At 44.5% G+C, this 115,343-nt stretch carries 105 protein-coding genes, 2 tRNA genes and 3 rRNA genes (1 of these 110 cut by a window edge); 54 read left to right on the forward strand and 56 right to left on the reverse strand.

The genetic code is table 11. From position 1 onward, the window contains the following. From F7R58_RS11365 to F7R58_RS11390, 6 genes are all read left to right on the forward strand, one after another. On the forward strand, nucleotides 1-611 hold the 3' portion of the coding sequence (locus F7R58_RS11365) for a hypothetical protein (protein ID WP_158065031.1). 625 nt of this gene lie to the left of the window's left edge; 611 of the gene's 1,236 nt are visible here — the last part of the coding sequence; its start codon lies off the left edge, out of view; the stop codon is at nucleotides 609-611. After that, the gene (locus F7R58_RS11370) at nucleotides 608-1,858 is read left to right on the forward strand and encodes a 3-phosphoshikimate 1-carboxyvinyltransferase (RefSeq protein WP_158065032.1); all 1,251 of its coding nucleotides are present in this window, start codon (nucleotides 608-610) and stop codon (nucleotides 1,856-1,858) included. Before F7R58_RS11365 ends, F7R58_RS11370 begins: the two co-directional genes overlap by 4 nt. Further along, nucleotides 1,848-2,648, forward strand: a complete 801-nt coding sequence (locus F7R58_RS11375; RefSeq protein ID WP_158065033.1) for an SDR family NAD(P)-dependent oxidoreductase — start codon at nucleotides 1,848-1,850, stop codon at nucleotides 2,646-2,648. The genes F7R58_RS11370 and F7R58_RS11375 overlap by 11 nt, the downstream gene beginning before the upstream one ends. Before the next feature lie 103 nt (nucleotides 2,649-2,751). Then, nucleotides 2,752-4,317, forward strand: coding sequence for a hypothetical protein (locus F7R58_RS11380; RefSeq protein WP_229723812.1), 1,566 nt, complete (start codon nucleotides 2,752-2,754; stop codon nucleotides 4,315-4,317). A 433-nt stretch (nucleotides 4,318-4,750) separates the two neighbouring features. Further along, nucleotides 4,751-9,628, forward strand: coding sequence for a hypothetical protein (locus tag F7R58_RS11385; RefSeq protein ID WP_158065035.1), 4,878 nt, complete (start codon nucleotides 4,751-4,753; stop codon nucleotides 9,626-9,628). A 17-nt stretch (nucleotides 9,629-9,645) separates the two neighbouring features. Further along, nucleotides 9,646-13,515 carry a hypothetical protein gene (locus F7R58_RS11390; protein ID WP_158065036.1) on the forward strand — a complete coding sequence of 1,290 codons (3,870 nt, stop codon included), beginning with the start codon at nucleotides 9,646-9,648 and terminating at the stop codon, nucleotides 13,513-13,515. Between the two features lie 292 nt (nucleotides 13,516-13,807). Here the strand turns inward: F7R58_RS11390 and rrf are convergent. The 15 genes from rrf to topA all read right to left on the reverse strand — a co-directional run bounded on the left by rrf (nucleotide 13,808) and on the right by topA (nucleotide 31,037). After that, nucleotides 13,808-13,915, reverse strand: a 5S ribosomal RNA gene (rrf, locus tag F7R58_RS11395). Nucleotides 13,916-14,101: 186 nt separating this feature from the next. Beyond that, a 23S ribosomal RNA gene (locus tag F7R58_RS11400) occupies nucleotides 14,102-16,868 on the reverse strand. 209 nt (nucleotides 16,869-17,077) lie between these two features. Then, a tRNA-Ala gene (locus F7R58_RS11405) sits at nucleotides 17,078-17,151 on the reverse strand. Between the two features lie 92 nt (nucleotides 17,152-17,243). Further along, nucleotides 17,244-17,317, reverse strand: a tRNA-Ile gene (locus F7R58_RS11410). Between the two features lie 206 nt (nucleotides 17,318-17,523). Then, a 16S ribosomal RNA gene (locus F7R58_RS11415) occupies nucleotides 17,524-19,042 on the reverse strand. The 16S, 23S and 5S rRNA genes sit together here with 2 tRNA genes alongside, the layout of an rRNA operon. Before the next feature lie 628 nt (nucleotides 19,043-19,670). Next, entirely contained in the window at nucleotides 19,671-20,348 is a 678-nt protein-coding gene (locus F7R58_RS11420) for a hypothetical protein (RefSeq protein ID WP_158065037.1), read from the reverse strand. Beyond that, entirely contained in the window at nucleotides 20,345-21,211 is an 867-nt protein-coding gene (rfbD, locus tag F7R58_RS11425) for a dTDP-4-dehydrorhamnose reductase (RefSeq protein WP_158065038.1), read from the reverse strand. Before rfbD ends, F7R58_RS11420 begins: the two co-directional genes overlap by 4 nt. Before the next feature lie 10 nt (nucleotides 21,212-21,221). Further along, nucleotides 21,222-21,704 (reverse strand): acyl-CoA thioesterase, encoded by a 483-nt coding sequence (locus F7R58_RS11430; RefSeq protein ID WP_158065039.1) that lies wholly within the window; start codon nucleotides 21,702-21,704, stop codon nucleotides 21,222-21,224. 62 nt (nucleotides 21,705-21,766) lie between these two features. Further along, on the reverse strand, nucleotides 21,767-22,261 hold the full coding sequence (locus F7R58_RS11435) for an OmpH family outer membrane protein (RefSeq protein ID WP_158065040.1): 495 nt from the start codon (nucleotides 22,259-22,261) through the stop codon (nucleotides 21,767-21,769). A 59-nt stretch (nucleotides 22,262-22,320) separates the two neighbouring features. Continuing rightward, nucleotides 22,321-22,860: an OmpH family outer membrane protein gene (locus F7R58_RS11440; RefSeq protein WP_158065041.1), complete on the reverse strand. Its 540-nt coding sequence runs from the start codon at nucleotides 22,858-22,860 to the stop codon at nucleotides 22,321-22,323. Nucleotides 22,861-22,868: 8 nt separating this feature from the next. Then, nucleotides 22,869-25,406: an outer membrane protein assembly factor BamA gene (gene bamA / locus F7R58_RS11445; RefSeq protein ID WP_158065042.1), complete on the reverse strand. Its 2,538-nt coding sequence runs from the start codon at nucleotides 25,404-25,406 to the stop codon at nucleotides 22,869-22,871. Nucleotides 25,407-25,431: 25 nt separating this feature from the next. Continuing rightward, nucleotides 25,432-26,181 (reverse strand): polyprenyl diphosphate synthase, encoded by a 750-nt coding sequence (gene uppS, locus F7R58_RS11450; protein WP_158065043.1) that lies wholly within the window; start codon nucleotides 26,179-26,181, stop codon nucleotides 25,432-25,434. Between the two features lie 4 nt (nucleotides 26,182-26,185). Beyond that, a complete protein-coding gene (locus F7R58_RS11455) occupies nucleotides 26,186-27,076 on the reverse strand; it encodes a DUF6089 family protein (RefSeq protein WP_158065044.1) in 891 nt (296 codons plus the stop codon). Nucleotides 27,077-27,280: 204 nt separating this feature from the next. Continuing rightward, on the reverse strand, nucleotides 27,281-28,363 hold the full coding sequence (locus tag F7R58_RS11460) for a formimidoylglutamase (protein ID WP_158065045.1): 1,083 nt from the start codon (nucleotides 28,361-28,363) through the stop codon (nucleotides 27,281-27,283). Between the two features lie 100 nt (nucleotides 28,364-28,463). Next, the gene (topA, locus tag F7R58_RS11465) at nucleotides 28,464-31,037 is read right to left on the reverse strand and encodes a type I DNA topoisomerase (RefSeq protein WP_158065046.1); all 2,574 of its coding nucleotides are present in this window, start codon (nucleotides 31,035-31,037) and stop codon (nucleotides 28,464-28,466) included. A 245-nt stretch (nucleotides 31,038-31,282) separates the two neighbouring features. On the opposite strand from topA, the gene F7R58_RS11470 reads away from it, so the two are divergent. The 9 genes from F7R58_RS11470 (at nucleotide 31,283) to F7R58_RS11510 (ending at nucleotide 40,963) form a co-directional block, all read left to right on the forward strand. Continuing rightward, nucleotides 31,283-34,921, forward strand: a complete 3,639-nt coding sequence (locus tag F7R58_RS11470) for an MMPL family transporter (protein WP_158065047.1) — start codon at nucleotides 31,283-31,285, stop codon at nucleotides 34,919-34,921. A 27-nt stretch (nucleotides 34,922-34,948) separates the two neighbouring features. Continuing rightward, nucleotides 34,949-35,851 (forward strand): dialkylrecorsinol condensing enzyme DarA, encoded by a 903-nt coding sequence (locus F7R58_RS11475; RefSeq protein ID WP_158065048.1) that lies wholly within the window; start codon nucleotides 34,949-34,951, stop codon nucleotides 35,849-35,851. Nucleotides 35,852-35,869: 18 nt separating this feature from the next. After that, nucleotides 35,870-37,009: a beta-ketoacyl-ACP synthase III gene (locus F7R58_RS11480; protein ID WP_158065049.1), complete on the forward strand. Its 1,140-nt coding sequence runs from the start codon at nucleotides 35,870-35,872 to the stop codon at nucleotides 37,007-37,009. Beyond that, nucleotides 37,009-37,440 (forward strand): hypothetical protein, encoded by a 432-nt coding sequence (locus tag F7R58_RS11485; RefSeq protein ID WP_158065050.1) that lies wholly within the window; start codon nucleotides 37,009-37,011, stop codon nucleotides 37,438-37,440. The genes F7R58_RS11480 and F7R58_RS11485 overlap by 1 nt, the downstream gene beginning before the upstream one ends. A gap of 2 nt (nucleotides 37,441-37,442) precedes the next feature. After that, nucleotides 37,443-37,886, forward strand: coding sequence for an ABC transporter permease (locus F7R58_RS11490; protein WP_317132561.1), 444 nt, complete (start codon nucleotides 37,443-37,445; stop codon nucleotides 37,884-37,886). Between the two features lie 42 nt (nucleotides 37,887-37,928). Then, entirely contained in the window at nucleotides 37,929-38,333 is a 405-nt protein-coding gene (locus F7R58_RS11495) for a hypothetical protein (protein WP_158065051.1), read from the forward strand. Next, nucleotides 38,334-39,344 carry a BtrH N-terminal domain-containing protein gene (locus tag F7R58_RS11500; RefSeq protein WP_158065052.1) on the forward strand — a complete coding sequence of 337 codons (1,011 nt, stop codon included), beginning with the start codon at nucleotides 38,334-38,336 and terminating at the stop codon, nucleotides 39,342-39,344. It abuts the gene before it with no gap. 388 nt (nucleotides 39,345-39,732) lie between these two features. Next, nucleotides 39,733-40,179: a hypothetical protein gene (locus F7R58_RS11505; RefSeq protein WP_158065053.1), complete on the forward strand. Its 447-nt coding sequence runs from the start codon at nucleotides 39,733-39,735 to the stop codon at nucleotides 40,177-40,179. A 403-nt stretch (nucleotides 40,180-40,582) separates the two neighbouring features. Beyond that, a complete protein-coding gene (locus tag F7R58_RS11510) occupies nucleotides 40,583-40,963 on the forward strand; it encodes a hypothetical protein (protein ID WP_158065054.1) in 381 nt (126 codons plus the stop codon). Nucleotides 40,964-41,315: 352 nt separating this feature from the next. On the opposite strand, the gene F7R58_RS11515 is transcribed toward F7R58_RS11510, so the two are convergent. After that, complete coding sequence (locus F7R58_RS11515) at nucleotides 41,316-41,882, reverse strand: energy transducer TonB (protein WP_158065055.1); 567 nt, start codon at nucleotides 41,880-41,882, stop codon at nucleotides 41,316-41,318. A gap of 27 nt (nucleotides 41,883-41,909) precedes the next feature. On the opposite strand from F7R58_RS11515, the gene F7R58_RS11520 reads away from it, so the two are divergent. From F7R58_RS11520 to F7R58_RS11585, 14 genes are all read left to right on the forward strand, one after another. Further along, on the forward strand, nucleotides 41,910-42,665 hold the full coding sequence (locus tag F7R58_RS11520) for an ABC transporter ATP-binding protein (protein WP_229723813.1): 756 nt from the start codon (nucleotides 41,910-41,912) through the stop codon (nucleotides 42,663-42,665). Further along, nucleotides 42,655-43,923 carry an ABC transporter permease gene (locus F7R58_RS11525; protein WP_158065056.1) on the forward strand — a complete coding sequence of 423 codons (1,269 nt, stop codon included), beginning with the start codon at nucleotides 42,655-42,657 and terminating at the stop codon, nucleotides 43,921-43,923. Before F7R58_RS11520 ends, F7R58_RS11525 begins: the two co-directional genes overlap by 11 nt. Continuing rightward, a complete protein-coding gene (locus F7R58_RS11530) occupies nucleotides 43,898-44,335 on the forward strand; it encodes an acyl-CoA thioesterase (RefSeq protein ID WP_158065057.1) in 438 nt (145 codons plus the stop codon). The genes F7R58_RS11525 and F7R58_RS11530 overlap by 26 nt, the downstream gene beginning before the upstream one ends. Further along, nucleotides 44,335-45,474, forward strand: a complete 1,140-nt coding sequence (locus F7R58_RS11535) for a beta-ketoacyl synthase N-terminal-like domain-containing protein (RefSeq protein WP_158065058.1) — start codon at nucleotides 44,335-44,337, stop codon at nucleotides 45,472-45,474. The genes F7R58_RS11530 and F7R58_RS11535 overlap by 1 nt, the downstream gene beginning before the upstream one ends. 5 nt (nucleotides 45,475-45,479) lie before the next feature. Next, entirely contained in the window at nucleotides 45,480-46,010 is a 531-nt protein-coding gene (locus tag F7R58_RS11540; RefSeq protein ID WP_187695285.1) for a 3-oxoacyl-ACP synthase, read from the forward strand. Between the two features lie 5 nt (nucleotides 46,011-46,015). Then, on the forward strand, nucleotides 46,016-46,273 hold the full coding sequence (locus F7R58_RS11545) for a phosphopantetheine-binding protein (protein ID WP_158065060.1): 258 nt from the start codon (nucleotides 46,016-46,018) through the stop codon (nucleotides 46,271-46,273). 3 nt (nucleotides 46,274-46,276) lie between these two features. Continuing rightward, nucleotides 46,277-47,476, forward strand: coding sequence for a beta-ketoacyl-[acyl-carrier-protein] synthase family protein (locus tag F7R58_RS11550; RefSeq protein WP_158065061.1), 1,200 nt, complete (start codon nucleotides 46,277-46,279; stop codon nucleotides 47,474-47,476). Beyond that, nucleotides 47,473-48,537 (forward strand): beta-ketoacyl synthase N-terminal-like domain-containing protein, encoded by a 1,065-nt coding sequence (locus F7R58_RS11555; protein WP_158065062.1) that lies wholly within the window; start codon nucleotides 47,473-47,475, stop codon nucleotides 48,535-48,537. The genes F7R58_RS11550 and F7R58_RS11555 overlap by 4 nt, the downstream gene beginning before the upstream one ends. 63 nt (nucleotides 48,538-48,600) lie before the next feature. Continuing rightward, the gene (locus tag F7R58_RS11560; protein WP_158065063.1) at nucleotides 48,601-49,353 is read left to right on the forward strand and encodes a polysaccharide deacetylase family protein; all 753 of its coding nucleotides are present in this window, start codon (nucleotides 48,601-48,603) and stop codon (nucleotides 49,351-49,353) included. After that, the gene (locus F7R58_RS11565; protein WP_229723814.1) at nucleotides 49,350-49,973 is read left to right on the forward strand and encodes a LolA family protein; all 624 of its coding nucleotides are present in this window, start codon (nucleotides 49,350-49,352) and stop codon (nucleotides 49,971-49,973) included. The genes F7R58_RS11560 and F7R58_RS11565 overlap by 4 nt, the downstream gene beginning before the upstream one ends. Beyond that, the gene (locus F7R58_RS11570; RefSeq protein ID WP_158065064.1) at nucleotides 49,939-50,574 is read left to right on the forward strand and encodes a hypothetical protein; all 636 of its coding nucleotides are present in this window, start codon (nucleotides 49,939-49,941) and stop codon (nucleotides 50,572-50,574) included. The genes F7R58_RS11565 and F7R58_RS11570 overlap by 35 nt, the downstream gene beginning before the upstream one ends. 23 nt (nucleotides 50,575-50,597) lie before the next feature. Beyond that, the gene (locus F7R58_RS11575) at nucleotides 50,598-50,963 is read left to right on the forward strand and encodes a 3-hydroxyacyl-ACP dehydratase (protein WP_410493620.1); all 366 of its coding nucleotides are present in this window, start codon (nucleotides 50,598-50,600) and stop codon (nucleotides 50,961-50,963) included. A gap of 3 nt (nucleotides 50,964-50,966) precedes the next feature. Then, entirely contained in the window at nucleotides 50,967-51,443 is a 477-nt protein-coding gene (locus tag F7R58_RS11580) for a hypothetical protein (protein WP_158065066.1), read from the forward strand. Nucleotides 51,444-51,449: 6 nt separating this feature from the next. Further along, nucleotides 51,450-52,637: a DUF2062 domain-containing protein gene (locus tag F7R58_RS11585; protein ID WP_158065067.1), complete on the forward strand. Its 1,188-nt coding sequence runs from the start codon at nucleotides 51,450-51,452 to the stop codon at nucleotides 52,635-52,637. Here F7R58_RS11585 and F7R58_RS11590 read toward each other — a convergent pair. Genes F7R58_RS11590 through hutH form a run of 7 tightly spaced genes read right to left on the reverse strand, consistent with a single transcriptional unit; the run spans nucleotide 52,627 to nucleotide 60,580 of the window. Continuing rightward, nucleotides 52,627-54,252, reverse strand: coding sequence for a C45 family autoproteolytic acyltransferase/hydolase (locus F7R58_RS11590; RefSeq protein WP_158065068.1), 1,626 nt, complete (start codon nucleotides 54,250-54,252; stop codon nucleotides 52,627-52,629). The genes F7R58_RS11585 and F7R58_RS11590 overlap by 11 nt on opposite strands. 50 nt (nucleotides 54,253-54,302) lie before the next feature. Further along, on the reverse strand, nucleotides 54,303-55,817 hold the full coding sequence (locus F7R58_RS11595) for a phytoene desaturase family protein (protein WP_158065069.1): 1,515 nt from the start codon (nucleotides 55,815-55,817) through the stop codon (nucleotides 54,303-54,305). Nucleotides 55,818-55,852: 35 nt separating this feature from the next. Then, a complete protein-coding gene (locus F7R58_RS11600) occupies nucleotides 55,853-56,734 on the reverse strand; it encodes a lipid A biosynthesis acyltransferase (RefSeq protein WP_158065070.1) in 882 nt (293 codons plus the stop codon). 41 nt (nucleotides 56,735-56,775) lie between these two features. Further along, nucleotides 56,776-57,036 (reverse strand): acyl carrier protein, encoded by a 261-nt coding sequence (locus F7R58_RS11605; RefSeq protein WP_158065071.1) that lies wholly within the window; start codon nucleotides 57,034-57,036, stop codon nucleotides 56,776-56,778. A 12-nt stretch (nucleotides 57,037-57,048) separates the two neighbouring features. Beyond that, on the reverse strand, nucleotides 57,049-58,272 hold the full coding sequence (locus tag F7R58_RS11610; protein WP_158065072.1) for a beta-ketoacyl-[acyl-carrier-protein] synthase family protein: 1,224 nt from the start codon (nucleotides 58,270-58,272) through the stop codon (nucleotides 57,049-57,051). 48 nt (nucleotides 58,273-58,320) lie between these two features. Next, complete coding sequence (fabG, locus tag F7R58_RS11615) at nucleotides 58,321-59,052, reverse strand: 3-oxoacyl-ACP reductase FabG (protein WP_158065073.1); 732 nt, start codon at nucleotides 59,050-59,052, stop codon at nucleotides 58,321-58,323. A gap of 10 nt (nucleotides 59,053-59,062) precedes the next feature. After that, nucleotides 59,063-60,580 (reverse strand): histidine ammonia-lyase, encoded by a 1,518-nt coding sequence (gene hutH, locus F7R58_RS11620; protein ID WP_158065074.1) that lies wholly within the window; start codon nucleotides 60,578-60,580, stop codon nucleotides 59,063-59,065. A gap of 77 nt (nucleotides 60,581-60,657) precedes the next feature. Between hutH and F7R58_RS11625 the strand changes: the two genes are divergently transcribed. Then, nucleotides 60,658-61,905: an NAD(P)/FAD-dependent oxidoreductase gene (locus tag F7R58_RS11625; protein ID WP_158065075.1), complete on the forward strand. Its 1,248-nt coding sequence runs from the start codon at nucleotides 60,658-60,660 to the stop codon at nucleotides 61,903-61,905. 34 nt (nucleotides 61,906-61,939) lie between these two features. On the opposite strand, the gene F7R58_RS11630 is transcribed toward F7R58_RS11625, so the two are convergent. Further along, nucleotides 61,940-63,235 carry a phenylacetate--CoA ligase family protein gene (locus F7R58_RS11630; RefSeq protein ID WP_158065076.1) on the reverse strand — a complete coding sequence of 432 codons (1,296 nt, stop codon included), beginning with the start codon at nucleotides 63,233-63,235 and terminating at the stop codon, nucleotides 61,940-61,942. 152 nt (nucleotides 63,236-63,387) lie between these two features. Here F7R58_RS11630 and ileS point away from each other — a divergent pair, with 152 nt between their 5' ends. From ileS to F7R58_RS11665, 7 genes are all read left to right on the forward strand, one after another. Next, nucleotides 63,388-66,876 carry an isoleucine--tRNA ligase gene (ileS, locus tag F7R58_RS11635; protein ID WP_158065077.1) on the forward strand — a complete coding sequence of 1,163 codons (3,489 nt, stop codon included), beginning with the start codon at nucleotides 63,388-63,390 and terminating at the stop codon, nucleotides 66,874-66,876. 73 nt (nucleotides 66,877-66,949) lie between these two features. Then, on the forward strand, nucleotides 66,950-67,330 hold the full coding sequence (locus F7R58_RS11640; RefSeq protein ID WP_158065078.1) for a TraR/DksA family transcriptional regulator: 381 nt from the start codon (nucleotides 66,950-66,952) through the stop codon (nucleotides 67,328-67,330). Between the two features lie 89 nt (nucleotides 67,331-67,419). Next, the gene (locus F7R58_RS11645; protein WP_158065079.1) at nucleotides 67,420-67,662 is read left to right on the forward strand and encodes a DUF6576 domain-containing protein; all 243 of its coding nucleotides are present in this window, start codon (nucleotides 67,420-67,422) and stop codon (nucleotides 67,660-67,662) included. A gap of 7 nt (nucleotides 67,663-67,669) precedes the next feature. Next, nucleotides 67,670-67,870 (forward strand): DUF2683 family protein, encoded by a 201-nt coding sequence (locus F7R58_RS11650; protein WP_158065080.1) that lies wholly within the window; start codon nucleotides 67,670-67,672, stop codon nucleotides 67,868-67,870. Next, entirely contained in the window at nucleotides 67,870-68,508 is a 639-nt protein-coding gene (locus F7R58_RS11655; RefSeq protein WP_158065081.1) for a lipoprotein signal peptidase, read from the forward strand. Before F7R58_RS11650 ends, F7R58_RS11655 begins: the two co-directional genes overlap by 1 nt. Before the next feature lie 39 nt (nucleotides 68,509-68,547). Further along, nucleotides 68,548-69,516 carry a tryptophan--tRNA ligase gene (gene trpS / locus F7R58_RS11660; protein WP_158065082.1) on the forward strand — a complete coding sequence of 323 codons (969 nt, stop codon included), beginning with the start codon at nucleotides 68,548-68,550 and terminating at the stop codon, nucleotides 69,514-69,516. Nucleotides 69,517-69,572: 56 nt separating this feature from the next. Then, entirely contained in the window at nucleotides 69,573-69,947 is a 375-nt protein-coding gene (locus F7R58_RS11665) for a PEGA domain-containing protein (RefSeq protein WP_158065083.1), read from the forward strand. Nucleotides 69,948-69,999: 52 nt separating this feature from the next. On the opposite strand, the gene F7R58_RS11670 is transcribed toward F7R58_RS11665, so the two are convergent. From F7R58_RS11670 to F7R58_RS11690, 6 genes are all read right to left on the reverse strand, one after another. Beyond that, nucleotides 70,000-70,695, reverse strand: a complete 696-nt coding sequence (locus F7R58_RS11670) for a YjjG family noncanonical pyrimidine nucleotidase (RefSeq protein WP_158065084.1) — start codon at nucleotides 70,693-70,695, stop codon at nucleotides 70,000-70,002. 25 nt (nucleotides 70,696-70,720) lie between these two features. Next, nucleotides 70,721-70,855 (reverse strand): hypothetical protein, encoded by a 135-nt coding sequence (locus F7R58_RS13095; protein ID WP_262714088.1) that lies wholly within the window; start codon nucleotides 70,853-70,855, stop codon nucleotides 70,721-70,723. Between the two features lie 50 nt (nucleotides 70,856-70,905). After that, nucleotides 70,906-71,496: an RNA polymerase sigma factor gene (locus F7R58_RS11675; protein ID WP_158065085.1), complete on the reverse strand. Its 591-nt coding sequence runs from the start codon at nucleotides 71,494-71,496 to the stop codon at nucleotides 70,906-70,908. A gap of 170 nt (nucleotides 71,497-71,666) precedes the next feature. Next, nucleotides 71,667-72,155 carry a hypothetical protein gene (locus tag F7R58_RS11680; RefSeq protein WP_158065086.1) on the reverse strand — a complete coding sequence of 163 codons (489 nt, stop codon included), beginning with the start codon at nucleotides 72,153-72,155 and terminating at the stop codon, nucleotides 71,667-71,669. Between the two features lie 79 nt (nucleotides 72,156-72,234). Beyond that, complete coding sequence (gene metK / locus F7R58_RS11685) at nucleotides 72,235-73,518, reverse strand: methionine adenosyltransferase (RefSeq protein WP_158065087.1); 1,284 nt, start codon at nucleotides 73,516-73,518, stop codon at nucleotides 72,235-72,237. 189 nt (nucleotides 73,519-73,707) lie between these two features. Continuing rightward, nucleotides 73,708-74,655: a LysR substrate-binding domain-containing protein gene (locus F7R58_RS11690; protein ID WP_158065088.1), complete on the reverse strand. Its 948-nt coding sequence runs from the start codon at nucleotides 74,653-74,655 to the stop codon at nucleotides 73,708-73,710. 112 nt (nucleotides 74,656-74,767) lie between these two features. Between F7R58_RS11690 and F7R58_RS11695 the strand changes: the two genes are divergently transcribed. From F7R58_RS11695 to F7R58_RS11715, 5 genes are all read left to right on the forward strand, one after another. Continuing rightward, entirely contained in the window at nucleotides 74,768-76,183 is a 1,416-nt protein-coding gene (locus F7R58_RS11695) for a catalase (RefSeq protein WP_158065089.1), read from the forward strand. 77 nt (nucleotides 76,184-76,260) lie between these two features. Next, complete coding sequence (locus tag F7R58_RS11700; RefSeq protein ID WP_158065090.1) at nucleotides 76,261-77,028, forward strand: enoyl-CoA hydratase-related protein; 768 nt, start codon at nucleotides 76,261-76,263, stop codon at nucleotides 77,026-77,028. Between the two features lie 70 nt (nucleotides 77,029-77,098). After that, nucleotides 77,099-77,494 (forward strand): deoxycytidylate deaminase, encoded by a 396-nt coding sequence (locus F7R58_RS11705; protein WP_229723876.1) that lies wholly within the window; start codon nucleotides 77,099-77,101, stop codon nucleotides 77,492-77,494. A 15-nt stretch (nucleotides 77,495-77,509) separates the two neighbouring features. Beyond that, entirely contained in the window at nucleotides 77,510-78,415 is a 906-nt protein-coding gene (xerD, locus tag F7R58_RS11710; protein ID WP_158065092.1) for a site-specific tyrosine recombinase XerD, read from the forward strand. Next, the gene (locus F7R58_RS11715; RefSeq protein WP_158065093.1) at nucleotides 78,412-78,921 is read left to right on the forward strand and encodes an NUDIX hydrolase; all 510 of its coding nucleotides are present in this window, start codon (nucleotides 78,412-78,414) and stop codon (nucleotides 78,919-78,921) included. Before xerD ends, F7R58_RS11715 begins: the two co-directional genes overlap by 4 nt. A gap of 12 nt (nucleotides 78,922-78,933) precedes the next feature. Here the strand turns inward: F7R58_RS11715 and F7R58_RS11720 are convergent, their stop codons facing one another. The 8 genes from F7R58_RS11720 to F7R58_RS11755 all read right to left on the reverse strand — a co-directional run bounded on the left by F7R58_RS11720 (nucleotide 78,934) and on the right by F7R58_RS11755 (nucleotide 87,164). Then, nucleotides 78,934-79,647 carry an ABC transporter ATP-binding protein gene (locus F7R58_RS11720; RefSeq protein ID WP_158065486.1) on the reverse strand — a complete coding sequence of 238 codons (714 nt, stop codon included), beginning with the start codon at nucleotides 79,645-79,647 and terminating at the stop codon, nucleotides 78,934-78,936. 5 nt (nucleotides 79,648-79,652) lie between these two features. Continuing rightward, nucleotides 79,653-81,122 (reverse strand): DUF5687 family protein, encoded by a 1,470-nt coding sequence (locus F7R58_RS11725; protein ID WP_158065094.1) that lies wholly within the window; start codon nucleotides 81,120-81,122, stop codon nucleotides 79,653-79,655. Between the two features lie 19 nt (nucleotides 81,123-81,141). Beyond that, nucleotides 81,142-82,791 carry a DNA repair protein RecN gene (locus F7R58_RS11730; RefSeq protein ID WP_158065095.1) on the reverse strand — a complete coding sequence of 550 codons (1,650 nt, stop codon included), beginning with the start codon at nucleotides 82,789-82,791 and terminating at the stop codon, nucleotides 81,142-81,144. A gap of 67 nt (nucleotides 82,792-82,858) precedes the next feature. Then, nucleotides 82,859-83,761, reverse strand: a complete 903-nt coding sequence (locus tag F7R58_RS11735) for a DUF4835 family protein (protein ID WP_158065096.1) — start codon at nucleotides 83,759-83,761, stop codon at nucleotides 82,859-82,861. A gap of 40 nt (nucleotides 83,762-83,801) precedes the next feature. After that, entirely contained in the window at nucleotides 83,802-85,004 is a 1,203-nt protein-coding gene (gene coaBC, locus F7R58_RS11740) for a bifunctional phosphopantothenoylcysteine decarboxylase/phosphopantothenate--cysteine ligase CoaBC (protein WP_158065097.1), read from the reverse strand. Nucleotides 85,005-85,104: 100 nt separating this feature from the next. Continuing rightward, a complete protein-coding gene (locus tag F7R58_RS11745; RefSeq protein ID WP_158065098.1) occupies nucleotides 85,105-85,428 on the reverse strand; it encodes a DNA-directed RNA polymerase subunit omega in 324 nt (107 codons plus the stop codon). A 41-nt stretch (nucleotides 85,429-85,469) separates the two neighbouring features. Continuing rightward, on the reverse strand, nucleotides 85,470-86,429 hold the full coding sequence (locus tag F7R58_RS11750) for an outer membrane protein assembly factor BamD (protein WP_158065099.1): 960 nt from the start codon (nucleotides 86,427-86,429) through the stop codon (nucleotides 85,470-85,472). Nucleotides 86,430-86,534: 105 nt separating this feature from the next. Further along, nucleotides 86,535-87,164, reverse strand: a complete 630-nt coding sequence (locus F7R58_RS11755; protein ID WP_158065100.1) for a TetR/AcrR family transcriptional regulator — start codon at nucleotides 87,162-87,164, stop codon at nucleotides 86,535-86,537. 76 nt (nucleotides 87,165-87,240) lie between these two features. Between F7R58_RS11755 and F7R58_RS11760 the strand changes: the two genes are divergently transcribed. From F7R58_RS11760 to F7R58_RS11775, 4 genes are read left to right on the forward strand one after another with little or no spacing between them, the layout of a single operon-like run. Continuing rightward, nucleotides 87,241-87,861 carry a TatD family hydrolase gene (locus F7R58_RS11760; protein WP_158065101.1) on the forward strand — a complete coding sequence of 207 codons (621 nt, stop codon included), beginning with the start codon at nucleotides 87,241-87,243 and terminating at the stop codon, nucleotides 87,859-87,861. A gap of 9 nt (nucleotides 87,862-87,870) precedes the next feature. Continuing rightward, complete coding sequence (locus tag F7R58_RS11765; RefSeq protein WP_158065102.1) at nucleotides 87,871-88,596, forward strand: ThiF family adenylyltransferase; 726 nt, start codon at nucleotides 87,871-87,873, stop codon at nucleotides 88,594-88,596. After that, nucleotides 88,589-88,963 carry a ribonuclease P protein component gene (gene rnpA / locus F7R58_RS11770; protein ID WP_158065103.1) on the forward strand — a complete coding sequence of 125 codons (375 nt, stop codon included), beginning with the start codon at nucleotides 88,589-88,591 and terminating at the stop codon, nucleotides 88,961-88,963. Before F7R58_RS11765 ends, rnpA begins: the two co-directional genes overlap by 8 nt. A gap of 60 nt (nucleotides 88,964-89,023) precedes the next feature. Beyond that, nucleotides 89,024-89,671, forward strand: coding sequence for a DUF4126 domain-containing protein (locus F7R58_RS11775; RefSeq protein WP_158065104.1), 648 nt, complete (start codon nucleotides 89,024-89,026; stop codon nucleotides 89,669-89,671). Nucleotides 89,672-89,682: 11 nt separating this feature from the next. On the opposite strand, the gene F7R58_RS11780 is transcribed toward F7R58_RS11775, so the two are convergent. The 14 genes from F7R58_RS11780 to F7R58_RS11845 form a co-directional block, all read right to left on the reverse strand. Next, nucleotides 89,683-90,318: a hypothetical protein gene (locus tag F7R58_RS11780; protein ID WP_158065105.1), complete on the reverse strand. Its 636-nt coding sequence runs from the start codon at nucleotides 90,316-90,318 to the stop codon at nucleotides 89,683-89,685. Beyond that, nucleotides 90,318-90,695 (reverse strand): sulfite exporter TauE/SafE family protein, encoded by a 378-nt coding sequence (locus F7R58_RS11785; RefSeq protein WP_158065106.1) that lies wholly within the window; start codon nucleotides 90,693-90,695, stop codon nucleotides 90,318-90,320. The genes F7R58_RS11780 and F7R58_RS11785 overlap by 1 nt, the downstream gene beginning before the upstream one ends. Nucleotides 90,696-90,705: 10 nt before the next feature. Further along, the gene (locus F7R58_RS11790) at nucleotides 90,706-92,493 is read right to left on the reverse strand and encodes a hypothetical protein (protein ID WP_158065107.1); all 1,788 of its coding nucleotides are present in this window, start codon (nucleotides 92,491-92,493) and stop codon (nucleotides 90,706-90,708) included. 1 nt (nucleotide 92,494) lies between these two features. Next, the gene (locus F7R58_RS11795; RefSeq protein WP_158065108.1) at nucleotides 92,495-93,028 is read right to left on the reverse strand and encodes an LptE family protein; all 534 of its coding nucleotides are present in this window, start codon (nucleotides 93,026-93,028) and stop codon (nucleotides 92,495-92,497) included. Between the two features lies 1 nt (nucleotide 93,029). Then, nucleotides 93,030-94,310: a sigma-54 interaction domain-containing protein gene (locus F7R58_RS11800; protein ID WP_158065109.1), complete on the reverse strand. Its 1,281-nt coding sequence runs from the start codon at nucleotides 94,308-94,310 to the stop codon at nucleotides 93,030-93,032. Nucleotides 94,311-94,356: 46 nt separating this feature from the next. After that, nucleotides 94,357-95,790 carry a tRNA (N6-isopentenyl adenosine(37)-C2)-methylthiotransferase MiaB gene (gene miaB / locus F7R58_RS11805; protein ID WP_158065110.1) on the reverse strand — a complete coding sequence of 478 codons (1,434 nt, stop codon included), beginning with the start codon at nucleotides 95,788-95,790 and terminating at the stop codon, nucleotides 94,357-94,359. 89 nt (nucleotides 95,791-95,879) lie between these two features. Beyond that, entirely contained in the window at nucleotides 95,880-96,671 is a 792-nt protein-coding gene (locus F7R58_RS11810; RefSeq protein WP_158065111.1) for an energy transducer TonB, read from the reverse strand. A gap of 74 nt (nucleotides 96,672-96,745) precedes the next feature. Next, the gene (locus F7R58_RS11815) at nucleotides 96,746-97,462 is read right to left on the reverse strand and encodes an energy transducer TonB (RefSeq protein ID WP_158065112.1); all 717 of its coding nucleotides are present in this window, start codon (nucleotides 97,460-97,462) and stop codon (nucleotides 96,746-96,748) included. Nucleotides 97,463-97,504: 42 nt separating this feature from the next. Beyond that, the gene (locus tag F7R58_RS11820; protein ID WP_158065113.1) at nucleotides 97,505-98,275 is read right to left on the reverse strand and encodes a hypothetical protein; all 771 of its coding nucleotides are present in this window, start codon (nucleotides 98,273-98,275) and stop codon (nucleotides 97,505-97,507) included. A 28-nt stretch (nucleotides 98,276-98,303) separates the two neighbouring features. Further along, complete coding sequence (locus F7R58_RS11825; protein WP_158065114.1) at nucleotides 98,304-99,089, reverse strand: energy transducer TonB; 786 nt, start codon at nucleotides 99,087-99,089, stop codon at nucleotides 98,304-98,306. A 56-nt stretch (nucleotides 99,090-99,145) separates the two neighbouring features. Then, a complete protein-coding gene (locus tag F7R58_RS11830) occupies nucleotides 99,146-99,628 on the reverse strand; it encodes a hypothetical protein (RefSeq protein ID WP_158065115.1) in 483 nt (160 codons plus the stop codon). A gap of 119 nt (nucleotides 99,629-99,747) precedes the next feature. Beyond that, nucleotides 99,748-100,947, reverse strand: a complete 1,200-nt coding sequence (gene lysA / locus F7R58_RS11835; RefSeq protein ID WP_187695236.1) for a diaminopimelate decarboxylase — start codon at nucleotides 100,945-100,947, stop codon at nucleotides 99,748-99,750. Nucleotides 100,948-101,014: 67 nt separating this feature from the next. Continuing rightward, nucleotides 101,015-102,238, reverse strand: coding sequence for a PolC-type DNA polymerase III (locus F7R58_RS11840; protein WP_158065117.1), 1,224 nt, complete (start codon nucleotides 102,236-102,238; stop codon nucleotides 101,015-101,017). Nucleotides 102,239-102,256: 18 nt separating this feature from the next. Then, nucleotides 102,257-103,780 carry a helicase HerA-like domain-containing protein gene (locus F7R58_RS11845; RefSeq protein WP_158065118.1) on the reverse strand — a complete coding sequence of 508 codons (1,524 nt, stop codon included), beginning with the start codon at nucleotides 103,778-103,780 and terminating at the stop codon, nucleotides 102,257-102,259. 253 nt (nucleotides 103,781-104,033) lie between these two features. Here F7R58_RS11845 and F7R58_RS11850 point away from each other — a divergent pair, with 253 nt between their 5' ends. The 5 genes from F7R58_RS11850 (at nucleotide 104,034) to F7R58_RS11870 (ending at nucleotide 107,352) form a co-directional block, all read left to right on the forward strand. Then, a complete protein-coding gene (locus tag F7R58_RS11850; RefSeq protein WP_158065119.1) occupies nucleotides 104,034-104,477 on the forward strand; it encodes a hypothetical protein in 444 nt (147 codons plus the stop codon). A 35-nt stretch (nucleotides 104,478-104,512) separates the two neighbouring features. After that, nucleotides 104,513-105,313 (forward strand): sulfite exporter TauE/SafE family protein, encoded by an 801-nt coding sequence (locus tag F7R58_RS11855; protein WP_158065120.1) that lies wholly within the window; start codon nucleotides 104,513-104,515, stop codon nucleotides 105,311-105,313. Nucleotides 105,314-105,391: 78 nt separating this feature from the next. Continuing rightward, the gene (locus F7R58_RS11860; protein ID WP_158065121.1) at nucleotides 105,392-106,804 is read left to right on the forward strand and encodes an MBL fold metallo-hydrolase; all 1,413 of its coding nucleotides are present in this window, start codon (nucleotides 105,392-105,394) and stop codon (nucleotides 106,802-106,804) included. A gap of 6 nt (nucleotides 106,805-106,810) precedes the next feature. Next, nucleotides 106,811-107,122 (forward strand): hypothetical protein, encoded by a 312-nt coding sequence (locus F7R58_RS11865; RefSeq protein WP_158065122.1) that lies wholly within the window; start codon nucleotides 106,811-106,813, stop codon nucleotides 107,120-107,122. An 8-nt stretch (nucleotides 107,123-107,130) separates the two neighbouring features. Next, the gene (locus tag F7R58_RS11870; RefSeq protein WP_158065488.1) at nucleotides 107,131-107,352 is read left to right on the forward strand and encodes a DUF3820 family protein; all 222 of its coding nucleotides are present in this window, start codon (nucleotides 107,131-107,133) and stop codon (nucleotides 107,350-107,352) included. A gap of 48 nt (nucleotides 107,353-107,400) precedes the next feature. Here F7R58_RS11870 and F7R58_RS11875 read toward each other — a convergent pair whose 3' ends face one another. After that, nucleotides 107,401-109,515: a prolyl oligopeptidase family serine peptidase gene (locus tag F7R58_RS11875; protein WP_158065123.1), complete on the reverse strand. Its 2,115-nt coding sequence runs from the start codon at nucleotides 109,513-109,515 to the stop codon at nucleotides 107,401-107,403. Nucleotides 109,516-109,617: 102 nt separating this feature from the next. Between F7R58_RS11875 and F7R58_RS11880 the strand changes: the two genes are divergently transcribed. Further along, nucleotides 109,618-109,812 (forward strand): hypothetical protein, encoded by a 195-nt coding sequence (locus F7R58_RS11880; protein ID WP_158065124.1) that lies wholly within the window; start codon nucleotides 109,618-109,620, stop codon nucleotides 109,810-109,812. Between the two features lie 70 nt (nucleotides 109,813-109,882). Next, the gene (locus F7R58_RS11885) at nucleotides 109,883-110,923 is read left to right on the forward strand and encodes a PA0069 family radical SAM protein (protein ID WP_158065489.1); all 1,041 of its coding nucleotides are present in this window, start codon (nucleotides 109,883-109,885) and stop codon (nucleotides 110,921-110,923) included. Nucleotides 110,924-110,958: 35 nt separating this feature from the next. Here F7R58_RS11885 and F7R58_RS11890 read toward each other — a convergent pair whose 3' ends face one another. Continuing rightward, nucleotides 110,959-111,909 carry an isopenicillin N synthase family dioxygenase gene (locus F7R58_RS11890; RefSeq protein WP_158065125.1) on the reverse strand — a complete coding sequence of 317 codons (951 nt, stop codon included), beginning with the start codon at nucleotides 111,907-111,909 and terminating at the stop codon, nucleotides 110,959-110,961. Nucleotides 111,910-112,041: 132 nt separating this feature from the next. On the opposite strand from F7R58_RS11890, the gene menD reads away from it, so the two are divergent. After that, a complete protein-coding gene (gene menD / locus F7R58_RS11895) occupies nucleotides 112,042-113,706 on the forward strand; it encodes a 2-succinyl-5-enolpyruvyl-6-hydroxy-3-cyclohexene-1-carboxylic-acid synthase (RefSeq protein WP_158065126.1) in 1,665 nt (554 codons plus the stop codon). Here the strand turns inward: menD and F7R58_RS11900 are convergent. After that, a complete protein-coding gene (locus F7R58_RS11900) occupies nucleotides 113,703-114,335 on the reverse strand; it encodes an aminotransferase class IV (protein ID WP_158065127.1) in 633 nt (210 codons plus the stop codon). The genes menD and F7R58_RS11900 overlap by 4 nt on opposite strands. Then, nucleotides 114,319-115,290 carry an aminodeoxychorismate synthase component I gene (locus F7R58_RS11905; protein WP_410493621.1) on the reverse strand — a complete coding sequence of 324 codons (972 nt, stop codon included), beginning with the start codon at nucleotides 115,288-115,290 and terminating at the stop codon, nucleotides 114,319-114,321. Before F7R58_RS11905 ends, F7R58_RS11900 begins: the two co-directional genes overlap by 17 nt. Between the last annotated feature and the right edge of the window lie 53 nt (nucleotides 115,291-115,343).

The following is a 115,343-nucleotide window of genomic DNA, read 5'->3' on the forward strand; positions in this document are numbered from 1 at the left end:
TAACCTTTGAAAACGGCAGGATAAAAACACATAATTCAGAGCCTGTTTCGCCCTCTTCAGGCTTTGGGAGATCAGTATCCGAAAGCTACAGTTCCTATTCACCACCGCCCCCACCGCACGCTTATGCTCAGGAAGGAATTAAATCTCCCCAAAATAAACCGGAACAAATAAATGACAATATTGCACTGGAGATCAAAATGGTTGAACTGAATAAGCGATATACCGAACCTTTTACCGACCAGACGATGACCCTCGTTAACCATAAACTTACGAAGGAATATGCAAATCTGGTGAAAGTTGACGGTAAATGGGGCTATTTCGGCAACCAAACAAAAAACTGGATTCTACCGCCGTCTTATGATGAAATTATCCTGGACGAAGGAAAATGCGTTTTCTGCAGCACTTATGTTGTGCGCGTGGACGGGGTTTACCGAATCATTGAAACAGAGCATAACAAACAAAAAACCTACCCCGGCAAATTTGTAAAGATTCCTCATTTTGCAAAGAAAGATTTTGGAAGAGAAGGATTCCAGCTGATTCAGCTTTTTGATGAGGACGGTAAATTCTTCGCATATGCCAATCAGGACGGTAAAGTATATTACAGCAGATGATTCTCAAAAAATCTAAACTTTTAAGTAACAAGACCATTGAAATCAGCGGTTCGAAAAGCATATCGAACCGTTTACTGATTCTGCATGCGCTGTTCAGTAATATAAAAATTAAAAATCTTTCAGATTCTCAGGACACGCGCCTTCTTCAGGCTGCGCTGCAAAACAGTTCAGATACGGTAGATGTCCATCACGCAGGCACGGCTATGCGCTTCCTCACCTCCTACTTTGCCATTCAGGAAGGCAGGACAACGGTACTTACGGGTTCGGAAAGGATGAAAGAGCGTCCCATTAAACCTTTGGTGGATGCTTTAAAGCAATTGGGCGCACAGATCGACTTTCTGGAAAATGAAGGCTACCCTCCTTTAAAGATCACGGGCCGCAAACTAAGTGGGGGCGAAGTAAGGGTTCAGGCAAATGTGTCCAGCCAGTTTATCACTTCACTTATGCTGATTGCTGCAAAACTTGAAAACGGCCTAACCATTATTCTGGAAGGGAAAATAACCTCCATACCTTATCTTGAGATGACACTTAAAATCCTTCGGACGATCGGAATCACAAACAGTTGGGAGGGCAACAGGATAACGGTGAAGCCCACTATTCAGACCGAAAAAAATTCTCAGATCGTGCCGTTTATCATAGAAAGTGACTGGAGTTCCGCTTCCTATTTTTATTCGCTGGCAGCTCTTGGCAGAAGCAGTATCAACTTAAAATGTTTTAAGCCCTATTCACTTCAGGGAGATTCGGTGGTAAGGGAACTTTACTGGGAGTATTTTGGCGTTAATACAATTTCGGAAGGTGCGGAAGCTAAAATTTCGCTCCTGCCTGACAATAACTTTAAATATCCAGAGCGGATAGAACTTAATATGAATGCCTGTCCCGATATTGCCCAAACCCTTTGTGTAACCGCTGCAGGCTTGAAAATCCCATTCCACATTACCGGGCTGGAAACTTTAAAAATAAAAGAAACAGACCGGCTTTCGGCACTACAAAATGAACTGTTCAAAATCGGGTGCCTTACCGAAACCACAGACTCGGCGATCTGGAGCACTAACTTTATAGAGCCTTCAACAAATATCACCATTGATACGTACAGTGATCACCGCATGGCCATGAGTTTCGCACCCATCTGTCTCCTGCAGGACCTAAATATTAAAAATGAACAGGTGGTCGAAAAATCCTATCCTAACTTTTGGTCAGATTTGGCGCTATGCCTGACTCCACAACATGAAGATTCAGATGAAAAATAATAAAACAATAATCATTACCGGCACCTCGGGCGGAATAGGCTTTACACTTGCCGAATATTTTGGCAAAAAAGGCCATAAAGTTTACGGACTGAGCCGGAAGACCGCAGAATCACCTTATTTCACCACGATTCCTACAGACATCACGGATAGTACCCAGGTTCAGGCAGCCATAAGAAAAATTTCAGATGAAAGTGAAAACATTGACCTTCTGGTTAACAATGCCGGAATGGGAATGGTGGGAGCCGTTGAGGATTCCACAAAAGACGATATCTGGAAACTGTTTAACCTTAATCTCGTGGGTGCCGTTCAGTTAATGTCGGCGGTATTGCCTGCCATGCGCGCTCAGAAAAGCGGACAGATCATTAACATTTCCAGTATTGGCAGTGAAATGGGCCTGCCCTTCCGTGGGTTTTATTCAGCCTCGAAATCTGCACTCGACAAAGTCACAGAAGCCATCAGATATGAAGTTTCTCCCTGGGACATCCAGGTGTGCTCACTTCACCTGGGCGATATCAGGACAAAAATTGCAGAAAACCGTGTGAAAACTACTGTTTCCGAACCCTACAGCACTACGTTTGCCAAAGTTCATGACCTTATGAATTCTCATGTTGACGACGGCACTGAACCGCTGGATGTAGCTGTATACATAGAGAAACTGATCACCAGGAGAACCTGGAAAGCCCACTATTATTTTGGAAAGTTCGGCCAGAAGGTGGGTGTGCCTTTGAAATGGATTTTACCCCAAAACTTTTACGAAAGGCTGATGAAAAAGTATAATAAGCTGGACTAAGAGTTTACCATATTGATTCTGCACAATGAAACCTGAAAATATCCGTTTTTCCTAAGCTGCCACCGTGTGCCGACTGCTACAAATATCATTTTTACTCTTATGTGTGTTCATCAATGCGCAGCAAAAGGAATTCTGGCTCATTGATGTAAACACCAGTGAAAGGAAAATAGTAAAAGATTCACTTTCGGCCACAAAATTCCTGGACTCACTCGCCGCAAACAATCACTTTTTTACTGAAGTAAAGAGCGTAAAGGACGAAGCAGTGCTTACCAAAATTTACTACGACAAAGGCCCAAATTATAACAGCGCAAATATAAAACTATCGGACAGCGTAGCCGCTGACCTTAAGATATCCGGGTCTTTCTACACCAAGAACCTGGATTCAGTACGCAAGAGCATCAACCAAAAATATGTGGATTTAGGTTACTCATTCAGCCGTGTAAAAACGAAATACCTGGGCATGAAAAACGGAATTCTGCAGGTGGAGCTCTCCGTAAACCGGAGCCGGCAGAGAAAAATAGACGGTTTCGTAATGAAGGGATACGATAAAGTACCAAAACGCTTTGTGAAGAATCTCGAAAAAGAATTCAGATCACGAAGATACTATGAAAATAATCTGCTCGCCATCAACCGAAGTCTTCAAAACCACCCTTTCGTAGCTCTGGAAAGACCACCACAAACACTGTTTACCCAGGATTCTACCAACATCTATCTCTTCCTGCAAAAGAAAAAAGTAAATTCCTTTGATGGTATGCTGGGCTTTGGAAATGACAGGGACGAGAAATTCACCTTCAACGGCACACTGAACCTAAACTTCAGGAATGTTTTCAATGGTTTTGAAAGCATCTCACTGTATTGGCAGCGCAACCCCGATAAAGGTCAAACCTTCGACCTGAAAACCGATATTCCCTATCTTTTCCAGTCTAATATAGGTGCCAGCGTCAACATGAATATCTTCCGGCAGGATTCCACCTTTGCCAATGTAAAAGTATTGCCGGCGGTGTATTACAACCTCTCCGGCCGGCAAAGATTGGGGATTCGCGGCACATTTGAAACCTCTACGGTGCTGGATTCCCTATATACGCAGGGCACTGACTATACCCGGAAAGGCGCGGGACTCTGGTACGACTATACAGCGCCTACCGAAATTGAACTGTTCCTGCACAAAACTCGTGTCCGTGCCGAAGCTGATGCACTTTTCACCAACTATTCGGCAACGGACCTGGATGCAGTACAAATGCGTTATCTTCTGGCAGCCGAGCATAACCTTCACCTGCGCGGCAACAATTACCTCAATTTAAAAGGGGAGTCTGCCATGCTGAGTTCAAAGAATGAATTCACCACCAATGAACTCCTGCGTTTCGGTGGCTGGAACTCCCTGAGAGGGTTTAATGAGGAGGCGCTGTATGCAGATTTTTACTATTATGGCGCTGCCGAATACCGCTATCTGGTAAATAATCAGGCATTTTTTGACGTGTTTCTGCAGTATGGGCAACTTTACAACAGGATGGCTGACCTTAAGCCCCAGCTTTACAGTTTTGGGGTAGGATTTAATTTTTTTCTGCCCATAGGACTTATGAGTTTCCAGATCTCGAACGGGAATGAATTCGGCAACGAAATTAAGTTTGGGGACACCAAGATTCACTGGGGGATCCTCACAAGGTTCTAATAAGGAGCATTCCGCACTGTGCTTCGGTGCGGAACATTCAGCCCGCTGTCCGCTACTACCGGCGCCCGCCTGCGGCGGGCGCCGGTAACCGCTTCCATCGGGGCTATAACTTTGGCTATACCTTCTTTCCCGCACTCCTGTTCAATTCATATCCCTTTAAGTTTGCCTTAAACAAAGCTTTAAGATGCGGGTAAGTGCTCTACTGGGGATTCCCCCCTGAAACAAATCCCTTATAACAGGTATATTCGTTAGTATTTTTCACTTTTTACATACAACCTGAATAAAATCTTCCTAATTTCGTAAGGCATTGCATTTCACAGATGCAATCACAGGGCTACGATGGCTACAGGCGCCAACCTGTGTGTTAGGAATTTGGCCTTAAAGGTTTCTTTCACAAAAAAACGAAAAACTACCAACCACAAAACTCAGTAAAATGCCCGATCTCTCTAAATCAGCAATAAATTTATTGCAGGATTTGGATTTGGAATCCATACAGCAAATCCGGCCACAGCAACTTGAATCACTCATAACCGCGCTTCAGAAATCTCATGTCCGCGAAAAATCCGCTCCACCATTGCGCGCTCCGCAGTTGGTTTTGGAAAAAAGGAAAAACCGCGAGATCCTGAAACTGAAGAATATTGGGCAAACTGCCATTCCACCGGCTGTACGTGCTGAGTATGAGGTGGAAGCCCATCATTCAATAGCTGCCCTGTCTGCATTGAAGGACAGCCTGGACCTGAGTTCGCATTTTATGGTAGCAGATAAGGTAATGGGTCCTTTCGAAACGCTGGACGGACTAGAAATATTCATTAATATTTACAGGTATATAGATGACTTTAAAATCCTCTTCCCGGGAGAAACTCAGGCCGCAATGGTCCTACCTGTCCGTTTACCCCGTCTGGTCTTGGCCGGCACACGGTTCAGTACACTTACTCTGATTAAAGGAAGCGTCTGGATAAGAGCAGACCTGCTGGATCCCGCAGCACCAAAGGAAAAATATATTGGTCTGCGCATCTCCTCCGGCACAGTGAAATTGGGTGGCAACTTCCCTCCCGGCAACAACTCTATCCTAATACCAAAAACTTCGCAGATGGAATGCGAATTCAGTCTGGACAATTCCTACCAGCCTGAAGCAGTTGAATCCATTGGAACCGATGGCCGGAACTCCGTTTTCACTCCTACGGCAATACTCAAACTGAAATCATTAAATTCACGCTTCCGGATTACAAGTAGTGAAAAGTTCACCGGAAAGACACTTGGTCAGGAAATCAGTCTCAGTTCATTTTCGTCCACCTTTGCCTGGGATGCCGTTAAAAGCCATGCTGTTCTCCATCTTACTTCCGCAGAAAATCATTTAACAGTACGCCAATCCGAATCTAAACTATACCATCTGGAAGGAAGATGCCCGGCCGGCAATTTCCGGTGGCTCCTGCCCAGCGCAACCCTGGTGCAAAACCAAAGTATAGAAGTGAAGTTCAACGGTGTACTTGGAGCAACGCTCGGACCGGGACTCAGTTGCATCTGGGACGGCATCAGGAATTCCGCTGCGATGGTGAAAGCGAACAGTTGCGAACTGCTGTTCATGAGCGGACTTGTACATCTCAGTTCTGATTCAGCAGTTTTCGGTTCGGTGCAGGACCATCTGAAACTTTGGCAGCATTCCGCAGAAAATGCTGAAAAAATGGAGCTTAAGGTAGGTTTCTTGGACTACAGATCTCTTCAAATCACTTCTCAAAGTGGCCAGATGGACATGATAAGCGCCTTTGCGGATACGGATTTTTACATAAATAAACCTCTGCTGGCCGATAACAGGCCAGTGCATCCAAAGACAAAAAAAAGCATATACGCCAGGGTACATGGGAAAAATGGGAAAATAATAATGATCCTGGACAGCGACATGCTGACCGAAGATCAGGTGCCGGGAGCCAATACTCCATTGCCCAGGTATCAGTTCGCACTCCAGAATGCATACTTTACAACTACAGAGGAACTGGGGTTATTCCTGAATGCGAAATATAAAGACGAAAACAATGTTTACGAAGGAAATTTACTACTGCAGTACGGAATCTATCATGTTTTGCCTACACTTCCTCATCCTTATACGGCCAACCGTTACGTACATCAAAAGACCCGCAACAGTGTAGTATCCGGTGTCTTTCAGGCCATCATAAAATGGAGTCAGGAAAGCGGGCTGAAAGAGGCTGAGGTCACCTTTAAAATGAACCGGCAGTTCAGTGAGCAAAGTTTTACAGTAAACACTGAGAATATTGTAAACAGTAACAGATACAAGCATCAGGAGTTGCGTATGAACAATAATTTCATGCTGTTTGATGTGAGTACCGAATCTGACCATTGGGGTGTGGCGCTTACAATGGAGAACCGTGACATCATGCGCAAACTGTATTCACATGATGTTAATATAACGGATGAGAATGTGGTCACCATTAATAAAAATTATCTGCAGACACCAATGGGTTTTATGCACGGACTCACACTTCCCCACATTAGCTGGGAACCTGTAGCCAATATCACTCCGCCGGACCACGGGATGGATCCCCCGGAAGGAATTCTGAATCAGAAGAACAACAGTGTACCTACAGTATTTAGCCAACTGTATAATAAGCCGGTAAAAATACACCCCAGGAATTATTTGGAAAGTTTCCGGGAAACATTGAAGTCGCCTACCGGTGAATCCACAAATCTGCAGTCCAAAATTCTTTTCAGCTTACCTAACGCCAAACTGTCAGTGGTATCACTGCATCCCTACAATCAGGAGAAAATGTGGCAGCAAGGGCACCTGGATTTCATTATGCCCAAATTTGAACATCAAAACCAAAGCCTCTCCGGCGGCCTCCAGTTTAGGATTGCAGCCTTCAAAGATCCAAATCCTGACCAGCCACCCCGCATGAGAGGAAAAACGGAGCAGTTATACAACCTTACTGATTTCACTAACGTAAGCATTTTAGGCCAGTCTGTAACCACCATTTTCAACGGTGCTTTTAACCCGCAGAATCAGGAAGTGGATGTCGGCGTTCCCATTACCCATATCGATTTTTCCGGTTATGGTGCAAGCACCTTCAGTGACTGGCAGAACCCGACGGCTAAGTTTGCTGCCATTGCGCAGGCCAAATTCAATGTCCTGAAAGGCAGAACTGCCTATGAACTGGTGCAGGCCGTAAGTGTTATTTATCCCTGGGGGATCTGTACTACCCGAACAGTAACCTTTCTAAGGAACAATAACGCCGTAATCTTCCGTGAAGACAGCGGCTGGGTGGCTAAGGGCCAAGGTCTCTTCGACTTCAGTTTTCACTGGCCCACCAATAATGGCACTGTGTTCTATCCTAACATTTATGATATATACCCCGGTTTGGTACAGGGACTTTTTAACGTCACCAACATTAAAGAAGACTATAATGACGTCATTAAATTCAGTTTTGATTTGCAGAACGGAGATTTCTCCGTAAATAACAGTGCACTTCAGACCAATGCAGCCGGAACAAAAGAGGCAGAATTTGTAGCTGTTTATTTTGATGCTGATGTGAAATTGGATCCTTTGGATAATCAGGTTACAGGGAAGAGGTTCAAAGGTTATCTGCAGCTCCAACCTCAGGGTGTGCCGGTGCCTGCTAGAGTTCTGAGGCAGATACTGGATAAAAGTCAAAACCCCGTCAGCGGTGAAATCGATGCTGTTCTACCTGTAGAAAGAACACTTCAAAAGTTTAAAAGCAATTCAGTAGAGGTAAATCCTTCCTATCAGAATGACAATAACGGGGCAATCACCTTTGTAGCATCTGTAAAGGGATCGGTAATTTTACCACCGGACGGTAGCTGGAGTGTCGTAGAGGTTGATAAAAACACGGGAGTTGTTCAGAATCTGAAAACAGGAAGTACCGTAGGTTTAGTGAAGGATGGACTAAGACCCAAAAACCACGGCAACCCGTTCCAGCTGAATAGCACCAAAACCCTTGTCGCATTCCCTGATGGTTTGAAGAATTCGGTGAGCAGCTTCAGCAGAACCTACGGATTTCTGCAGAATACAGAAACTCAAAAGCTGTTACTGAACTCCGTACAGTACTTAAAAGGGCAGACTGAAAAATACACTGCTGACCCTGCGCTTCTGGCCGACAGCTTCAGGCTACTCAGTTCCAAAGGTCCTTTCCCCAATCTGAGTGAAGCAATAAAAGTGGATAATGCCGCGCAAACGGTAATCGACCTGTTGCCCGACGGCCCGGTAACTGGTGGAGTGAAGAAAATATTCAATTATGAAGTGCCCTCAAACTTCAATTATAATATCGTCGGAAAAGAAGGTGATGCTTTCAGGATTTACATCAAATATAATGCGGTTGATAAAAATGGCAATCCGTCGCATAAATCGGTAATCAAATATGTGACAGATTCCGTATCTGAGGACCGCTGGAGCAATCAGATGCATCATCTTACCATAGGTGTGGATCTGGTCTTTAAACCCATCATGTACATCTCCGGAGATTTCGGAAACGGTAAGAAGATAAGCGCCGGATTCAATACGGGGAGCAGCCCTCAGTTAAAACTCTGCAAAGAACTGCAGACCATTTATGATATTCTGGAATTTCTGAACAATCTGGATCCCATGCAGCCTTCTGAGGCGGTAAAAAAAGCGCTGAAAATCGTGATGAGCAATTCGGCCGACAGTTGGGAGTATAAATTCAAAGCTGATAAGGAAATACCTCTAGTCAAATTTCCTTTTGACCCCGTGAATTATAATTCACCAACCACGCCACTCAAACTGGATGCCTTCTTCAGACTTGGGGTGTACTTTAATCAGCCTATCAAGATCCCAAATACGATAAATCAGCTGAAACCTTCTGTGGGCGCCTATCTGGAGTTGGGTGCGGATTTGCGAGTGATGTGTGTGAGTGTAGCCGCAGCTACAATCTATGCGGTAGGCCGTGCGGAAGTAGGTCTGGCTGCCGACCTTAACACACCGCCTACACTCTATTTTAAATTTGGTTTCGGAGTGGAACTGGCTGTCGGATTACCTGTTATTGGCTCCGTAGCGGTTCTCTTTATGGTAGGTGTGGATATTAAGATAAACAGCGTGGACGTTATCGTAGGCGCATTCATCTACTTCAGAGGCCGGGTGGAAATTCTGGGTGGTATCGTTACCATAACAATTTCTATAGAAGCAGCCGGACAGATCCACAAAAAGGTGGATTCCAGCCAACCTACCAACTGTATTGCCAAATGCACATTTGCACTTGATATTTCGATTGCATTTGTCATCAACATCAACTTTACGGAAACCTGGGAGGAAACCCGACAGATCAGTTAACCAAACACGATTAAACCATGGAACCCTTATACAGTTTACTTACTTTTCCGCAGAAATATGAATCCGGCAGACTTTACTTTAATATTATGGTTTTGCCGCGCAATATAAATCTGCTGGAGAGCGTCAACGGAATTCCGGCTTTTGCCGACACAAATTTTGATCTTGAAACAAAAATGATTAAGGGACTGGAGGGTCTACCTCTCTTTTCCGCCGCTGTTTATTCTGAAATCCCGGAGGTCAATTCTCCCCCAACCCATAAGCGAAACACAATTACTGCGGTGATGCAGCAGCTGGATCTGAATGACGGACTCAAGGTAACCTCAGATAAAAATCTCAATAAAGATTCCGGTGCATCCCAGCAAATACAGCAGTATGCAGCTAAGAATGTGGCAATCAGGAAATACTTACCCGAAACTTACCGGAAGGCATTCAACTTTACCAGCCCCAGAACACGGTTTGCGGTTACAGATGATGAATATGAGTGTATTATAAAGAATAAGGAAAAGAAAAATACAGATCCGGTTACCAACAGAAATTATATCTCCTGGGGAAAACTCATGGCCTTCATCCTGCGCAATCCTCTGCTCGCTGAAAAAGCAGGATTTATAATCAAAGCCAGTATAGAAGTGGACCTGTCGGTGCTTGATAAAGGCGGCTGGCTCTTCCACCGGTTTGCACCTGCGAGTTCATTTGGCAGTGTACAAACAGCGGTTTACGCAGCCAGGATCCCGGCTCTTAAGGGAGACCGCAGACTGTTTTCACCGGTTCTTTTTCCGGTTAAGGAGGTGGCTGTGAATACCGCTACGTACGATGAAGTGATGCAGGAATCGTTGATTTATAATGATGGTTTTGCCAGGATTGTGCATGCGAACCAGCCCGTGAATCAGGATTTGCTCCAGGAAAAAGACGTGAGTAACCCTCCGGTCATGGATGTGGGTCTGCGACTGGGCTGGGACGATGAGCAACTGATTATCTGGGGCAACCGCCAACTCAGGCAAAAAGATGAGATAACAGAGCAGAAAATTGACGCTCCCTTAGGTGTATTCGGTTATAAGGTGGATGTGAGGAAGTTAGGTGACACCAAATGGTCATCGCAAAATAGGATTGTAGTGCGGCAGGATATGCTGATTAACGGCGAAACGCTGGTTCCGGCGGGTCAGTCCTTAGAACTGCCTACTGAAGTTTATCCTACCTCACATGGAAATACAATGGAGGAGGGTTTCTGGCTGCCGATGTATTTTGCCTCATGGAACGGTAAGTCTATGGTGGTTCCTGACAAAGATGCTGAGGAAATTTATCATTTAGCAAAAACGAGGGTGCCGTTACAGAAAGCGGGCAGCAGTAATGCCATCAACCTGAAACCGAAACCGACATTCCATCCCTACCAACAGGATGAAGATCACAAAGTTGATCTTATTTATGGAAATGATTACCAGTTCCGTATCCGTCTGATGGATATTTCGGGCGGTGGTCCCCGGGTGGAAGATGAACAGATGAACGGTGGTCAGAGACCCGTTGCAGATGTACATTTCAGAAGAAACGTGCAAGCAGGTAAACTCATTATCGCTAATGTTGATGCTTTTCACAAGTTACAGTCTGTTGCCACTGTAAAAGACACCAGCATACTGGAAAATTTACTGGATGCTTCAAACAAATTGCGGATCAAGCGCCCGCTGCTCAGCTATCCCGCGGTTGCATTTACAGGTAAATATAGCGACGCGGTAACTTTGCTTAAACAAAAAATTGACAACATTCCACCTCCACAAAATTCTGAGAGCCGTGTCCAGCATACCGTAGGACTACCGGACCCCGATATAAAAACATTTAAAATCCTGGTAGAGATAAAATCCCTGGAAATGGATAATGTGCAGTCAATTACCGGTAAGGAATCATTCTTCGCCTGGAAAGAAAAGATATTTGAAATCCCTTTTGATCAAGAGACAGAGAATTATGATCTTGAAGCAGAAATTAACATCATTTATCAGGACATAAAAATCCTGAACCCGCTGGATGATGAAGGTCCGAATGATTTAATTCTGCCGACATCCAGGGAAGTCAGGCTGACACTTACGCCGCTAGTAGACGGAGCTGACCTTGAAGGCGACTATGCCGCCCCCTTTGTAAAAGAAGGCAGCAGCACGATGCTGACCTCTTTCAAAATTGCCGAAGATGAAAGCGATCTGCTTTCGCCCATAGATGGTGGCCTGCGGGCATTCTATCTTCAGCCGGACCCGCAGCCTGAACTTGCTGCAGTATCCAAATCTAAACTGGACCTTGTAAAAATTACACCAAACAAAACCTCTCCTGAACTGCAGCGACTGGCTGATGCCCTTAATCTAACAGTTCACAACCTTACCCTTCAGGGCGAAAAAGGGAAACGCGTACAGTTTGGTGCAAGTAATGAGTTGCGGCATTCGCTTTCTCCTGACTCAGGCTCAGTAACGTTGTCCAGTTCAAAAGAACTGTTCAACCGCTGGCTGGTCACTTTGGATTTCAGTTTGCTGCGGGATTGGTCGTGGAAGGGCTTACATGAAGACAGTTTTACGGTGTTCAGAAAAATAAACCGTCCCGGCGAAAGCGAGGAAGAGGTGGGCAGCATAAGTGTGAAAGATGTCGCCAGTATGACGATGCTGGATGAAGCCGACCGGCAGGCAAGCAGAATTATCTTTCTGGACTGTATCGATCCTGATAAATACCTCAAAAATTTTCCACGGGAGATTTCGGCTCAATACAGATTGGTGGCCAACTATAAAAAAGGTTACGAAGCTATCCGTAAGGATGAACTTGAAATACTGCAGATTGATTTGCCAATAACTACCATTCCGCACCAGATCCCAAAGATGGTTTCAGTCGGTATAGCCTTGAGCAATTATGTTTATGACAAAGAATTCTACCGCTCTTCGGATGAAAGGCAGAAGTATATCTGGTTTGAATTTGATGAAGCACCTCAGGACCCGAAAGATACTTACTTCGCCAGAGTTCTTGCTTATTCGCCAGATCCTTACCTGTGCCGTGTGGATAATGATCTGATTACAGAAATCAGCGAGGACCTGCCAATACGCCTTAACCCCGAAGAAATACGCGAAATAATCCCGGGGGTGATCAATGACTTTGCAGGTATTGGTGTCTTACAGGAAATGATTCCCGCATCCACAGATAATCCGCGTACCTATTTGCTACCGCTTCCGCACGGTATGCATGGAAACAGTGATGAATTATTTGGCTTTTTTACTTATGAAATACGGCTTGGACACAAAAAGGAGTTATGGAGTACCGCACAGGGCCGCTACGGGCGTAGGCTAAAAGTGAATGGCGTACAGCATCCGGCTCCTGAACTGGTGTGCAACGCCTACCGGGTAGAAACAGCGAATCCACTTGCAAAAAAAGAAATTGAGATTACGGCACATTTCGCAAACGCGGTGCTCAACGGGGAGGATATAACAGCTTTTCCACCTAACACTTCATTGTGGTATCTCCTGTATACACAGGTTATGCAGGCCGATGGCGAATCTTTTAGGAACATTTTGATTGATTCCGGACCATTATTATTTGATCCCGGGAAATCTCATAATGGAGCTATGTTAAGACCACAAGGAAATAAAAAAGGTACTGCTCGCCTCACTGTAAATGAGATTGGAAACAAACTTGAAGAACTGGGTCTTCCAAGGAACAATAATCTGAGCGTACTTGCTGTGGAAATGTTTCCGCTGAACAATAAATGGCAGTATGACAACCGAAATAAAAGGAATGACCGTGAAATCTCCTACGACGACTATATAAAAAACCGCAACATAGCGAATCCGCTTACCGATATGCTGGGACAGTACAGGATTTACCGAAGTTCCAGGCTCGTACCGATAACTGAAGTGTGCTGTGAGGATTGTTAGTGGTGGCTGGCCGTTGGTGACTGGTGACTGGTGATTGGTTTCTGCGGTCAGCAGTCAGCCATCAGCAGTAGGCTATAAGCAGTCTACCCTCTCACATCTCACTTCTAACCTCTAACCTCTAACCTCTAATATCTCATATCTGAAGTCTTTGTTCTTTGTTCTTTGTTCTTTGTTCTTTGTTCTTTGTTCTTTGTTCTTTATTCTTTGTTCTTTGTTCTTTATTCCACCAAACAAAAAAATCCCCAACCACGTGTGTGATTGAGGATTGTGTCCCGCCGAGGCGGATGAAAAAAACTGGCGGCGACCTACTCTCCCGCTTTCGCAGTACCATCGGCGCTAGAGGGCTTAACTTCTGTGTTCGGAATGGGAACAGGTGAGCCCCTCTGCTAAAACCACCCTAAAGGTTGTTTTGTACAAAAGGTTGTACAGTATATGTATTTTAAATAGATTGGAGATGAATAGATTTGAGACACGAGACATTAGTCTCTTATCTCTTGTCTTTAAATCTTCTGTCTGATTTAAAAAATCGATAAAAACGTTCACAAAGAGATAACCGTGCATGCACCTGCAGGGTGCGCCTATATCAGGCTATAAATCTACGGGTAATTAGTACTACTCGGCTATGCCATTACTGACTTTACACCTGTAGCCTATCAACGTGGTCATCTCCCACGACCCTTAAAAGATGTCTCATCTTGAGGCAGGTTTCGCACTTATATGCTTTCAGTGCTTATCCTTTCCAAACGTAGCTACTCTGCGGTGCGCCTGGCGGCACAACAGATACACCAGAGGTTTGTTCAAGTCGGTCCTCTCGTACTAAACTCAAGCCCTCTCAAACATCTAACGCCCGCAATAGATAGAGACCGAACTGTCTCACGACGTTCTGAACCCAGCTCGCGTGCCACTTTAATGGGCGAACAGCCCAACCCTTGGGACCTTCTCCAGCCCCAGGATGTGACGAGCCGACATCGAGGTGCCGAACCTCCCCGTCGATGTGAGCTCTTGGGGGAGACTAGCCTGTTATCCCCGGAGTACCTTTTATCCTATGAGCGATGGCCCTTCCATACGGAACCACCGGATCACTATGTCCTGCTTTCGCACCTGATCGACTTGTAGGTCTCACAGTCAAGCACCCTTATGCCATTACACTCTACGCACGGTTACCAAGCGTGCTGAGGGTACCTTTGAAAGCCTCCGTTACTCTTTTGGAGGCGACCACCCCAGTCAAACTACCCACCACGCAGTGTCCTCGCCGAGGCGAGTTAGGCTCCAAATAAACAAAGGGTGGTATTTCAACGTTGACTCCACCAACACTGGCGTGCCGGCTTCAAAGTCTCCCACCTATCCTACACATTGTTTATTCAAAGTCAATACGAAGTTATAGTAAAGGTTCACAGGGTCTTTTCGTCCCATTGCGGGTAATCGGCATCTTCACCGATACTACAATTTCACAGAGCTCATGGTTGAGACAGTGCCCAGATCGTTACACCATTCGTGCAGGTCGGAACTTACCCGACAAGGAATTTCGCTACCTTAGGACCGTTATAGTTACGGCCGCCGTTTACTGGGGCTTCAGTCAATGCCTTCGGATTGCTCCTAAGCACCTTCCTTAACCTTCCAGCACCGGGCAGGTGTCAGACCCTATACAGCATCTTTCGATTTAGCAGAGTCCTGTGTTTTTGATAAACAGTCGCCTGGGCCTCTTCACTGCGGCCACCATTGCTGATGGCGTCTCTTCTTCCGAAGTTACGAGACTATTTTGCCTAGTTCCTTAACCATGATTCACTCTAGCACCTTAGGATTCTCTCCTCGACTACCTGTGTCGGTTTTGGTACGGGTTGCTTCACTTCGGCTTTTCTTGGAATCTATTTCCCTGCAGCAGCTTCGCCCGAAGGCTAGGCCTTGACTATTCCGTCAGTCTCCAGCAAGTACGTAAATCCGTCCCCTTTTTAATGTGAGCAAGTTAGGGAATATTAACCCTATGTCCATCCACTACCCCTTTCGGGTTCGCGTTAGGTCCCGACTAACCCTCAGCTGATTAGCATGGCTGAGGAAACCTTAGTCTTTCGGTGAGCGGGTTTCTCGCCCGCTTTATCGTTACTTATGCCTACATTTTCTTTTCTATCCGCTCCACAATACCTCACAGTACTGCTTCTGCGCAAATAGAATGCTCTCCTACCAGATATAACTCCATAGTTATAAATCCATAGCTTCGGTAATATGCTTATGCCCGATTATTATCCATGCCGGACCGCTCGACTAGTGAGCTGTTACGCACTCTTTAAATGAATGGCTGCTTCCAAGCCAACATCCTAGCTGTCAATGCAGTCCAACCGCGTTATTTCAACTTAGCATATATTTGGGGACCTTAGCTGTTGGTCTGGGTTCTTTCCCTCTCGGACATGGACCTTAGCACCCATGCCCTCACTGCCGACGAACATTTATTAGCATTCGGAGTTTGTCAGGAATTGGTAGGATTTGACTCCCCCGCATCCAATCAGTAGCTCTACCTCTAATAAACTTAACATCGACGCTGCACCTAAATGCATTTCGGAGAGTACGAGCTATCTCCCAGTTTGATTGGCCTTTCACCCCTACCCACAAGTCATCCGAAGACTTTTCAACGTCAACCGGTTCGGTCCTCCACTTTGTGTTACCAAAGCTTCAACCTGCCCATGGGTAGATCACAAGGTTTCGCGTCTAATCCTACTAACTATGCGCCCTGTTCAGACTCGCTTTCGCTCCGGCTCCGCACCTGAAGTGCTTAACCTCGCTAGTAAAATTAACTCGTAGGCTCATTATGCAAAAGGCACGCCGTCACCCAACTTGTGGGCTCCGACCGCTTGTAGGCGTACGGTTTCAGGTTCTCTTTCACCCTTCTATTCGAAGTGCTTTTCACCTTTCCTTCACAGTACTTGTTCACTATCGGTCTTTCAGGAGTATTTAGCCTTGGAGGATGGTCCCCCCATATTCAGACAGGATTTCACGTGTCCCGCCCTACTCATTTATCACTTATGTATGCCTTTCATATACGGGGCTGTCACCCTCTATGGCCGTTCTTTCCAAAACGTTCTATTAAACATATAAAAGCTTTTGGGCTAATCCGCTTTCGCTCGCCACTACTTACGGAATCTCTTCGATTTCTTTTCCTCCGGGTACTTAGATGTTTCAGTTCTCCGGGTTTGCTCCTCGCCTTGCGGCGGGTGACTGGTCTTCTACCAGCCGGGTTGCCCCATTCGGACATCTCGGGATCAATTCGTGTGTGCCAATCCCCCGAGCTTTTCGCAGCTTACCACGTCCTTCTTCGCCTCTGAAAGCCTAGGCATCCGCCATACGCCCTTAACGATTTCTTTCCTAATATTTTTATTAGTTTAAGTATTTTTAATAACAGCACAACCGTGCTGCCTTTTATTTTGTAAACTTTCACACCCGCAGGTGCTCGGTTTTCTCTTTGTGATGTTCTTACCGTTAATGTCAATGATCTTTTTTCTTCTTATTAGCCTGATGAACGGATATTGTTTTTGGCTCTATCCGTAACTTTTAAATCAAACTTATAAAACTGTGGAGAATAAGGGAGTCGAACCCTTGACCTCCTGCGTGCAAGGCAGGCGCTCTAGCCAGCTGAGCTAATTCCCCCTCTAGTTTTAGACTTGAGATGTTTAGATTTGAGATCTGAGACTTTTCTCGTCTCCCATCTCTTGTCTTTTAATCTCCCGTCTTGTAATTAGTAGTCTCGGGCAGGCTCGAACTGCCGACCTCTACATTATCAGTGTAGCGCTCTAACCAGCTGAGCTACGAGACTGTCTTTTCAGACTTCCAGAATCAAGATTCAAGATACAAGACTTTTTTGTCTTGACTCTTGGCTCCTGGCTCTTGTATCTCTTCCCTATTACTAATTTCTAGTGGGTGTATTGTTTAATAAGCAACCAAAGTAAAAAAACCAAAGCATCCTCTAAGTGAGTGCTTGTGGTACTTGCGTACCTAATTAGTTGTGACGTATAGTCTCTAAAATGAGATGTTCCAGCCGCACCTTCCGGTACGGCTACCTTGTTACGACTTAGCCCTAGTTACTTGTTTTACCCTAGGCAGCTCCTTTTACGGTCACCGACTTCAGGTACCCCAAACTTCCATGGCTTGACGGGCGGTGTGTACAAGGCCCGGGAACGTATTCACCGCGCCATGGCTGATGCGCGATTACTAGCGATTCCAGCTTCATAGAGTCGAGTTGCAGACTCCAATCCGAACTGAGACCGGCTTTCGAGATTTGCATCACATCGCTGTGTAGCTGCCCTCTGTACCGGCCATTGTATTACGTGTGTGGCCCAAGACGTAAGGGCCGTGATGATTTGACGTCATCCCCACCTTCCTCTCTACTTGCGTAGGCAGTCTCACTAGAGTCCTCAACTGAATGTTAGCAACTAGTGACAGGGGTTGCGCTCGTTGCAGGACTTAACCTAACACCTCACGGCACGAGCTGACGACAACCATGCAGCACCTTGAAAATTGCCCGAAGGAGAATCTGTTTCCAGATCTGTCAATTCCCATTTAAGTCTTGGTAAGGTTCCTCGCGTATCATCGAATTAAACCACATAATCCACCGCTTGTGCGGGCCCCCGTCAATTCCTTTGAGTTTCAAACTTGCGTTCGTACTCCCCAGGTGGCTAACTTATCACTTTCGCTTGGTCTCTGAATCCGAAAATCCAAAAACGAGTTAGCATCGTTTACGGCGTGGACTACCAGGGTATCTAATCCTGTTCGCTCCCCACGCTTTCGTCCATCAGCGTCAGTTAAATCTTAGTGACCTGCCTTCGCAATTGGTGTTCTAAGTAATATCTATGCATTTCACCGCTACACTACTTATTCCAGCCACTTCAAATTTACTCAAGACCCGCAGTATCAATGGCAGTTTCACAGTTAAGCTGCGAGATTTCACCACTGACTTACGGGCCCGCCTACGGACCCTTTAAACCCAATAAATCCGGATAACGCTTGCACCCTCCGTATTACCGCGGCTGCTGGCACGGAGTTAGCCGGTGCTTATTCGTACAGTACCTTCAGCTACCCTCACGAGGGTAGGTTTATCCCTGTACAAAAGAAGTTTACAACCCATAGGGCCGTCGTCCTTCACGCGGGATGGCTGGATCAGGCTCTCACCCATTGTCCAATATTCCTCACTGCTGCCTCCCGTAGGAGTCTGGTCCGTGTCTCAGTACCAGTGTGGGGGGATCACCCTCTCAGGCCCCCCTAAAGATCATTGACTTGGTGAGCCGTTACCTCACCAACTATCTAATCTTGCGCGTGCCCATCTCTATCCACCGGAGTTTTCAATAGTAACTGATGCCAGTCATTATATTATGGGGTATTAATCTTCCTTTCGAAAGGCTATCCCCCAGATAAAGGCAGGTTGCACACGTGTTACGCACCCGTACGCCGCTCTCTCTCTTCCGAAGAAGAAATACCGCTCGGCTTGCATGTGTTAGGCCTCCCGCTAGCGTTCATCCTGAGCCAGGATCAAACTCTCCATTGTATGTTTGTCTTACGCTCACTCAAAGTTATTGACGCTTTGGTTTTTCCTTACTTTTTTTGGTTGTTATTTGTATGTCAATGATCTCTCTTCTCTTCGCTTTATTTCCAGACGCATCTTCTGTCGTTGTGCCTCTGAATTGCGAGTGCAAAAGTATAAACTATTTTTTAAATGACCAAATCTTTTTTTAAGAAATTTTTAAGCCCGAATTAACCACTGTTTCAATCAGCAACTAACCGCCTTATAATAAACTTCTCTCTCAAATCTGACCCTTAAGTCTCTCCTGCGCTTCCCCTTTCTCGTTACCTCGAATTGGGACTGCAAAAGTACAACTTAATTTTAAACTGCCAAATGTTTTTTGATAAAATTTTAAACCGATTAAAACCGCTCTACTCTCTTATTACCTACATCCTGACTTGTCTTCTACTTCGCTCCCTGGTCTCTCGATTTGGGACTGCAAAGATACCTAAATATCCACTCCCTCCAAATTAAATGTTATAAAATTCTCAGGAAATTGTGTAAATGACTGAGGGTGAAGGGGGAAATATTTAACTGAGAAAAACAATTGGAACTCTTAACCCAAAAATATTGCCCCAATAAACTGCTTACAATTGATCCCCTGTCTTTAAAGTTATTTAAATTGGGTATAAACAACGCTAAGGAAATCCGCAAAAGAGCGTTCCAATCTTATGATATCACCCGACTTAAGATTAATGCCCGCCTCCCCATACGGTGCCGACTGTACCTGGAAGGCCTGAAGCTGCAGATACTGAGCGGGTTGATTTACATCTGCTTTGAGCTTTACAGAGGAACCCAGGAGTTTACGGGTAGACAGTGAATAGGTTTCACCATCTGCAAGCTTCCTTACTGTATACGTGCGCTCCTTAAACTTTATTTTAGTATTATTTAAAGAAACACTCTGGTCCTGCGCGGGCGGCGCATATATATAGAGCACTCCTTTCTCCTCGGGAATTTCTGCGGAAGGCATATAATATAAACTTATCCGATAGTTCCACGGATCAAATTTCTGCTTTTTGCCGTCCACAGATTCAAAAGGGCGGAATGAAAATGAATTTGCTCCGATTTCTTTAGCCTTCTTATATATAAGTCCAAATACTTTCGCATCGTCAGCAGAGAATCCCTGAACTTCCACTTCACCCAAATATTCAGCTTTGGAAATCTCTGGGTTAATCCGGTACAGCTCCCTTTCTGTTCCCTCCCGGCTTTTCACCACTTCGTTCCAGATCACATTCTGGCCAAATGCCCAATGAGTGGCAATTAATGCGGACAAACAGATCAGTTTTCTCATTTTGACACCATAATTGTTTGCAAACATTCCTGTAAACTGTTTTCCCAATACCTGGGTTCTATTCCGTACGCAGACTCAATCCTGTCCAGCGCCAATGTACTGCGGCGCGGCCTTGCGGCGGGTGTTGGATATTCTGCGGTCGTGAGTGCTTTGATCTTTATATCAGAACCGGAAAGTTCAGCAATTTTTCTGGCAAAATGAAACCAGGTGGTTTCTCCATAATTTGAAAAATGAAATACACCATAAACCCGTTTGTCTGACTCTATAATATGCATTATAGCTTCGGCAAGATCATTCGCATTGGTGGGCTGACCAAACTGGTCATTCACCACTCCTATCTCTTCTCTTTCAGAAAAAAGATGAAGCATGGTCTTTACAAAATTCTTATTGTATTCCGAATAGAGCCATGAAGTTCTTATGATAACAGATTTTGGATTAGACTCCATCACCTGTTGTTCACCTTTCAGCTTAGAAGCACCGTAGACCCCATTCGGGTTAGTAAAGTTATCCTCATCATAAGAGATTTCGGTATCACCGTCAAACACATAATCTGTAGATATATGAATGAGCATCGCCCCTACTTCTCTGCAGGCTTGTGCCAGATTTCCCGGACCTTCTGCATTCACTGCGAAGGCTTGCGCGGCCTCCTGCTCAGCCAGGTCCACAGCGGTGTAAGCAGCAGCATTGATACAGAAGTGCGGTTTCTCTTCTTCCAAAACCGAAAGCACTGCCCCTGAATCGGTAATATCCAGATCGCCGGAGGCTAAAAATATAAAGTTATAGCTCCAGTCATAATCCGAAGATAATTTCTGCAGGCATTTCCCCAACTGCCCATTGGCTCCAACAACAAGTATTTTTTTCATTAATGTGTAATTAAGCTGATTTATTTTGTTTTCTGAAAAATGCCACGCGCTCGGCGAACGTTTTCTCCGGGACTTCAGTCAAGAACTCTTCAAACATTCCGCGGGTTTCTGGCGGATGGATTTCAGATTTTCTGGTTTTCATGTTAAAATAGATTACCGTGATCCAAAGCACCGCATTTATTGTCTTACCATCTTCGCTCTTCATCAGAATTTCAACTTTGGAAATACGGTCGCGCACCTCAATCGTTTTGCTGCTGATCTGTACTTTGGAATTGAAACGGACTTCACGAAGATAGGCAATTTCATTTTGCACCGTGATCCAGGTGCAGCCGGTTTTACGCGAATATTCTTCATATGTAAAACCATAATAGGACTCTACATGGTCTTCACGGGCATTCATCATATATTCCAGATACTTCACATTATTAAGGTGTCCTATCGGATCGCAATCACTGAAACGCACTTTTACCAGTGTCGAGATTTCTTTATTCATGGCGCAAAAATAAAAAAACCACCTCTATGCAAGGTGGTTAAGCTGTATAAATGTTTGTTAAATTAAAGTCCGAGCTCTTTCTTAACTGCGGCAGTTGCGTCTGGTCCACCTTTGTAGATTAAAGCGCTTGCGTCAATAACAAAATCCCATCCGTTCGCTTTTGCAGCTTTTGCAATTGCTGCATTAAGCTTGTCAATGATCGGCTTCAGAGATGATTCTCTTCTTTTGTTAAGATCCTGCTGTGCAGTTACTGCCATCTGCTGAAGGTTCTGCTGTGTTTTCTGGAGTTCGGCTTCCTTAGCTGTTCTCTGTGCTTCCGTTAGCTTAGCTCCTTCAGCCTGATATTTCTGAACATCTGCCTGCCAGGTATCTCCCATTTTTTTGAGTTCTGCTTCTTTTGATTTGCTGAAGTTCTCGAGATCTGTTGAAACTTTTTTCGTTTCAGGCATAAGAGACAGTACCTGCTCGTAATCCAGGGATGCCATCTTCTGCGCTTTTGCCATTCCAACAGTCATGAACATCGTTACTGCAGCAAATAATACACTTAATTTTCTCATAATTTTGATTAATAATTTAGGTTCTTTTTTTTGATTGTTTAATGCGGGCGAAGTTAAATCTATTTTGCACCCGATGCTTTACCGCCTGTATTTTTTGTTAGCAGGTCCAGTACTTTATCCGTGTAGTCATACCTTTTCTGAAGGAAAATAACACTGATGTTGTTACTCTTGTCCAGTACGATCCCAAGACCGTTTTTCTCGGATACTGTTCTTATCGCTTCCCAGATCTGGTCCTGGAAAGGCTGTGTAAGATTGGCCCTTAACTTGGCAATTTCGCCGTTAGTTCCAAAACGCAGACTTAAGGTAGTTTTAATATTTTTATCAAGGTCAGTCACTTCCCTTTCCCGCTGCTTCAACTGTTCGCCAATAAGCAGAACTTTCTCACTGTCGAATGCGGCCTTCTTTCTCTCATATTCCGACTGAAGGTTCTGAATTTCCTTCTGCCACGTGTCCACCTGAGCGTTCAGCCGGCCTTCGGCTTCTTTATACTGAGGGAGGCGCTGCAGGATATAATCGGTGTCCACGACTCCAATCTTCTGCGCATTTGCAGAAAATGTAATAAAAAGAAATGCGACAAACAGGAGGATTCTCTTATTCATTGTTTTTTTTATAAGGATTGATTCATCAGGAAGTGTGTTTTCCAGCCCGACGGTTCACTGTTATATAGCGGCTTATCGAATCCGTAGGCAAAATCAAAACCTATCAGACCGAAGGCACCCATGTATACTCTAACCCCTACACCTGCTGAACGTTTCAGCTGGAAGGGATTAAACTTGCCCCAATCGTTCCAAACATTACCTCCTTCCATAAAAGTAAGCGCGTAAATCTTTGCAGTTTGGTTCATTGAGATCGGATATCTTAACTCTAACGAAAAACGGTTGTAAATAGTACCTCCACCCAACTGAGTTACATCATCACGTGTACCTCCGTTTGTGGTCGCATTTTCATAACCACGCAGCGGTACAAGCTCACGGCCGTCAAACCTTCCGCCGAAAAGCCCGGTTCCACCCACATAGAATCTCTCGAACGGCGGTGCACCCAGTTCACTGTTGTAGCCATCCATAAAGCCCATTTCGGCAGTACTTCTAAGTACAAGTTTACCAGCGATCTCATTATAGAAATCACTCTTCACCTTTACTTTGTAGAACTCCATCAGGTTATACTTTTCTGCAGGAGCCATTGAAGAGTAGTCTTTATTACTGAAAAGCGAATAAGGTGGCGTGAACTTCACCGAAGTTTCCACATTGGAGCCTGAGGTTGGGAAAATCGGGTCAATACCTGCAGAATTACGGCTTAAACCTACATTAATGCTGAAGTTATTGGCATTTCCGTTATACTCCGTAGTTTCACCAAACTGGAACGGATAATTGTTAAAATTGTACCGCTGGAACTGCAAACCTGTGTACAGGGAGAAGTAATCGTCCGGCCAGCGTAAGAGACGGTTCAGACCGGCATTTGCCGAAAAAATATTCAGCTTCTGATCCATTCCGAACTGATCCTCGTAGTTTACAAGCGACTGGTTTACTCCAATGGAAAGTGCTGTCGGCTTGGTTCCGAACAGCCATGGCTCGGTGAATGAAATACCATAGTTCTGGAAATAATATCCCGCTTGTGCCTGAATGGACAGCGTTTGACCGTCGCCCTGAGGTACAGGTTTAAAATCCTTGAACTTCAGAAAATTCCGTAGTGAGAAGTTGTTAAACGTAAGACCAAGTGTCCCAATAAAACTGTCGCCACCATAACCTGCCTGAAGCTGGACCTGAGAAGATCCTTTTTCAACAAGTGACCAGTGAACATCTACCGTGTTGTCCTGAGGGTTAGGCTTGATGTCCTGACCAATCTGCTGAGGATCAAAAAAGGACATAGACGCAAGGTCGAAATAGGTTCTCTTTATATCACTTTTGGCGAATAGGTTGCCCGGTCTTGTCCTAAGCGAACGAAGTACCACGTGGTCATGAGTAGTGGTATTACCGCTCCACGTCACCCTGTTCCAGGTCGCTTTTTCGCCTTCACTGATGCGGACTTCCAGATTGATGGAATCGCCGTTAACCGATTTTTCTACTGGTGTTACATTAGAAAAAAGGTATCCGTTGTTCATATACAGGGACTTGATATCGGAATCATCTTCCTTACCGCCATCTTCACCAACTTTCTTGTTAAATCCTACCGCATCGTAAATATCGCCACTCTTATAACCCAGCACACGCTGGAGATAATCCGTGGAAAAGGCCGTATTTCCTACAAAAGAAATATCGCCGATATAGTATTTTTTGCCTTCGTTCAACTTTACGTTGATCTCGAAGTTATTCTTTTCATTCCTTGTCACAGAGTCAGAAAGTATCCGTGCATCACGGTAACCCAGGGAATTGTAATAGTTCACAAGGTTCTGCTTGTCTGCCTCATACTTTTCTTCTATGAATTTAGACGGCTTTAGAATGGCACCGATACCAAATCTCTTCTGCTTGGTATCTTTAAAGCCTTTTTTTCTGAGTCTGGAATCCGAAACATTCTCGTTTCCTTCAAAATCAATACGGTCTATCTTCACCCGTTTGCCTTTCTCCACTTCAATGGTCCAGTCTACAAGGTTAGGATCGGACGCATTCACTTTATCCTTGATGGTCACCCTGGCATCAGCAAAACCCTTTTTTATGTATTCGTTCGGAACATTGCTCTTAATGGTAGAAACTAGGTTCTGGGTTATTTTGGTTCCGGGCTTAAGATTGTTGTCTTTAGCCAGTTTTTCGTTTTTGGCTTTTCCGATTCCCTTTCCGGTAAAAGTAACCTCACCCAGTTCCTTCAGGTCCTGAAGATAGAAACGGAGCACCACACTTTCGCCCTGCTGGCTTTCGATGTAAACTTCAACTTCGGAGAAAGAGTTGGTTTCCCAGAGTTTGCGGATAGCATTACTTATTTTCTGACCGGGTATATCCACAATTTCACCTTTGGACAGGCCGGTAAAACGTAAAATCTGTGCCGGAGAATATCTTTTTACCCCATCGACCACAATATCCTGCAATTTGTAGGACCCTGTCTGGCTTTCAGCATAAACCGGGTTATTGTCCTGCGGATCCCCTTGCGGAGTTACCTGCCCATAGAAATGCGCCGAGGCAACAAACATAATAATAGGGATGAATCTAAACTTCATTATATATTTAATAACTTTTAATTAATTATTCGTGCTCCAACTGTTCACTGGTCTTGCCATATCTCCTTTCCTTCATCTGGTAGTCCAGGATACAGTTGAAAAAGGTTTCACGGTTAAAGTCCGGCCACAGCATATCCAAAAACTGCATCTCTGCATAAGCCATCTGCCACAGTAGAAAATTACTTATTCTCACTTCACCGCTGGTGCGGATCATCAGATCGACAGGGGGGAAGTCTTTTGTGTAAAGATGATCTTCAAAAAGTTTTTCGTCTATATCATCTTCACTGATCTCACCTGCCTTAACTTTACTGCTGATCTGCTTAACAGCATTAAGGATTTCTTTCTGGGAGCCGTAACTTAATGCCAGGATCAGGTTTCCGCGTTTGTTGTCTTTTGTAAGATCCATTACATTCTGCAACTGATCACGCACCAAATCCGGCAGCTTTTCGATATCGCCAATGATGTGTAAACGCAAACCTTTCGTAAAAATTTCCTCAGCTTCCAGCAAAAGCGTTTCCGCCAGCAAATCCATGAGGCTGTTTACTTCGTCATTAGGCCGGTTCCAGTTCTCTGAAGAAAAAGTGTATAGAGTGAGATAGGGAATATGAATCTCATTACAGGCATTAATGGCATCTCTTACCGCCGTTAAAGCACTTTTGTGTCCGTATGTGCGTTCCTTTCCCCGGGATTTTGCCCACCTGCCGTTTCCATCCATAATAATGGCCACATGACGGGGAAGATGCTCGGGATTGATTTGATCTTTTACTGACAGCATTTTATTAATCGCAATAACAAGGAGGTCTTCCGAAGGAATAGGTGATTCCCAGGGTTACACTGTTTATCCAGTCATTCCCGTTTGGATCTCCCACTTCTCTGTTTTTCAAAAACTCCCTTTCCCTTTCCTTGGATACCGCATAATAGATATCCGTCTGTAAAAGTGACGTATTGGTATTAGGAGCCAGGATATCGGTGTTATAAGTGGATTTCAGGTCTTTCGCGCTGATTGTACTATAATCCAGCTGGTCTGTAAGTGTGGGCCTGAACATAAGTTCACCCGAAATAGCCCAATTATAGTTGAATTTATATTTTAAACCGATACCGAAAGGCAGGTAACCTGTTACTTTGCGGCCACTGTAATATTCGGCAGTGGTATTGAAGTCAATTTCATTTACCGGTGCCTGCGCCACACCGTCAACATCGCGGCGGTAGTCATGGTTCAGCGTAGCCTGGGTCACATCATGCATCATGGCACCTATTCCGGCAAAAATATAAGGACTCAGCATACCGCGTTCCTGTTCGTTATTCACAGGGAAAAGATTGTATTCAAAAATCGCATCGGCTTCCAGCAGTGTGTTGGTTCCCCACAGCTTACGGTTTCTGCGGTATTCTTCTTTGGCCCAGGCATCACCAAACTGGATATGGCTGTAACCAAGATCAAAACGGAGGGTTTGATACGGATTGAAATTCATACGGTAGATAATACCGCCGTATGCCGGAAAACCATAGGTGGAGGTATCTCCAAATGGCTTCTGTAAAACATAACCTGTTCTTCCTATGTCTCCTACCAAATTGCTTGTTCCCAAACGCACACCTAATTCGTGCCGTTGCGCCTTTACACTTGCTACTGTAAGAATAACTGCAAACAAGCTAAGTAATAATTTTTTATTCATAGGAGAATATAGATTATGGTTATTTTTAGTATTTAATTTTTGCAAATATAAAACATTTTTGCATTACCGAAATTCATAATATTTAGTTAAATATAAACAATTAAATATTAATTTAGTCGCTACCAGCGCACTTTTTTTGAAATTTTCCACAATTATTCAATAGTTGGGATACGAGCTGAAAAGATACCGGGACTGATGCAGTGCCTAACGGCGGTCACGCATGAGCCGCGCGGGCAGTGTTCCTCTTTTAGCCTGGGCATACTCTGCCGGCGAGCAGGGAATTAGCTTTTCTACATCTTCATCATCTCCAAAATACCACAATCCTGAAAAGCTGTCCCGCTTAAAAGCAAAATGAACATCGTCCATAGGTACATAAAAGGTTTCCATGCGCCGCTCCTTAGGATGCGACCTCTGAATATTAATACCTTCTATGAGATGCCAAACCATCTGGGCCAGCAACTGCTGATTAAGCAAAGAGTCGGAATGCGGATTAAAATTGAATATACCCACCGACTTCAGATTCTCACTGAGGCCTACCTCCTTCATATAGGCACAAACCTCACGGCGGTTCAGCCCGTTCACCTGGGGATTCACTGAGAAACCTCCGGCAGGACCTTCCACGGAGTCACAGTTTACAGTTACCAGATCTGCCCTCCTGAAATAAGGTTCAGTGTTTTCTGTAGATCCCATCATCTCAGCCAGACGGATTACGTCAAACTCAACTTCCTTCATCAGTTTTACGGAATCCAGCTCATTGAGATGCTTTTGGTAAGCCATGTGATGATAATCCCGCAACGGGAAGTTTTTGGAACCCAGAATCCTGGCCAGATAATTTTTTACGTTTAATCCTTCGCCCTGATCATCCAGAGAAATCATAGCCGAAATGTTGGTATAACTTATTTCCCGGTGGTAATGACTGAGTGCGGAAAACAGCGCAAATGAAAAATCACAGCTGCCGCCAATCACTACGGGAACCGCCTTCTTATCGTGACAGATTGAAAGCAGCTCCTGCAAAATATAGTGGGTATCCTCATGAGATTTCCCGGAGATTAAATCGCCCAGATCACATACGGGAATTTCAAAATCCAGACGGGAAAGGTTATAAAGTTCCCGCCTCACCTTTCTGAAACCATGTATTTCAGCCTCACCACCGTTTAAACCACGGTAATCTGAACAGAAAATAAGGACGATACCACCTTCAGCAATCTCGCCGGAAATCAAATTTCCCAATTGCCATTTTTCGGTTTCAATTTTACCGGCCGGAATGATTATATCTTCAATATTCATGGATGTCAGTATTCAGTAAGCACTGCAAAAGTAGTAAAAGCAGCAATAAAAAACGCTTCCGTAATAATATCCTGGAAGCGTTCTGTTTACTACTGCATTTTTATTTCTTTTTTGCAGCGGGCTTTTTGGCGGTTGTTTTTTTTGCTGCGGGTTTTTTGACAGCAGTTTTCTTTACAGCTGCTTTTTTCGGTTTCTCCTTGAAGGCATCCTTGTCCTGGGCAGTAATCCACTTTTTCACCTCATCCAGAGAGACCCCAGCCAGCTCTTCGGCAGTATATTTTTCATCTTTTTTGGTCTTCGGAATCTTAAACATTTTCTTTCCGAATTTGATGAAGGGGCCCCACCTTCCGTTCTCAATCGAAATTTTCTCGTCTTCCCACTGGCGGATGTACCTGTTGGCTTCTTTTTCCAGCTTGGCTTCTATAAGCTCATGCATTTCTTCCTGTGTAAGGTTGTCAAAGTCATAGCGCTTGGGAACATTGATGAAAAGTGATTTATATTTGATGAAAGGTCCGAATCTGCCGGTTCCTTTTGTCACTCCTTCACCTTTATAGGTAGCCACAGGTGCATCAGCAATCTGTTTCTCGCGGATGATTTCCTCAGCACGTTCCTGAGTTACAGAAAGAGGGTCTTCGCCACGCGGAATACTGATGAAGGTCTCACCCCATTTTACATAGGGACCAAAACGGCCTACTCCTACCGAAACCGGTTGTCCCTCGTATTCCTGAAGGTCAAAAGGCAGTCTGAAAAGCTCCAGAGCCTCTTCAAGCGTAATTGTCGCGATATTCTGAGAGGCCATGAGGCTGGCGAAAACCGGTTTTTCCTCATCATCCTGCTCACCGATCTGCACCATTGGACCGAATCTGCCGATTCTGGCAATGACGTTTTTACCGCTTTTCGGATCTGTTCCAAGAATGCGTTCTCCGTTTGCACGGTCGGCATTTTCCTCCACATCCTCAATCCGCGGATGGAAATCGCTGTAGAAGCCCTGCAGTATCTCCTTCCACTTTTCCGAACCGTTGGCAATATCATCAAAATCCTGCTCCACCTTGGCGGTAAAACCGTAATCCAGGATCTCGGCGAAGTTCTGCGTCAGGAAATCATTTACCACTTCACCAATATCAGTAGGTACGAATTTATTTTTGTCACCGCCGAACTTCTCTGTTAGAACTTCCTTTTTGAGCCCGGATTTGGTTAGAGACATTTTCATAATCTCCCTTTCCTGAGGTTCAATTTCTCTTTTATCTACATAAGCACGGTTCTGTATGGTTTGTATCGTCGGTGCGTAGGTAGAAGGTCGGCCTATGCCCAACTCTTCCAGTTTTTTCACCAGGCCGGCTTCTGTATAACGGGCTGCAGGTTTTGTGAATTTTTCGGTGGCTTCAATCTTTTTATAGCTCAATGCCTCACCTACGCTTACTTTCGGAAGAATTTTTTCATTGTTTTCCTCCTCATCTTCATCAGTTTTGGTAATTCCGTAAGCCTTCAGAAAGCCGTCAAAAACGATAACTTCACCCTGCGCCTCAAAATGCTGAGGCAATTTTGGACTTCCAATTTCAATTACGGTCTTCTCAATTTTGGCATTTGCCATCTGGCTGGCCAGCGTCCTTTTATATATAAGCTGGTAAAGCCTGTTAAGCTGTGCATCGCCAACTGACTTCACAGAAAAGTCTGTGGGACGTATGGCTTCGTGAGCTTCCTGAGCCGATGCGGATTTGGTTGTATAATTGCGCGGCTGGGAATATTCTTCACCATATTCAGATAAAATCTGTGCTTTCGCACCATTGATTGCTTCCTGGGACAGACTTACCGAGTCGGTACGCATATAGGTGATGAAACCTTCTTCGTAAAGTCGCTGTGCCACTCTCATGGTAGAGGTCACGCCATAACCGAGACGGTTACTGGCTTCCTGCTGTAAAGTGGATGTTGTAAAAGGTGCTGAGGCCGTACGTGTGCCCGGTTTCTTTTCCACATTAAGCACCGTGAATTCTGTATCTTTTGCAAGGGTGAGAAAATTTTCGGCATCCTGCCCTTCTGCAAAATCCTTCTTCACTTTAGCTGCAATAAGTTGCTTTTCACTGTTCAGGAAAGCACCCTCTACCCGAAAACTTGATTTAGGCACAAAGTTCCTGATTTCAAGTTCCCTTTCCACAACCAAACGGACAGCTACCGACTGTACACGACCGGCTGAAAGTCCGGTCTTCACTTTCTTCCAAAGTACCGGAGACATTTCAAAACCTACAATCCGGTCCAGAACCCTTCGCGCCTGCTGGGCGTTTACAAGGTTTTGGTCAATAGACCTCGGATTCTCCATGGCTTTCAGGATTGCATTCTTTGTAATTTCGTGAAAAACAATACGTTTTGTATTGTCATCCTTCAATTTCAGTTCCTGGGCCAGGTGCCAGGCAATGGCCTCACCTTCACGGTCTTCATCGGAAGCCAGCCATACGGTATCCGCCTTCTTCACTGCATCTTTGAGTTTAGAAACTATCTTTTTCTTATCTGCCGAAACTTCGTAATCGGGAGTAAACGTAGTGAGGTCAATCCCCATCCCCTTTTTAGGCAGGTCGCGGATATGACCGAAACTGGATTTCACCTCAAAATCTTTCCCAAGGTACTTCTGAATGGTCTTTGCTTTTGCAGGTGATTCCACAATCACTAAATTTTTTGGCATCAACTAAAATTTTTGCAAAAGTAGAGTTTTTTTTAAATGTGAAAATCCCACCAACATCTGCAGGTCTTAAATCAGCAGACGATAAAGGCACTGAAAACAAAACTTCACTTCTCTGCAACTGGCTGAAATGCAAAAAGCAGGAACTGAAGTGTTATTTCAAGTTACTTAACAAGGGTCACCTGATCTGCCTGCAAATAAATCTGTTTCCTGTTCATTTTAAAGGATTAATTTTGCGCCACCTAATTATGCACAGGATTTTTATTTCTTTATATTATCTGATTGAAAGATTCCGCCTGATTGCGGCATTGCTGGCTCTGGCATTCCTGACAGCCGGTGCATTTTACGCCTCCAGAATAAAATTTGAAGAAGACATCAGCCAGATGTTGCCTAAGAACGGCAAATCCGACATTACAGCTCAGGTACTGTCACAACTGGAGTTCAGCGACAAAATAATCGTTCTTATAAACAGCAGGAGCGATGGAGCAAAACTTACTGAAACAGCAGATGCCTTCATTGAGAGGCTGGAGCCCCTGAGTCCATACATTAAATCAGTGCAGGGCAAAGTGGATGAAGACCAGATCTCAGAAACATTTGATTTTGCACAGCAAAATATTCCGCTGCTATTGGATGAAGATGACTACGGGATCATTGCAGACCGCATTTCCGGCGACAGTATCAATCAACGGCTTGCGGCCAATTACCGGGCACTATCATCTCCGGCAGGATTGGTCACCAGGGATTTCATCAAGAAAGATCCGTTGGGTATTACCGCGCTGGGGCTGCAGAAGCTTAATCTGCTGGGTAAAAACAAAGACTTCCTTCTGCAGGACGGATATATTGTTACCAAAGACGGTAAAAACATCCTTCTGTTCATTGAGCCTTCATTTGGTGGTGCAGAAACTAAAAACAATGAAATTTTTGCGGAACAGCTTAATATTGTTAAGGACAGCCTGAACAGGGAATTCCGGGGACAAACCGAAGTTTCCTTTTTTGGCGCACCGCTGATTGCCGCTGCCAATGCCAAACAGATCAAAAAAGACATCCAGACCACCGTACTGATTTCCACCGGAGTGCTTCTGTTGCTGCTTATCTTCTATTTCCGGAATATACTGGCACCCATCATCATTTTCATTCCCACAGTTTTCGGTGCCGTCACCGGATTGATTTTCATCTACATAATAAAGGACAGTATATCCGCAATCTCCCTCAGTGTCAGTGCGATACTGATTGGAATCACGATTGATTATGCCATCCATATTCTGACCCATTACAAGCACAACAATAATATAGAGGATGTCCTGAAAGAGATCACTCATCCCATCATGATGAGTGCATCTACAACAGCAGTGTCATTTCTGTGTCTGACATTTGTACGTTCGGAAGCGCTCAGGGACCTTGGGATTTTTGCCAGTATTACGGTCATCTTCTCCGCGCTTTTTACTTTGGTGCTCATTCCGCATCTGTACAGGCCCGGTAAAACGAAAACGCCTCAAAAGAAAACTTTCATCGATAAAATCGGAGCATATCCTTACGAAAAAAACAGAGCTTTGGTCATCATCTGCTCTCTGCTGATTGTTATTTCATTTTTTGGCTTCAGCCATATAAAATTCAACCAAAACATTTCTGACCTGAATTTTGTACCCGAGGAAATGAAGCAGAATGAAAGAAAGCTGCAGAAACTTTCCGACTTTACTGAGAAGTCCATCCATGTGGTTTCCTACGGCACTTCACCGTCTGATGCTGTTGATAAAAATACAAAGCTGTTATCTTTCTTAAAAGATCAGCAGAAGCAGGAAAACATATTGAGTTTTCAGTCGGTGGGTGAAGTGGTACTTTCAGAAAAAGAACAGCAACAACGGATCCGCCGGTGGAATCAATTCTGGACCGCTGACCGAAAAGCAGACGTTATTACGAAGTTGAAGATGGGTGGTGCTGTACTTGGATTTAATCGCTCGGCCTTCGCTGAATTTGAAGAGATGCTGAACAGAAATTATCAGCCAATTTCACTTAACGATTACTCTAACCTGCCAGCCCTGCAGTTTTCAGAATTTTACCGCGCCAGCCCGGGAATGCATACACTGTCCACTATTGTGAAGATTAATGAAGCACAGCGCGCGCAATTCATCCGCAATGTGGAGAAGCACAATGAAGTCCTTGCCATAGACCGCCAGCAGATCAATGAAAATTTCCTGGGTTTACTTAAGGACGACTTCAACAATCTGATCAATTACTCGCTGATCGCCGTTATCCTTATATTTCTGATTTTTTTCCGGAACACAGACCTTACGGTCATGGCCGTGATCCCAATCGTTCTTTCCGGTGTCGTAACTGCGGGCATCCTTTACTTTATGGGGCTTGAACTCAATATTTTCAGTACTATTGTATGCACGTTAATCTTCGGTGCCGGTGTCGATTTCAATATTTTCCTGACCCAGGCGCTTCAGAAAGAGATCAGCACCGGAAAAGACCAGCTGCCGCTTTACAGGGTGTCCATCATTCTGGCACTTATCACCACCGTGCTGGCTGTGGGAGCTTTGATTTTCGCGAAACACCCTGCGCTGTATTCGGTTTCTACAGTAGCCCTGGTGGGAATGGTGGCTGTGGTGGTCATTTCATTTGCCCTGTACCCACTGATGTTCGGATACATCCGCAGGCGTTCGCAAACAGGTTTGATGCCTGTAAAATTGAGGGTAGTACTTAATTCCCTTTTCTCACTTACTGTTTATGCTTTTGGCGGAATTGTTTTTGGAATTATCGCACCATTCTTCAGCAGAAGAAATGAAGGAAAATTAAGAAAAATAGTAGCTTCTTATCTCACCATGGTTCTTTATACCAATCCTTTTGTCCGGAAAAGAGTAATCAACCAAACGGGAGAAAAGTTTGAAAAACCTGCCGTGGTTATCGCCAATCACACGTCCTCTCTGGATATTCTGGCAATGGCCATGACCACCCATAAACTCATATTTTTCGTAAACGACTGGGTATACCATTCTCCCATTTTCGGCAGGTTGGTGCGCCGGCTGGGATTCTTTCCGGTTTCCGAAGGTCTGGAGGGTAATTTGGACCGCCTGAAAAAGAAGGTGGACCAGGGATATTCACTGATGATCTTCCCTGAAGGAGAACGCTCGTTCACTAATTCGGTGCAAAGATTTCACAAGGGTGCATTTTATCTGGCGCAACATCTTAAACTGGATATTCTGCCCGTTTACATTCACGGTACTTCCGAAGTAATGCCCAAGGGCGACCTTTTTATTCATGACGGCAGTATTACCGTAGTTACGGGCAAGCGGATTGCCTGGGATGATATGTCTTTTGGTGAGACTTACCAGCAAAGAGCAAAAAAAGTAAATGCGCTGTTCCGTGAGAAGTTTTCCGAACTGAGAAAAGAACTCGAAGATGAGGATTATTTCGCAAAAAAGATACTGATGAACTATCACTATATGGAGAAGGAAATCGTGAAGGATGTTCATGCCGACTGGAAAGGAAACAAAAGTCTTTACCTTAAACTGAATTCCCGGATTGGACCAAAAGACATCATACTCCATATTTCTGCAGATTACGGCCAACTGGATATGCTCCTGACACTTCAGGAAGCCGGGCGGCAAATCATTTCGTACATCCGTGATGCCGAAAAAGGCAATACCGCCAGACAAAACTATCTTCTGCAAAAGCGCAGGATACACTATCTGGACTCTTTTGAAAACCTGGAAACAGTTCCGGAGGTACTGCTCATCAGTGATCCCAGCTTTAAGCTGGATGAACTCGTTGAACTTCCAGCACGAATTATATTTCTGAACAGACCGGAGGTGCAGGCTCCTGCCGGCTATCAAACATCAGAGGCAACAGATGGGCTTACCTTCTTTAAGATAATGGATAAATTTTAATATTTTTGTAGAAATTCATAAACTGCAATGCCGAAGAAGATACTGGTTACCTATTATTCACAAACCGGACAGCTAGAAGAGATCATGAAGAATATTGCCGGGGGATTCCGGGACCGCAGTCATTTTGAGATTACCTATTACGAGATCAAGCTGAAGGAGGATTTTGAATTTCCCTGGAAGCCGGAGGTTTTCTACGATACCTTTCCTGAAAGCTACCTGCAAGTGCCGCGTGAAATCATCCCGCCGTCTGAGGAAATCCTGAATACGAAATACGACCTGATCCTTTTTGGCTATCAGGTATGGTTTCTCACTCCTTCGATTCCTGTGATCTCTTTCCTTAAAAGTGAATTTGCCGAAAGACTGATGGCCCACACTCCGGTAGTCACCATTAGTGGGACAAGGAACATGTGGATGCTCTCTCAGGATAAACTTAAAGTGCATTTAAAAAGGCTGCAGGCCGAACTCGTCGGAAATATTGCGCTGGTAGACAGGCATGATAATTACACCAGCGTCATCACCATCCTGAACTGGATGCAGACAGGAAATAAAGAACAGAAAAAACCGCTTCCGCCGGCGGGTGTTGCCCAGAAGGAGATTGATGAAGCCGGAAAATACGGCCAAATCATTATGAAATATGCCGGGAGTGGCAGCTATGGTGGAATGCAGAAAGAATTGGTACAGAACGGAGCCGTAGAGATCCGCCCCTTCCTTATCAAGGTGGAAACCGTAGGCAATAAACTCTTTACGGTCTTTTCCGGAATCATTGCCAGAAAGCCTCAGAGCCGCAAATTTTGGGTTGGTGTGTACAAGTTTTACCTCATGTTTGCCATATGGGTGGTATCGCCCATTGTTTTATTTTTTTATACATTGCTGACTCCTTTCTTTTACAGGAAAAGAAAAAGACAGATTGAACACTATCAGGGACTTTAAAAATAACTTTACTAAAATATGAATCAAGTCTATATCACAAGGGCAGCCAAGTATCTTCCGGGAAATCCAATTTCCAATGACGAAATGGAAGACTACCTTGGTTATGTTAATGATACACCTTCAAAAGCAAAGGCACTTATCCTTAGGAACAACGGAATCAAAACCAGATATTACGCGCTGGACAAAAACAATAAACCCACCGAAACCAACGCTGAAATCACAGCCAAGGCAGTTGAAAAGCTGTTTGACGAAAACTTCACCAAGGAGGACATGGAACTGCTTACCTGCGGAACCACATCAGCAGACCAGATCCAGCCTTCCCATGCCTCAATGGTTCACGGCGTACTGAAACCAAACCACTCCATAGAGATCAATACCTCCATGGGACTTTGCAACGCGGGTATGAACGCGCTTCAATACGGTTTTATGTCGGTAAAGTCAGGAAATTCCAATAACGCGGTTTGTGTTGGCTCCGAAAGATTCTCGGCCTGGATGACAGCAGACAAGTTCAACCACGAAGCAGAAAACCTGAAGCAGCTGGAAGAGAAACCGATTATCGCTTTCAAAAGGGAATTTTTAAGATGGATGCTTTCCGACGGCGCCGGTACTTTCCTGTTGGAAAAACAGCCGCGTGAAGGAGAAGTAAACCTTAGAATTGAATTCATCGATTTCTTCTCCTACGCACATGAGCTTGAAGCCTGCATGTACGCCGGTTGTGAAAAACAGGAAGACGGCAGTCTGAAGTCATGGGCCGAATATTCGGCGGATGAATGGCTGAAGCAATCGATTTTTTCGCTGAAGCAGGACACCAAACTTCTGGGCGATTTCATCCTGAAGAAAGGTGCTCAGGCGCTTAGAGCTTCATTCGACAAAAACAATCTGAATCCGGACGATATGGATTATGTGCTGGCACATATCTCTTCAAACTACTTCAAAGATGGCTTAAGAGAAGAGTTCGCGGCCGTTGGTCTGGATTTCCCGAAAGAAAAGTGGTTCTACAACCTTTCTGAAGTGGGTAACATAGGTGCGGCATCCATTTACATCGCACTGGAAGAACTTATGGCATCCGGAAAACTCAAAAAGGACGAAAAAGTTCTGCTCTGCATTCCGGAAAGCGGCCGTTTTGCCTATTCCTGCGCACTGTTAACCGTAATGTAATGGAAATTGTACTTCCGGTTACGGACCCAAATACCGTCGGAAACCTGATTCCGCAAAAAAAACCTTTTATAATGGTGGATGCGTTGTTCTCCTGGCAGGAAACAGCGCTGAAATCGGGCTTCACGGTGCCGGAGGAACATGTTCTGGTGGCCAATGGCTTCTTTCAGGCCTCGGGTGTGCTGGAGCATCAGGCGCAAAGTGTGGCTTTGCATACCGGCTATCAGTTTTATCTGAAAGATGAAGAACCGCCTGTGGGTTACATCGGAGCCATCAAAACTTTTGAAATCTCAGCCTTGCCTGCCGTTGGCGATAAGATTGAAACCGAAGTCGAGATCCTGAATGAAATGATGGGCGTAACTTTGGTGAGGATCAGTAGCTCGGTAAACGGAAAAGAAATTGCTACTTCGGAAATGAAGACGGTCGTTAAATAATTTTGGAAAAGGAAAACCACATCAACATTCAGGACTTCCTTCCGCACCGCGAACCGATGCTGATGGTGGACCGCATACTGGAAATTCGGAAAGAAGAAGTAATTACGTCGTTCCGGATACAGCCCGATAATATCTTTGTTGATAAAGGCTTTTTTGTTGAATCAGGCCTGATTGAAAATGTAGCCCAAACCTGTTCCGCGATTACCGGTCAGGATTTTGGCGATGAGATCCGCAACCATGAAGATCCTGGCTCCAAAGTAATTGGCTTCATCACCAATATTAAAAAAGTGAAGATCCATGAACTGCCGTCGGTGGGCAGCGAGATTATCTCCAAAGCGCACCTTAACTCACAATTCGGCGACATCTGTACCATTTCGTGTCTTACCTATCTGGAAGACCGTTTGCTTGTGGAGGCTGAGATCAGCCTTTTCATTAAGGCGCTGTGAACCGAAACCTGTTCATTTATTTTTGACCTCAAAATTCTGATCATGAAAAAAGAAGAAGTTCCGCAGGAAAAAAGTGCACTGGAGTCCGCCAACATGACGGATCTCTACTATGTCACCGATGACAACGGAAACTATACCACAGCACGCAGCACCGGCTGGGAGGCAAAGGCAAAAGCGCTGGAGGAAAGCATGGAACTCATTAACGAAAGGGTCAATGAGGCCAAAGCCGCGGTGGCCAACGGAACCGCCAGTCCCATTCTTTATTTTATGGAGCTGAACAAGATGGATTTCAGCATCCTTTCCAGTTATGTGGGAATCTGGACGTTCTTTGTAAAACAGCACACCAAACCGGGAAAATTTAGAAAACTAAGCGAAAAAACCTTACAGAAATATGCCGACGCTTTCGGGATCACTGTAGAGGAACTAAAGAATTTTGACGGAAAATAGATGAACGATACTTCCAAACTGAACTTCACCCACCACCAGGCAGCACACTGCGAAAACGGCGTGGCGTCCAACCTGCTGAAGGACAAAGGCCTGAACCTTAGCGAACCCATGATTTTCGGCATTGGCTCCGGTCTCTATTTTGTGTACCTGCCCTTTCTGAAGGTCAATTTTGCGCCGGGTTTCAGTTACAGACCGATGCCAGGGGCCATCTTTTCCAAAGCCGCCAAAAGACTCGGTATCAAGATTAAAAGACAGCGGTTTTCCAACCCAAAGGAAGCCCAGGCCGCCCTCGAAAGAAACCTCGAAAACAAAATTCCGACGGGATTGCAGGTTGGTGTTTTCCATCTGACCTATTTCCCTGAAGAGTATAAATTCCACTTCAACGCCCATAACCTGGTGGTGTACGGCAAGGAAGGTGACCGGTTCCTGATCAGCGATCCGGTGATGAACGAAACCACCAAACTTACCGAGAAAGAACTGGAACGCGTACGCTATGCGAAAGGCGTTATGGCGCCGAAAGGCCACATGTACTTTCCAACGGACATTCCGGCCACGCTGGAGCTGGAAAAAGCCATTGTAAAAGGGATTAAGGATACCTGCAACAAGATGCTCGCACCGGTTCCCATCATCGGCGTAAAGGCCATCCGGTGGGTGGCGCGCAGTATCCCGAAATGGGCCGACAAAAAAGGTGCGAAAACCACGAATCACTATTTAGGTCAGCTCATCCGCATGCAGGAAGAGATTGGCACCGGCGGCGGCGGGTTCCGTTACATTTACGGCGCCTTTCTGGCGGAAGCGGCAGACGTTTTAAAGAAACCCGAACTGAAAGAACTTTCCAGGGAAATAACCGACATCGGTGACCTGTGGCGTGATTTCGCGGTAGATATTGCCCGCGTGTACAAAAACCGAAACAGCAAATCCGACATCTACAACAACCTGTCCCAATCCATGCTGAATATAGCCGATCTGGAGGAGGCGTTTTTCAGAAAGTTGAGGGAGGTGGTGAGGTAAAAATTAGTCTGCACGAAAAGATTGATTTTGTTAAACACTAATGATATTAAGATTAGAGATTACTAAGCTTGTATATCTGGAAAAAAACCACCAACATGGAAGAATTTTGCAGTAATATGCAACCCGAATAAATTGCAGTAGCGAAGTTTTCAAAATTCCATCAAACTCAGATTAGTTCAACACCATCATTTCTAAAAAAAATATACTTTTGATTATGTTTAAAAGCATGGGGAGTTTATAGGAATAATTAACGCGCTGCAACTTGGATAGGTCTTGAAAACACTAATGAATATACATCCTATTTAAATTCGTATTCTAATGCACCAGCAAAATTTATCTACATATCCCAAATTAGAAACAAAATCCAATCTCTTAAGAACTCTTGCCAATGATCTCAAAAATTACAATAGTACTATATTTCTTATTTTTAAGTAATTTATTTTTATCTCAAAAAAGAGAAAGCATTTATTTGGAGTTTGGAAAACCAAGTGCTGTTTCGAAAGACAAAAATATTATAGTTGAAATATATAAACTCAATTTTATTGACTGTGGGGAAAAGGTTACGAGATTAAATTTAGATGAAAATAACAGAATTACTAAACAGGTCTCTATCAAAAGTAGCAGTAAACCTTCTTTAGTTTTTACTTATAATAGTCTTAAAAATCCAGTTAAAAAAGTTGCTGATAAAAATATTAACTTTCTCTCAATTCAAGAATTACAAAATATTGAATCTACAAGCTTAGTTGATATGCTACGAAATTTTAAGAATATTTTTATAATTGATAAAAAAAAGAGCGTAAAAAAAGTGAGTTATGAAGTGCTGGGCAATCTATGACTAATAATGGTTATTCAGGCCTTAGCTCGTGCATTTTAGCAGGGATTTCTATTATTGAAAACAAATTAATACTCCCCGCTACCGCGCGATTGCATCGCGTTGCTACCCCCCGCTACCCCCCGCTACCCCCGCTGCCGCGCGAATCCTTTCGCGTGCGCAGAAAGAAACTACAAATTTCATAATCCTGAAGGTCTTTATTTCATAACCCCACGATCTCGCGGATTTGTAAACCGTGACCGTTTCGTCATTAAAAGACCCACATACGATTAGAAAACCTTTCGAAGTCCATTTTTTGTTATTTCATTCTACTACGTAAAACGCTGTAAATTATTCCATTCACTTGGTTTACAGGTAGATAAATTTTAACTTTAATTGAATTTATTAACCAATAAAACTCAAAATCATGGAAAACAATGTATTAACAAAGGAAGTACTGGATTTCTTACCGGAACCGTTTCAGGTGGCTCAAAAGGCTATTGACCTGCCAGAAGTAAAGGAAATGATGGCAAGGCTGGCCAAATATAATCTGGGGGTTTTTATGCCCCATCAGCATAATGCGGAAAGTGGTGCCTTCGAAGTTTTGGAAGACGGTAAAATGCAGATGGAAAACGACCTCCAGGTTTCCTTTATGACCAAAGAGGAGGCAGCCAAAATAAACAGTCTGCCCGTAGGCTGGGTTTGGAAAAACGATGGCGTGCGGGGATCCGCAGAGTGCACTTTCGGCTGTCATTGGGAGATTAGCCCTACAACAGGTGCTGCCGTCCACATCAAAAATCATAAATAGTACAAGAACAAACTGTAAGTCTGTGAAGTCACTTACAATGCTGTTTTTACTGATCTGCCCCAACAGTTTATTCGGTCAAGGCGCCCGGGATTCCTCAACAATAATTGTAAAATATAAATTCACTTTTGTTCAGGATTCCCTGGATATGAGCTCAGTTATTTAGTGCAGAAAAAAGGCATAGAAGTTACCCGCGAGCAGTATATATTCAAAAAGGAATGAGTTTATGAGTGATCCCCTTCAAGGCCGAGTGAATAACCCTGAATACAGAAACAGGATAAAAGCCAACAGACTTAGGTATAATAATTCTTTGGAGTGAGGTTACAGATGACTTAATAGAACCCCGTCTATTGATCTATTCGAAACGCATGTTCATAGGCAATCTAAAATTGCTTTTTACTGGCTGACCATTAATTTTAGCAGGAAGCCACCGCTCTTTTATATTGGAAAGCACACGGACCATTTCATTTCCCAAAGCCGCATTTCCTGTGTATTTAATGTCGGTAATCCGGCCTTCGGTGGTAATTATAAAAGTGGTTTCGGAAGCTAGCATTCCTTTCCCGGTGATTTTGGATGCATTGAAATCTTTCATTATTGCCTGACGGAATTTCTGCAAACCACCAGGGTATTCCGCTGCCTCTTCCACCTCAGTATAAACAGAATCAGTTTTTATCTGGATTTCCTGTGCAGAGATAAGCAGGCCAAAAAGCAAAAGAAACAAAGCGAGAAATTTTTTCATAGTTGCTGTTTTTAAACTCAGTTTATTGGAGTTAACATTTAACTGCAAGTTTAGTGAAATTAAACTTATTTGTAAGATTTTAACTTGAGCAGTCAGACGAATTAATTTTATCGGCAAGTACTCAGTGACGTACATCCAACTACCACCCAATTCACTGCCCTTTCCCCTTCCCTCTAAATTCACTATTTTGCAGGCTGAAAACCATCGATTTTGGCTACAAACATCATTGAAATAAAAAACCTCTACAAGAAATATAAAAATGCAGACGATTTCTCTGTGAACAATATTTCGCTGGAGATCGCAGAAAACGAAATCTACGGCATCCTCGGTCCGAACGGTGCCGGTAAAACCACCCTGATTTCCATGCTCTGCGGACTTATAAAACCCACCTCCGGCAGCTATACCATTAACGGACTCTCGCCCCGCAACCGGCTGAACTCCATAAAAAAAATTACCGGAATTGTACCGCAGGAATACGCGCTCTACCCTACCCTGACCGCCAGGGAAAACCTGATGTTCTTTGGCGCACTTTACGGTTTGAAGCATGCCGATCTGCACCAAAAGATCGATACCATGCTGGAGCGTGTGGGCCTTACCAATTTCGCCAACAAAAAGATCGAACATTTTTCCGGCGGAATGAAGCGCCGCTGCAACCTTATCGCCGGCATTATGCACAGCCCTAAAGTCCTTTTCCTGGATGAGCCAACTGTGGGAGTGGATGTACAGTCGCGAAATGTAATCATTGAATTCCTGAAAGAGCTGAACCAAAAGGGAACCAGCATTGTGTACACCTCGCACCACCTTCAGGAAGCGCAGGAGTTCTGTACGAAGATCGCCATCATAGACAACGGTCAGATTTATGCCATCGGCAGTCCGGAGGAACTCATTGCCAACATCCCAAAAGCCGAAAACCTGGAAGACGTTTTCATTTCACTAACCGGAAAAGAACTTCGCGATGTTATATAAACTCTGGAGAGCCCTGTGGAAGGAGATCTTATTGCTGAAACGAGACATGGGCGGCATCCTGATCATCTTCATCATGCCCCTGGTGCTCATCATCACCATTACGCTTATTCAGGATTCCACCTTCAAAAATCTGGAGGGCACCAAAATCCCGCTTTTACTTGTTGACAATGACAAATCCGAGGTTTCGAAAATCATAACGGACGGACTGAAAAAGGGCGATACCTTCGATCTCATCACGAACAATTTAGACGAAGACAAAGCCAGACAGGCGGTCTTCAACGGCGATTATCAGATGGCCATCGTGATTCCGGAAAATCTCACAGAGAACATGAACCAAAGCATCGACTTTAAGGTTCAGTCCATCGTAAGTTCCCTGGGCGTGGGCGAAACGGATACGGCGGCGGTGCAGCGTGAACTGCCCAAAGCAAAGGAAATCCACCTCTATTTCGATCCGGTGACCAGCGCAGGCTTCAAGAGCGGCGTGAAGAGTTCGGTAAATGAAATGGTAGCGACCATTGAAAATCAGAAAATCTACGCAGCCTTTCAGGACCAACTCGGAACCGAAGATGATATTTCTTTTGACCAGAAATTTATCGCTTTTAAGGAAATAACCCCGAAAGGCGATGACGAAGCCCTGCCCAACTCTGTTCAGCACAATGTGCCGGCCTGGGCCCTGTTTGCCATCTTCTTCATTGTGGTGCCGCTTTCCATCAACCTTGTAAAGGAAAAAAACCAGGGAACCATCATCCGCATCCTGGCCAACCATACGCCGTACTATGTGCACGTACTTGGCAAGACCTTCACTTATCTGATGATCTGCATGATACAGTTTTTGCTGATGCTTGCGGTGGGCGTTTATCTTTTCCCCTATCTGGACCTGCCGAAGTTTGAGGTAGCAGGAAAACTGCCTGAGTTGCTTTTCGTAACCTTCTTCGCCGGGTTGGCAGCCATCGGGTTTGGAATCCTGCTCGGAACTTTAACGGACACTCAGGAACAGTCGGCGCCGCTGGGTGCGACTTCGGTAGTAATTTTGGCGGCCATTGGCGGTATTTGGGTGCCGGTATTTATGATGCCTGACTTTATGCAGACCGTCTCAAAATTCTCGCCAATGAACTGGGGGCTCAATGCTTATTATGACATTATCCTGAGGAACGTCGGCATATCGCAGGTGCTGCCCGGGGTGGGCCTTTTGCTTTTGTTCTATATTGTAACAGTGCTTATAGCTTTAATTTATGAAAGAAAAAAACACTCCATCTGATGCCATCATAAACCGGCAAACGGTTAGGGTGCGCTTCAACGAGTGCGACCCGCTCGGGATTGTATGGCACGGTCACTATATTGTCTATTTTGAGGACGGACGCGAAGCCTTCGGGCGCGAGCACGGCATCTCTTATCTGGACGTTCAGCATAACGGATTTGCCACACCGATTGTGAGAACGGTTTGTGAACATTTTCTCCCTTTGAAATATGGCGAAACCATAACCGTTGAAACCACTTTCGTGAATTTGCCCACAGCAAAAATGATGTTCCGCTACCGGATCTTTAATGAAGAAAATAAACTGGTCTGCTCCGGCGAGACAGTTCAGGTATTTATCGATACGGACGGAAACCTTCAACTGTATAATCCAACCTTTTTTCAGCACTGGAAGGATAAAATGGGACTTTCATAATGGAGAAAATTTCGACCTATATCACAGATTACAACTGCGTTACACCTTTAGGTTACAATGCGGAAGACAATTGGCAAAATGTTCTGGACGGAAAATCCGGAATCAGGAAGCATGATCTTTTTGAGAACCAGCCACCTTTTCATGCAGGGATCATTGACAATAATGAACTCGAAAGTATTTTCACGGCTGAATTTAAATCTGAGAATTTCACGCGGCTGGAAAAAATGCTGCTGCTAAGCCTGAAACCGCTGATTGAAAAAAATGGCGTTAAGGAAAAAACAGCCTTCATCCTTTCTACTACCAAAGGAAACGTTTCCCTGCTGAAAAACAAAATTGCACCACCTAAGGAGGCTTACCTTTCAGTGCTCGCGAAGACAATCGCCGATGTTTTCGGCTTTAAAACAAAGCCGGTGGTCATTTCGAATGCCTGTGTTTCAGGTGTGATGGCGGTTTCGGTGGCTAAAAACATGATCGAGTCGGGGCTGTACGAAGATGCTTATGTTTTAGCCGGCGATGAGGTTTCGGAGTTTGTAATCTCGGGTTTCAACTCCTTCCAGGCTATGAGTTCGGAGCCTTGTAAACCTTACGATGAATCCCGTGACGGAATTACGATCGGTGAGGCCGCGGCAGCGTTGTACATAACCTCCACTCCACCAACTGACGGTATATATTTTGAAATCCTGGGTGAGAGTGCGGTAAATGATGCCAACCATATTTCCGGACCTTCCAGAACGGGCGAAGGTCTGTTCCGCAGCATTGAAAACGCATTAAAAGAAGCACAGATTTCCGCCGAAAAAATTAACTACCTGTCCGCACACGGTACTGCCACTATTTATAATGATGAAATGGAAAGCATCGCCTTTACACGGGCGGGCTTACAAAATGCGCCCGCAAACAGCCTTAAAGGCTTCTATGGACACTGTCTGGGAGCCTCGGGATTGCTGGAAATTATTATCGCTATGGAATGTGGCCGCAACAATACGTTAATTAAAAGCCTGAATCTTGAAAATCCCGGTGTTTCGCATACTCTGAATATCATTACCGAAAATAAAGCTCAGGAAATTGAATATATTTTGAAAACGGCTTCCGGATTTGGCGGGTCCAATGCAGCCATCATCCTGAAAAAATGTGCCCAATGAAAACGCTGAAAACGTGCAGTATAGAAAATGGCAGCATCACAGTGGATGATGAGGTGGTTTTTCAGGAAGCGCACCTCCATTTCGCTGATTTTGCCAAGGCTGTTTATAAAAAGTTCAGTTTCGACTATCCCAAATTCCACAAGATGGATGCTTTAAGCAAACTTGCATTTATGGCTTCCGAAATGGCATTGAGGGATGAAGAGAATAAAAACACCGCTTTGGTTTTCGCCAACCGGTCCTCCAGTCTGGATACCGACATGAAATATCAGGAAAGTATCAATTCGGAAGAAAATTATTTCCCAAGCCCGGCGGTTTTTGTATACACCCTCCCAAATATCTGTCTGGGTGAGATCAGCATCAGGCATCAGCTTCAAACCGAGAATGCTTTCTTCGTCATCAATGAGTTTGATGAAGACTTTATGAACCTTTACGCAGGACAGCTCCTGAAGTCAGGAAAGGCAGAGCAGGTGCTGGTGGGCTGGACGGAATTGTACGGGGAGAATTACAAAGGTTTTGTATATTTGTTGACCTTATAAAAGAAATTATGGACTTAAGAGAAGAATTAAAGCATAAAATTATAGAAGTACTGAACCTTGAAGATGTTTCTGCAGAGGAAATCGCAAACGATGCACCACTTTTCGGCGGCGGACTTGGATTGGATTCCATAGACGCGCTGGAACTTATCGTTTTACTGGACAAGCAGTACGGAATTAAGCTGGCTGACCCGAAGAAAGGGAAGGAAATCTTCGAAAGCATCGACACGATGGCTACCTATATCGAACAGCACAGAACCAAATAGTCCATGTCGCGAAAGATTGCCATCACCGGCATGGGAATCATTTCCTCCATTGGCCGGAATGTAGAAGAAAATTACGCCTCACTTCTGGAGTCCAGACATGGGATTTCCGATATCGAATTCCTTGAAACACGCCACCGTGGCGACGTGAAACTGGGGGAAATAAAAATGTCTAACGAAGACCTGATTTCAGAGTTGGGTATTCCCAAGGACAACAATTACGCACGCAGCACCCTCCTCGGCATTGTGGCGGCAAAGGAAGCCGTAGAAAGTGCCGGCATTAAGAACCTGGACCAATATCGCACAGGACTTATTTCATCAACAAGCGTGGGCGGTATGGACGTTACCGAAAAATACTTCTACGACTACGAAAACCAACCTGATAAACAGAAATACATCGCTACTCATGATGCCGGACAGTCCTCTTTGGCAATTGCTGAGGTTTTAGGTCTGAAAGGCATGGTTTCCACAATAAGTACAGCATGTTCATCGGCGGCCAATGCCATTATGATGGGTGCGAAACTTATACAGAGTGGCATTCTGGACCGTGTGATCGTAGGCGGCACCGACGGACTCTCAAAATTCACGCTGAACGGTTTCAAAACCCTGATGATCGTCACCGACACCTACAATACTCCTTTTGATAATGACCGCAAGGGTCTTAATCTGGGCGAAGCAGCCGCTTTTTTGGTACTGGAAAGTGATGAGGTCTTAGAGAAAGAAAATAAAAAGCCGATTGCCTGGCTGTCGGGGTATGCCAATGCGAACGATGCCCACCATCAGACCGCTTCCTCCGAAGACGGAACCGGTGCCTATCTGGCTATGGAAAAGGCGCTGAAAGTATCGGGACTTGACACAAGAGATATCAACTATATCAACGCGCACGGAACGGCGACTCCAAACAATGACCTCTCCGAAGGTACGGCCATGCTGAGGATTTTTGGTGATGGCCAGGTGCCGGATTTCAGTTCTACCAAAGCCTTTACAGGACACACTCTGGCTGCTGCTGCGGCAGTAGAAGCCGTCTATTCCATACTGGCAATCAACAACGGAGTCATCTTTCCAAACCTGAATTTTAAAACTCCGATGCAGGAGTTTGACCTTACGCCTGTAACAGAACTTAAGCGGAAGGAAATCAATCACGTACTCTCAAATTCATTTGGGTTCGGAGGCAACTGTTCCACTTTAATTTTCTCGAAATCATGAAGCCGGTTTATGTTAACAGTGCCGTGTGTATTTCGGTGCAGGACACGCTGAATGCAGAATTTTTCCATACAATGGAAGCTGAGCAAACCTCAGTGCTGCTTAATGCGGTTGCTCCCAATTATAAAGAGTTTATTCCGCCGGCTCAGATCAGACGGATGTCCAAAACGGTGAAGATGAGTGCCGTAGCCGCGCAGAAAGCCATGAACGAAGCCGGTATAGTGACACCGGATGCCATTATCGTTGGTACGGGAATGGGCTGCGAAGAGGACTCTGAGAAGTTTCTGAAAAACGTCATTGAAAACAATGAAGAATTCCTGACGCCTACACATTTCATACAATCCACACACAATACCGTAGCCGGACAGATTGCTTTGGCCAATTCATGCCATGCCTATAATTTCACGTATGTAAATCCGGGTTCATCGCTGGAAATGAGTCTGCTGGACGCGAAGCTTCAGATCGAACATGACGAAGCAAACAACATTCTGGTTGGCGCGACAGATGAAAAGGCGGCAAGGACGATGGAACTGTACCGTTTAAAAGGGACTATTAAAAAAGAAACAGATTTACCTGCAGATTACCTTGATTCATCCACAGCAGGTGTGGTTTGGGGCGAAGGTTCTGCCTTTTTCGTACTCAGTTCAGAAAAATCTGAAAATACAAGCGCACAGTTGCAGGAGGTAACTTTCATCAACAAGCTTGAAGAAAACGGGGTAAGTTCATTCATATCCGAATTTCTGGCTAAAAATAAACTGGAAACCACAGACATTGATGCGGTTTTACTGGGTTTCAGCGGAGATGCGCGCACAGATGGCTATTATAAAACCGCTATGGAAATATTTGAAGGGACAGATCAGCTTTTCTTCAAGCACCTTAGCGGCGAATTTAATACAGCCAGCGGATTTGCCTTCTTTATGGCCAACCAGATTCTGAAACGTCAGGAAATTCCGGAGGCGATGAGGATTAATAAGGACATTCAGAAAGATTTCATCAATAGTATCCTTATCTACAACCATCTTAATGGTGAAGACCACAGTTTGACCTTGCTCAAAAAAGCCTGACAGCCGGTTCTGCTTACAGGAATCGGGTAAAATGTATTTATCAATCTGCTTTAACTGCGTCATTTGAAACACCGGATTTCCATCTTAATTTTTATAGCCATCACGTTGGCTGTCTATTTCTTGAAAGGTGAACTATGGATGTACTTTGTTATATTGGCAATTTTCGGTGTGGTTACTTTTTTAGGCGTGACCAATATGGATTTCAACTGGTTCCTGAAAAGCTTTATCAGTAATCCAAAGGCTGAAGACCGAATCATTGCACTTACATTCGACGATGGACCAACTGAATTTACCCCAAAATTCCTGGACCTTTTGGCCAGGCATGAGCAAAAAGCAACTTTTTTCTGCATTGGAACACAGATAATAAAGCATCCGGAAATCTTCAACAGAACAGTTGCTGAAGGCCATGAGGTGGGCAACCATACCTTTTCACATTCCAAGGCAACCGGTTTTCTTTCCACTTTCAGGATGAAAAGGGAAATCTTGCGTAACGACAGAGTGATGCTGAAGAAATCAGATCTCACCACAGACCTTTACCGTCCTCCATTTGGCATTACCAATCCAAATATCGCCCGGGCAATAAGCAGAACCGGTAAGAAGTCCATCGGGTGGAATATACGTAGTTTCGACACGGCCATCAGCAACGAAAAAAAGATACTAAAAAGGATACTGCCCAAAATTGAACCCGGAAGCGTAATCCTGCTCCATGACACTTCAGATAAATCCTACCGTGTACTGCAGGAAATATTGCTATTTTTGGAGCGCGAAAACTATAAAAGCGTAACCGTGTCAGAACTTTTCAACTTCAAGAAATGAAATCAAACATTATAGCATTCCTCCTGCTTTTTGCAGGTCTATTTACATCGGCACAGACCAAAATGAACGCGGCGGAAATCAAACAGTTTACTGCTAGAATATCGGCTGAAAGTAAGAAAATAAAAACGCTGCAGGCCAACTTTGTACAAACCAAGAAAATGGATTTCCTGAACAAAGACCTTGTAACCTCCGGCGAAATGGCGCTGCAGGCTCCCGGAATGTTAAGCTGGAAGTACACCAAACCTTATCAGTACAGTGTAGTTTTCAAAAACGGAAAAATGCACATCAACGACCAGGGCAAAAAATCCACTATTAATGCAAAATCCAAAAATTTCGAAAAACTTAACAAATTAATAATCGGCAGTGCCAATGGAAATCTTCTGAATGACCCGGATTTTTCGGTTAGCTATTTTAAAAGCGGGAGCAATAACATGGCCCGGTTTATTCCGAAATCTGCGCAGCTGTTAAAGTATATCAAACAGGTTGACCTGCACTTTGCACCCAATCAAACAGTGGTTACGCAGGTGAATATGCTGGAAGCCTCCGGTGATACCACCAATATTGTCTTTAAAAACACAAAGGTCAATGCGCCTGTACCTGCTGCTGCTTTCAGTCTTTAGCCTGCTGATTGCAAGTCAGTCCTGCAAATCTTATACGCCGGCAGGCACTTCCATAAGCTCCTCTGCATCAACAGTCGTGGAGAACACCTATTTCAGCTCACCGGAAACTGACTATCTGTACCGGACTCAGATTGAGATTTACGGCAATAACCTTAGCGGAATACTTATCATAAAAAAGATATCTGATATCCATCGGGTAGCGATGACCACTGATTTCGGCAATAAAATGCTGGATTTTGAGATCTCTGATACTGCTTTTAAGATCAATTACCTTATTCCCGATCTGGACAGGAAATTGGTGAAAAATATTCTTGAGAAGGATTTCAGGGCTTTGTTAAAGGAAAGTTATGATGTAACCGAAGTTTCGGAAGATGCAGCGTTTAAAATATTTGCAACCGAAAATCCTAAAGGAAAAAATTTTCTTTTTTACGGTAAAAAAGATGGTCTGCTGAAGAAAACAGTCATCACCCAAAACGGAAAGGAGAAGGTTAATTTTCTGTTTGACGGAAAATCTGCTATCTTCGCCGACTCAATAACGCTGATACACAAAGACTTCAGACTTAAAATAAAGCTTAACCATATTAAGCCTGAGTCAGAATAAGCCTAATTAACGAAAACATGGATATACTGAACGGATTTTATATTTTGAACTCTTGCGAGAATACTGACGAAGGAACTTACTCAGCCATGATTACGCTGGATTCGGAGCACGGGATTTTCAGTGGGCATTTTCCCGGAAACCCGGTAGCTCCCGGCGTCTGTATGATGCAGATCGTAAAGGATGTAACGGAGCGGATTCTGGAAAGAAAATTATTCCTGACCTCTGCCAATAACGTAAAATTCATGGCCATCATCAATCCGGTAGAAACACCTGTCCTGAAGCTGGACCTGGATATTAAATCCGATGGCGAACAGGTAAAGGTAAAGAACGTAACCTCGTTTGGAGAGACAATTGCTCTAAAGATGTCCGTAAACTATAAATTCATCTGATTTATGAAACTGATTATCGCATTCCTAAGCGCATTTATATTTTTATTTCAGGCGCCGGACCTTGAGTCCGTCCGCGCCAAATATCCATCTGCCCACACGACCAAACAAAATGCCGACAGTTTCGCGAAACTGGTGGAAAAAGGCTCGGGTTCCACAATGGCCGGATACAAAGCTGCTGCAAAAATCATTCAGGCAAAATTTGCCAAGGGTGAAGGACGGAAGAAAATTATTTCGGCGGGCGCCACATCGCTGGAAAACGCCGTGAAAGCGGACCCTGACAATGCAGAACTGCGCCTTATACGTTTGAGCATTCAGGAAAGTCTGCCTAAATTCATTAAATACAGTGGCCACATTGCTGCCGACAAAGCTTTCCTTCTAAAAAATTACACTGAACAAAACTCCTCCCTGAAGTCACATATCAGGAAATTTGCGGCTAACTCAAAATCCTTCACCGCTGCAGAAAAACAAAAGCTGAAATAAAGGAGCATGACCCCTGCTGAGACCCGTATCCTTCTAAAAAAACATAAGATCTGCGTCCTGATCGCCACGTACAATAACCATAAAACCCTGGAGAGGGTCATAAATGGTGTACTGGCCTATACAGATGATGTAATTGTGGTTAATGATGGCTCCACAGATTCTACAGCATCCATTCTTACACAATATCAGGGTATTAAGATAATCAGCCTTCCTATAAACGGGGGCAAAGGAAATGCCCTGAGAACAGGATTTGAAGAAGCCAGGACACTGGGCTATATGTATGCGCTTACCATAGATTCCGACGGACAGCATTATCCCGATGACATCCCCGTTTTTGTAGAGGCGCTGGAGAAAGAAGGCACTGAAGTATTACTGATAGGTGACCGCAATATGGAGCAGGCGGGCATCCCCCAGAAAAGCAGTTTGGGCAACCGGATTTCCACATTTTGGTTTTGGTTTGAGACCGGAATCACGCTGAAGGATACACAGTCCGGCTACCGGCTTTATCCTTTGAACAAAATTCCGAAGAAGTTCTATACACCCAAGTTCGAATTTGAAATTGAGATCATGGTGCGGACCGCCTGGAAAGGCGTGCCTGTAAAAAATGTACCGGTAAAAGTGCTGTACGACCCGGAAGAACGGGTTTCCCATTTCCGCCCTTTCGCGGATTTTGTGCGGATAAGTATTCTGAACACAGTGTTGGTATTCATAGCCATATTTTACATTGCGCCGCGCAGGTTTATCAGGAATTTCAAAAAAAAAAGTTTTAAACGCTTCCTGAAAGAAGACGTTCTGGAAAGTGACGGCAGCAACCGTAAGAAGGCCATGTCCATTGCCTTGGGTACATTCATCGGCTTGTCACCCTTTTGGGGTTTTCAGACTTTCCTTACCATTTCCCTGGCAGTATTGCTGAAACTGAATAAAGTACTTGCTTTTGCATTTTCCAATGTAAGTATTCCGCCATTTATTCCCCTGATCGTTGGCGGATCACTGGCAATTGGCGGCTATCTTTTGGGTTCAGAGACCAATTTCATGGATCAGGAATTCAGTTTGGATTTGGTTAAAAGGCACCTTTTGCAGTATGTTTTGGGAAGCCTGATACTGGCTACTATAGTTTCTGCTCTGTTTGGGTTCGGGTTTTATTATTTTCTTGAAAAGTTCAATTCTGAAGAGAAGGACAGAACTACTTCGTAATTCCTTTTAATTTCTTTAAATATCTCTCCACTTTTTTGCGGTCGGGAACCGTGGTAATCTCCTTGGTCAGTGCCTTTTCAAACTGTACGGTCGCCTTCGTGTATTCTTTCCTTTCATAATAATATTTTCCGGCCTTGTAGTACACGCTCCACAGTTCAGGATTAAGTCGCTGATACTTTTGCAGGTAATCTGCGGGCAGCTCGGTATTTTTTTTCAGGGCATCATCCACTTCACTGTCTATTGTCCGGTAGAGTTCATAATCCTGAAATTCCTGACTATCAGCAAAAGGATCACGGGCGATATTTCTTTCGCCGGTACTCAGTACATAACCTTTCCTTTCCTTAAAAATCTCCTTCAGGTCATAACTTACCATTTCACCCAGCTGATAGGGACTGCTGGAAACCCAAACCAGTCTTTCCTCAGGCGAAAAAATGACTGAATGATGTGCCAACAGTTGGTTCAAAGCTTTTTCGTTGCCGTAGCCCAGCCTGATATCCTTCAGGCCGTCTTTATTTCGGAGAATGGAAACCATTTTCGCCGGATTCAGTTTTTCACTTTTTTCCAGAAGCTCATTCATTCGGTCAAAGCGATATTGGGAATGGCTTTCGGCAATATGTTTCTTATTTCGCCTGTCATTACTGTAAGCCTGCGACTGGAAATGATTGGAGCAAACAAGTTGGGAAGAGTTCTGAGCGTCGAACACTCCAAAATTTTTAGGTGACATTTCAATCAACACTGCTTTCCGGTCCGCTGCACTGCCTACCATAATGCTCTCGGAGACAAATACCTTTCTTTTTTTGGCGATCTTTACCGCTTCCGAAATATTTGCCGCAAACTGCAGAATCTCTTTCGCTACCAACGAAATAGGTGTTTTGGCACTTAGCGGTATCTTCGATTTACCCGCATTAATAGAAACGGTCAGACCTTCGGCATTCATGCCAGAAACTACACCCGTCATCCCCGGCCAGGTAACCGACATATACGGGATTCCAGCTTCGGGATTTACAAATGCGACGATTTTTTCTTTGGCAAAATCATCTCCGGCATAAAAATCAAAATTCCGGCCGATGAGGAGCTTACCGTTTTCAGATGTCCCGTTCCATACCGCCAGCGAGGAACATCCGACCAGCATTAGATCCTGCAGTGCGTGCCCGATGTCGTGTGCACCGTGCAGATAAAGGTTCCGCTGGAACTTCGGTGCGATACAATCATACTTATCCCCCGAATATTGAGAAAGTCCATAAATCTCTGCCTGAAAATCATTACGGACATGACGGTACATATTCCGGTTGTAAAATTTCAGAACCTTACTCAAAACCCGCTGCTTCCTTTTGGATGGCACCATATCTTCCACTTTCGAAAAAAATATCTGTTCCTGTTTATGCATAAGTTCCTGGGTAAGCGCACCCTGGTTATATCCCAATTGCAGCGCATTACCCGAAATATAAAGTTCCCAGAGATTCTGCCTGTTTTTGGTGAGGAAATTATGACCGGAAACGGTTGTGCTGTCGTTAAGTTTAGTGGTCACAGGTTTTGTAACCGGGAAGGAGCTGAGATTGGGGGTATACTGCGCCGACTTTTGTACTCCACAGGAAATGGCAGAGAAAAAAAGCATCACACAAAATCCATGCGTTAGCAGAAACCACCTGATTTTCTCCGCTTTAATCATACTGTGGATAATCTCTGGTCTATAAGTTCTGAACCCAAAATTTCTGCGCAGGTAGCAAAAGCGCCAATCGTTACGCCCAGGATGCCGTGCATATTAACCGTCTGTCCGGTTAAGAATAAGTTAGGAATCTTAGTCCGCGGCGACACCATTGTTTTTAAGGGATTACCCGAATCTTTCTCATAACCGTACATATTCCCCCTGTAATTCCCGATATAATCGCGGTAAGACAGGGGTGACGACGTATAAACTGCAGCAATATGATTTCTAAGCCCGGGAAATTTTTCTTCCAGGCGCTCTATGATCCGGTCAGCTTTCTCTTCCTTAAATCTTTCATACTCCCCGCCTCGTTCCTGCGGATCAGCTACTGTATTGTCTGTACCTTCCCATTGATTTACCTCATCAAATTCCATATAAGTGATAACGGTCATGCTTTCAGCAAATCCCGGATTTTTACGGTCGGAGGTACAGGAAAGCATATAGGATTCCGGCCAGGCCGCTTCTTCGGAACAACCACCATTCGATGAATACTTCTCTGTACTGTAATGGTAACAGTTATAGTTGAAATAGGAAACAGCACCTGGTTTCAGGGCCAGATAAACACTGAAACAGGAGGATGTAGGTTTGAGTTCAGCGATGCGGTTTGTAAATGATTTCCTGAACATTTCTTTACCTGCAAGCTCAATGGTACGCCGTATTTCAATATTGGAAATAAACTGTAAGCCGTTATATTGCTTCGCATCTTTTGTGCGCACAGCACTTAAATTTCCCGCGTCATCGTTTACAAAACTGCTCACATCTGCATGTTTGTAAACTTCAGCTCCATATTTCCGCAGTTCCCTAATGAGCAGTTTGGAGATCTGACTGCCTCCATCCGTACATTTGTACGAACTCTGTATATAGGAATTTACGGTAAGCGCATGCACATAAAGAGGCGTGTTTTCATCCAGTCCGGCATACAGGAAACCCGAACCGGCAAGCACAGCCTGCAGTTTTTTATTTTCAGTTATTGACCTTAGGAATGCAGCAGCATTAAGATAAAGCATCTCTTCTGAATACCTTTCACTTCCAGCCAAATTATAGCGCGGAAACTGCGCACAAACTTCCTGAATGCCATTCACATACCGTAGAAGATTTTCACGTTCAGCCGGGAAATGTTTTGAGAGCTGTTCAACAAAATTATCGTAACCCTGCGCATGGGGATATACGGTATCATCATTATCAAAACTAATCATGTCAAAACCGTCCTCGTCGAGTTTTTGCAGTTTCAAACCTTCCATTATACCCAGATAGCTGAAGTATCGGTGAAGGTTCTGACCTTCCGAAAGCCCGCCAAGATAGTGTACGCCCGTATCGAAGATGAGTTTACGGCGTGAAAAAGTCTGCAGGTTACCCCCAAACTGATTATTCTTTTCGAGTACACATACACTCAGACCTTCTTTAGCAAGAACGAGTGCAGAAACGAGTCCTCCCAGCCCGCTGCCAACTACTACTATGTCAAATATTTTAGACACTGCGAATTATGCTTTGCATCAAACTTACAGAATTTTCAGTCTACCTCCTCCCAGAAGTCAAAGTAATTGAACCACTGCAGCGGGTATTTTGTCAGCATACCTTCAAGATTCTGAACGTAGGAATGGAGCAGCCCCTGAGCATCGCGGTGTTTAACCTGTGCAATACGCGTATACAGATGATAGTGCAGATTTTGTTCCTTCATCACATACACATAGGCTACCGGCACGTTGAGGCGTGAAGCAATCAGAAATGGTCCGGCGGGAAATTTTGCTTTCCTCCCCAAAAGCTCCGTTTCAAGAAATTTTGAACCTTCAAAATAACGGTCGCCGGTAAAACAGATGAGTTCGTTGTTTGAAAGGGCTTCATTAATGGCGAAGATGTGCGACATGTCCTCCTTTATGAAGATGAATTTAACACTGCTTTTCCTGTCGGAAACACTTTCGAGATACTCTTTTATGATGCTGTGTTCGAGATCCGTAGTTACCAAATTGATCTGATAATTGAAATCAATCTCACCAAAGAAACGTTCTGCGATTTCGAAATTTCCGATATGCGCACTGATGAGCACACCTCCCTTTTGGTCGGCCATCATTTTTTTAAGATGGTCTATGCCGTCAAATTCATAGGTAAACCGGTCGCGAAGGCCAGCGCCAATGGCCGTTTTATCGATGATGGTCTGTCCAAAAACAAAATAATTGCGGTAAACTGCCCATCGGGATTTAAGAGAACTCCAGCCCAGTCGGCACTTAAAGTAGTAATAAATATAGCGGTTGCTGCTCTTGAGAAACAGGAAATACCAGGCCGATACGAAGTACAAAACTCCATAGGCTACCTTAATTCCCAAATTTTTAATACAAAAAACAAAAATCCTGTAGCCCAATAAGGTTCCACGGGATTTTCCGGTCCATTTTGCCATTATAATTACAACGAAGATCCAATAGATCTCAACTTACAGTTTTAGGATACCAACTCTTTTTCGCCAATTTTCTCCTGAATAGTATTATAAAAATCATCAAAAGTGATCATTTTCTTAAAATCAGCCTCGCCAAGCTTAACTCCGAAATTGCTTTCAATAATGACCACCAGGTCAATATAGTCCAGACTGTCCAGACCTAAAGTTTGCTTAAGTGGCGCCTGGCTGTGAATCTCTGAGCCATCCACTTCAAATTCATTAATTAAAAAACCGTTGACAACTGAAACAATTTTCTCTTTTTCCATCGTGTATCTTATTTATCTATCAAATTTCTTTATAATCAGTGACGAGTTGGTTCCGCCGAAACCAAATGAATTGGACAAAAATACATCAATATTGCTGTGTCTGGTCTCACTGACCAAATTAATATTACGCGCATCTTCATCCGGGTTTTCCAAATTGATATTGGGTGCAATAAAGCTGTTTTGCATCATTAGTATGGAGTAAATGATTTCGCTGGCGCCGGCCATCCAGCATTCATGCCCCGTCATGGACTTGGTGGAACTTACCGGTATTTTACTTCCGAAAATACGGTGAATGGCTTTGGCCTCGTTGGCATCACCAATAGGTGTAGAGGTAGCATGAGCGTTGATATAGTCAATTTGTTCGGGGCGCATTCCCGCGTTTTTCAGTGATCTTTCCATAGCCAGGGCCGGACCTTCCACATTGGGAGTAGAGATATGGCCTCCGTTTGACGAAAAACCGTAGCCTGCAATTTCCGCAATGATTTTTGCACCGCGTCTTTTCGCGCTCTCCAGACTTTCTACAATAAGGGTCGCGGCTCCACCGCTGGGTATCAGGCCGTCGCGGGCAGAATCGAAAGGACGTGAGGCTTTGGCCGGATCCTCTTCGCGTGCTGAAAAAACACCAAGACCGTCAAAACTTGCCATGCCATATTTATTGGTTTCCTGTGCACCACCACACACGATGATATCCTGAAGCCCTCCTTTTATCATCAGATAGGCCAGTCCCAGGGAGTGTGACCCGCTGGCGCAGGCTGCACTTACGGTCAGATTAATCCCTTTCAGTGCGAAGATGGTAGAGAGGTTCATGGTCACCGTAGAATTCATTGACTTAAATATCGCTCCCGACCCCATAAGGGTGGTGTCCTTCTTCGCGCGTACAATATCGGTGGACTCCACTACGGCCTGCGAAACGCTGTCGTTCCCATAAAGGATGCCCACTTCATTGGTATCCAGAAAGTCCTGTGAGATGCCGGCATCCTTAAAGGCATCAAGTGTGGCGATGTAGGCATATTCGCTCTCCTCGCCCATGCTGATGCGCTGCCGGCGGTTGAGCACATTTTTAAGATCCGGTTTAGGAACCCATCCCGTGAGCCCTGACCTGTAGCCAAAATCCTTACGCTCCTGGCTGAAAATGATGCCGGATTTTCCGTTATATAGTGAATTTTTAACTTCATCCAATGTAATCCCGAGGCAGGAATAAATTCCCATACCGGTGATTACGACTCTGTTTTCCATGTCTGAGACTGATTTTTCTTACTAAATGACCAATAAGTTAGCACTTTTCTATGAATATATGCCACCATTGATATTTATCACCTCGCCTGTAATATAACCCGTTTTGTCTGAAGCCAGGAATGCAACAAGGTCCGCAACTTCTTCTGCTTCGCCGAAACGGTTTGCTGGAATCATCTGCTTAAGTGCGTTTTCATCAAACTCCTGAGTCATATCTGTCTTAATAAATCCGGGTGCAACGGCATTTACGGTTATTTTCCTTTTCGCAACTTCCTGCGCCAGGGCTTTGGTAGCACCAATAACAGCGCCTTTTGCCGCAGAATAGTTGGTTTGTCCAGCGGTTCCTTTCAGGCCGGAAACAGAAACCATATTAATGATCCTGCCATATTTGTTGCGCAGCATTTTCTGAATGAAGAAATTGGTTACATTGAAGAAACCATTCAGGCTGGTGTTAATAACACTGTTCCAGTCCTCCAGCTGCATCCACATAAAAAGTCCGTCACGGGTGATGCCGGCGTTGTTTACAATCACTTCTACTACAGCATCAGGATTATTTTCCTGCCAGGAGTTCAGAACAGACTGGGTTTCTTCATAATTGGAAACATCAAATTTCAGAATCTCACCCGTAGCGCCCGCTTCTATTACCTTCTGTAAAGTATCATTTGCCGCTGCCCCGTTGGACGTATAATTGATAATAATATGATAGTTTTGCTCCTGTGCCAGCTTTACACATATGGCACTGCCAATACCACGCGAACCTCCCGTTACTATTGCACATTTCATGGTTTTCAGTTTATTTATTGATGAGGTAATCCTTGATTTTCTGCACAAAGGGATACATCACCATATCCTCTTTAAAGGCCGGAACTATTTCCCTAACCTCATCATACATTTTTCTTGTTGATGAAGAAACACTGTCTTTAAATTCAAGATACTCAATAGCCTGAACAATGGTGATGAGCTCAATAGCAAGCACCTCATAGGCATTATTGATCACTTTCTCACACATTACAGCGGCATTGGTGCCCATACTCACAATGTCCTGATTATCGTTATTATTGGGAATGCTGTGAATATACATTGAGGTTGAAAGTGCCTGGTTTTCGGCCGTCGTAGAAACAGCTGTAAATTGTACGCCCTGCATCCCAAAATTAAAGCCGAGACGGCCAAGGTTGACGAACGGAGGCAGGATTTCGTTGATTTTTGAATTCAGAAGGTAATTCAACTGTCTTTCTGCAAGCATGGTGAGTCTCGTAACTACCAGTTTCAGCTTGTCCATTTCCAGGGACACATAGTCGCCGTGGAAGTTACCGCCGTGGTACACATGTTTTTCTTCCGGAATGATGATGGGATTATCGTTGGCAGAGTTAATCTCGTCCTCCAAAACCTTTTCTGAAAATTCCAGCGTGTCCAGGACAGGCCCCAGGATTTGCGGCACACATCTGAGTGAATAATACTCCTGAACTTTATCCTTGAAGATCTCTTCCTGTGTTTCCTTATTATAAAGATGGTCTTCGCGCTTACGGATCAGTTGGCTGTCCTGAAGGTATTCCCTCATTTTGGCCGCCACTTTCTGCTGACCGGTATGTCTTTTTGTACTGTTCAGGGATTCAGAAAAATGATCGTCATAAGCCTGTACAATTTCATTAATTGCACAACTCATCCTGATACTGAGATCAATGAGTTTCTTTGTATTATAAGAATTAATGATCCCAATGCCGGACATCACCGACGTGCCGTTCATCAGGCCAATACCTTCCCGCAGTTCAATATTTATGGGTGTCAGTCCCAGCTCCTTATAAACATCGGCTGTGGGTCTTCTTTCGCCATTATAAAAAACCTCGCCTTCACCAATAAGCACCAGTGCCAGGTGGGCAAGCTGTACAAGGTCGCCGCTGGCTCCTACCCCACCGTGCTCAAAGATAAGTGGTGTAACATCCTGATTTATTAGCTCGGTAAGCAACAGAATCACAGAAGGATGAACAGCAGACTTTCCCTGCGAAAGCGTATTGAGACGCGCCAGCATAGAGGCCTTAGCCGCGGCAGGTTTCAGTGGAGTACCAACTCCGGAAGCGTGGCTTCTGATCAGGTTGTACTGAAGTTGGTATTTATCGTTTTCGGGAATTCGGTACTGAGCCATGGGCCCAAAACCGGTATTGACTCCGTAAATGACTTTTTTCTCCGAAAACTCCTTTAAAAACTGAAAACTCTGCTCCACCCTACTTACCAGGGATTCGTCCAGTTCAACCTTTTCATTTTCAAAAATCACCTTCTGGAAGTCTTCAATCTTTAAATTATTGACTAGTCTCATTCAATATTGTCTTAAAAAAATAAAAAATAGCCTATTTTGACTAAATTTGTCGCAAAGATATTAAAACTATACAAATCATGGATAACGAAGTTGTGGACGTATTAGTGATTGGTGCAGGCCCTTCAGGCTGTGTTTCTTCGGCCTGGCTGCACAATAATGGTTTAAAAGTTAAGGTGGTTGAAAAAACCAGATTTCCGCGCTTCGTTATTGGTGAAAGCCTGATTCCCAGGGTGATGGATCATTTTGATGAGGCTGGTCTTCTGGAAGCACTGAAAAAACAGAACTTCGAGATTAAGCCCGGTGCCAGGTTCATCAGAGGTGAAGAAGTTTGCGTCTTTGATTTCAGCGATAAATTCGGTGAAGGATGGGACTGGACCTGGCAGGTACCACGTGCCGATTTTGACAATGTGATGGCTCAGGAAATCATCCGAAAAGGTGTGGATCTTGAGTTTGAGTCGGAAGTCACCGGAATCAGGTTTGACGGAAGCAATTCCATTACCACTGTAAAAGACAAAAACGGCGAATGCAAAGAAATCCACGCCAAGTTCGTCATTGACAGCAGCGGTTACGGACGCGTACTCCCCCGCCTGCTGGATCTGGAAAAACCATCCACACTGGAACCCCACTCTTCCATTTTCACTCATGTAAAAGACACTACCCGTGTGCCGGGACAGGAAGGAACACTCATATCTTTCGACATCCTGGAAACTGAGGTTTGGCTTTGGGTTATTCCTTTCTCCAACGGAAATACGAGTGTAGGTATCGTAGGTCCAACTGAATACATTGACCAGCTTTCGGCCACCGGCAACACTGCTGAAGCGCTGCGGAATGCCATCAATAAATCGGACTATTACCGTGAACGTTATGGTGATCTGGAATTTCTTTTCGAACCCAGACGGCTCACCAATTATTCCTGCGCAGTAAAGCAACTTTACGGTGAGGGTTATGCACTAACCGGGAATGCCGCCGAATTCCTGGACCCCGTTTTCTCCTCAGGAATGGCTTTTGCCACAGAGTTGGGCATGCTGGCGGCGAAACTGGCCAAAAGACAGATTGAAGGTAAAACTGTTAATTGGGAACGCGATTATTCAGACTACATCCTTTCGGGAGTACGTGTATTCTCCACTTATGTAAAGGAATGGTATACCGGCAACCTTCAGACCCTGTTCTTCCATCAGCCTGAAAACCCGGATATCAAAAGGAAAATATGTGCTGTATTGGCAGGATACGTATGGAACAAGGACAATCCCTTCGTGAAAAAACATGATCATGTAATCCGCAATCTGGCTTACATGATTGAGAGCGAAAAGGAAATAAAACTTTAAGCAGGCTACCGTTTCTTCACCTAAGGGACAGATTCTAAAGCCGTAAATCCAGAAAATGTAAGGGTTTACGGCTTTTTGGATTATGAACCTGCAGCGTCAGTTCCTCCGAGGGTATAACTTCAATCTTAGGACTAACGCGTAGCTTTGCCCGGAAACGGTCTTTCACTTCATTTAATAAATCCTCTCTTTTTTCATCCGTACTGATTTTTACGATAATTTCATCCGTACCGATACTGTTGGTGCGAATTACAATCTGGTAAACTGTAATTCCATCAAAGTCATTCAGTATATCATTCAGAGCCGGTGGGTAAAGCGTGGTTCCGCGGTATTTTATCATATGCTGTTTCCTGCCTACCACAGGCCCCAGCCGCATAGTGGTTCTGCCACATCCGCAAGGCTCATGATGAGCAGTCACAAGATCGCCGGTCTTAAATCTCAGCAAAGGTAACGCTTCAACTCCCAGGGTAGTAACAACCAACTCTCCGGTTTCTCCTGGCAGCACGGGCTCCCCATTTTCGTCCAGAATTTCCGTGATGATAAGCTCCGGATGCTGATGGCCTCCCTGCTGCAATCCGCATTCAGCGAAGGCAGTACTCATCTCTGTGGATGCGTAAGTAGAAAACAATCTGATACCCCATTTTTCACCGATTTTTCTGGAAAGCGCAGAGTCTGTGAAATCCTGCTCACGCAGACTTTCACCAATGCACACAGCACCGTAAACAGAAGAGTTCCTGTAATCGATTCCATGATTTTCAGCAAATTCAATCATTTTAAGCAGGAAAGAGGGCACCGTAATCAGCCATTTTGGTTTATAGCGCAGAATGCTGTCCCACTGCAGTTCCGGAATACCGGGCCCCATCCTGATGACACCCGCTCCCATCTTCCGAAGTCCGAGGAAATAAGCCAGACCTGCCATAAACCGCTTGTCTACTGTAGTCATCATCTGCACCAGATCACCTTCTTTAATGCCCGCACAGGCGAAAGAAATGGCCTCGTTATAAGCCAGCCGCTCCAGATCGCTGTCGGACAGGCCGAAGGTAACCGGATCACCCAGGGTTCCCGAGGTCGTGCTGTAATCCACGATCTTATGACCTGGAACACAGAAAAAATCATGATTATACTGCTGAAGATCCGATTTGGAGGTGAGGGGCAACTGTTGCAGGTCTTCCAGTTTCCTGATATTTTCAACATTGATCCCATTCGCAGAAAACATGCGTTGGTAGAAAACCGAATGATCCTGCAGGTATTTCAGAAGTTCTGCCAGCTTTTGCTCCTGCAGCGATCTTATTTCTGCCGGCGATGCATATTCAATAGATGGAAATAGGTTCAAATTGGTATCTTTAGGAAAAATGTGTTCAAAAATACATTTTTTTACGCTGAACAGGGCTAAAAACCTGCACAATACCCGTCAATTTTACGTCAAAAAACGCTATATTCGCAAACTTAAATTAATTAGGATCATTCTAATTGAACTTACTGAAAATGAAGAAGTTTAACGAATATAAAAACCTGGACCTCACTGCTGTCGCTTCGAGTGTTTCGGAGTACTGGAATCAACATGAAACTTTCAGAAAATCAGTGCAGATTCGTGAAGGACAGCCTGAATATGTTTTTTATGAAGGTCCACCATCAGCGAACGGAATGCCGGGGATCCATCATGTGATGGCCCGCGCCCTGAAGGACATCTTCTGCCGTTACCAGACCCAGAACGGAAAACAGGTTTTCCGCAAGGCGGGTTGGGACACCCATGGATTACCCATTGAACTTGGCGTTGAAAAAGAACTTGGAATTACCAAAGAAGACATAGGCAAGAAAATTTCGGTTGAGGACTATAACCAGGCCTGCCGGGATGCCGTAATGCGCTACACGGATGTTTGGAATGACCTTACGGAAAAAATTGGCTATTGGGTAGATCTTGATGATCCTTACATTACCTATGAACCCAAATACATGGAAACGGTATGGTGGCTCCTTAAGCAGCTCTACACCAAAGACCTGCTCTACAAGGGCTATACCATACAGCCCTATTCACCAGCTGCCGGCACCGGTCTTAGTTCACACGAACTTAACCAGCCCGGAACGTACCGGGATGTAAGTGACACAACAGTAGTTGCTCAGTTTAAGGTTAGGAAACTTTCGGAAAAGGCAGCGCTGAAAATAGGTGAAAGTCAGGTATCCATTGATACGGGTGAAATTGCCGGCGCAAGTTGTGGCGGCGCCCTTCACTGGGAAGAATTTGACAAGGAAAATTCAGAAATCCAAACAGACATTCACATCCTGGCCTGGACCACCACGCCCTGGACTTTGCCTTCAAATACAGCATTGGCTGTTGGAAAAGACATTGAATATGTTTTGGTGAAAACCTTCAACCAGTATACTTTTAAGCCTGTTAATATTATTCTGGCCAAAGTACTTCTGCAAAAGAATTTCGGTAAGAAATATGCCGAAGGAACTGATGAGGATTTTACCAGTTATACTTCTGAAAGTAAAACTATTCCTTATAAAATCATCGCTGAACTAACCGGTGAAGATTTAGCCGGAACAGATTACGAACAGTTGATTCCATGGTTTTTACCCGCTGAAAATCCGGAAAATGCTTTCAAAGTTATTGTTGGAGATTTTGTGACCACCGAAGACGGTACCGGAATCGTGCACATCGCGCCGACTTTCGGTGCTGATGATGCACGTGTAGCGAAGGAAAACGGAATTTCGCCGATGCTGGTGAAGGATGAAAACGGCAATTCAGTTCCGCTGGTAGATCTTCAGGGAAGATTTATTGAAGGCGGCCAAACGCCGGAACTTTTTGCAGGTAAATACATTAAGAACGAATATTACGAGGCCGGAACCGCTCCCGAGAAATCCTGGGATGTAGAACTCGCTATCCTTCTAAAGACTGAAAACAAAGCCTTTAAGGTGGAGAAATATGTTCACAGCTATCCACACTGCTGGAGAACCGACAAACCGGTGCTTTATTATCCGCTGGATTCCTGGTTTGTGAGAATGACCGCCGTTAAAGACCGCCTGGTGGAACTGAACCAGTCCATCAACTGGAAGCCTAAGTCCACCGGTGAAGGGCGTTTTGCCAACTGGCTGGAGAATGTTAATGACTGGAACCTGTCGCGCTCAAGATATTGGGGCATCCCCTTGCCTATCTGGAGAACTGAGGACCTGAAAGAAGAAATCATTATAGGTTCTGTAGAAGAACTGATAAATGAAATTCAGAAATCCATTGAAGCCGGATTTATGGACAAAAACCCTTTTGAAGGTTTCGAAACAGGAAATATGTCGGCAGAAAATTATGCTAAGATTGACCTTCATAAGAACATTGTAGATGAAATCGTTCTGGTTTCAAAAACCGGTAAGCCGATGAGGCGTGAAGCCGATCTAATCGACGTATGGTTTGATTCAGGCTCAATGCCTTATGCACAACTTCATTATCCTTTCGAAAACAGGGAACTGATTGATGACAGGAAAGCCTTCCCGGCTGACTTTATTGCTGAAGGTGTGGACCAGACGAGAGGTTGGTTTTACACACTTCACGCAATTGGAACAGCAGTTTTCGATTCTGTAGCATATAAAAATGTGATGTCCAACGGTCTGGTTCTCGATAAAAACGGGCAGAAAATGTCCAAGCGTTTGGGCAATGCGGTGGATCCTTTTGAAACTCTTCAGAAATACGGTCCCGATGCAACCCGTTGGTACATGATTGCCAATGCAAATCCCTGGGAAAACCTGAAGTTCGACGTTGAAGGAATTGACGAGGTGAGAAGAAAATTCTTCGGTACACTCTACAACACCTATTCATTCTTTGCGCTGTATGCCAATGTAGATGGATTTACCTATTCTGAAAAAGACATTGAGAACCGTCCGGAAATTGACCGCTGGATCCTATCGGAACTAAACCTTCTGGTAAAAGAAGTTACTGAATTTTATAATGACTACGAACCCACTAAGGTAGCCCGTGCCATCAATAATTTTGTCAATGACAACCTGAGCAATTGGTACGTGAGGCTTTGCAGGAGACGTTTCTGGAAAGGAGAATATTCTGAAGATAAGATTTCAGCCTACCAAACTCTTTATACCTGCCTGGAAACGGTAGCCAAAATTTCAGCTCCAATTGCACCGTTCTTTATGGACAGGCTTTATCAGGACCTGAACCGCAGCACAGGCAGGAACACGGCTGAGTCGGTACATTTAACTGATTTCCCAACAGCCGACCAGAATCTTATTGACCAGGATCTTGTTGAAAAAACCCACCTGGCGCAGCAGATCACGTCAATGGTTTTCTCTCTTAGAAAAAAGGAGAATCTGAAGGTTCGCCAGCCACTCCAAAAAGTGATGGTACCGGTCCTGGATGCCAAGAGCGAAACACAGATCCAGGCGGTTTCGGAACTGATTAAACAGGAAGTAAATGTAAAAGAACTGGTATTGATAAACGCTGAGGAAGCATCACATCTGATCGTGAAACAAATTAAGCCCAATTTCAAAACACTTGGAGCCAAACTGGGCAAGGACATGAAAGCGGTTGGATCACAGATCTCGGCCATGACTTCAGAACAGATAGCCACACTGGAGAAGGAGGGAAAGATGAACATTGAAGGTCATGAAATCATGCTGGACGATGTGGAGATCTTCACCAAGGACATCCCCGGCTGGACCGTGGCGAGCGAAGGAAAACTGACTGTAGCCCTGGACCTTACGCTTACGGAGGAGCTTAAAGCCGAAGGAGTTGCGCGTGAATTCATCAACAGGATACAGAATCTGAGAAAAGATAAGAATTTTGACCTAACCGACAGGATTACAATCCAAATTGAAGAGAATTCACCGTTTGAAGCTGAACTTATTAACAATAATCAGTATATTTCCGAGGAAGTATTGTCAGATAAAATAGAAATTGTAAATTCACTTTCGAATTTCAATGAAATTGAGATTGATGACATAAAATTTAAAGTATTTGTAAACAGGATTTGACCGCTTCCGGGGTATGGTTATTAATTGAATACACCCCGCAGTCCCGGAGGAAGAAACGTAAAAAAAGAACATAATGGCAGAAGAAAGACAACGTTATAGTGACGCAGACCTGAAGGAGTTTAAAGAACTTATTCAGCAAAAAATAGAAAAAGCAGAAAAAGATTTAATGCTCATCCGCGAGAGCTTCATCAACGACCAGAATAACGGCACTGATGACACCTCGCCCACTTTCAAGGCTTTTGAAGAAGGAGCAGAGACACTCAGTAAAGAGCAGAATGCAATTCTGGCAGGCAGACAAGAGAAATTCGTTCGCGATTTGAAAAATGCGCTTATCCGTATCGAGAACAAGACTTACGGAATCTGCCGTGTTACAGGTAAACTCATTGGCAAGGAGCGTTTGCGGGCTGTACCGCACGCCACACTGAGCATTGAGGCAAAAAATCTGCAGAGGTAAAACAAGTTTTCTGATAATTAACCGAATAGGTTTGTAATGTGAAATAAACGGTACATTATAAACCTATTTCAATTTAAAAATAATACTGCATGCCGGAAGCCATATTGATTATTGCCGCACTTGCACTTATCATTTATTGCTTCAGGAAATACTCCACAAAACAATCCGGTGTCCGAAGTGAGAAATTCACTTCTATAGACGACCGATTTAATGCAGAAAGAAGAGCGCGGGAGCTGGAAATTGACCGGTTACTGAATAAAATGGGTAAAAACGGCGCCGCAGATCTCTCCAAAAAAGACAGACAGAGTCTGGAGGAACTGTCAAAAAAATAAAAATAAAATGGAATCACTAATCGTTCACCCGAAGAACCAGATGGAACTGAACGCGCTGAAAAGCGTGATGAAGGAAATGGGAATCAAATACGAAAAATTTCATAACCGGACACTGAAACCGCGTGCGGCTTCCGAGGGCAGATCAGGAGAAAAAAAATCCGGCAGACCATCCGGCAGCTTCCGGGATAAACCAAAGACAGGGGAATAATGAAGAAGATCGCAATCATCACCATCATCATCCTTTTAATTGACCAAATTTCCAAGTTCTATATCAAAACCAACTTCCACCTGGGTGAAAGCGTAGATGTAATGCCCGGGTTTAAACTCACTTTTGTAGAGAACCCCGGGATGGCATACGGATTCCACTTCGGCGGACTCCTGGGAAAATATTTACTCGTGCTGATCCGTATTTTCCTGATTGGCGGAATGGTATACCTGTTCCGGAAATGGCTGAAGCAGGGCGCCTCCAACTATCTACTGATTCCAATGTCAATGATCTTCGCGGGAGCCATTGGTAACCTTATAGACGGTATGTTCTACGGACTGATCTTTGACAGCGGTACGGTTTATGACGAAAGTGTGCAGCGCTGGATCGATTATGGCGGAATTTCGAAAGTGGTAGAATTCGGCCAGGGATATTCCACCTTTATGAAGGGATGTGTGGTGGATATGTTTCACTTCCCACTTGTAGACTGGTATGTACCTGCCGACTGGCCTTTAATTGGAGGCAAACATATTGAGTTCTTCAAATACATCTTCAATGTGGCCGATTCGGCAATCACAGTCGGCGCCCTTCTCCTGCTGATATTCCGCAAGAAGGCCTTTCCCGAGGGTCTGGACTTCTAAACGGCTCACATTTAATTATCAATCTTAATTACTGTTTCAATGTCACGAATCCTAACCGGAATCCAGGCTACCGGAACGCCTCATCTGGGCAATTTACTCGGAGCAATTATTCCAGCTATTGAACTCTCCAAAAAAGCGGACAACGAATCTTTTCTGTTTATCGCCAATATGCACTCACTGACACAGATAAAAGATGCTGAGGAACTGAAAAGGAATACCTATGAAATCGCAGCCGCCTGGCTGGCCTGCGGCCTTGATACGGACAAGACCTACTTCTACCGCCAAAGTGATATTCCCGAGGTCTGCGAACTTTCCTGGTATCTTTCCTGCTTCTTTCCTTACCAGCGGCTTACTTTGGCTCACTCCTTCAAAGATAAGGCCGACCGCCTGGCCGACGTGAATGCCGGACTGTTTACCTATCCTGTACTGATGGCCGCAGACATACTGCTTTACGATGCCGAAGTGGTACCTGTAGGCAAAGACCAGCTGCAGCACCTGGAAATGGCCAGAGATATGGGCGCACGGTTTAATAATCAGATGGGTGAGGTCTTTGTACTTCCCCAGGCAGAACTGCAGGAAGACACCAAATATGTTCCCGGCACTGATGGCCAGAAGATGTCCAAGTCCAGAGGGAATATTATCAATATATTCCTGCCGGAGAAGCAGCTTAAAAAACAGATCATGGCCATTGAAACAGATTCCAGAACACTGGAGGAGCCTAAGGACCCCGAAACGGACAAAGTTTTTGCCATCTATAAGTTAATCGCAACAGCTGAGGAAACCTCTGAACTGGAAGAAAAATACCTGGCCGGTAATTTCGGTTACGGACATGCTAAGAATGCGCTGCTGGAACTGATCCTCACCAAATTTTCGCGGGAGCGCGAACTTTTTGCGTATTATATGGACAACCTGCCGGAACTGGACCAGAAACTGAAGGAAGGTGCTGAAAAAACAAGGAAGATTGCAGCCAATACGCTTCTGAGGGCCCGAGAAAGCCTTGGAATGTAAGCGGCAGATGCTTGCAGACTAACTTTAAAATAATACAAAACAATAATTAAACCTTGATGAAAAAAAGAAATCTACCTATTCTGATCTTAATTGGTATGTCTTCCGTATCCTGTGCCACTATATTGACAGGTACAAGTGATGATGTTACCTTCACCTCCAATCCCTCAGGAGCCAGCGTATTTGTAAAAAACGTTGAAAAGTGCAAAACTCCTTGTAACGTAACGGTGCAGCGCACCTTGTCCAAATCCACCGCAGAGCTTAAACTTGACGGTTATCAGGATCAAAGTGTTAAATTGGAAAAGACCTTCAATCCCGTAAGCCTTGTAAACATCCTCATAGGTGGAGCAATTGGCGTTGCAGTTGATGCGGCAACAGGCTCTCTAACAAAATATCAAAAGAAAACCTACGAAGTAGAGCTGGAAGCAAAATAAAAAAATTGTTGCTAAAAAATATCCTTACGCAGTGAAGGATATTTTTTTTGTTTTAAAGCAACTGTTTCAGCTCAGATAGATGTCGGATGACATCAACACCTTCTGCAGTATATTTGTCATCAAAAACATCAAAGAAAACGACCTTTAGGCCAAACGCTTTTCCTCCCTCCACGTCGGCCACCCAGTCATCACCGATCATCACAGATTCTCCTGCGGCAGCACCGGCTTTCTGCAGTGCATGTGCATATATTTCAGGGTGCGGTTTACGGATGTTAAGCTCATCGGCACTGGTGATTGTCGCGAAATAGTTCTTTATGCCGGACAGTTCACACTTTCTGTAGGTCACTTCTTCAAAACCATTGGAAAGGATATGGAGGGTATATCCCTTATCTGCGAGATATTCCAAAAGTTCAAAAGCCCCATCTACAAGCTCGTTATAATTCAGGATTTCGTCCAGGAAGTTGTGCTCGAATACCTGAGCCAGCTCAAAATCATCAATTCCAAAAAACAGGAATGAGTCGTAGAAGCGATGCTTTCGGAGAAATTCTTTATCAATCTCCCCATCACGGATCTGCGCCCAAAGCCTTTCATTGATGGTAAAATATTCCTTATGGAATTCTTCGAAACCTATGCCGTAGCGCTCCTGCGCCCTTTCGCGCGAATAAATCTCCCGCAGGGTTAGATAGGCGTTCCTGCGGTGGTCCCACAGAGTATTGTCCAGGTCAAAAAAAATGTGCTGCATTTTCATACAGCACAAAATTAGGTTTTTGAAATCAGTTTTGCGAAACGGCCACTACTTTAGTTCGAGTTTTAAGAACAGTGATGCTCTTGGAGAAGTTAAGCAGTAAACTGACCGTGGATTTTCTGGGTTTCAATAGTTTGGCGTTTAAGGTGTCATTTTTTTTCATAGGCTGAAGATTTGGTTTACCTGAAAAACGCCGTATTTTTAAAAATATTGCTACCTCGTGAGAATAATCCTGTTTTCCTCCATGATTTTTCTCAGGTTGATGAGCGCATACCTCACCCTTCCCAGAGTGGTGTTGATGCTGCTGTCAGTCTGGTCAGCAATTTCCTTGAAGCTTAGCCCGTCAAAGAAGCGGAGTCTGATTACCTCCTGCTGGTTTTCCGGCAAAAATTCCAGCAGTTTGAAAAGGTCACTGTGGATTTGCTGTGTTACAAGGCGCTCTTCTATATTCTCCTCCTGCTCCCGGATCAGGTCGAAGATGGAGAATTCCTCGTTATCATAGGAAGTTTCTGAAACTTTATTGTGCTTGGCTTTTAACCTGTAATGATCGATGATCAGGTTGTGCGAGATCCGCTTCGCCCAAAGTATAAATTTGCCTTCCTCATTATACTTTCCGCTTTTCAGCGTGACAATGATTTTCATGAAAGCATCCTGAAAAATGTCATTAGCCAGATCCGAGTCCATTACCTTATAAAATATATAGGTATATAATTCGTTCTGATGTCTTTCGATAAGTACAGCAAGCGCTTTTTCGTCACCTGACTGATACTGTGATATTAGTGAACTGTCCGATTTAGATTTCATAATTACTTCAATATTGCAGCCAACAGCCCTTACCCAAAGAGGACCGCGGTTTTTTTGTTAATTTAAAGAAGTAAAATTTTATCTATAGGCGCTGTTATGATGTTGTAAATATAAAAATTATTTCATTATGATTCCAAATTTACACGAAATGAATCCAATCTGTTGATAATTCAGTTCAGAAGATCGTGTATCAGAACCGTAGGTATGTTAAGGGCTACATTGATGTTCAACCCTTTCATCTCCTTTCCGTTCAGCCCTTTAGTTACTAAAGGGAAAGCATAGCCGCCACTGAGGTCCAACAGTCCGAAGAAGCTCACTCCAACCTTTGGGGCTATATACTTGGTGGTCACCTCGGCACCACTCAAAAAATAATAGGAGTGATAAAGGTCCACATTCCTCTCAAAATTCACCAGCACATCACCCTGCACTTTAGGCATCGCGGCAAACTTCCCGTTCACAGCGCCCAACAGGGCACCGGCACCTACGCGGAAAATAAAGTCATCATTTTTAAGGAAAAGCAACTTGCCGCCTACCTCTCCAAAACTTCCGTTCTGATACACATATCCTGCGTTTACAAGCTTGTGCACGGTAAACTGAGCTTTATACAGACCGGTGCAGAGCAGAAGCAAGAGTAACGAACCGAAGATCTTTGATTTCATAATATAGATTGTAAGCGGATGGCAAAGTTAAAAAAAACTGCTTCAATCATCCGACGAAGCAGTTTTTACTCTTAAGAGATTATTGGAGTTCGAATTCCTTTTTAATATCGTTCACTCGGTCCAGTTTTTCCCAAGTGAAGAATTCCAGGTCCTCTATTATCTTTTCGTCTTTACGGCCTTTATTGAAGACGCGCGTCGCTGTAAAAGGTTCACGTCCCATATGTCCGTAAGAAGCTGTTTCCTGATAGATGGGGTTACGAAGCTTCAGATTATGTTCTATTGCATAAGGGCGCAGATCAAACAAGGTTTGTACCCGTTGGGCGATCTCGCCATCTGTTAAATTCACTTTCGAGGTTCCGTATGTATTGATGTACAGACCACAAGGCTGGGCAACGCCTATTGCATAGGAAACCTGCACAAGTACTTCATCGGCCACACCGGCAGCTACCAGGTTCTTTGCAATATGGCGCGTGGCATATGCAGCACTGCGGTCTACCTTTGAAGGATCTTTCCCGCTGAAGGCCCCGCCTCCGTGAGCCCCTTTGCCGCCATAGGTATCAACAATGATTTTACGGCCTGTCAAACCGGTATCACCATGTGGCCCTCCGATTACAAACTTGCCGGTTGGATTTATATGGTATTTGATCTGGTCGTTAAAGAGTTCCTGGATTTCGCGCTTCTGCTTATATTTCACCTTCGGTATAAGTACATCAATCATATCCTTGCGGATTCTGGCCAGCATTGCTTCGTCGCTGCCAAATTCGTCGTGTTGGGTGGAAATGACAATACTGTCTATACGGATGGGTTTATGGTCGTCCGAATACTCTATGGTGACCTGTGATTTTGCGTCAGGTCTCAAATACGAAACTTCAGATCCTTCGCGGCGCATTACAGACAGTTCTTTCAGGATGGAATGTGCCAGATCCAGCGCAAGCGGCATGTAGTTATCAGTTTCATTGGTGGCATAGCCAAACATCATTCCCTGGTCGCCGGCTCCCTGCAGGTTGGCACGGGTTTCAAAATCCGCCTCCTCATTAGTCCTGTCTACACCTTGGTTAATATCGGGAGACTGCTCATGGATCGCCGAAATCACTCCGCAAGAATCACCGTTGAACATATACTCGCCTTTGGTATATCCTATACCGTTAATGACGTCGCGGGCTATGGTCTGAACATCAAGATAAGCCTCAGATTTCACCTCACCAGCCAATACCACCTGACCGGTAGTTACAAGAGTTTCACAGGCCACCTTCGACTGTTTATCGTAGGCCAGAAAGTTATCGATCAGTGCATCTGAGATCTGATCCGCAATCTTGTCGGGATGTCCTTCGGAAACCGATTCAGACGTAAATAAATAAGACATATTTTGTGTGTTTTACTGTATTAATAAATAGAGGTTAATCTGAAAGAAAACACACAGAAAAAGAGAAATTCTGTTTTAGCATTTTTTTCTGAGGTAGCAATCAGTCAAATTTATCCTCCCTTAAAGTGCTGCAAATTTACGACTATTTCTGAGAGCAAAAAGACATTTGCCCAAAAATGGAGATCACCTCTACTGTGGTTTAACGTTCACAAAATCTGCGGGTGCTTTGGTGAAGTTAAGCTTTGCCTGCATAGAATCACGTATGGCAGCAAGAAGCTCATCAATGATTTTCTGTTTGTAGGTAGGTTTATAATAAATGATGCTGATCTCACGATACGGAAAGGGCTTTCGGAATCGCGACACCTTCTGCGCCTGTTCATCCGTGAGCTGCAGAACAGCCAGTTCCGGCAAGATGGAAATACCGCCTACCTTATCTACCATTTGTACAAGTGTACTGATATTGGAAGCTTTAAAGTCCAGATTTTTGGGTTTCAGAGCATTCTCCTTAAGGTGGCAGATGTTTTCAAACTGGGTCCGGAGACAGTTACCTTCCTCCAAAAGCCAAACTTTCTCTACATCGATTTCTTCCGGCACTACGAAACTGTCACTTTTTTCCGGCACGTCTGAAGCATAGAGCATAAGTTCCTCATTAAACAGAAACTCCTGATAGAATTCGTTGGCACCGTCGTATGGCGTCGCAATGATTCCTGCATCCAGTTCACCGGACTTAAGTGCTTTGATAATATTATCCGTGGTCATTTCCTTTACAGCCATCTCTACTTTCGGATTCTCTTTCAGGAAAGAAAATATCTCAACCGGAATAACATAAGTGGAGACGGTAGGTATAATTCCTAGATTGATCTTGCCTCCAAGGACATTATTCAGTAAATCAGCTTTGTTGCGCAGTTCATTAACCGAATCAATGATACTTTTGGCGTGGGCCACCATCTGAATGCCTACATCTGTAGTTCGTATGGGGTGGCTTGTGCGGTCAAAGATTTTAACATCCAGCTCATCTTCAAATTTCTGGATCATGGCGCTCAGCGTAGGCTGCGTAATAAAACAAGCCTGCGCTGCCTTTCCAAAATGTTTATATTTATCTACTGCGATTAAATATTCTAGTTGCTGAATGTTCATTTTAAGACTTTTACCTAGGACAAATATACATTGTTTTTCATTACATCCCGGGGTGGCTTGCGCAAGTCCTACAAACCGTAATTTAGTAAATTTGTAAAGCAAAATATTGAATATGGACACAATACATAACCATCCGGAACCGCAGTTGCCCTCTGCCGTAGGCCAGACCCATCCTCTAAGCGGAATTTCAATTCAGTTACTGCAGGATTATATCCTGCGTGAAAATCTGGCGCACCATACCACGAAAGGGATTGCTGAAAGGAATTTTGGAGCGAAGGGATCGGGATTATACGGAACATTTACCGTAACCCATGATATTTCAGTATTATCAAAAGCGCAGATATTTTCAGCACCAGGTAAGAGCTGCCGCGTCTTTGCACGTTTCTCCGGATTCACGGGGGAAAAGGGAACAGCCGATGCAACGCGCGACCTTCGCGGTTTCGCGCTGAAGTTCTACACAGAGCAAGGCAATTGGGACATTGCCGGCAGTAATTTACCGGTATTCGCCGTAAAGGATCCCGAAAAATTCCCCGCCCTTATTCTGGCACAGAGCAGAGATGCGACCACCAACCTGAAAAGCGTCACGGCACTGTGGGATTTCTGGAGTCTAAATCCCGAAAGCCTTCACTATCTTCTTATGCTGATGTCTGACCGTGGGAACCCACGCAGCTACCGTTTTATGCACGGCTATGGAAACCATACCTTTTCGCTGGTCAATGATGCAGCGCAACGGGTATGGGTGAAATTCCACTTCAGGAGCGAACACGGGATCCGGAACCTTTCGGAGCCGGAACTGGATGAAACAGTTGTCCCTAATCCCGATTTTTTCCAGGAAGATCTTTGCCATTCCTTACAAAACGGCAAATTCCCGAAATGGAAAATGTACATTCAGGTAATGACAGAAGATCAGGCAAAATCCTTCCGCTGGAACCCTTTTGATGCAACAAAGGTATGGTTCCATGACGAATTTCCCCTACAGGAAGTAGGAATTCTGGAGTTCAGTGAAATGCCGAACGATTACTTTAATCATGTAGAGCAGGCCGTCTTTTCGCCAGCCAATCTGATTGAGGGGATAGGTCTTTCACCGGACAGACTGTTGCAGGCCCGCCTGTTCACCTATGGAGACGCACAGCGGCACAGGGTTGGTCTTAACGCCACACAGCTGGATGTAAACCGCTGCCCTTTTCCAGGTGCCGGGCAGCAAACAGCCGGCTCAGCAGAATGCAGGAATTTAGAACCTGAGATGTTTGCTGAATACAGCCGTAGCGAAAATGAAGATGATCACTATACCCAACCCGGACTGTTTTATTCGAAAGCATTGAAAGGCGTGGACAGAGATTCTCTCGTACAAAATATCGTGAACAGCATGAGACAGATTTCCGGACTCCGCAGGGCGGAGATCATCAACCGGCAGCTTTGCCATTTTTTCCGTGCGAATGTTGAGCTGGGGATGCGGATTGCCGCGGGACTGGACGTGGAAATAGATGCAGCTATGTTTACACACGGAAAGGAAGGTCCTGCACAATAAACAAAAGAGTTACGGCACCAATATTCTTAAATTATTCGTAATTTGCAATCCATTGACGATTTTAACGATAAATGATTATGAATTACGAAAATATTGCGGTTTCTACAGAAGGAAAGACAACTGTAATCACCATATCCCGGCCACACGCGCTAAATGCACTTAATGCAGCAACTATTTCCGAACTTGGAGATGTCCTGAACCGTCTTGATTCTGATGCATCATGCAGGGTGGTTATTATTACAGGAAGCGGCGACAAATCCTTTGTTGCTGGTGCAGATATTAAAGAATTCAGCGATTTCGGCACCGCAGAAGCGGAAGAACTTGCCCGGAACGGGCAGCGTACCCTCTTCACCAGAATAGAACATATGACCAAACCGGTGATTGCTGCCATAAACGGATTTGCACTGGGCGGTGGTCTGGAACTGGCACTGGCCTGTCATATTCGCTATGCCTCGCAAAATGCAAGGTTAGGTCTGCCGGAAGTAACTCTGGGTCTTATTCCGGGTTACGGAGGAACCCAAAGGCTTCCAAAACTCATTGGAAAAGGCCTTGCCAACGAAATCATTTTTTCGGCTAAGATGATCAGTGCGACACGTGCTGCCGAGATTGGCCTAGTAAACGAAGTTTTCAGTTTGGAAGAGTTGCTTCCGAAAGCGCATGAACTGGCTGCATCTATTGCAGCAAACTCGCCAATGGCCATTGCGGAAGCCATCAATGCAGTGAATCTTTCTGATACGGACCGTGGGTATGAGGCAGAAATTAAATCCTTTGGGGTATTGTTTGAAAAGGAAGATAAAAAAGAAGGGGTCACCGCTTTTCTGGAAAAAAGGAAACCGAATTTTTAACATTCCTGCTCCGAACCATCTAAGCTGAACTGCTGTGACACTTAATAAATTTGATATTGCCTATTTACGGATGGCCAGAGAGTGGGCCCGACTCTCCTATTGCCACCGGAAACAGGTTGGGGCTCTTATTGTAAAGGACAGAATGATTATCTCGGACGGCTATAACGGGACGCCTTCCGGATTTGAAAATACCTGTGAGGATGCCGAGGGAAAAACACACTGGTATGTTCTACACGCGGAGGCCAATGCAATCCTGAAACTGGCTGCATCCACCAACTCGGCGAAAGGTGCCACTTTATATTTAACGCTTTCACCCTGCAAGGAATGCAGTAAACTGGTACTGCAGGCCGGGATCAGACGCCTTGTTTACATTAGCGAATATTCAGACGGAGAAGGTATCTCTTTTCTGCGCAATCATGGGATAGATATTCTGCAGATTGCTGAAGAAAACCTGCAACTAAATTAATCAGAAACACAAGACATGAGCTGGACAGAAAAGATTAAAGATTTTGAAAACTTCCTGAAATTTGAAAGGAATTTTTCCGACAATACACTGGATGCCTATCTGCGGGACATACGGAAACTGCAAACCTATGCCGAGAGCCATCTTGCAGATACCGCACCTGAAGATATTTCCTTTCCACAACTGCAGGAGTACCTTTACCAGCTCTCCAAACAGAAATTCAGTGAACGTTCGCAGGCAAGGTGGGTCTCGTCCATCAAGGCCTTCTTCAAATATCTTGTTGAAGACGAAATCCGTACAGATAACCCGGCGGTTCTGCTGGAAGGGCCCAAGCTGGGGCTTTATCTGCCGGACACCCTCTCGTTTGATGATATTGAACGAATAATCACCGCCATAGATGTATCAACAGACCTGGGCAAACGTAACCAATGCATGATCGAAGTTCTGTATGGATGCGGATTACGGGTATCTGAACTTATTGATATTAAGATATCCAATATCAACTTTAAGGAAAATTACCTGAAAGTGGACGGTAAAGGGGACAAATCAAGGTTTGTACCTCTGGCCGACTATACTACAAGACTTATCCGTGATTATATCAGGAATGTACGGTCACAGTACAAAATCAACAAAAAATTTGAAGACGTACTTTTTCTGAACAGCCGGGGGTCTGCCATGTCCAGGGTAATTGTTTTCATCATCATTAAAGAACTTACGGAAAAGGCCGGCATCAGCAAACGGATCTCTCCGCATACCTTCAGGCATTCCTTTGCTACACATCTGCTCCAGAACGGCGCAGACCTTCGCTATATACAGGAAATGCTGGGACACTCAAGCATTACTACCACTGAAATCTATACACACCTGAAGACCGAGGAGCTTCGGGATGTCATCTTAAATTACCATCCAAGGAACATTACATGAACGCTTCCCTGAAATACTGTCCCAATTGCGGTACAGAAACCCTGGAATGGACTGAAGATAAGAAATGGTCCTGTGACTGCGGATTTGTTCTGTACCATAATGTGGCGTCTGCTGTGGCAGTTATAATCCGTCATGGTAACGAACTTCTCTTTACGCGCCGCAACCGGGAGCCCCAGAAAGGGAAACTGGACATGGCGGGCGGTTTTGTGGATCCCCACGAATCTGCTGAAGACACCTGCTGCCGTGAACTGTTTGAGGAACTGGGTCTTCTGATTGATATAAGCCGGCTGAAGTACCTTGCCTCCTTACCCAACATTTACAGGTTCAAGGACATCAGTTATAATACTCTGGACCTCTTTTACGAATATGAAGTTGACGAAAAATTCCAAGTGGAACTGGAACTTTCAGAAATTTCAGAAACACTCTGGATAGACCGCACCAAAATTGACCTTGAAGAACTTGCCTTTGAATCGCAGCGCAAATTCCTTTGGGACTATTTGCGTTAAAGAAAAATCAAGCTACAAAACTTCCTGTCCTCCTCCTGAGAAAAAGGCTTCAAGCTCCCGCAGCGTCTCCGGACTGGTAGCAATATCCCTGACAATTTTTCCCCGGTTTAAGACCACAATCCGGTCGCTTACCTCAGTAGTATGGGCCAGATCATGACTGGAGATCAGGAAAGTGACCTGGTGAGTCTGAGACCAGCTACGGATCAGCTTCTTAAGTTTGAACTGTGTGCTTGGATCCAGATTGGCAAAAGGTTCGTCCAGAATAATAATTTCCGGCGTTCCTATGAGAGCACCCACAATTCCCACCTTCTTTTGGTTTCCTTTGGAAAGGTCGCGAACATATTTCTTTCCATCCAGGATCTCACCGTTAAAGAAATCCGTGAACTGCTGCAGAAACAGGTCGACTGCCGCTCTGTTTTGCCCCCGCAGTTCACCCAGAAAATAAAAATATTCTTCGGGTGTAAGGTAACCTATCAGGAAAGAATCATCTATAAATGCAGAAGTAAGTGTTTTCCAGTTCTCACTTTCTGCCACATTCTCACCTGCTATAAGTACTTTGCCGGAGGTGGCTTCAATTAGGTCCAGCAGCAGCGAAAAAAGCGTCGTTTTGCCCGCGCCGTTATTTCCTACCAAACCGAAACTTTCACCCTTGGTGATTTCCAGAAAAGGCACATTTAAAACCTCAGTACTGCCATAGACTTTCGAAATATTCTGAACTGTTATCATCATTATTAGTTTTCTTTTTTAAAGGCTTCGAGTGTGGAATATTTTTGGGTTTTGTACACATTCACAATAAAATCAAAAATATAGTTCCGGAGCATAAAACCGGCCGCTCCCAACAGACCCAATGCCGCTACAGCCGCGTACATACCAATAAAGTATTTTACTGTGGCAAAGACGGCCATAGGCAACACCATTTGGGGTATTGCAATAAGCAGAACCTTCATATTGAAACTGTTCTTTCCTCCACCAAAACTTTTTGCTGTGGAATTCAGATCAATTGCCTGCTTATTATAGGCACCCGCAAGTAAGGTGAGGTAGGAATTTACACCAAGATTATAAAGTCCTGCTCCCAAAATTGTTAGATAGGTTTCCCAGCCGAAGTACAGATACGCTGTGGACAGAATCATACCTATGAATATGCTGAGAATGATAAGTGACCATTTAGCCATAAGAAACTTCTTATAAGGAACCTGTTGCGTCATCATAAGCGGATAGTAGGATGAGTCCCAGGCAGGCACACGTTGGCCGAACATCATCATAAATCCTCCGGTTACGAATATGGCTGCAAAAAGTTTCATAAAATCAGACTGGTACATATCATTGAAGAACAGCAAACCATAAAAGAGAAAAGCAATACTCATATACAGTGTAACCTTAGCTGCTTTGCTTCGCTTCAGCAGGCGGATGTCATTGTTAATGAATGTCCCGGTGGTACCAAAACGCTGCAGGTATTTGATATCCTCCGTCTTACCTTCCGCCTTTTCCAGCTCAAGGCCTTTGTCAAGGTAGAAATTACCGAGGATAGCCCGGTAACACAGATAACTCACAACTGCAGCCAGGACTACCGTAATCAGGAACGCGCCAGGAATCTCATAAAACGAATAGAACAAAGCCTCCGAATAGGATGAAAAAGGTACAAAACCGTAGTAATCGAGGGCACCCAGTCCTATAACCAACGCTGCAACGGAGAACAGAACCGCATTTTTTTTGTTCAGCAGAATGTTGAGAAAGTTATTGAAATAGAAGACCGCCATAATGCCCAGCAAAAACATGAGTACGCCGGGAACCGAATAACCTCCATGAAAAATAAGCAGAGCACAGAACGGCAGCATAAAAAGGAGATAACCCCAGTTGAAGAAATGCAGGAAAATCCGGAGAACCGTGTAATTTACAAGTTGTTTTTTGCTGATGTTCTGGGCCAGGAAGGGTTTGATATTCTGCGTAGGCATTTGCTGCAGGAAATACCGGACAACCAGATCCAGGACTGCATAATAAAGAAAATATTTTGAAAAAATCCTAAGCGGATCCTGGCCTCCTTCTTCTTTGGCTATAAAATAAAGGCCGAATGCCATTCCCACAAACATGGCCCCTATCCAAAAATAGGTAAATGCCATGAGCAGTTTCATAACCAGGTTTACTCCAAACTGCGGATTGCGGAGAAAATGCTTCAATTCCAGCGATAGTAATTTAAAATACATCTTCTAAATTTAATAAAAATTATTTCATAAGCAGCCTGGCCTGCTCCATCGCGGCTTGTGTTACTTTGGTGCCGGACAAAAGCTGGGCAATCTCCTGAAGTTTTTCCAGGTCGTCCAGAGGCCTGATTGAACTTTGGGTCCGACCGGAAACTTCCTCCTTATGAACTTTAAAGTGATTGTCTCCTTTAGCAGCCACCTGCGCCAGATGTGTGATTACGACCAGCTGCATATTCTGCGACATCTCACGCATCACATTGCCCATTTCCTCAGCAATTTTGCCCGAGACACCGGTGTCAATTTCGTCCAGGATCAGGGTAGGCAGTTCGGCGTTCTCGGCCATCAGTTTCTTTATTGAAAGCATAACTCGTGAACGTTCACCACCGGAAATTGCCGTTTCAACCGGTTTAAGCGGAAATCCACTATTTGCCTGAAAAAGCAGTCGTATATTCTCATTTCCAAACCGTCCAAAATCTGGCCGTGGTGTAAGTTCTACTTCAATCCTGGCCTTTTCCAGACCCAGTTGTTTAAGCAAGGCTTCCATTTTTGCTTTAAATACAGGAGCCGCTTTTTTCCGGTTTGCGGCAAGCAACGCCGCCAAACGGGCGAGATTTCTCTCCTTTTCCTTAATCTCGGTCTGTGTAGCCTCAATAAGCTGCTGAAGCTCTTCCATACCCGTTTGCTCGCCGGCCAGTGCATCACGAACTTCTATAAGCTCGGAGACAGTTGCGGCCTGATGCTTCAGGAATAGTGCATTCAGGCTGTTAACCCTCTCATTAAGCCTTTCCAGAACCCCGGGATCCGTTTCAATCTTCTCGGCTTCATTCTGCAGGTCAAACACAATATCCTTGAATTCCACGATATTTTCAGCCAGGCGTGTGTTCAGAAGTGTAAATTCATGCGAGAGGTCTGCGATCCGGTTCAGCCTCGATTTTACTTCATTTATAGTATCCAGCAAGCCAATCTGTTCCGCATCTAGTTTCAGAAAGATTTCCTTCAGGTTTTCGGTGATGGCATCTGCATTCTCCTGCTTTTTCAGTTGGCTCTGCAAATCTTCCCAATCCACATCGTCCAGGTTGGCCTCATTAAGTTCATTGAGCAGGAACTGCTTATAATCGGCCTCTCTGTTACCTTCGTGTAACCTGAGCATATAATGCTGAAGTTGAGTTTTCAGCGTACCAAAAGCTTCGAAGGCAGTCTTATATTCAGCGATAAGTGATTTATTCTCAGACAGACCGTCTACAATACTGAACTGGTATTCTTCATTAAAGAGATCAGAACTTTCAAATTGGGAATGAATGTCTATTAATTTGCCGGACAGTGATTTCAGGACCTCCAGCGTTACTGGTACATCATTGATAAAAGCACGTGACTTGCCGCTTGGCAGCAATTCCCTGCGCACAAGTGTGTGGATTTCAAAATCAAGGTCATTATTCAGAAAGAACGGCCGGTAAGAATCGTCCAGGAGAAATTCTGCTTCTACAACGCTTTTTGTGGCCGAATCCTGAATGGCTTTCACATCTGCACGCTCACCCATTATAAGACGCAGTGCACCCAGGATAATGGATTTACCTGCACCCGTTTCACCGGTAATTACCTGCAGGCCTTTGTGCAGCTGAAGTTCCAGCGAGTCTATAAGGGCGAAATTCTTTATAAAAATTCGGTTCAGCATAATAAAAATGAGCTTTAAGAATTCCTAAAGCTCTACAAAAATATTGGTTAATAGTTGATGGCGCAAGTTATTTCCAGTTATTCCAGCGCGCTTCCGTATTCTTTGGAGAAAGCGTGATCATAAGCTGTTTAAGGTCATTCATGTTGACAGCTCCGTTATTCCGGGAATCAAAAATATTATAAATTTCAGCTGCTTTTGTATCCAGGAACAGATTAATGGCATAATTCTGCTGGAAGGAGTTTTCAAACTGCCTGAGTGCCATCAGCGCATCTGCAATCACTTTCTTTGGGCTGGACTGGTCCTGGTTGTACATATTATCGAGTCCGGAGCGGTGATAGTTGTAAAAAACAATCCGAACCGGATTGTACGAAGGTGCAATAATCCCGTCGATCAGGGCGCCTCTGGTGCGGGGACCTTCCACCACGGACCAGCCTTCGTAGCCTTTGTTCATGGCATTACGCGAAATTTGCTGCGCTTTTGTGAAATGGGGCTGACCGCCCATAGACTGAAAACTGTCGGCATCATAACCCAAAATCAGATAGACATAGAAACTGATGATGTCTGTGAGGTTTTTGCCGGAAAACTGACGCTCGTTGAAGATGAGGTTTTCGTTCTCAACATATTCAAAATCGATTTTGGTGTCATTAACATTCATAAGCGGCGACTCATATGTGGAGTTAAACACCGGTCTTACTGCCTGCACCACCAGGGTGCCGTTGAAACGGTTTCCTTCGCGGCCGGTAATGACAAAGGCGAAATTGGATTTCACTTTTTCAAAGTTCTGAAGCCTTTTTCCTGTCCAACTGGTTTTGTTGATGAAATCACGCACATTTTTCTCAAGTGTTCTGTATACCTGCTGGTTACTGCCGGAAAGTTGCTGCGCATTCACAGTTACATTAGCCATAATCTCCTGCGCGAAGGCAGAGCCGGAGAATAATAGCAATATGAATATAGAAAGGAAATTTTTCATTTAAAGTATTGTGTTTGAAAACGGAAAAATACTCAAATTATTATAATGTTTCTTTCTGTATGAATTCCAGAATGTCGGCAGCAACGGCCTTTTTCGATTTCAGGCCGAATTCATATACAGCATCGGCAGTAATGAACTTCACCAAATTGGTGTCTTTGCCGAAACCTGCACCCTCATCGCTCAATGAATTCAGAACAATCATATCCAGATTTTTTCGCTGCAGTTTTCCACGGGCGTTTTCTTCTTCATTTTCGGTTTCCAGCGCGAATCCTACCAGAAACTGACTCTTTTTCCGAAGCCCCATTTCTCCCAGGATATCCGGATTCTTTACAAGCTCTATGGTAAGGTGCTCATCGGACTTCTTAATTTTCTGGGCTGCTACAGTTGCAGGGGCATAATCGGCCACTGCTGCACTGGCAATGGCGATATCAACATGATCATAGAATTTAAATACCTGTTCATACATCTCCCGGGCAGATGTAACCCTAACCAACTGAATGCGCTCATGCCTCACCTGCAGGGAGGTTGGCCCAGAAATCAGGATGACCTGAGCACCCCGTGCGGCCGCGGCTTCCGCAATGGAGAATCCCATCTTACCTGAAGAGTGGTTGCCGATAAAACGAACGGGATCTATAGCTTCATAAGTCGGTCCTGCAGTAACAAGCACCGTCTTTCCGGAAAAAGACTCTAAATCATTAAATATATTAAGATAATCAGTAATGGACAGAAGGATGCTTTCCGGCTCAGCCATCCGCCCTTCGCCTACCAGGCCACTGGCAAGTTCTCCCGTCTCAGCAGGAATAATCAGGTGACCGAAGTCCTCCGCCATCTCGAGATTTTGCCGGGTGGAAGGATGGGCGTACATATCCAGGTCCATTGCAGGTGCGATGAAAACCGGACACTTGGCTGAGAGATAGGTGGCTATAACCAGATTGTCGCACTGTCCGTGCATCATCTTAGCCAAGGTGTTGGCGGTACAGGGCGCAACAAGCATCAGATCTGCCCACAGGGCCAGGTCTACATGACTGTTCCAGGTACCGTTTTCTGAATAAAAATCTGAGTATACAGGTTTTTTGGATAAGGTAGAAAGCGTAAGTGCTGAAACGAAAGCCGAAGCTGCCGGTGTCATAATCACCTGAACCTCGGCACCTTCCGTAACCAACCGGCGTACCAGAAGGTTAATTTTATATGCTGCGATACCTCCGGTTACCGCGATCAGTATTTTTTTGTCCTGCAGAATCATTGAAAATGTTTGACCACTAAATTACCCCTTTTTTTGCTAAAATGCATAAAAAATCACAGCGGAAAACCGCTGTGACAATGAGTTATGATGAAAAAAGAACCTATGCTCTGTCTTCCGTTTTTCTGTAGTAGATTTCGCCGTCCAACCACTCTTTTATAGCGATAGAAGTAGGTTTTGGCAGTTTTTCGTAATGTTTGGAAATCTCGATTTGCTCTCTGTTTTCAAAAACTTCCTCCAGGGTAGCATTGTGTACTGCAAACTCGTCCAGTTTTCCGTGCAGTTCAGTACGGATCTCAGCATTGATTTGCTCCGCTCGTTTTCCCATGATTACGATCGCTTCGTAGATAGAACCTACATTTTGCTCAATCTTGTCTCTGTCGTAAGTAATGGTATTCAGTTCAGCTCTTGTATCTTTTGCGCTCATTTTGAGAGAGTTATTTATAATTAAGGGTGCAAATATAGTGATTATTTTTCAAGTGGTAAAGTCACTGCCGGTGGCGGTGTGCTCAGCTTCGCACTGTCTCTTAATGCCTGCTTCGTTTGCTTTTCCGCATCCGTGGCAGTACGTTCAGATTCACGCTGCTGTCTGGCAACCAGGGCAGCCTTCTGCGCTTCAAACTCTTTTTGCTGACGCGCGAAGTTTTCCTGCTCCTTCACAAGGCGGCTGCGGAGAGCCTGTGCAGTTTTGGCATTTTCAGTGCCGGGCATTTCCTTTTCCACCAAACGCGTGAAGGCCATTGCTCTTTCAATACGCTCCTGTTTCAGACTGAACACGGAGTTCACCGCCAGTTCAAATCGTGATTTTAGGATATAATCGTAAATGGATGATCTAAGTTTCGTAGACGGAAAGTCTTCCAGCACATTTTCAAAAGCCACATCAGCAGCTTTATATTCACCCATCTTGAAATACTGACGTGCATTTTCATAGGCTTTGTACTCCAGTTTATAGCTTAACTCATCTGTAAGTTCGCTGATATTACGTGAACGCTCTGAGTTGGGATATTCGTTCAGAAAGTTCTGAAGTTCATTAATGGCCAGTTCGGTACTTGTCTGGTCCAGGTTATAATCCATGGAGCCTTCGTAATAACAAAGTGCAGACATATAGGCAGCTTCCTCCTTTCTGGGGTCCTGAGGGAACGTAACGGCGAAGTTTTTGAACTGATGCCCTGCCAGCTTATAGTTTTTATCGTAATAATTGGCATAGGCAGAGTTAAAAACCACATTGGGTGCGTCATCGGTACCGGCCACAAGATTTGAAAGCCTTTCGTATAACGCAAGGGATTTGGCCCACTTCTTATTGGCAAAATGTTCATTGGCGACCTTCAGGATAAAATCCTTGTCTGCACTTTTAAGTGCCTGGTCGTGAACAGTATTACATGCCGTAACGAATATCGCTGTAAGAAGGATTAAAACAATTTTTTTCATAGAATTTTCTCGTGCAGCTTACGTAGTTAAGACTGTAAGCCCGTCAGCCTGCAAAAATATAATATTTTTAGCAATACTTTCGGTTTTATGATTATTTAACTCGAATTAATCCTGAACGAAACCCAAAAGTGCAAAAACAGTAAGCATCATATTGGCTTTCACCTTCTTCTCGGCTTCCTTCAGGTAACTTTGCTCGTCGCTGTGGCCCACATAAACTTCCATAAAATTTTTATTCCTGATAGAAAACAGAGTGGTTCCTAGGATTATAGAGAGAATATCTTCGGGCTTAGGGGCAAAGGTAAATACGCCGGAAGCAATACCCTTCTTCAGAACTTCGTCCAGCTTCTTCACACAAAACTGATAGAAGGCCAGCAGTTCCTGTTTTAAGGTTTCGTTGCGCCTCAATTCCTGTGAAACAAATCCGTGGAACTGACCGTACTTAAAAAGCTGACCTACAATATACTTTATAATCTCACGCATCTGCATCTCAGGCTTTCCGTCTTTTATGATGTCTGCAAATTCGGCAAAATGCTCGCGTGTGCGCTGAACCCTGTAATGGTACAGGTGATACATCATTTTTTCCTTGGAGCCAAAATAATAAGAGATCATGGCTACGTTTATATTTGCCCGGGCCGAGATATCCCGGACCGAGGTTCCTTCAAATCCTTTCTGCGCAATTAATTCTTCAGCAATATTCAGAATATGCTTCTGTTTCTCCGTAAACTTCTTTCCCATTCATGTGATTTTGAGTAAAATTAACATAATCTTAACAAATAAACAAGCGTTTAAACAAAGTAATCTATTTTTGACTATGAATTATTTTGACTTCCATCATCATAACAGTCGCTGTAAAAACGGCATTTATAATCTGAATTTTCCTGATTTGCCAGCCGACAGTCTGTTCTCAGCCGGGATACATCCGCTGACGGTATCAGAAAGTACTGATGAAAAATGGGAATGGCTGCTGAAGGTAAGTCAGCATCTCAACTGTGCAGCAATCGGAGAATGTGGACTGGATGCAAGGGTAAGTGATGATGTACTGCAGAAGGAGATTTTCGGCAGGCAGACTGAGCTGGCAAACAAACTGCGGAAACCCATCATCATTCACTGTGTCCGCAGGTTTTCGGAGCTGCCCCATTTTAAAAGAAAGGTGAATGTGCCGATGGTGGTTCACGGATTCAACAAAAAACAGTCAGTGGCAAATGAACTCAGGAAACATGATTTCTATCTCAGTTTTGGAAAGTCACTGTTACAAAATGTAAATTTGCAGCTGCTGCTGAAGGAATTCCCGCTTGAGAAAATGTTTCTTGAGACTGATGCGGAAGAAGGCAGTATTGATGAACTGTACCGAACGGTCAGTTCCCTGAAGGGCATTTCCGAAGAAATGCTGATACTTCAAATTGAAAAAAACCTTAAGGCAATTTTGCCCTGATTTTATTATATGGAAAAAAACTGGCTGGAACGTACCGAACTGCTGATTAAGGAAAAAGGGGCCCGGAAACTGCTGGAATCCAACGTACTCGTTATTGGGCTGGGTGGTGTAGGCTCCTTTGCCACCGAATTCCTGGCTCGTGCGGGCGTAGGTAAAATGACGATAGTTGACGGCGACACAGTGGACATTACCAACATCAACCGCCAGCTGCCGGCACTTCACAGCACCATTGGACTTTCCAAAGCGGACCTCATGAATACCCGCCTGCTGGACATCAACCCCCAACTGAAACTAACCCAGGTGAGCCGCTTTCTGGAACCTGAAGACATGACAGAGATCCTGGAGGCTGAAAAGTTCGATTATGTGCTGGACTGCATAGACAGTGTAACTCCTAAAATCACCCTTATAAAAGCGGCAAGACGAAAAAAGATTAAGGTAGTAAGCTGTATGGGTGCCGGTGGTAAGACGGATCCAAGTAAGGTAATGGTACGCGACATCAGCAAGACCCATAACTGTTTCCTGGCGAAACAGGTACGGAAGCGCCTGAAGAAAGATGGCATAAACAAAGGCATCCGCTGCGTATTCTCAAATGAGATACAACAGGAAGACAGCCTGAAACTAACTGACGGGACCAATTACAAGAAGTCCTTCTATGGAACCATCAGTTATATTCCCGCAATGTTCGGTCTTTACGCCGCGGCCGAAGTGATAAACCATCTCTTACAGAATGACTGATCCAGCAGCGGGCGACACGCGCTATCCCAAAGCCCTAAAACTGAAATCAAAGCGTGAGCTGGATTTACTTTTTGAAAAAGGCAGGTGGAAAACTGTGGGAAACCTTCGGATTGTTACCTATACCAGCCCCGACCTCACGGGCATTAAGATCGGGGTTTCCGTGTCCAAACGGTATTTTAAGAAAGCCGTGCACCGCAACCGCATAAAAAGACTTTTGCGGGAAGCTTACAGGCTGAATAAAAACAGTTTTTCGGAAGCTTTTGGTACGGAAGGTAATTTCATGCTGTTCTGGGTTTCACCAGTAATGCCCAAGGGTTATAACGAAGTACGGGAAGCTTTTCTGAAGCTTTGCGCACCTAAAAAATAAATACCCCGGTAATTATCCTTTTCGTAAATTTGATTGGTTAAATCAAATCAAAACTGCGACATGGCGGACCAAATTCCTTTCCTACCCTACCTTCTAAGCGCCTTTATCGGCATTGGACTGGCCGCTGCGTCGGGCTTCCGCGTATTCCTGCCAATGTTTACGGTTAGTCTGGCCTCCTATATGGGCTGGATTCCAATGAGTGAATCTTTTGAGTGGCTCGCGGGGCTTCCTACATTGATAACTACGGCGATTGCTATGATATTTGAAATCCTGGCTTATTATATTCCCATTATTGATCATTTGCTGGACACACTGTCGGTTCCACTGGCCACACTTGCAGGCTCGGTACTCTTTGCAAGTCAGTTTGCAGATTTGGGCACATTTCCGCAATGGGCACTTGCACTGATTGCAGGCGGCGGCACTGCAGCAGCCATAAGCTCAGGGTTTGCGGGCACACGGGCCGCATCTACGGCCACCACGGGTGGACTCGGTAATTCTGTAGTTGCCACCACGGAAACTGCCGGTGCAGGTATTATGTCCATATTGGCTTTGGCAGCGCCCATAATTGCAGCAATAGCAGCCATCATCCTGGTGATCACTGTTCTTGTACTAGGGAAAAAGTTGTGGAACAAGTTCAGAAATTTCAGATCGGACCGAAATTCAAAAGTAATTGATGTGGAAGTTGTAGAGCGTAAGAACCTGGAATAGTCTGGAATCTGCTACTGTTTTTTTCGCAGTTTATAAAACAGCGGAATGAATCCCAAAGCAGTAATAAAGATGAGACCGTATTTTAGGATCTTATTTTCCGATATCAGCCTTTTATTCTCTAAAAGTAATGTGTTCATTTTACGGTTGGAGCCCCAGTCCACAATTTCAACCACATTTTTATCCACCTCCATACTGTCCTGATTTGCATTTTGAAATTCAGTAGTGAGCCTGCTTAAGATAGCCAGCTCCGACGTCGAAATTTGAGAGAATGCTTTTGTTGACAGGCAATGGCTTGAATACACAAAATCGCTATCGGAATCGAAGAATCCGAAAATCAGGTGTTTCCCCAGCTCACTGAACGGGTAATCACATGTATCTAAGGAGGAAGAAAGTAAAGTTATCTCTCGGGTACGAAAAAAAGATGAATCAAATGGTGACTTATAACTTTTTACAAGCCTGGCTTTACTAAGGAGGATTGGATTATTGGGCTGAATACCCGGAAATTCGTGAGCTGCACTGTAAATATCGGCAACAAACACAAAATCGGCAGTTTTAAAGGAACTTTCAATATCATGATGGCTGCATTTACATGCGAATGCCGCAGTATACATTAGCATAGCCAACAGGACCGTCCATTTCTGCACCATTATTTCTGAAAGAACATCTTAACCGCTACCACAAACATCAATACGGCAAAGACTTTTCTGATCATATCCTGCGATAGCGAAATGGCCGTTTTACTGCCCAAATAACTGCCCAGCACGAAGCCACAGCACAGTAATAGCGCGGTTTTAATGTCCACATTACCGGTTTTGTAGTAATTCATCACCCCAAAAAAGCCGACCGGCACCATAAGGAGCGCCAGTGTTGTACCCTGGGCTTTATGTTGGGTAAAACCAAACAGCAGCACGAGTACAGGAACCATTACTATACCGCCGCCTATGCCTACCAGGCCGCTTAGATACCCGGCCAACAGGCCAAGCAGGATAAGTCCGATCACTAATGTGGTGTTGTCCATCTTCATTTGGGTTGGGTTACTGGAAATTGTTTCTCAAATCACGCACTTCCTTTACTTTCGATTTGAAATAGTCGGCTTTTTGCGGGTGCTTTTCGGCCAGGATGTGGAAAGCATGAATAGCCCGCGCGTAAAGTTTCTGTTCCACGTAAATATTGGCCAAAGTCTCTGTCATAAGGTGGGAAATATCACTTTTCTTTTCTTTGATGACAAAGTTTCCTTCCTCACGCAACTGCGAGATACGGGGGGCAGTTTCGATAAATTTTTCAATAATCTCTGTTTTCCTGTCCTCTTCCGGTACCGGCACAACTGGCGGAGCAGCTTCTTTGCGGTCGATTTTGAGCCAGTTTTGCCATGTATTGATAAACTGAGGCACATTACTTTCGTCATCAGCAACGCTTTGTACTGGCTCTGTTACTTGATCCACTGATTTTGCCTCTATTCCTGAAGGTTGTTTCTGAATAACAGGAACTTCCTCTACAGTTTTCATTTCTTCGGTCGCCTCTTGCGTAATTTCAAATTCTGCTTTAGGCAGCTGCTCTTCTGTTTTAAGCAGAGCATCAGGTGTATGCAAAGATACACTCATTGGTTTCCAGCCCGTTCTGACTGAGGCTTTAGATGCGTCAATTGTCCGGCTCTTATCAGTTTCACCGGCAGACGATGCCGGAACATCATCCATAGTCGCTGAATCAGAGCCGGAAACGGATTGACTTGGCTCTTCTTCCACAGTGGGAGGAGTTACAGGTGCAGGCGTTCCCGATTTCACCAAAAAATCCTGAGTATCACTGAAACTGATTTCTGAACTTTGAGCTTCCTCTTCCAGCGGTGTCTTCTGTATCTGCGCAGCCTTTTTCTCCTTGATTTTCCTCTCCACTTCAGCGATCAGCCGCTGCATTTCTGCTTCATGTTTGTTCGATACCGATGCGGGAGGCACTGTGGTTTCATCCTTTTTTGGTGTTGCGGTAATCTTTACTTCGGGCAGGAACGGAGCGATACCGTGGAAACTAACATCGGCGGCTGCCGGTTCCTCCCCGTATGCTTCCGGCGATATCTGAATATCTTCATGTGTTTCCGTTTCAGGGGCAGCATCTGAAACTGCTTCTTCCTCAGCTTCAAAAACTTCATCTTCCCTGGCAGCCAGCTCATTAACCGGTGCCGATTCTTCACTGAAAACCTTTGGTGCGGCCACATTTGCATCTGCGATCACTAACTTACCACTTTCCGCAGAGGCCTCCTTATCAATCACCGGAGTAGCCTGTTGCAGAAAGTCTTCTTCACCTTCAAATAAGATTCTGTTCAGTTCTCCATTTACATAAATGGGCTTTGCAGCACTGGTTTCGGCAGGTGTGATTTTTGTAAATATCTTCTCTTCAGCCTTTTCTGCCAGCCCGGGGGCATCCTCAACCGCAGTCGTGTTGTCTGTTTCTGCATTCACAGGCCTGCCGGCGGGAAGGTTGGCCGCTATATCTGCAACAACATCATCAACTTGTGACTTTTCGTCAGTATCATGGGTTGATCCGGACTGTTCCGCAGAAACCGCAGGAGTTCCAGCTTCCCCAGCCACGGTAAGGGCTGTAGTTCGACCATTTACAAGCTGAAACAGAATCTTTTTATCTGTAGTATAGGCGGCGGTTCTTGAAAGAACATTGCGGTAATCTTCAGGATCGAAGCGTGAGGCAGCAAGCAGTGCGAGCGCACGCAAACTCTGCACGTAAGGCGTGGCCTTGATCTGCTCATTCAGCAGTTTAAGATCATCCGCCTGTAAAAGATTTGGGTTTTCTAAAAGGTCCAGTATACGCGTGTTCATATTACCAGTTGGCTACAATATCGTTAAAAATCTTATTGATGATCCGCTCATTAACCAGTTTAACCTGTGAGGCTTCAATGGCATTTATGTCCAGGTCGCTGCTGAATACAGCTTCGTCTGAAAATGTCCTGTCAAAACTTTTATCGGGTTCAATCCTGTTTTCGTAATGCACTTTTACAGAGATGGTGAGCTTATTCTGGGCCGCCTGGATATTTCCTCCTGCTGCATCAACATTTGATGAGATTGTAGTGGGCGAAATACTGTAGTCGGTAATCTCGCCTTCAATAAGCAGATCAGGGTTCTCCTTTGTACCTTTCAGTGTGGTACGCTGCAGGAAGCGGTTCTGGATATCAGTGGAGAACTGCTGCGCCAGGGTAGGATTAACGAGGGGTGCATTGTTGATGAATTCGTTGATCTGTACGGTCTTTATTTCAGGGCTCAGCGAGGATCCCGTGAACGTATAACAGGACTGCAGCAACCCGCCAGCAAGCATTGCCAATACGAGGAAGGTGTTTAAAATTCGGTTTATTTTCATATCAATCTTCCAGGTTATACTGTTTAATTTTTCGGTAAAGGGTACGCTGGGAAATACCCAGCTCGTCCGCGGCTTTATTCCGGCGGCCCTTATGTTTTTCCAGTGCCTTCACGATAAGTTCACGTTCATTATTCTGCAGAGACAGTGAATGACTTTCTTCAATTTCAATATCCTCCACATCATCATACTCGCCGCTGGGTTCAGTATAAATAGAGGCACGGCTAGTGGGGTTTTGATTTCCATTTTCAAAATAAAGCAGTGAGTTCTGATTCTGAGAATTGCTTTCTCCCGTAAATACGCGGTTAATCAAATTCTTTTCCTGATTGCTGAGGTCTTCGCTGCCACGGTTTTTAATCAGTTCCGAAGTAAGTGACTTAAGGTCATTAAGGTCGTTACGCATATCGAAAAGGATTTTGTACATAATTTCCCTCTCAGAATGAAACTCAGAACTGGATACATGACCGGGACCGGATTTCTGAACCACGGCAGGGAGATGCGCGTTCATCGGAATATACTCCGCCAGTTTGGTGGAATTTACGGTCCGGTTTTGCTCTACCACTGTCATCTGTTCTACAAGATTACGGAGCTGGCGCACATTTCCGGGGAAAGCATAATTTTCCAGATAGTTCACCGCATCGTCGCTAAGTACAAGTTCCGGCATTCTGTACTTTTCAGCAAAATCAATAGCGAACTTCCTGAACAGCAGGTGCACATCGCCCTTTCTTTCGCGCAGCGGCGGCATGTCAATCTGGACTGTGTTCAGACGGTAATAAAGATCCTCACGAAAACGACCGTCTTCAATAGCTTTAAGCATATTTACGTTGGTGGCAGCTACAATTCTCACGTTGGTTTTCTGAATTTGGGAGGAACCTACCTTCATAAATTCCCCGCTTTCCAGGACCCTAAGCAAGCGCACCTGAGTTTGCAGCGGCAATTCGCCCACTTCATCCAGAAAAATCGTTCCACCATCAGCCACCTCAAAATAGCCTTTTCGGGTAGCGGTGGCTCCTGTAAAAGCTCCTTTTTCGTGGCCAAAAAGCTCAGAATCAATTGTACCTTCAGGGATGGCTCCACAGTTTACAACAATATAGGGCTGATGCTTACGGCGTGACTCTCCGTGTATAATTTTCGGAATAAACTCCTTGCCCACACCGGATTCACCTATCACCAAAACGGAAATATCGGTCGGAGCTACCTGAATGGCCTTTTCCAGCGCACGGTGCAGTGCCGGAAAATTACCAATGATCCCAAAACGGGTCTTTATGGATTGTAGGTCTGTCATTTTAAATCAAAATTTTATGATTATAGAAGTCCCGGCGGGAATCTGTCTATTCGCAGGCCCCTAAAAGTGTACCCTGCGTATTTCCGTATACCAAAACGGTCACAATGTCTCCAGGTTTCTGCCCCGGTTTTTTATCGAACACACAAACTGCATTCTGGGAGTTACGGCCCTTCCATTGATTTTCATTTTTCTTGGAAACACCTTCAATAAGCACCTCATGCTCACGGCCCACATAACTCTCCATCCGCTTTCGCGAGAGTTGACCCTGCAGTGCGATCACTTCTGAAAGCCTTCTCTGCTTAACTTCTGCCGGAACATCGTCCTCCATCTTTTTATGTGCTGGAGTACCGGGCCTTTCGGAATAAGCGAACATATAACCATAATCGTATTCCACCTCTTTCATGAGTGAAAGAGTCTGCTCATGGTCGGCTTCGGTTTCACCGCAGAAACCGATAATCATGTCCTGGGAGAATGCAATTTCAGGAACAATTTCCTTTGCCTTCCTGATAAGTTCAAGATATTCCTCACGTGTATGCTGGCGGTTCATGCGCTCCAGAATCCTGTTGCTGCCGCTCTGTACAGGCAAATGAACGTATTTACAGATGTTCTTATGCTTCGCCATTACGGTGAAGACATCCATGGTCATATCATGCGGATTGGAAGTAGAGAAGCGAATACGCATCTCCGGTACCGCTACAGCTGCCATATTCAGGAGCTGTGCAAAATTGACCGCGGTAAGCTTCTGCATCTCCGTTGCATTCCTGAAGTCCTTCTTGGCTCCACCGCCATACCAGAGGTATGAATCCACATTCTGACCCAGCAGGGTAATTTCCTTATAACCGCTGTTCCAAAGTTCCTGACATTCAGAAATGATGGAGTGCGGGTCACGGCTGCGCTCCCGGCCGCGTGTGAAAGGGACAACACAGAAAGTGCACATATTGTCGCAGCCTCTTGTGATCGTTACAAATGCTGTAACACCGTTTCCGCCCAAACGGACCGGATTGATATCTGCATAGGTTTCCTCTTTCGAAAGAATGACGTTTATGGCGTCGCGTCCTCCTTCTGTTTCCTTCAGGAGATTGGGAAGGTCGCGGTAAGCGTCCGGGCCCACCACCAGATCTACCAGTTGCTCTTCCTCCAAAAATTTAGTTTTCAGCCGTTCTGCCATGCAGCCAAGCACCCCTACTGTTAAACCGGGTTTGGCTTTTTTAAGGTTTTTGAACTGCGAAAGGCGCATCCTTACCGTTTGCTCGGCTTTTTCGCGAATGGAACAGGTATTCAGCAGAATAAGATCTGCCTCATCCTGGTTTAGTGTCGTGTTATAACCCTGCTCATTCAGGATGGAGGCTACAATCTCTGAATCAGAGAAATTCATCTGGCAACCGTAACTTTCCAAAAAGAGTTTCTTGGAATTGCTGGGTTTTTCGGCTATGGCAAAGGCTTCGCCCTGCTTTGTTTCGTCTATATATTTATCCTGCACAGTAGTCGTTATTAGATTAAATTCAGGTAAAGCGCTGAATTCACTTCAATTAAAGTGCAAAGATAAGAATTATTGTGACAGAATGGCAGCTAGAAAGTAGATCTGTGCATGCCGCGCTGAAACATGGGATTGATATGAGGCTGATTTTGCGGAGCTTCACTTTCACGCGCAAACTCCAATTTAATTGGGAGTCGGAACCGAGCGCGGACCGGCAAACCGTTGAATGTAGCAGGCACCCATTTGGCTTTGATCTTGTCTATAGCCCGGTGCGCTTCTTTTATCAGCTGCTTATCATTGCCGGCGATATTTACATCTTCAATTATGCCTTGCTGATTTACCACAAAACCTATTTCAATAGAAACTGCGCGACCACCTCTTCCTATGGCAGATAGATCGAAATGATTTGCAAACTCCCTTCTGAAGGCCCGAATCCCACCGGGAAACTCTGCATTAGTAGGCGATTTAATCACTAACCCATCCACGTAATTCTCAAATAAAACGCTGGGTAAAAAAGGAATTTTGGCAATAGCCTGTACCGGCTGGCCCTGTACAGATGCGGGCTTCCAATTCTTTAGATGCGGGAGAACCTTTCTAAACATGTCGTAGGCACACTTATTGGCCTCTATAGTTGCGGAGTCAAAATCTTTAACAAAACGAACCTTAGAATTTTCTGTAATTAGGACGGAAGCTTCATAACTTTCAGACTCTGAACAGTTAGTGAATTTCTGATCCTTCAATATCTGGTGCATTTCCCTATATAACTGAGGTTTCCCACCAGAGTAATAATCCTGATCCTGAGGAAATTCAAAAATTGAAGGCTGTTCCTGCGCCACAACATTGGAAAACAAAACAACAGCTATAAGAAGTAAATAGTTATTCATAGTAAAAGTTTTTGTACAAAAAAATTACAAGCTAAGACTGAAAATTATTCCTGATAGTTTTTTACCTATAAATTTTAGCGAAACCGCATGGATATTGGTAGCCGCATGCTTGCTTTAACAGCTTTACCGTTCACCTCCGCCGGTTTCCACCGCATAGTTATCCGTTGAACTGCAGCTACTGCAGCTACAGCCAAATCCCAGTTGTGATCTCCTGTTACTTTGATATTCTCCATTTTACCCAACTCATTAACATCAAAGGAAACCTGAATCGATATTGTCTTGGCATCTGAATCTACTGACTTTGTATTAAAGTTTTTTCCAAACTCTTTCTGAAAGGCGGCAAATCCGCCGGGAAATTCCGGTTGCTTAGTAAATTCGTTTGGATGAAACCTTTTCTCTTCAAAATGATCTGCCGGAATAAACCGCACCTCTGCAATGGCAGCTGTGGGCTTCCCGCCAACTTCCGCTGGCACCCAACCTTTTAAATGTGGCAGGACTTTGCGGAACATATCGTACGCACATTTGTTTCGGGCAACGTTGGCGCTATCAAAATCCTTCACGAAAAACGCGGTGCCATCCTCCCGGACAAGAACCGAAGCTGTATAAGACTGGTCATCTTCGCATGGCTGCAAATTGTAATCTTTCAGCAGCTTTTGGATTTCATCATCCAACATTGTTTTGCCGCCACGATAGAATTCCTGTTCCGAAGGGGAGATTACGTAATCAGCCAGGCCCTGTGCATTAACTTTTACAAAAAGGCTGAGAATAGAAAAAAGAAAAATTTTACGCATCAGATAAAAGTCTTAAATAACAAAAAGGTCATCTTGGTTTGCCTAGCGGATCTTTTGAAACAATCTATAATTGTCCCAGTGAAAGTTTGGACTACGGCTGTAACGAAAGTTCTTTTTTCGGGAATCCATCGGCACTATCACAACCCACTCGAAGGGCATGCTGTTCATTGTTGCTGGCGCCCAGTCGCCGGGAATATTTTTCAGTTTAGATGCAGCTTTGTGGATACTATTTGCGTCCGTACCTCCATACACCAACGCAGCATCCGTAAGTTGTCCCTTATCACTTATCAAAAAAACAACAGCAAGCGGTTCATCGGTATTTCGCAGAATATCATTGGTCAGCACCAGAGATATCTTTTTGTTTAATACCTCCAGGCCATCCGAAAAAGTAGCCGGTGTGAACACGTTTTCCGCCGGATTAAGTTTTGAGTATGAAATAAAAAATGGCTGTACAGTAAATTTTGCGATGGCTTTCACCCTACTTCCATCTACAACAGCCGGCATCCAGCCCTTTAGGTGCGGAAGCAATGCTTTGCTGAAGTTATAGGCACATTTATTCGCAGCAATGGTTAGTGAGTCTTCATCTTTAACAAGATTAATTTTTCCATCCGGATAAACCAGCACAGACGGAGAGTACACTTCCTTGCGGTCCTTACATCTGGGAATATTGTGTTTTGCAGCAATATTGATCATTTCTGCTGTAAGCGCGGATTGGCCACCTTCATAAAAATGCTGTCCGGAAGGATACCTTGCGTGTACCTGTGCGAACAGCTGTAGCTGCCCGGCTGCCAAAAAGAATATAAATATAGCCAAAAAGCTGCGGTTTTTATAAATACTCATATCAGAAACCCCGGTAATCTGGCATACTTCTATGTTCACTCTCTCTCTCCATATCAAAATTAAAATCCTGCTGAAAGTTCATCAACAACGTGTATCGAACGGGAATTCCATTAACCGATCCGGGCCGCCAAACCCCTTTAATCGATTTTATTGCGGCTGCTAATTTATTATTGTTGATTTCGGACAACTGCGTATTTCTGATCTGTACGTCATCAATTTTCCCATCAGGAGAAATCACAACCGCAAGTTCAACCTTTCTCCGGTCTACATTATAAGCCAGGGAACTCTCCAGAATATGCTTTACCTGAGAATGGAAATTACCGTTACCTTTTTTATAATTCGGCTCTATAATAATATCCGGCGTCACTTTTCTGGTTTCACTAAATATAACATTCGGTACAATGTTCACCATCGCCACAGCCTTAACCGGCTTTCCGTCCACCGTAGCAGCTCTCCAACCCTTCAGATGGGGGAAAAGTTTTCTGCTCATTTCGTAAGCGCACTTATTTCTTTGGATGTTCAACGTGTCAAAGTCTTTTATGAAACGGGCGCGTCCATCAGGATTTACGAGCACTGCCATTGGGTAACGCTCCCCTGTTTCCGCGCAGGGCTTCAGACTTTGAGCCCTTGCGATCTCCTTCAGTTCTTCATTCAACCGGTTTAATCCACCATCATAAAATCCCTGGCCATAGGGGTATTTTTCCAGTATCTGTGCGGCGGTAATTACAGGAAAAAGGAAGACGAGGCTACAAAGGAGTGCAGATAGACAGCGAAAGCGGAAAACCATACTAAAAGTTTTTATTGGCAGATTGCATTGCGCAATAGTACAACATTTAGTTTAGATTACATATCAAAACTGTCTGTCCGGAAATTAATTTTTTGGCGTATGCGGGAATCCACAGGTATTCCATTGCAGGTTGCGGGCGTCCAGGAAGGGTTCATATTCCTTAAAGCTAGTTCCACATCACGTTCCAGAAGATGTCCGTTGGTAACTTCAGGTTTTAACTGAAAACGCTGCAGCGAACCGTTTTTTCCTATAAAGAGAATAAGCTCAAAGGTGCCGTTTACGGTGTAAAGACCTGTATCCAGAAATCCTTTCATCTGCCGGCTGATATTCTGCTTGAAAATACTTTCACCACCGGTAAACCGGGCATAGACCGGCGAGCCGCACTTCAGGCGGTAATACTCCGTGGGATGATCAAGCTCATAGGAGATGGCAACACGAACAAATTCTTCAGAATTTTCAGAAATCTCGCTGTCCTCAATCAGGGTTTGCGCCTGCACAAAAGCACCAGTAAACAACAGAATGAATATAAGACGCATCATGATGTTAAATTTTTACAAAGTTAAGGCATAATAGAGATCTGTGCTGCTTATTTTTAAAATCAATAACACACGAGATATTTTCCAAAAACGCGGCACGCCACTTCGGCAAGAGTTACCATCTACAGTACCTCGATCTGGTTGCGCAGCAAGTCCTCAAATTCATCCCGCTTTCTGATCAGATGCGCTTTACCGTCCATAAAAAGTACTTCGGCGGGTTTCAAACGGGAATTGAAGTTGGAGCTCATCTCAAAACCGTAAGCTCCGGCATTTCTGAACACAAGCACATCACTTTCCCGCACTTCGTTAAGTTTGCGGTCCCAGGCGAAGGTATCCGTTTCACAAATATTGCCGACTACAGTGTAAATGCGCTGTGCGCCTTTAGGATTGCTGAGATTTTCGATATGGTGATAGGAATCATAGAACATGGGCCTTATCAGATGATTGAAGCCTGAGTTGATACCACAGAATACAGTTGCTGTGGTTTGCTTGATCACATTGGCCTTTACCAGAAAATGACCACTGTTTCCCACCAGAAACTTCCCGGGTTCAAACCACAGCTGGAATTTCTTGCCGGTCTCCTTCTGATAAACCGAAAGCGCTTTCTCCACCTTTTTCCCCAGAGTCTTCACATCTGTTTCCAGATCACCTTCCTGATAGGGAATTTTGAAACCACTGCCCATGTCCAGATATTTCAGGTCCGGGAAATGTTCCGCAAGTTCAAACATGATTTCCAGACCCTGCAGGAATACATCCGGGTCTTTGATCTCACTTCCGGTATGCATATGAAGCCCCTCAACCAAAAGATTCGTGGATTTCATTACCCGCTCAATATGCCTGAGCTGATGGATGGAGATTCCGAACTTGGAATCAATATGTCCGGTTGAGATCTTATGGTTTCCGCCTGCATAAATGTGCGGATTGATCCTTATAAAAATTGGATAAGAAGATCCATATCTGTTGCCAAACTGCTCCAGAATGGAGATGTTGTCTATATTGATATGCACCTTAAGTTCCATTGCATCTTCAATTTCCTTCAGGTCTACGCAGTTGGGCGTAAACAGAATACGGTTATGAGTGAAGCCTGCACGCAACCCCAGTTTCACTTCATTTATTGATACACAGTCCAAACCCGCACCCAGTTTTTCAATATATTTAAGGATATTGATGTTGGTTAGCGCCTTGGCGGCATAAAAAAAACGGGTATGTCGGTGGAATGATGAAGTAAGTTTTTCGTACTGAATTTTTATACTTTCCGCATCATACACATATACCGGGGTTCCGTACTGTTCTGCAATCTTAAGCAAGTCTTTGTCTGTCATTATTTTATTTCGTCTTTATTGAATATATGCAGCCCATCATATACGTGGGCAACACTCTAACTTCGGCTTATGCCGGTACCTCCTGAATCTCGCAGTCACCTTTCAGCAGCAGGAGCCGGAGATCATTCTGCAGATCACCGGTAGGCTTGGAAAGGTCAATCTTAATCTTAGAAATCTTGCTCCAGGTCTGAATCTGCGTATAGAGATCATAAAAACCATAGGAGGTTATTTTTCCTTCTTTCAGGATAATAAATGCCTTTTCGCCGCGGGTACGGCCTTCGCAAATCCACATTTCGCTTCGGTCCTGAAGAGACAACAGTTTTATTAATTCGTCTGCATTCTGAAACTCCTCACGGGATTTAATAAAACTCGCCACTTTAAGACCCTGTGTAAAAGATTTAAACCTTAGAATGGGCAAACTTTCTTCCCGGGGATTAATTTTCTCCACCACGTATTTTCCGTTCCGGAAGAAAAGACCAAATGGAAGACTTTCTTTCCTGTACAGTCCTTTGGTGCGCATCATGAGCCTCGCCAGCACATCATTTCCGGTAAGCTCGTAATGAATCTGTTTTACATCGTCCTGAATCTGTTTCCATTTTTTCAGCTTGGAGATGAAAACACTTTTCGCAAATTTGCGAAGGTCATCTGTAAAATCGGAATAGATGATTTTCCCGTCTTCATTCTGAAAATATATAATTCCTCTTTCTGAAGGCAAATCCTGAGTAAGGTCGCGGATTTTGTTCAGATAGGTATCTGCATTAAGGTGCTCATGCTGCTGCTGAATGATTTCGGAATCTTTATCCTTGATAATCAGAAGCTTAAAAAGGTCTAATGTAGCTCTGGCATCACCTGCTGCACGGTGATGGTCTACTAACGGAATTCCGAGTGATTTTACCAGTTTTCCCAGCGAATAACTCTCGGCTTCCGGAATTAATTTTTTAGCTAAAGGGATGGTATCCAGTGTGTTGATACGATAGTCATAACCCAGGCGTTTAAACTCCTGTCTCAGCATACGGTAGTCGAATTCGATATTGTGTCCAACAAGCGTTGTACCGGCTGTCATTTCAACCACCCTTTTGGCAATTTCATGAAAACGCGGTGCTGTACGCACCATTTTGGGTGTAATACCGGTAAGTTTCTGTACAAAAGGCGTTATATCACTGTCCGGATTAACTAGGGACATGAACTGATCCACAATTTCGTGTCCGTCATACTTATAGACCGCGATCTCAATGATGCTCTCTTTCCGGAATCCGGCGCCGTTACTTTCTATGTCTATTACTGAATACATTTCTAAAATTTCCCTGTCTTATCTTCTCCGTTTCAGCCCGAACATCCCCAGGATCGCCCGGGCACCTTCGCGCATCAGCGTATTTGTGAACGTTCGGCCGGCACTGGACTTCATTACTGTTTCAAACATTCCCGGCTCTTCCTTCACCGGCTTTGCCTTCTGCCCCGGCACGGCTTCTGCAACGGCCTGCTCCATCCGCGAGGTAAGCATCTCGTATGCTGAATCTTTGTTTACGGACTGCTCATATTTAGCCACCAATGCAGAGCGGGAGGTCAGTTCAGCAACCTCAGCATCTGTCAACACATCCATGCGGCTTTCCGGTGAGATCAGATAGGTATGGACCAAAGGAGTAGGAATCCCTTTTTCGTCCAGTGCTGTAACAAAAGCCTCGCCAATACCCAGATTCTGAATCAGCTGGCCGGCGTCATAAAATTCAGTAATCGGGTAATTCTCCACCGCCTTATTGATTTCCTTTCTGTCTTTTGCCGTAAAACCCCGCAAAGCATGCTGAATTTTAAGCCCCAACTGACTAAGCACGTTTTCCGGCACATCGCCCGGAATCTGTGTGATAAAGTAGATTCCGACACCTTTGGAACGGATCAGCTTCACCATAGTTTCAATCTGATTAAGCAGCGTTTTGGACGCTTCCTTGAAGATTAAATGTGCTTCATCAATGAACAAGACCAGTTTGGGTTTACCGGTATCGCCTTCTTCCGGAAAAGTAAGATATATCTCGGCAAAAAGTGACAGCATAAATGTTGAAAAAAGCTGGGGCTGGCTTTGGATGTTTCCCACACGCAGGATATTTACTACCCCTTTACCATTCTTTTTATGCAGCAAATCCTCTACATCAAAACTCGGTTCGCCAAAAAACTCTGCCGCACCCTGCTGCTCCATGGCAACAATGGACCGCAGGATTGCACCTAACGAGGCCGAAGAAACTGAACCGTAGTTATTAGAAATATCGGCCTTACCCTGAGGCGTATCGGTTACATATTTGAGCACCTTCTTAAGGTCTTCAAGATCAATTAAAGGCAGGCCTTTATCATCACAGTACTTAAAAACGATGGACATAATACCCGTTTGGGTTTCATTGAGGTCCAGTATTTTTGAAAGCAGCAGGGGTCCGAACTCCGTAACCGTGGCCCGTAGCTTCACTCCCTGCTCCCCGGAAATGGTCATCAGTTCTACGGGAAAATCCTGCGCATTCCAGCTAAGTCCTGTCTTGGCATAACGCTCTTCTATTATGGCATTTCTCTCGCCGGCGCGGGAAATCCCTGAAAAATCACCTTTAATATCGAGTACAAGTGACGGGATTCCGGCATGTGAAAGCTGCTCGGCGAACACCTGTACCGTCTTGGTTTTACCTGTGCCGGTAGCACCGGCTATAAGTCCGTGGCGGTTAATGGTCTTCAGAGGCAGCATTACATCCACTTCTTTTACCACTTCGCCATCCAGGATCCCCTTTCCCAGGATAATATGTTCTCCTTTGGGTACATAGCGCGCATTAAGGTCCTGTATAAATTTTGCCCGGTTATCCATAGTTTGTGAATTGAATTGTTAAAGGTAATTTTTTTTGAATGAAAATTAAAATGCTGTGCCGTGCAGGGCCGGCGCAATGTGTTTAATATGGAACAACGCTTAAAAGAGACAAATAATACGCAAAAGGTGTGCATGAAAATCTAGTTACAAAAAACCTGATAAAATGCATAAATAAGGTCAATTTTTATGGTGAGCTATTAGTTATTAAACATCTTTATTTCCCTATATTTGGTACATTTATAAACCAAGAGTAATGAAAAGAGAAGAGATACTCTCCAGAATTCTGGAAGAGCAGTACAAGGTAATTTCGAACCTGCAAAATTCTGTAAACCTGTATAAGAAAGAATCGGATAAGGATGAGGACGATACTTCTGACCCCGACGATTATGCCCGTCAAACTGAAGCAAAAGACATGCAGCTGAGATTTGAGAAAATGCTCAATAAAGAAAAGGCTGATCTGAACTTTGTACTTGGTGAAAAAGATAAGAATTATGCTGTGGCCGAACATGGAGCACTGGTTGAAACTGAAAACAACTATTTTTTCCTGGGTGTGGCCTTACCTGCATTTAAGTATAATGATAAAGATGTTTACTGCATCTCTCCGGAAGCACCTATCTACGCTAAAATAAGAGGAAAAAAGCAGGGTGACTCCCTTCAGATGGGTGACCGCACCCTTGAAATAATCGGCATCTCCTAATTCCAAATTACAGAAAAACATTAAAAATTATCATCATGCACGTTCTGGGGTATTTCTTTGCAATCGTTATTGGGCTCGTTATGGGCCTCATAGGCGGTGGCGGAAGCATCCTGAGCGTGCCCGTTTTTGCCTATATCTTTAAAATTGACGCCATAACAGCCACTACGCTGTCGCTTTTTGTTGTAGGAGTCACCAGTTCAGCAGGTTCTGTGGGCTTCCTCAGACAGGGCAGCATCAATTTTAAGACTGCATTTATGTTTGGCCTGCCTTCCGTCCTGGGGATTCTTTTCTCCCGGCGCGTGGTACTGCCGCATCTGCCGCCATTTATTATCAACCGCTGGGGCATCACCATTACAAAAGAGATGTTCATCCTGGTACTCTTCGCGTTACTGATGCTGATTTCAGCCTTTAAAATGATCAGCAAAACAGACCGGCAGCGCATCAGGAAATCAGAAGATGTAAATTACACCCTGCTTATCTCACAGGGGCTGCTGGTAGGAATCATTACCGGATTCATAGGTGCAGGCGGCGGATTTCTGATTGTGCCGGCCCTGGTCATGCTTCTGGGCGTGTCTATGAAACAGGCAGTTGCGACTTCACTTTTCATCATCGCAATCAATTCAATGATTGGCTTCGTATCATCGCTGGATAAAGTGGATGTTGACTGGCCTTTTCTGCTCTTATTCAGTGCACTGTCCGTGTTGGGTATTCTTATAGGAGTTCAGCTGGCGAAACGCATTGAAGGCCGTAAACTCCGGCCGCTGTTCGGCTGGTTTGTCCTGGCGATGGCGGTCTTCATCATCCTGAATGAACTTTTTCTGAAGCAGATTGTATGATAAAAGTAAGCACATCTGGTGAGGCAGCAACATATAAAACTAAAACACCGAAATTTGCAACCATCAATTTATAAAAAAATGAAGATAGAACAGATATATACAGGATGCCTGGCACAGGGAGCATATTATATTGTTTCCGGCAAGGAAGCCGCGATAATAGATCCATTGCGCGAAGTGCAGCCCTACCTGGACCGTCTGGAAAAAGACGGAGTTACATTGAAATACATTTTTGAAACCCACTTCCACGCCGATTTTGTTTCCGGACATCTGGACCTGAGCAGAAAGACCGGCGCTCCCATTATTTTCGGACCTAATGCCGAGGCGGAGTTTGAAACCATCATTGCGGAAGACGGTGAAATTTTCAACATCGGCGATATTCTGATAAAAGCCCTCCACACTCCAGGGCACACGCTTGAAAGCACGACCTACCTACTGCTTGACGAAAAAGGCAGTGAGCACGCCATATTTTCCGGCGACACTCTTTTTTTAGGCGATGTTGGAAGGCCGGACCTTGCACAGAAGTCTGCCAACATGACTCAGGAGGAACTGGCCGGGATGCTGTACGACAGCCTTCAAAGCAAAATACTTCCGCTGCCTGATGAAATCACGGTTTATCCAGCTCATGGTGCGGGTTCTGCGTGCGGAAAGAATATGCAGAAGGAAACTGTGGACACGCTCGGAAATCAGAGAAGGACCAACTATGCCCTGCTGCAGCCTGACCGGGAATCCTTTATTGAGGCGGTCCTGGATGGACTTCCTGCCCCGCCGAAATACTTCGGAATGAACGTAGCTATGAATAAAGGCGGATATGAAAGTTTTGAAGAAGTGATGAACAATGGTATGAAACCCATTGCACCGCAGGATTTTGAATCTGTTGTGGAACAGACGGGAGCCCTTATTCTGGATACCAGAAGTGCAGCCGATTTTCATCAGGGTTTTGTACCCAACTCAGTCAATATCGGCCTGAAAGGAGATTTTGCGCCATGGGTAGGTGCAATGATCGTTGATGTAAAGCAGGCCATTGCCCTGGTGTGTGAGCCCGGCACTGAGGAAGAGGCCATCACGCGGCTGTCACGTGTCGGATTCGACAAAGTAATCGGTTATCTGGAAGGAGGTTTTGAAAAATGGAAAGCTGAGGGACTGGAGACCGATAGTGTCAACCGTATTACTCCGGAGGAATTTGCCGGGCGGTTTTCAAAGGATGCGAAAGTGATTGACGTACGTAAGGAAGCCGAATTTGCGGCAGAACACATTGAAGATGCCTATAATGCACCTCTGGATGGAATTGCCGGATGGGCTGGTAGCCTCGCCGAAGAGGAGGGTCATTTCTTCCTGCACTGTGCCGGTGGTTACCGAAGCATGATTGCAGCCAGCATCCTGAATTCCCGGGGAATACGCAATTTTACCGAAATAGCAGGCGGTTTTAACGGGATAAAGAAAACCTCCATACCGACTTCTAATTATATCTGCCAAAGCAAGACCTTAAAATAAAAAGTGATGAATATCTTAAAATACACCGATTTCCTGCTGCACAAGCCTTCTGTCTTCCAGATCAAGAAAACAGATCACATCCAGCAGTTTGCAGTGGCTCTGGGACAGGAAACCGTTCTTGAAAAACACACCACCGCTGTTCCCGCCACACTTGTGGTACTGAAAGGAGCTTTAAAATTTAATCTGCCGGACCTGCAGCTGGACCTGCAGGAACTTGACGTTTATGAGATTCCTGTGGATGTGGAACACAGTGTACAGGGGATGATGGAGAAAAACCTCTTTCTGATTACGAAGGAACTCAATCCCGACAGCGAATGACAGACGGACTGAACTCACAGATCCTGGTAGAGATATGTACGGACAAGATGCCCTTTGGCAAATACAAAGGTGTCACCATCGCCGATTTGCCCATTTCCTATCTGGAATGGTTTCAGGGCCAGGGAATGCCACCAGGAAAGTTGGGAATGCAACTTTCGACGATTTATGAGATAAAACTGAACGGACTTACAGAACTTCTGATCCCAATTAAAAAAAGGTTGAGAGGTTAACCTAACGAACTTAATAAAATAGGCTTTCACACCGGAAGCCTATTATTTTTACTTATTTATTTCGCGGAAACCCATTTCATAAAGGGCAAAACTCAAGAGGTCGGTATTCTCAGCAATCACCTGATCCGTACTCCGGCCGGCACCATGACCGGCATTGACCTCGATACGTACCAAAACAGGATTCGCGCAGGACTGTTTTTCCTGAAGTTCCGCTCCAAATTTAAAGGAATGCGCAGGAACTACCCTATCATCATGGTCGCTTGTAATGATCATTGTGGAAGGATAGCAAACTCCTTTTCTTACATTATGTACCGGTGAGTAGGACTTCAGATACTCAAACATCTCTCTGGAGTCTTCGGCAGTACCGTAATCGTAGCTCCAGCCAGCGCCGGCGGTAAATTTGTTATACCTCAGCATGTCCAGCACACCAACCCCCGGGAAAGTTACTTTGGCCAGATCCGGACGCATAGTCATTACAGCGCCTACAAGCAGACCACCGTTGGATCTTCCCGACAAAGCCATATATTCCGGCGATGTGTAACCTTTCTGTTGAAGGTATTCACCAGCAGCGATGAAGTCATCAAAAACATTCTTTTTCTGCATTTTGGTGCCTGCATCATGCCATTTCTTACCGTATTCGCCGCCGCCACGGATATTGGGCACTGCGTAGATACCACCGTTGTCCATCCAGACCGCATTCACCACAGAGAAAGCCGGCTGCAGGCTGATGTTAAAACCTCCGTATGAATATAATATGGTCGGATTTTTACCATCGAGCTTAGTGCCTTTACGGTAATTGATCATCATCGGTATACGTGTGCCGTCCTTGCTTGTGTAAAATACCTGTTCCGAGACATAGTCCGCCGGATTAAATTTCACATTTGGCTTCTGATACACCTCCGACTTGCCGGTTTTCGGATCGAATTTGTAAATGGTTCCGGGAGTGATGTAGTTGGTGAAGGAATAATAAACTTCAGCAGCTTCATCCTTGCCTCCAAATCCTACTGCGGTACCAATTCCAGGCAATTCTACGGTCCGGATCAGTTTTCCGTCATAATCAAACTGCTTTACAGACGTAACCGCATCTTTCATATAGCGAGCAAAAATATAACCAGCACCGGTGGAGACACTCAGCACATTGTCGGATTCAGGAATTACATCCGTCCACACGTCCGGTTTGTCTATATGGAACTTCACAAGCCGCATGTTCGGTGCGTTTTTATCCGTAAGGGCATAGATCCAGTCACCTTTGGAGTCTATGAAGTCCGTATTGTAGTCGTAGCCTTTCTGTACAGCGACAAAATCCTTATGTTTTTTCGGATCTTTGATATAAAGCTCGTTACCGTTCGTTGCTTCTGAAGCGCTCAGAACCTGGAAACGCCCGTCATCGGAAACCCCGACACCCATATATCTTCTTTTAAAGGACGGCCCGCCAATCACCAGCCGATCCGCACTTTGCCTGGTTCCAAGTTTATGAAAGTACACTTTGTGAGTGTCGGTTTGCGCAGAAAGTTCGCTGCCTTTCGGTTTATCATAACTTGAGTAAAAGAATCCCTCATCACCCAGCCAGCTGGCACCGGAAAATTTAACATCAACGATAGTTTCATCGATGATCTCTTTGGTAAGGGCGTTCATAATGATGATCTTATTCCAGTCACTGCCCCCTTCGGAAATGGAATAGGCTACCAGATTTCCCTTCTTGTTAAAGGAAACACCGGCCAGGGAAGTGGTTCCCTTCTCCGAAAATTTATTTGGATCCAGAAAAACTTCAGTTTTGCCGTTGCGGTCTGTACGGTAAAGTACCGACTGAGCCTGCAGACCGTCATTCTTATAAAAATAGGTATAGTCTCCTTCTTTAAAAGGTGCGCCGATTTTCTCGTAGTTCCAAAGATCCTTCAATTGTGTGCGGATCTGCTCACGAAAACCGATTCTTGAAAGATAGTCCTGGGTGAACTTTACTTCGCGCTGTACCCAATCTTTGGTATCTTCGGCACGGTCGTCTTCCAGCCAGCGATAGGGATCGGCCACTTCCGTTCCGAAATAACTATCTGTATGTGAAACCTTCCTGGTTTCAGGATATTTAAGAGGCTTGTTCATTGTTTGAGTGGCGCACGAAGCCAGGAATACTACGGCGGCAGACTGTATAACAGCTTTAATTTTCATACGTTTACTTTTTTCAAATTTAGCAAAATTTAACTGGTTGTTAATGTCAGAACATTTTAAAAGGTACAGGATTTGCTCGTGAATTTTAAATATTTGATCAGTATGAAAACAGGAACGGGGATTATTTTGGCCGGAACCGTCGGAATTATTATAGGTTTGGGAATTTACGGATTCCGCAGGATGATGCGTAAGAAAGGCAGAGAATATGATGATTATTACTCTGATTTTCATCGCCATTTTGACAAAAGATATCGGGATGAGGCACACCATGGTGTAGAATATCTCTCTGCGCTTTAGCATCGTATTCATAGTAAAGTACAGATCCTGTTATAAAGCAGGATTTTCGTTTTTGTCAAAGATAGAGTTTATGGATGGTAATTTCAGGAAAGGCCAGGGAGCTCAGCGCAACGAATTAAACCGGTTCGAAAGATATACTTATGAGCCGGAAGACGACTTTGAAGAGAATGTAAAAGTTACATTCACAGAAGTATTTCCGAAAACAGTAGTTAACAAAATCACCAGTCCGGACCTTTTCATGGAATATTCCCTAAACCCGTATCAGGGTTGCGAACATGGCTGCTCTTACTGTTTTGCCCGCCCCACTCATGAATTTTGGGGTTACTCTGCAGGTACCGATTTTGAAAGGAAAATAATGGTGAAGAAAAATGCACCGGAACTTCTTGAGAAATTCTTCAGAAAAAGAAATTATACTCCCAAAACCCTGTCGCTGTCCGGAAACACAGACTGCTACCAGCCTGCTGAAAGAAAATTTGAGATTACCCGGAAAATCCTGCAGCTGTGTCTGGATTACAGACATCCGGTAAGCATACTCACCAAGAATGCACTGGTCCTGCGGGATCTGGATCTCCTGACCCAACTCGCGGAAAAAAATCTGGTATCTGTTTCTTTCAGCATTCCCACCGTTAACGAAGAAATCCGCCGTAAGATGGAACCCCGGACCTCCTCGGTAAGCAATAAACTGAAAGCCATACAGGTGCTTTCTGAAAACAATATTCCCACGGGTGTGATGGTTGCTCCGGTAATTCCCGGCCTAACTAGTGATGAGAGCCTGAGCATCCTGAAAGCCGTGTCCGAAGCGGGTGCGAAGAGTTTCGGATACATCATTGTACGGCTTAATGATACCGTGGAGCCTGTGTTCATTAACTGGATCAATGCTGCTTTCCCGGAGCGTGCGCAGAAAGTCCTCAATTTAATCCGGTCTATGCGTGGTGGAAAACTGGGAGAGAAAAGATTCCATGAACGGTATAAGGGCGAAGGAAATATTGCAGAGATGATTCACAACACTTTCGCATTGGGCGAAAGGAAATATTTTCCCAATCAGGAAAGGCGGCAACTTTCTACGGAGCATTTCACCGGTTCGCGTGACCAGCAACTGCGCTTATTTTAAAAGTAAAAGGCGAACTTTCGTCCGCCCTGTTGTCCTTATATCTTAATCAGACCCAGTTCTACTAGTCTCTCGTGCAGAAATTCGCCCGCTGTTGTATCCTCATAGAGTTTAGGATGATCTTCATCAACCGTATTTTCCAGCGCGTTAAGCGGCATTTCGCTTACCGGATGCATGAAGAACGGTATGGAGTAACGGGAAGTGCCCCAAAGCTCACGCGGCGGGTTCACCACCTGGTGAATGGTTGATTTCAGCTTATTATTGGTAAGCCTGGACAGCATATCGCCCACGTTAATCATAAGTTCGTCCGGTTCAGCAATGGCATCTACCCATTCGCCGTCATGATTCATTACCTGAAGTCCTTTGCCCTGTGCTCCCATCAGCAGGGTAATGAGGTTAATGTCGCCATGGGCTGCCGCTCGGACAGCATTATCCGGCTCTTCAGTAATTGGCGGATAATGGATAGGTCTCAGGATTGAGTTTCCTTCCTTAACAAACCTGTCAAAATAGAATTCATCCAGACCGAGATGCAGTGCCAGTGCCCGTAAAACATAAATTCCGGTTTTTTCCAGCATCTTGTACGCCTCCTTACCTACTTTATTGAATTCAGGAATTTCAGCTACCTCCACATTATCCGGATAAACAGATGCATATTCAGATCCGTCTTCAAGGTACTGCCCAAAATGCCAGAATTCCTTCAGATCACCTTTCTTGAACCCTTTTGCAGTTTCTTTTCCGAAACCTACATAGCCGCGCTGGCCGCCGATTCCCGGAATTTCGTACTTCTGCTTGGACTCCACGGGTAAATCAAAGAAATTTTTAACCTCTTCATAAAGATTCTTTACGAGTTTGTCATCCAGGAAATGGCCCTTCAGGGCTACAAAACCGATTTCTTCGTATGCTTTTCCGATTTCATTTACAAATTTCTGCTTGCGTTCCGGGTCACCCGAAAGGAAATCACGCAAATCCACACTGGGAATCTGTTTCATAGATTTTATATTAAGTATGAACTGCAAATTTAGAAGAATTTAAAATATTAAGATTTAATTATCAGTAAATTTGCGCGGTTTCAGATTCACCGCCCAAAATGAGATGGCCGAAATGAAAATTTGATCTTCCTAATGAAACAATATTCTTCCAAACACAGCATACAGATTTTAGCCCACCTCCTGAAGGAATACGGAATTAATAACATCGTGATTTCCCCCGGTTCGCGTAATGCACCGCTGGCCATACATTTCTCGGAAACCGACGGCTTCAACTGTTACAGCATCACCGACGAGAGGAGTGCGGGTTTTGTAGGTCTGGGAATGGCCAAAACCGAAAAGATGCCTGTAGCCGTAACCTGTACAAGTGGATCTGCCGCAGCCAATTATTACCCTTCGGTTACAGAAGCTTTTTATCAGAACATTCCTTTGCTGGTCCTTACAGCCGACAGACCGTCTGATTATGTTGATATTTTTGACGGACAAACCATCCGGCAGAAAGAAATTTTCAGTCAACATTCTTACGGGGATTTTCAATTGCTGGAAGATGACCGTGAAAACGCAGACGATGAAAATTACAGCCTGATAAAAAAGGCCATTGAAATCTGTTTTGAAAAGCAAGGACCGGTTCATATTAATATACCGCTGGCTGAACCACTTTATGAACTGGTACCGGAAATCCCGGTTTATCCTTCGGTGGAGAAAACCCTGCAGCGTAAAGCCTTTGACCTTTCGCCGGCTTTAGTGGCCGGATGGAACCTTGCACGCCGCATACTGATCCTGGTGGGTACGCGTGACTATAGTGAAGAACTGCAGATGCAGCTGAGCCAGCTGGTGAAAAACCACAGTGCGGTGGTTCTGACAGAAGCAAATTCCAATCTGAACAATGAAAAATTCTTCAGCCATATAGACCGGTATGTGTTTAAATTTGACGAAGAGGACTTTAAGAAATATGCACCCGACCTGCTGATTACAGTAGGGCAAAATGTAGTTTCAAAAAAAGTAAAGCAGTTCCTCAGGAAAGCCCGCCCGCAAAATCATTGGCATATTGATGCCGTTTGGCAGCCCGACACCTATTTCTCACTTACTCAGAAGGTGGTAACACGCGCTGAGGTATTTTTCGGGAAACTTCTGAACCATGTAAATCTGGAACCCCAGGCCTATTACAACCTTTGGGATGTACTGCGCGATAAACGTGATATAAAACATGAGCAATACTGTGCAGACGCTCCATTCTCGGATTTTAAACTTTTTGAAATACTTTCTTTAAAGATACCCAACAACTACCACGTTCACATCAGTAACAGTTCAGCTATCCGATATGCGCAGCTCTTTAATTTCCAGCAATTCAGGATTCACTGCAACCGCGGGACAAGCGGCATAGATGGAAGCACAAGTACAGCCATGGGATATGCAATGCGCAGCAAGAGCCCTACGCTGCTGATTACAGGCGAGGTAAGCTTCATGTATGACATCAATGGGCTCTGGAACCAATATATCCCGCCTTATACGAGGATCATTATCTTCAATAACGGCGGTGGCGACATCTTCAGGATCATTCCGGGACCGGGTTCAACCAATGCACTGGACGAATTCATCCTGACCAAACATCACAAAAATGCCGAACTTCTGGCGAAAAACTTCGGATTTGCCTACACCAGAGTAGATGAGGAAGACACGCTGCTTCGCGTGCTGGATAATTTCTTCAACCCCGACAGCAAGCCAAAAATCCTGGAGGTGGATACGTCCCAAATCGGGAACGCGGAAATCCTGAAAAGCTATTTTGAGTTTCTGGCTTAATTAATTTCAGCCTCAACAGAGTTTTTGCCGGGAAGGTTAGGGATTCGCGAAAGCGGATAAGCCAGCGCATCATCAAAATCATTCAGTGCATTAATCAGCTTGAAGTGTGAATATTCTCTCAGGTTATTGGGGGATATGTCAGCGGTTGTGATTTTTCCGGACTGAAGCAGTTCCTGACGCTGCACACCGTTCAGCAGAAAAGCGGACGGGGTGAACCACACGTTATCTTTCAGAAAAATCAGATTGGAAAAGGACGTATCGGTTATATAATTATCCTTTACGATGATGATTTCGGCTCCGTTCGCCCCGGCTTTCATCGCTTCAAATCCTTTACGGTCTTCAAACTTGAAAGGGTAATTAATTTCATCATTCACCACAAGCAGAAATCTGCTGATTTCGGAGCGTTCATACGGAATCAATTCAGTTCTGCACATGCTATCCAAACTGTATGAAATGCGGAATTTGTACAGGCCTTTTGATGGGACGGATATACTTTTCAAAATACTTTCAAGATCAATAAAGTTTTCTTTCCCAAAGCAGGCAAAAGTGTCATTTACCCTTTTTTGATGGTGTTTAAGCAGGAAGGCCTGGCCGTCTGACACCTTTATACTTTCAAGAAACCGGTACATAAATCTTGTTTTTCATTTCCTCATATTCATCTTCCAATTGGCTTAGGTGGGTGATGCCACCACCGCTTTTAAAGTATATTTTATCCTCTTCCTTTTGCATAAACCGGATCATGACGCAGGAATCCAGATTGGCCCCGTCGAAGAAGCCACAGACACCTGTATAAAAGCCACGGTCATAGTTTTCGGCTTCAAGCAGAACTTCCAGCGTTTTTTTCTTGGGAGCACCCAATATGGATCCGGCAGGAAGCAGAGTTTTCAGGATGCTGCCCATTTTACCGATATATTCAGGCTTCAGCTTACCCGAAATCTCAGAACTCATGGCAAAGAGATTTTTTTGTTTGGTTTTCAGAAAGTCAATCCGCTGAAATTCGTCCAGCTGCACTTCATCGGCCACCATGCTGAGGTCGTTACGGAGCAAATCTACAACGGTGTAATGCTCTGCCCTCTCCTTTGTATCGTTCTTCAGCGTTTCTGCCGCATTAGGAAGTGAAGCATCAATTGTTCCTTTCATTGGATGGGTGAAAATGCAGTCATCCTGGATTTCGATAAAGGTTTCGGGGGAAAAGAAGACGAATTGATCCCTGTATAAAACCTTATATTTTGCTTCGGAGAAACTGAAAATCTCACGTAAAGTGCGGTTTACCGTAATTTCAGTTTTGCGCGTATAATTCATCAGGTATGAATTCCCGATTTTCAGATGATGCTGTACAATATCAAAGCCCCGTTGGTACGCTGCAAGAGATTCGGGGAATGACTGCATATCCAGATCCGACTCTGCTTTTTCAGCCGGTCCGTAAGAGAATTTTGGGAAACGTATTGATATACGGTCACCGGCCAATTCATCCACGGTAAAAACCTCAACAGTCTGCATTAAAAAATCGGTTATAAAAAAAAACGGAACACCCTGCCGGGAAAGCTTGTCCATTTTATCGAAATTAGGGTGAAAAGGCAGCATCATAGGGCAAAAGTAATTTTTTTTACCCTTACTTTGCACAAAACAGAAAAGTT

The organism is Chryseobacterium sp., from assembly GCF_008831505.1.
Lineage (GTDB): Bacteria > Bacteroidota > Bacteroidia > Flavobacteriales > Weeksellaceae > Marnyiella.

Excerpts from the sequence above, each read along its gene's own strand:
- F7R58_RS11370 (WP_158065032.1), top strand. The coding sequence starts at position 608 with ATGATTCTCAAAAAATCTAAACTTTTAAGTAACAAGACCATTGAAATC.
- F7R58_RS11375 (WP_158065033.1), top strand. The coding sequence starts at position 1,848 with ATGAAAAATAATAAAACAATAATCATTACCGGCACCTCGGGCGGAATA.
- F7R58_RS11385 (WP_158065035.1), top strand. The coding sequence starts at position 4,751 with ATGCCCGATCTCTCTAAATCAGCAATAAATTTATTGCAGGATTTGGAT.
- F7R58_RS11390 (WP_158065036.1), top strand. The coding sequence starts at position 9,646 with ATGGAACCCTTATACAGTTTACTTACTTTTCCGCAGAAATATGAATCC.
- F7R58_RS11420 (WP_158065037.1), bottom strand. The coding sequence starts at position 20,348 with ATGAGAAAACTGATCTGTTTGTCCGCATTAATTGCCACTCATTGGGCA.
- rfbD (WP_158065038.1), bottom strand. The coding sequence starts at position 21,211 with ATGAAAAAAATACTTGTTGTTGGAGCCAATGGGCAGTTGGGGAAATGC.
- F7R58_RS11430 (WP_158065039.1), bottom strand. The coding sequence starts at position 21,704 with ATGAATAAAGAAATCTCGACACTGGTAAAAGTGCGTTTCAGTGATTGC.
- F7R58_RS11435 (WP_158065040.1), bottom strand. The coding sequence starts at position 22,261 with ATGAGAAAATTAAGTGTATTATTTGCTGCAGTAACGATGTTCATGACT.
- F7R58_RS11440 (WP_158065041.1), bottom strand. The coding sequence starts at position 22,860 with ATGAATAAGAGAATCCTCCTGTTTGTCGCATTTCTTTTTATTACATTT.
- bamA (WP_158065042.1), bottom strand. The coding sequence starts at position 25,406 with ATGAAGTTTAGATTCATCCCTATTATTATGTTTGTTGCCTCGGCGCAT.
- uppS (WP_158065043.1), bottom strand. The coding sequence starts at position 26,181 with ATGCTGTCAGTAAAAGATCAAATCAATCCCGAGCATCTTCCCCGTCAT.
- F7R58_RS11455 (WP_158065044.1), bottom strand. The coding sequence starts at position 27,076 with ATGAATAAAAAATTATTACTTAGCTTGTTTGCAGTTATTCTTACAGTA.
- F7R58_RS11460 (WP_158065045.1), bottom strand. The coding sequence starts at position 28,363 with ATGAATATTGAAGATATAATCATTCCGGCCGGTAAAATTGAAACCGAA.
- topA (WP_158065046.1), bottom strand. The coding sequence starts at position 31,037 with ATGCCAAAAAATTTAGTGATTGTGGAATCACCTGCAAAAGCAAAGACC.
- F7R58_RS11470 (WP_158065047.1), top strand. The coding sequence starts at position 31,283 with ATGCACAGGATTTTTATTTCTTTATATTATCTGATTGAAAGATTCCGC.
- F7R58_RS11475 (WP_158065048.1), top strand. The coding sequence starts at position 34,949 with ATGCCGAAGAAGATACTGGTTACCTATTATTCACAAACCGGACAGCTA.
- F7R58_RS11480 (WP_158065049.1), top strand. The coding sequence starts at position 35,870 with ATGAATCAAGTCTATATCACAAGGGCAGCCAAGTATCTTCCGGGAAAT.
- F7R58_RS11485 (WP_158065050.1), top strand. The coding sequence starts at position 37,009 with ATGGAAATTGTACTTCCGGTTACGGACCCAAATACCGTCGGAAACCTG.
- F7R58_RS11495 (WP_158065051.1), top strand. The coding sequence starts at position 37,929 with ATGAAAAAAGAAGAAGTTCCGCAGGAAAAAAGTGCACTGGAGTCCGCC.
- F7R58_RS11500 (WP_158065052.1), top strand. The coding sequence starts at position 38,334 with ATGAACGATACTTCCAAACTGAACTTCACCCACCACCAGGCAGCACAC.
- F7R58_RS11505 (WP_158065053.1), top strand. The coding sequence starts at position 39,733 with ATGATCTCAAAAATTACAATAGTACTATATTTCTTATTTTTAAGTAAT.
- F7R58_RS11510 (WP_158065054.1), top strand. The coding sequence starts at position 40,583 with ATGGAAAACAATGTATTAACAAAGGAAGTACTGGATTTCTTACCGGAA.
- F7R58_RS11525 (WP_158065056.1), top strand. The coding sequence starts at position 42,655 with ATGTTATATAAACTCTGGAGAGCCCTGTGGAAGGAGATCTTATTGCTG.
- F7R58_RS11530 (WP_158065057.1), top strand. The coding sequence starts at position 43,898 with ATGAAAGAAAAAAACACTCCATCTGATGCCATCATAAACCGGCAAACG.
- F7R58_RS11535 (WP_158065058.1), top strand. The coding sequence starts at position 44,335 with ATGGAGAAAATTTCGACCTATATCACAGATTACAACTGCGTTACACCT.
- F7R58_RS11550 (WP_158065061.1), top strand. The coding sequence starts at position 46,277 with ATGTCGCGAAAGATTGCCATCACCGGCATGGGAATCATTTCCTCCATT.
- F7R58_RS11555 (WP_158065062.1), top strand. The coding sequence starts at position 47,473 with ATGAAGCCGGTTTATGTTAACAGTGCCGTGTGTATTTCGGTGCAGGAC.
- F7R58_RS11565 (WP_229723814.1), top strand. The coding sequence starts at position 49,350 with ATGAAATCAAACATTATAGCATTCCTCCTGCTTTTTGCAGGTCTATTT.
- F7R58_RS11570 (WP_158065064.1), top strand. The coding sequence starts at position 49,939 with ATGCGCCTGTACCTGCTGCTGCTTTCAGTCTTTAGCCTGCTGATTGCA.
- F7R58_RS11580 (WP_158065066.1), top strand. The coding sequence starts at position 50,967 with ATGAAACTGATTATCGCATTCCTAAGCGCATTTATATTTTTATTTCAG.
- F7R58_RS11585 (WP_158065067.1), top strand. The coding sequence starts at position 51,450 with ATGACCCCTGCTGAGACCCGTATCCTTCTAAAAAAACATAAGATCTGC.
- F7R58_RS11590 (WP_158065068.1), bottom strand. The coding sequence starts at position 54,252 with ATGCTTTTTTTCTCTGCCATTTCCTGTGGAGTACAAAAGTCGGCGCAG.
- F7R58_RS11600 (WP_158065070.1), bottom strand. The coding sequence starts at position 56,734 with ATGGCAAAATGGACCGGAAAATCCCGTGGAACCTTATTGGGCTACAGG.
- F7R58_RS11605 (WP_158065071.1), bottom strand. The coding sequence starts at position 57,036 with ATGGAAAAAGAGAAAATTGTTTCAGTTGTCAACGGTTTTTTAATTAAT.
- F7R58_RS11610 (WP_158065072.1), bottom strand. The coding sequence starts at position 58,272 with ATGGAAAACAGAGTCGTAATCACCGGTATGGGAATTTATTCCTGCCTC.
- fabG (WP_158065073.1), bottom strand. The coding sequence starts at position 59,052 with ATGAAATGTGCAATAGTAACGGGAGGTTCGCGTGGTATTGGCAGTGCC.
- hutH (WP_158065074.1), bottom strand. The coding sequence starts at position 60,580 with ATGAGACTAGTCAATAATTTAAAGATTGAAGACTTCCAGAAGGTGATT.
- F7R58_RS11625 (WP_158065075.1), top strand. The coding sequence starts at position 60,658 with ATGGATAACGAAGTTGTGGACGTATTAGTGATTGGTGCAGGCCCTTCA.
- ileS (WP_158065077.1), top strand. The coding sequence starts at position 63,388 with ATGAAGAAGTTTAACGAATATAAAAACCTGGACCTCACTGCTGTCGCT.
- F7R58_RS11640 (WP_158065078.1), top strand. The coding sequence starts at position 66,950 with ATGGCAGAAGAAAGACAACGTTATAGTGACGCAGACCTGAAGGAGTTT.
- F7R58_RS11645 (WP_158065079.1), top strand. The coding sequence starts at position 67,420 with ATGCCGGAAGCCATATTGATTATTGCCGCACTTGCACTTATCATTTAT.
- F7R58_RS11650 (WP_158065080.1), top strand. The coding sequence starts at position 67,670 with ATGGAATCACTAATCGTTCACCCGAAGAACCAGATGGAACTGAACGCG.
- F7R58_RS11655 (WP_158065081.1), top strand. The coding sequence starts at position 67,870 with ATGAAGAAGATCGCAATCATCACCATCATCATCCTTTTAATTGACCAA.
- trpS (WP_158065082.1), top strand. The coding sequence starts at position 68,548 with ATGTCACGAATCCTAACCGGAATCCAGGCTACCGGAACGCCTCATCTG.
- F7R58_RS11665 (WP_158065083.1), top strand. The coding sequence starts at position 69,573 with ATGAAAAAAAGAAATCTACCTATTCTGATCTTAATTGGTATGTCTTCC.
- F7R58_RS11670 (WP_158065084.1), bottom strand. The coding sequence starts at position 70,695 with ATGAAAATGCAGCACATTTTTTTTGACCTGGACAATACTCTGTGGGAC.
- F7R58_RS13095 (WP_262714088.1), bottom strand. The coding sequence starts at position 70,855 with ATGAAAAAAAATGACACCTTAAACGCCAAACTATTGAAACCCAGAAAA.
- F7R58_RS11675 (WP_158065085.1), bottom strand. The coding sequence starts at position 71,496 with ATGAAATCTAAATCGGACAGTTCACTAATATCACAGTATCAGTCAGGT.
- F7R58_RS11680 (WP_158065086.1), bottom strand. The coding sequence starts at position 72,155 with ATGAAATCAAAGATCTTCGGTTCGTTACTCTTGCTTCTGCTCTGCACC.
- metK (WP_158065087.1), bottom strand. The coding sequence starts at position 73,518 with ATGTCTTATTTATTTACGTCTGAATCGGTTTCCGAAGGACATCCCGAC.
- F7R58_RS11690 (WP_158065088.1), bottom strand. The coding sequence starts at position 74,655 with ATGAACATTCAGCAACTAGAATATTTAATCGCAGTAGATAAATATAAA.
- F7R58_RS11695 (WP_158065089.1), top strand. The coding sequence starts at position 74,768 with ATGGACACAATACATAACCATCCGGAACCGCAGTTGCCCTCTGCCGTA.
- F7R58_RS11700 (WP_158065090.1), top strand. The coding sequence starts at position 76,261 with ATGAATTACGAAAATATTGCGGTTTCTACAGAAGGAAAGACAACTGTA.
- F7R58_RS11705 (WP_229723876.1), top strand. The coding sequence starts at position 77,099 with ATGGCCAGAGAGTGGGCCCGACTCTCCTATTGCCACCGGAAACAGGTT.
- xerD (WP_158065092.1), top strand. The coding sequence starts at position 77,510 with ATGAGCTGGACAGAAAAGATTAAAGATTTTGAAAACTTCCTGAAATTT.
- F7R58_RS11715 (WP_158065093.1), top strand. The coding sequence starts at position 78,412 with ATGAACGCTTCCCTGAAATACTGTCCCAATTGCGGTACAGAAACCCTG.
- F7R58_RS11720 (WP_158065486.1), bottom strand. The coding sequence starts at position 79,647 with ATGATAACAGTTCAGAATATTTCGAAAGTCTATGGCAGTACTGAGGTT.
- F7R58_RS11725 (WP_158065094.1), bottom strand. The coding sequence starts at position 81,122 with ATGTATTTTAAATTACTATCGCTGGAATTGAAGCATTTTCTCCGCAAT.
- F7R58_RS11730 (WP_158065095.1), bottom strand. The coding sequence starts at position 82,791 with ATGCTGAACCGAATTTTTATAAAGAATTTCGCCCTTATAGACTCGCTG.
- F7R58_RS11735 (WP_158065096.1), bottom strand. The coding sequence starts at position 83,761 with ATGAAAAATTTCCTTTCTATATTCATATTGCTATTATTCTCCGGCTCT.
- coaBC (WP_158065097.1), bottom strand. The coding sequence starts at position 85,004 with ATGATTCTGCAGGACAAAAAAATACTGATCGCGGTAACCGGAGGTATC.
- F7R58_RS11745 (WP_158065098.1), bottom strand. The coding sequence starts at position 85,428 with ATGAGCGCAAAAGATACAAGAGCTGAACTGAATACCATTACTTACGAC.
- F7R58_RS11750 (WP_158065099.1), bottom strand. The coding sequence starts at position 86,429 with ATGAAAAAAATTGTTTTAATCCTTCTTACAGCGATATTCGTTACGGCA.
- F7R58_RS11755 (WP_158065100.1), bottom strand. The coding sequence starts at position 87,164 with ATGGGAAAGAAGTTTACGGAGAAACAGAAGCATATTCTGAATATTGCT.
- F7R58_RS11760 (WP_158065101.1), top strand. The coding sequence starts at position 87,241 with ATGAATTATTTTGACTTCCATCATCATAACAGTCGCTGTAAAAACGGC.
- F7R58_RS11765 (WP_158065102.1), top strand. The coding sequence starts at position 87,871 with ATGGAAAAAAACTGGCTGGAACGTACCGAACTGCTGATTAAGGAAAAA.
- rnpA (WP_158065103.1), top strand. The coding sequence starts at position 88,589 with ATGACTGATCCAGCAGCGGGCGACACGCGCTATCCCAAAGCCCTAAAA.
- F7R58_RS11775 (WP_158065104.1), top strand. The coding sequence starts at position 89,024 with ATGGCGGACCAAATTCCTTTCCTACCCTACCTTCTAAGCGCCTTTATC.
- F7R58_RS11780 (WP_158065105.1), bottom strand. The coding sequence starts at position 90,318 with ATGGTGCAGAAATGGACGGTCCTGTTGGCTATGCTAATGTATACTGCG.
- F7R58_RS11785 (WP_158065106.1), bottom strand. The coding sequence starts at position 90,695 with ATGAAGATGGACAACACCACATTAGTGATCGGACTTATCCTGCTTGGC.
- F7R58_RS11790 (WP_158065107.1), bottom strand. The coding sequence starts at position 92,493 with ATGAACACGCGTATACTGGACCTTTTAGAAAACCCAAATCTTTTACAG.
- F7R58_RS11795 (WP_158065108.1), bottom strand. The coding sequence starts at position 93,028 with ATGAAAATAAACCGAATTTTAAACACCTTCCTCGTATTGGCAATGCTT.
- F7R58_RS11800 (WP_158065109.1), bottom strand. The coding sequence starts at position 94,310 with ATGACAGACCTACAATCCATAAAGACCCGTTTTGGGATCATTGGTAAT.
- F7R58_RS11810 (WP_158065111.1), bottom strand. The coding sequence starts at position 96,671 with ATGAATAACTATTTACTTCTTATAGCTGTTGTTTTGTTTTCCAATGTT.
- F7R58_RS11815 (WP_158065112.1), bottom strand. The coding sequence starts at position 97,462 with ATGCGTAAAATTTTTCTTTTTTCTATTCTCAGCCTTTTTGTAAAAGTT.
- F7R58_RS11825 (WP_158065114.1), bottom strand. The coding sequence starts at position 99,089 with ATGGTTTTCCGCTTTCGCTGTCTATCTGCACTCCTTTGTAGCCTCGTC.
- F7R58_RS11830 (WP_158065115.1), bottom strand. The coding sequence starts at position 99,628 with ATGATGCGTCTTATATTCATTCTGTTGTTTACTGGTGCTTTTGTGCAG.
- lysA (WP_187695236.1), bottom strand. The coding sequence starts at position 100,947 with ATGACAGACAAAGACTTGCTTAAGATTGCAGAACAGTACGGAACCCCG.
- F7R58_RS11840 (WP_158065117.1), bottom strand. The coding sequence starts at position 102,238 with ATGTATTCAGTAATAGACATAGAAAGTAACGGCGCCGGATTCCGGAAA.
- F7R58_RS11845 (WP_158065118.1), bottom strand. The coding sequence starts at position 103,780 with ATGGATAACCGGGCAAAATTTATACAGGACCTTAATGCGCGCTATGTA.
- F7R58_RS11850 (WP_158065119.1), top strand. The coding sequence starts at position 104,034 with ATGAAAAGAGAAGAGATACTCTCCAGAATTCTGGAAGAGCAGTACAAG.
- F7R58_RS11855 (WP_158065120.1), top strand. The coding sequence starts at position 104,513 with ATGCACGTTCTGGGGTATTTCTTTGCAATCGTTATTGGGCTCGTTATG.
- F7R58_RS11860 (WP_158065121.1), top strand. The coding sequence starts at position 105,392 with ATGAAGATAGAACAGATATATACAGGATGCCTGGCACAGGGAGCATAT.
- F7R58_RS11865 (WP_158065122.1), top strand. The coding sequence starts at position 106,811 with ATGAATATCTTAAAATACACCGATTTCCTGCTGCACAAGCCTTCTGTC.
- F7R58_RS11875 (WP_158065123.1), bottom strand. The coding sequence starts at position 109,515 with ATGAAAATTAAAGCTGTTATACAGTCTGCCGCCGTAGTATTCCTGGCT.
- F7R58_RS11880 (WP_158065124.1), top strand. The coding sequence starts at position 109,618 with ATGAAAACAGGAACGGGGATTATTTTGGCCGGAACCGTCGGAATTATT.
- F7R58_RS11885 (WP_158065489.1), top strand. The coding sequence starts at position 109,883 with ATGGATGGTAATTTCAGGAAAGGCCAGGGAGCTCAGCGCAACGAATTA.
- F7R58_RS11890 (WP_158065125.1), bottom strand. The coding sequence starts at position 111,909 with ATGAAACAGATTCCCAGTGTGGATTTGCGTGATTTCCTTTCGGGTGAC.
- menD (WP_158065126.1), top strand. The coding sequence starts at position 112,042 with ATGAAACAATATTCTTCCAAACACAGCATACAGATTTTAGCCCACCTC.
- F7R58_RS11900 (WP_158065127.1), bottom strand. The coding sequence starts at position 114,335 with ATGTACCGGTTTCTTGAAAGTATAAAGGTGTCAGACGGCCAGGCCTTC.
- F7R58_RS11905 (WP_410493621.1), bottom strand. The coding sequence starts at position 115,290 with ATGCTGCCTTTTCACCCTAATTTCGATAAAATGGACAAGCTTTCCCGG.